Source organism: Pirellulales bacterium, from assembly GCA_035533075.1.
Lineage (GTDB): Bacteria > Planctomycetota > Planctomycetia > Pirellulales > JAICIG01 > DASSFG01.
The window spans coordinates 1-88,004 of record DATLUO010000088.1 but is presented as its reverse complement, the minus strand read 5'-3'; the positions used below and the strand labels follow the sequence as shown (position 1 = coordinate 88,004).

At 63.4% G+C, this 88,004-nt stretch carries 65 protein-coding genes and 1 tRNA gene; 40 read left to right on the top strand and 26 right to left on the bottom strand.

Annotated elements, in window-relative coordinates; translation table 11 throughout:
• Positions 1-172 precede the first annotated feature (172 nt).
• The 5 genes from VNH11_11995 (at position 173) to eda (ending at position 5,700) form a co-directional block, all read left to right on the top strand.
• Complete coding sequence (locus tag VNH11_11995) at positions 173-409, top strand: hypothetical protein (GenBank protein ID HVA47080.1); 237 nt, start codon at positions 173-175, stop codon at positions 407-409.
• On the top strand, positions 406-552 hold the full coding sequence (locus tag VNH11_11990) for a hypothetical protein (GenBank protein HVA47079.1): 147 nt from the start codon (positions 406-408) through the stop codon (positions 550-552). Before VNH11_11995 ends, VNH11_11990 begins: the two co-directional genes overlap by 4 nt.
• A 267-nt stretch (positions 553-819) precedes the next feature.
• Positions 820-1,947, top strand: coding sequence for an ABC transporter permease (locus tag VNH11_11985; GenBank protein HVA47078.1), 1,128 nt, complete (start codon positions 820-822; stop codon positions 1,945-1,947).
• A 114-nt stretch (positions 1,948-2,061) separates the two neighbouring features.
• Positions 2,062-5,013, top strand: coding sequence for a Tex-like N-terminal domain-containing protein (locus VNH11_11980; GenBank protein HVA47077.1), 2,952 nt, complete (start codon positions 2,062-2,064; stop codon positions 5,011-5,013).
• A 27-nt stretch (positions 5,014-5,040) separates the two neighbouring features.
• Positions 5,041-5,700 (top strand): bifunctional 4-hydroxy-2-oxoglutarate aldolase/2-dehydro-3-deoxy-phosphogluconate aldolase, encoded by a 660-nt coding sequence (gene eda, locus VNH11_11975; GenBank protein ID HVA47076.1) that lies wholly within the window; start codon positions 5,041-5,043, stop codon positions 5,698-5,700.
• Between the two features lie 10 nt (positions 5,701-5,710).
• On the opposite strand, the gene VNH11_11970 is transcribed toward eda, so the two are convergent.
• Positions 5,711-6,547 carry a hypothetical protein gene (locus VNH11_11970; GenBank protein HVA47075.1) on the bottom strand — a complete coding sequence of 279 codons (837 nt, stop codon included), beginning with the start codon at positions 6,545-6,547 and terminating at the stop codon, positions 5,711-5,713.
• A gap of 139 nt (positions 6,548-6,686) precedes the next feature.
• On the opposite strand from VNH11_11970, the gene VNH11_11965 reads away from it, so the two are divergent.
• Positions 6,687-7,046 (top strand): hypothetical protein, encoded by a 360-nt coding sequence (locus tag VNH11_11965; GenBank protein ID HVA47074.1) that lies wholly within the window; start codon positions 6,687-6,689, stop codon positions 7,044-7,046.
• Between the two features lie 20 nt (positions 7,047-7,066).
• Here VNH11_11965 and VNH11_11960 read toward each other — a convergent pair whose 3' ends face one another.
• Positions 7,067-7,204, bottom strand: coding sequence for a hypothetical protein (locus VNH11_11960; GenBank protein HVA47073.1), 138 nt, complete (start codon positions 7,202-7,204; stop codon positions 7,067-7,069).
• A 70-nt stretch (positions 7,205-7,274) separates the two neighbouring features.
• Between VNH11_11960 and VNH11_11955 the strand changes: the two genes are divergently transcribed.
• From VNH11_11955 to VNH11_11900, 12 genes are all read left to right on the top strand, one after another.
• On the top strand, positions 7,275-7,460 hold the full coding sequence (locus tag VNH11_11955) for a hypothetical protein (GenBank protein HVA47072.1): 186 nt from the start codon (positions 7,275-7,277) through the stop codon (positions 7,458-7,460).
• Positions 7,461-7,751: 291 nt separating this feature from the next.
• Positions 7,752-8,378: a sigma-70 family RNA polymerase sigma factor gene (locus VNH11_11950; GenBank protein HVA47071.1), complete on the top strand. Its 627-nt coding sequence runs from the start codon at positions 7,752-7,754 to the stop codon at positions 8,376-8,378.
• Positions 8,365-11,562 carry a protein kinase gene (locus tag VNH11_11945; protein ID HVA47070.1) on the top strand — a complete coding sequence of 1,066 codons (3,198 nt, stop codon included), beginning with the start codon at positions 8,365-8,367 and terminating at the stop codon, positions 11,560-11,562. The genes VNH11_11950 and VNH11_11945 overlap by 14 nt, the downstream gene beginning before the upstream one ends.
• A complete protein-coding gene (locus VNH11_11940) occupies positions 11,559-11,882 on the top strand; it encodes a hypothetical protein (protein ID HVA47069.1) in 324 nt (107 codons plus the stop codon). The genes VNH11_11945 and VNH11_11940 overlap by 4 nt, the downstream gene beginning before the upstream one ends.
• A gap of 491 nt (positions 11,883-12,373) precedes the next feature.
• Positions 12,374-12,643: a hypothetical protein gene (locus tag VNH11_11935; protein ID HVA47068.1), complete on the top strand. Its 270-nt coding sequence runs from the start codon at positions 12,374-12,376 to the stop codon at positions 12,641-12,643.
• A 203-nt stretch (positions 12,644-12,846) separates the two neighbouring features.
• The gene (locus VNH11_11930) at positions 12,847-26,274 is read left to right on the top strand and encodes a choice-of-anchor tandem repeat GloVer-containing protein (protein HVA47067.1); all 13,428 of its coding nucleotides are present in this window, start codon (positions 12,847-12,849) and stop codon (positions 26,272-26,274) included.
• Positions 26,275-26,429: 155 nt separating this feature from the next.
• Positions 26,430-27,056, top strand: coding sequence for a PEP-CTERM sorting domain-containing protein (locus tag VNH11_11925; protein ID HVA47066.1), 627 nt, complete (start codon positions 26,430-26,432; stop codon positions 27,054-27,056).
• 288 nt (positions 27,057-27,344) lie between these two features.
• A complete protein-coding gene (locus VNH11_11920) occupies positions 27,345-27,530 on the top strand; it encodes a hypothetical protein (protein HVA47065.1) in 186 nt (61 codons plus the stop codon).
• 69 nt (positions 27,531-27,599) lie between these two features.
• Entirely contained in the window at positions 27,600-28,100 is a 501-nt protein-coding gene (locus VNH11_11915; protein ID HVA47064.1) for a hypothetical protein, read from the top strand.
• Positions 28,058-28,747 carry a class I SAM-dependent methyltransferase gene (locus VNH11_11910; protein HVA47063.1) on the top strand — a complete coding sequence of 230 codons (690 nt, stop codon included), beginning with the start codon at positions 28,058-28,060 and terminating at the stop codon, positions 28,745-28,747. Before VNH11_11915 ends, VNH11_11910 begins: the two co-directional genes overlap by 43 nt.
• Before the next feature lie 150 nt (positions 28,748-28,897).
• Positions 28,898-31,984: a DUF1553 domain-containing protein gene (locus tag VNH11_11905; GenBank protein ID HVA47062.1), complete on the top strand. Its 3,087-nt coding sequence runs from the start codon at positions 28,898-28,900 to the stop codon at positions 31,982-31,984.
• Positions 31,985-31,992: 8 nt separating this feature from the next.
• The gene (locus VNH11_11900) at positions 31,993-33,456 is read left to right on the top strand and encodes a DUF1501 domain-containing protein (GenBank protein ID HVA47061.1); all 1,464 of its coding nucleotides are present in this window, start codon (positions 31,993-31,995) and stop codon (positions 33,454-33,456) included.
• A gap of 82 nt (positions 33,457-33,538) precedes the next feature.
• On the opposite strand, the gene VNH11_11895 is transcribed toward VNH11_11900, so the two are convergent.
• From VNH11_11895 to cobA, 3 genes are all read right to left on the bottom strand, one after another.
• The gene (locus VNH11_11895) at positions 33,539-34,624 is read right to left on the bottom strand and encodes a DUF1559 domain-containing protein (protein ID HVA47060.1); all 1,086 of its coding nucleotides are present in this window, start codon (positions 34,622-34,624) and stop codon (positions 33,539-33,541) included.
• A 37-nt stretch (positions 34,625-34,661) separates the two neighbouring features.
• Positions 34,662-35,405 (bottom strand): hypothetical protein, encoded by a 744-nt coding sequence (locus VNH11_11890; protein HVA47059.1) that lies wholly within the window; start codon positions 35,403-35,405, stop codon positions 34,662-34,664.
• A gap of 249 nt (positions 35,406-35,654) precedes the next feature.
• Positions 35,655-37,187, bottom strand: a complete 1,533-nt coding sequence (gene cobA, locus VNH11_11885) for a uroporphyrinogen-III C-methyltransferase (GenBank protein HVA47058.1) — start codon at positions 37,185-37,187, stop codon at positions 35,655-35,657.
• Between the two features lie 118 nt (positions 37,188-37,305).
• Between cobA and VNH11_11880 the strand changes: the two genes are divergently transcribed.
• The 8 genes from VNH11_11880 (at position 37,306) to cysK (ending at position 47,431) form a co-directional block, all read left to right on the top strand.
• Positions 37,306-38,718 carry a tetratricopeptide repeat protein gene (locus VNH11_11880; GenBank protein HVA47057.1) on the top strand — a complete coding sequence of 471 codons (1,413 nt, stop codon included), beginning with the start codon at positions 37,306-37,308 and terminating at the stop codon, positions 38,716-38,718.
• A gap of 114 nt (positions 38,719-38,832) precedes the next feature.
• Positions 38,833-39,117, top strand: a complete 285-nt coding sequence (gene rpsT, locus VNH11_11875) for a 30S ribosomal protein S20 (GenBank protein HVA47056.1) — start codon at positions 38,833-38,835, stop codon at positions 39,115-39,117.
• A 47-nt stretch (positions 39,118-39,164) separates the two neighbouring features.
• Complete coding sequence (locus VNH11_11870) at positions 39,165-41,444, top strand: dienelactone hydrolase family protein (GenBank protein HVA47055.1); 2,280 nt, start codon at positions 39,165-39,167, stop codon at positions 41,442-41,444.
• A 190-nt stretch (positions 41,445-41,634) separates the two neighbouring features.
• Positions 41,635-42,186, top strand: coding sequence for an HIT domain-containing protein (locus tag VNH11_11865; protein HVA47054.1), 552 nt, complete (start codon positions 41,635-41,637; stop codon positions 42,184-42,186).
• Positions 42,183-43,337: a deoxyguanosinetriphosphate triphosphohydrolase gene (locus tag VNH11_11860; GenBank protein ID HVA47053.1), complete on the top strand. Its 1,155-nt coding sequence runs from the start codon at positions 42,183-42,185 to the stop codon at positions 43,335-43,337. The genes VNH11_11865 and VNH11_11860 overlap by 4 nt, the downstream gene beginning before the upstream one ends.
• Positions 43,338-43,370: 33 nt before the next feature.
• Positions 43,371-44,441: a tRNA-dihydrouridine synthase gene (locus VNH11_11855; GenBank protein ID HVA47052.1), complete on the top strand. Its 1,071-nt coding sequence runs from the start codon at positions 43,371-43,373 to the stop codon at positions 44,439-44,441.
• A 90-nt stretch (positions 44,442-44,531) separates the two neighbouring features.
• The gene (locus VNH11_11850; GenBank protein ID HVA47051.1) at positions 44,532-46,214 is read left to right on the top strand and encodes an ABC transporter permease subunit; all 1,683 of its coding nucleotides are present in this window, start codon (positions 44,532-44,534) and stop codon (positions 46,212-46,214) included.
• Positions 46,215-46,471: 257 nt separating this feature from the next.
• Positions 46,472-47,431, top strand: a complete 960-nt coding sequence (gene cysK / locus VNH11_11845) for a cysteine synthase A (GenBank protein ID HVA47050.1) — start codon at positions 46,472-46,474, stop codon at positions 47,429-47,431.
• Here cysK and VNH11_11840 read toward each other — a convergent pair.
• A complete protein-coding gene (locus VNH11_11840) occupies positions 47,419-47,742 on the bottom strand; it encodes a type II toxin-antitoxin system RelE/ParE family toxin (GenBank protein HVA47049.1) in 324 nt (107 codons plus the stop codon). The two genes, cysK and VNH11_11840, sit on opposite strands and share 13 nt — an antisense overlap.
• Positions 47,739-48,011 (bottom strand): hypothetical protein, encoded by a 273-nt coding sequence (locus VNH11_11835; GenBank protein HVA47048.1) that lies wholly within the window; start codon positions 48,009-48,011, stop codon positions 47,739-47,741. The genes VNH11_11840 and VNH11_11835 overlap by 4 nt, the downstream gene beginning before the upstream one ends.
• 165 nt (positions 48,012-48,176) lie before the next feature.
• Here VNH11_11835 and VNH11_11830 point away from each other — a divergent pair, with 165 nt between their 5' ends.
• The gene (locus VNH11_11830) at positions 48,177-48,437 is read left to right on the top strand and encodes a hypothetical protein (protein ID HVA47047.1); all 261 of its coding nucleotides are present in this window, start codon (positions 48,177-48,179) and stop codon (positions 48,435-48,437) included.
• Positions 48,438-48,491: 54 nt separating this feature from the next.
• On the opposite strand, the gene VNH11_11825 is transcribed toward VNH11_11830, so the two are convergent.
• The 3 genes from VNH11_11825 to VNH11_11815 form a co-directional block, all read right to left on the bottom strand.
• Positions 48,492-51,584, bottom strand: coding sequence for a hypothetical protein (locus VNH11_11825; protein HVA47046.1), 3,093 nt, complete (start codon positions 51,582-51,584; stop codon positions 48,492-48,494).
• Between the two features lie 14 nt (positions 51,585-51,598).
• Complete coding sequence (locus VNH11_11820) at positions 51,599-54,094, bottom strand: DUF1549 domain-containing protein (GenBank protein ID HVA47045.1); 2,496 nt, start codon at positions 54,092-54,094, stop codon at positions 51,599-51,601.
• Positions 54,095-54,222: 128 nt separating this feature from the next.
• On the bottom strand, positions 54,223-55,209 hold the full coding sequence (locus tag VNH11_11815; protein HVA47044.1) for a polysaccharide biosynthesis/export family protein: 987 nt from the start codon (positions 55,207-55,209) through the stop codon (positions 54,223-54,225).
• A gap of 443 nt (positions 55,210-55,652) precedes the next feature.
• On the opposite strand from VNH11_11815, the gene VNH11_11810 reads away from it, so the two are divergent.
• Complete coding sequence (locus VNH11_11810) at positions 55,653-56,030, top strand: transposase (GenBank protein HVA47043.1); 378 nt, start codon at positions 55,653-55,655, stop codon at positions 56,028-56,030.
• 15 nt (positions 56,031-56,045) lie between these two features.
• Here the strand turns inward: VNH11_11810 and VNH11_11805 are convergent, their stop codons facing one another.
• Complete coding sequence (locus VNH11_11805) at positions 56,046-56,774, bottom strand: HAMP domain-containing sensor histidine kinase (protein HVA47042.1); 729 nt, start codon at positions 56,772-56,774, stop codon at positions 56,046-56,048.
• A gap of 29 nt (positions 56,775-56,803) precedes the next feature.
• Positions 56,804-57,388: a response regulator gene (locus tag VNH11_11800; GenBank protein HVA47041.1), complete on the bottom strand. Its 585-nt coding sequence runs from the start codon at positions 57,386-57,388 to the stop codon at positions 56,804-56,806.
• 809 nt (positions 57,389-58,197) lie between these two features.
• Between VNH11_11800 and VNH11_11795 the strand changes: the two genes are divergently transcribed.
• From VNH11_11795 to VNH11_11775, 5 genes are all read left to right on the top strand, one after another.
• A complete protein-coding gene (locus tag VNH11_11795) occupies positions 58,198-58,503 on the top strand; it encodes an antitoxin family protein (GenBank protein ID HVA47040.1) in 306 nt (101 codons plus the stop codon).
• 167 nt (positions 58,504-58,670) lie between these two features.
• Positions 58,671-59,531 (top strand): serine/threonine-protein kinase, encoded by an 861-nt coding sequence (locus tag VNH11_11790; protein ID HVA47039.1) that lies wholly within the window; start codon positions 58,671-58,673, stop codon positions 59,529-59,531.
• A gap of 96 nt (positions 59,532-59,627) precedes the next feature.
• Positions 59,628-60,836, top strand: a complete 1,209-nt coding sequence (locus VNH11_11785) for a DUF6361 family protein (GenBank protein HVA47038.1) — start codon at positions 59,628-59,630, stop codon at positions 60,834-60,836.
• Between the two features lie 3 nt (positions 60,837-60,839).
• The gene (locus tag VNH11_11780; protein ID HVA47037.1) at positions 60,840-62,756 is read left to right on the top strand and encodes a phospholipase D family protein; all 1,917 of its coding nucleotides are present in this window, start codon (positions 60,840-60,842) and stop codon (positions 62,754-62,756) included.
• Positions 62,757-62,772: 16 nt separating this feature from the next.
• Positions 62,773-66,018, top strand: coding sequence for a DEAD/DEAH box helicase (locus tag VNH11_11775; GenBank protein HVA47036.1), 3,246 nt, complete (start codon positions 62,773-62,775; stop codon positions 66,016-66,018).
• 46 nt (positions 66,019-66,064) lie between these two features.
• Here VNH11_11775 and VNH11_11770 read toward each other — a convergent pair whose 3' ends face one another.
• On the bottom strand, positions 66,065-66,235 hold the full coding sequence (locus tag VNH11_11770) for a hypothetical protein (protein HVA47035.1): 171 nt from the start codon (positions 66,233-66,235) through the stop codon (positions 66,065-66,067).
• A gap of 297 nt (positions 66,236-66,532) precedes the next feature.
• On the opposite strand from VNH11_11770, the gene VNH11_11765 reads away from it, so the two are divergent.
• Positions 66,533-67,021: an antitoxin family protein gene (locus VNH11_11765; protein ID HVA47034.1), complete on the top strand. Its 489-nt coding sequence runs from the start codon at positions 66,533-66,535 to the stop codon at positions 67,019-67,021.
• On the top strand, positions 67,014-67,397 hold the full coding sequence (locus tag VNH11_11760) for a hypothetical protein (GenBank protein HVA47033.1): 384 nt from the start codon (positions 67,014-67,016) through the stop codon (positions 67,395-67,397). Before VNH11_11765 ends, VNH11_11760 begins: the two co-directional genes overlap by 8 nt.
• A 41-nt stretch (positions 67,398-67,438) precedes the next feature.
• On the opposite strand, the gene VNH11_11755 is transcribed toward VNH11_11760, so the two are convergent.
• The 8 genes from VNH11_11755 to VNH11_11720 form a co-directional block, all read right to left on the bottom strand.
• The gene (locus tag VNH11_11755) at positions 67,439-67,693 is read right to left on the bottom strand and encodes a hypothetical protein (protein ID HVA47032.1); all 255 of its coding nucleotides are present in this window, start codon (positions 67,691-67,693) and stop codon (positions 67,439-67,441) included.
• Positions 67,694-67,829: 136 nt separating this feature from the next.
• Positions 67,830-68,015: a hypothetical protein gene (locus tag VNH11_11750; protein HVA47031.1), complete on the bottom strand. Its 186-nt coding sequence runs from the start codon at positions 68,013-68,015 to the stop codon at positions 67,830-67,832.
• A 251-nt stretch (positions 68,016-68,266) separates the two neighbouring features.
• Positions 68,267-68,743: a hypothetical protein gene (locus tag VNH11_11745; GenBank protein HVA47030.1), complete on the bottom strand. Its 477-nt coding sequence runs from the start codon at positions 68,741-68,743 to the stop codon at positions 68,267-68,269.
• The gene (locus VNH11_11740; protein HVA47029.1) at positions 68,679-69,401 is read right to left on the bottom strand and encodes a DUF433 domain-containing protein; all 723 of its coding nucleotides are present in this window, start codon (positions 69,399-69,401) and stop codon (positions 68,679-68,681) included. Before VNH11_11740 ends, VNH11_11745 begins: the two co-directional genes overlap by 65 nt.
• A 239-nt stretch (positions 69,402-69,640) precedes the next feature.
• Positions 69,641-69,811, bottom strand: coding sequence for a hypothetical protein (locus tag VNH11_11735; GenBank protein HVA47028.1), 171 nt, complete (start codon positions 69,809-69,811; stop codon positions 69,641-69,643).
• 71 nt (positions 69,812-69,882) lie between these two features.
• The gene (locus VNH11_11730) at positions 69,883-70,983 is read right to left on the bottom strand and encodes an aminotransferase class I/II-fold pyridoxal phosphate-dependent enzyme (GenBank protein HVA47027.1); all 1,101 of its coding nucleotides are present in this window, start codon (positions 70,981-70,983) and stop codon (positions 69,883-69,885) included.
• A gap of 17 nt (positions 70,984-71,000) precedes the next feature.
• Positions 71,001-73,460, bottom strand: coding sequence for a protein-disulfide reductase DsbD domain-containing protein (locus VNH11_11725; protein ID HVA47026.1), 2,460 nt, complete (start codon positions 73,458-73,460; stop codon positions 71,001-71,003).
• A gap of 318 nt (positions 73,461-73,778) precedes the next feature.
• On the bottom strand, positions 73,779-75,335 hold the full coding sequence (locus VNH11_11720; protein ID HVA47025.1) for a DUF6666 family protein: 1,557 nt from the start codon (positions 75,333-75,335) through the stop codon (positions 73,779-73,781).
• An 809-nt stretch (positions 75,336-76,144) separates the two neighbouring features.
• On the opposite strand from VNH11_11720, the gene VNH11_11715 reads away from it, so the two are divergent.
• From VNH11_11715 to VNH11_11700, 4 genes are all read left to right on the top strand, one after another.
• A complete protein-coding gene (locus VNH11_11715; protein HVA47024.1) occupies positions 76,145-76,972 on the top strand; it encodes a hypothetical protein in 828 nt (275 codons plus the stop codon).
• Between the two features lie 214 nt (positions 76,973-77,186).
• Positions 77,187-78,575, top strand: coding sequence for an ATP-binding protein (locus tag VNH11_11710; protein HVA47023.1), 1,389 nt, complete (start codon positions 77,187-77,189; stop codon positions 78,573-78,575).
• Positions 78,576-78,704: 129 nt separating this feature from the next.
• Entirely contained in the window at positions 78,705-80,087 is a 1,383-nt protein-coding gene (locus VNH11_11705; GenBank protein HVA47022.1) for a sigma-54 dependent transcriptional regulator, read from the top strand.
• A gap of 45 nt (positions 80,088-80,132) precedes the next feature.
• Positions 80,133-80,633: a hypothetical protein gene (locus tag VNH11_11700; GenBank protein ID HVA47021.1), complete on the top strand. Its 501-nt coding sequence runs from the start codon at positions 80,133-80,135 to the stop codon at positions 80,631-80,633.
• A gap of 1,400 nt (positions 80,634-82,033) precedes the next feature.
• Here VNH11_11700 and VNH11_11695 read toward each other — a convergent pair.
• A tRNA-Lys gene (locus tag VNH11_11695) sits at positions 82,034-82,106 on the bottom strand.
• Between the two features lie 154 nt (positions 82,107-82,260).
• Between VNH11_11695 and VNH11_11690 the strand changes: the two genes are divergently transcribed.
• On the top strand, positions 82,261-82,995 hold the full coding sequence (locus VNH11_11690) for an endonuclease/exonuclease/phosphatase family protein (protein ID HVA47020.1): 735 nt from the start codon (positions 82,261-82,263) through the stop codon (positions 82,993-82,995).
• Here the strand turns inward: VNH11_11690 and VNH11_11685 are convergent.
• From VNH11_11685 to VNH11_11670, 4 genes are all read right to left on the bottom strand, one after another.
• Entirely contained in the window at positions 82,992-83,645 is a 654-nt protein-coding gene (locus VNH11_11685; GenBank protein ID HVA47019.1) for an aminodeoxychorismate/anthranilate synthase component II, read from the bottom strand. The genes VNH11_11690 and VNH11_11685 overlap by 4 nt on opposite strands.
• Complete coding sequence (locus VNH11_11680) at positions 83,642-85,045, bottom strand: anthranilate synthase component I family protein (GenBank protein HVA47018.1); 1,404 nt, start codon at positions 85,043-85,045, stop codon at positions 83,642-83,644. The genes VNH11_11685 and VNH11_11680 overlap by 4 nt, the downstream gene beginning before the upstream one ends.
• 77 nt (positions 85,046-85,122) lie before the next feature.
• On the bottom strand, positions 85,123-86,517 hold the full coding sequence (locus VNH11_11675) for a DUF6513 domain-containing protein (GenBank protein HVA47017.1): 1,395 nt from the start codon (positions 86,515-86,517) through the stop codon (positions 85,123-85,125).
• Between the two features lie 481 nt (positions 86,518-86,998).
• Positions 86,999-87,661 (bottom strand): 3'-5' exonuclease, encoded by a 663-nt coding sequence (locus tag VNH11_11670; GenBank protein ID HVA47016.1) that lies wholly within the window; start codon positions 87,659-87,661, stop codon positions 86,999-87,001.
• Positions 87,662-88,004: the final 343 nt, after the last annotated feature.

The following is an 88,004-nucleotide window of genomic DNA, read 5'->3' as shown; positions in this document are numbered from 1 at the left end:
CCTGCCGGTTCGCCAATTTCGAGCTGGGGGAAAGGGGGCACTGTCGGCCCATCGCCACCCCGACGGCCACCGAGCCGCCTTCGCGCCGCAATCACGCCGTCGCCGCTACGCGGCGACCATCTCATGAATAATCCGGGCTAGGCGACTTGAGAAAACGCGTCGGAGATTGGCCATGACTAGAGTTGTCGTAGATGCCGCATTGCTTCATAAACTCGGCAACCTCTCACAACCGCTGGAATTGTGCGACGATAGCGGCCGCGTTTTGGCACAAGTCGTGCCGATGCCGAGCTTGCACGAATATGATTTGACCGAACCGCCGATCAGCGAAAATGAGATCGAACGGCGCGAGGCATCCGACAAGTGGTACACCACCGAGCAAGTGCTGGAACGCCTGCGCGGCCTCGAATGACCATCGTATGGGAAGAAACGGCGCTCGATGAGCTGACCGATGCTTGGCTCAGCGCTAATTCCGCCGAGCGGCAACAGATTACCGCCGCGACATTGCCCACCACACCAGCAAACACCACAACGCCGGCGACAATCGCGATCTGAAGAATGAAAACGACGAGGTCGAGCATGATTGTCGCGGCCCGAAAATGGACTGCCATGAATCGCCTGCCCGACATCATTGTTCCATAGGGAGTTGGCTAAGTCACTAGCCGACCGGCGGCATCGCGCCATTTCAGCGGGTCCGAGCTCCCCGCAGTGCTCAAAACCGCGATTGACTCCCTTGCGCGAGCGACGGAGAATCACGTCATGATTCGGCAAGCCCGCGAGGAATGAAGCTCATCCTGGATTCCCGACGCACTGGATGAGTCCATGCACTTTTTCAGCTTCATCTTGAAAAACATCCGTCGCCGGCCGGCCCGATCGGGACTGACGGCTTCGGGCATCGCCGTGGCCGTGGCCGCCGTGGTGACGCTGGTCGGCATCTCCAAAGGTTTTGAGACCGAGCTGTTGAAGGTCTACGAACAGCACGGCGCCGATCTGGTCGTGTTCCGCGCCGGCGTGGCGCAGCGGATCACCAGTTCGCTCGACATGCGCCTGGCCGGCCGCATCGCCCAACTGCCGAACGTGGAATCGGCGGTGCCGGGGCTAATGGACGTCGTCTCCTTCGAAGAGCACGACCTGTTCGGCGTGACCGTCAACGGCTGGCCCGCCGACAGTTCTTATTTCGATCAGATGCAAGTGGTCGCCGGCCGGCGGATCGAACCGGGCGATCGCCACGCGGTCATGCTCGGCAGCGTGCTGGCCAAAAGCCTGAACAAACAGGTGGGCGACGAGGTCGAAGTCATCTCCGGACAAAGCTTCACGGTCGTCGGCATCTATCAGAGCCATAATGTTTTTGAGAACGGCTCGCTGGTCATGGCGCTCGACGAAATGCAGAAGCTCCTGGGTCGCCAGGGCGACATCACCTTCTTCATGGTTACGGCCGTCGACAAAGACCGGGCCTCCGTTGAAGCCCTGCGCGAGCGAATCAAGAGCCTCGCGCCGGGCCTCGACGCCATGTCGGGACGCGATTACGCCGACACGGCCATCGAACTGCGGCTGGCCCGCTCAGCCGCGTGGCTGACCAGCGCCGTGGCGTTCGTCGTGGGCGCCATCGGTACGCTGAACACGATGGTCATGTCGGTATTCGAGCGCGTTCACGAGATCGGCGTCCTGCGGGCGGTGGGCTGGCGAAGATCGCGCGTGATGCGCATGATCCTGGGCGAATCGCTGTTGCTGTCGCTGGCCGGAGCGGTTGTCGGTACCGTTGTGGCTGTCGCCGCGACCGTCGCTTTGAGCAGAATGCCGCTTTATGCGCGGGTGGTCAGCGGCGAGGTGCATTTGGCGACCGTCGCGCAAGGCGTTTCCATCGCCGTGTTTGTCGGATTGTTCGGCGGGCTGTACCCCGCCTGGCGCGCGGCCGCGCTCATGCCCACGGAGGCCTTGCGGCACGAGTAGGCAGCTTGACAGCCGATGAGCGAGTTCCTAGATTGCCAAAACGACTTCATTCTTGATTCTCGGCGCCGCGGTTCCTCGAGACAGGAACTCCGCTCCCTTTTTCTGACAGCCTGTATGGCGACTACGACTGCGATCGACCTGGGGCAGGTCTCTCAAACACTGGGTCTGGCGGCCACGCGGGTCAACACGGTCGTCGAGTTGCTCGACGCCGGCAATACCGTGCCGTTCATCACCCGGTATCGCAAAGACCAGACCGGCGGGATGGATGAAGAGCAGATTCGCCAAGTGCAGTCGCGCGTGGTCAAGCTGCGCCTGTTGACCGAACGCAAGCAAACGATCCTGCGGTCGATCGACTCGCAAGGCAAACTCACGCCGGAACTGTCGGCCGCGGTCGCCGCCGCCGACACCGCCAAGCGTCTCGAAGACCTCTATCTTCCCTACAAGCCTAAAAAGCAGACGCTGGCCACCACCGCCCGCGAGCGCGGTCTGGAGCCGCTGGCCGACGAGATTCTGAACGCCAGTCCGGCCTGCGCCGATCTTGACGCACGGGCAAACGATTTCGTCAACACCGATCGCAAGGTGGCCACGGCGGCGGATGCCCTGCTGGGCGCCGGACATATCCTCGCCGAGTGGTTCAGCGAAAGGGCCGACTTCCGCGGCAAGCTGCGGGTCATTCTCGAACGCAGCGGCAAGCTGGTCTCGACGCGGTTGGAAAGCGAAACCAAGACCAAAGACAAGTCGTCGGAACGAGAGCCGGCGGGTAATGCGGCTGCGTCCCCGGAGCGATCGGCACCCGCCGCCGACGATCGGTCGCTCCCGGCTGAGGCCGTGCAAGCACCGGAGGTGTTGCCTCTTTTCCCCGACGAATCGCAGTTCATCGAGGTCAAACGGACGGCGGTTGCAGAACCGGCGACGAGCGGTTCGGCCGCCGCCGCAAGCGAACCAGCGTGCGTCGAGCCAACGAGGCCCTCCGAGCCCCGTGCGAGCGTCGAATCCACGTCAACCGTCGAAGCCAGCGAGACCGCCGGCCCCACAGCCACGGTTGAACCGGCCGCAAGCACCGCGCCATCCCCCGGCGATGGGCAGCCTGCCGGCAGCGGGACGACGGCGCCCAAGGCCAAGAAACCGAAGCGCCCCAGGCCGAAGCAGGTTGCCAAAACCAAAAAGGAGAAGGACTTCGACAAGGCGTTCCGCGACTATTTTCAGTACAGCGAATCAATCGGCAACGTGCCGCCCCACCGCGTGCTGGCCATCAATCGCGGCGAGCGAGCGCGGGTGCTGCGAGTGCGGATCGACGTCGATCTCGAAGCCATGGACCGCGTGATCGACGATTTGTTGGTCTCGCCGGAACATCCGCACGCCGATTTTCTCCGCGGTTGCGGCCGCGATGCGCTCACGCGGCTGGTGTTGCCCGGCCTGGAGCGAGACGTCCGCAGAGAGCTGACCGATCGTGCCGAGACGCACGCCGTCGAGGTCTTCGCCCGGAACCTGCGCAATCTGCTGTTGCAGCCGCCCGTGCGCGACCGCCGTGTGCTGGCCATCGATCCCGGCTTCAAGAGCGGTTGCAAGCTGGTGGCGCTCGACGAGTTCGGCAACCTGCTGGAACACTCGGTGGCGCACATGGTCGGTTCCGAAGAGCGGCGTGGCGAGGGCAAACGCAAGGCGGCAGAGATGGTGCGGCAGCATCAGCTCACGGTGGTGGCCGTCGGCAACGGAACGGGATGCCGCGCCGCCGAGCAATGGGTGAGCGATCTGCTGGCCACCGACCTGGTCGATCTCGGCGTCTCCTATGTGATCGTGAACGAGGCGGGGGCCAGCGTCTATTCGACCAGTCGCCTGGGACGCGAAGAGTTGCCTCAATACGACGCCACCGTGCGCGGCGGTGTTTCCATCGGCCGTCGCTTGCAGGATCCGTTGAGCGAGCTGGTCAAGATCGACCCGGCCAATATCGGCGTGGGCATGTATCAGCACGACATCAAGGCCAAGCACCTGCGCGACTCGCTGGATGCCGTCGTCTCTTCGTGCGTGAACTATGTCGGCGTCGACCTCAACTCGGCCAGCCCGGCCTTGCTGCGGTATGTGTCGGGGCTGAACCAACTCACGGCCCAGCGGGTGTACGACTATCGCATCGCCAACGGCCCCTTCAAGAGCCGCGAGGAGCTGAAGTCGGTGCAAGGCTTCGGCGAGGCCACCTTCGTGCAAGCGGCCGGCTTCTTGAAAATTGTCGGCGGACTGAACGCGCTGGACGCCACGTGGATCCACCCGGAAAGCTACCCGGTGGCCGAGCAGATTCTGCAAAGGCTCGAAGCGAGCGCCGACGACCTGAAAGATAAAGAGGGCGCCGCCCGATTGGCCGAGCGCCTGACGGCCGTTCCGCTGGAACAGCTTGCTTCGCAGCTCAACGTGGGCACGCTGACCTTGAGCGACATCGTTTCACAGCTCTCGCGGCCCGGTCGCGACCCGCGCGAGTCGCTGCCGCAGCCGATCTTCAAACGCGGCATCCTGAAGATCGACGACCTGACGCCGGGCATGGAATTGGCGGGCACGGTGCTCAACGTGGTCGATTTCGGCGCCTTTGTCGACATCGGCCTGAAAGACACGGGGCTGGTCCACATCAGCCAGCTTGCCAACCGCTACGTGCAAGATCCGCACGAGGTGGTGGCGGTGGGCGACATCGTACACGTCTGGGTGCTGGAGGTCGACAAGCAGCGGCGCCGCGTATCGCTGACGATGATCAAGCCGGGCACACGCCGGCAGCCCGAACAGCGCCGCACCGACGCCAGGCCCGCCGCCCGTTCTCAGGCGCCGGTGGGCAAACCCGCCGGCGAAGGCGGCCCGCGCACGCCGCCGGCACATCAGCGGCCGCACGGCCGTCCCTCGCGGCCGCCCGCGACGAAGCTGCCCGACAAGCCGCCTCCGAAGCCCAAGGGCAAGCCGCGGCCGCAGAAGCCGCTCAGTCAGGCGATGCTCGAGGGGAAGGCGCCGATGCGCACGTTTGGCGACCTGCAGCAATTCTGGGCGGCCAAGCAGCAAGACGTAGCGGAGCAGGAAAAGTCGACCGAGTAGCTGCGTCATCAGAATTCGTTGAGTCTTATGAAGCGACCAGGTTCTCTTGAGCGGATGTTGGAGGGCGGGGTGGTGGCGATCATTCGCTCGCCCGACGCCGGCCGGTTGGTGGAGGTTGCCGAGGCGCTGCTGGCCGGCGGCGTGACGGTGATGGAGATCACCTTCACGGTGCCGCGCGCCCACCAGGTATTGGAACAGGTCGCGGCCCGGCTGGGCGACCGCATTCTGCTGGGTGCCGGGACGGTGCTCGACGCGGAGACTGCCCGCATCGCCATTTTGTCCGGCGCGGAGTTCATCGTTTCGCCCGTCGTCAGCCGCGAAGTGATTGCCTGCTGCCGCCGGTACAGCAAGCTCGGCCTGCCCGGTGCGCTGACGCCGACGGAAATCCTGGCGGCCTGGGAGGCCGGCGCCGACATCGTCAAGGTGTTTCCTTCGGAGGTCACCGGACCCGCTTATTTGAAGGCGGTGCGGGCGCCGCTTCCGCACGTGCGGCTGATGCCCACCGGCGGCGTCACCCTGGAGACGGCGGCCGAGTATCTGCGGGCCGGCGCCTGCGCGTTGGGCGTGGGCAGCTCGCTGGTCGAAGCCAAGGCGATCGCGGCGGGCGACTTCCAGCGCATCGAGAGTCTGGCCGGCCAGTTCATCGGCATTCTTCGAGAGACGCGGGCCGGCCCCGCTCTTTCCTGACGACCTCTGGCTAACCCGATGCGGCGCAGACGTAACCCAGCTCGAAGCACGCCGGGCATCCCGCTCCGCCACACTGGCCGCAACGGGCACGGGGCTTGGCGTCGTCGAGCAGTCGCAGCGTCCGCTGCAAATAATCCTGATACAGCGCAAGCTGAAGGTCGAAATAGCCGCCGCCGGGGCCGCGGGCCAGCTTTTCACCGGCCCGCGACGCGTCGTTGAGACGCGCCCGACAGGCCTCGAAAGCCACGGCCGAGTGCAAAGCCGCCTCCACGCGATCCAGCGCGGTATCGGCGTCGTCCGCTTGCTGACGGTTGACGGCCCGTTGCGGATAAAACTTGCCGTCCTTGCCTTGCCGGACGGCCGATCGAGCGTCACCCCCCTTTTGAGACGTGGTAACGGTTACCACCTGACATCGAATTGACGACACAAACGGGTGGCTGACGCCGCACATTTCGGCAATCCAGCGGTCGCCCTTCTCGCACCACTCCGGGTCGCCGAGCAGGATTTCGACGGCCCGGCGTTTGTCGGCATTGGTGCGGCGCAGCCCGTGCGCGTGATTGGAACGCACCGCCGCCAGCAGGGCATCGCGGTGGGAACCGCGGTAGACGTGGCACAGCGCCTCGGTGCGGCGGTTCTTCTTCAGCGCGTGCCAGCGGTGGAAACCGTCGACCAACCAGTAGTTCTCGCCGTCGTGAAAGACCCACAGCGGCGGCAAGTGGACCTGATTGTCCATCAGCGCCGCGTATTCGCCGACGACATCGTCGTCGATCGCCTCGCGGACCTGCGTCCCGCCGTCGCGACGAATGTGATCCAACGCCAACACCACCAGATCGCATGTTTCGGACATGACTCGACTCCTTCTAACGTGAACATTGTAAACATAGTACAGTTATATTTGTATGTATACTGACATCTGGTTCATTTGTCAAGTGGCTGGATGAAGATTTTTTTGGCGGCGATCGCGATTCTACGTCGCGCGGCCGAAAGTGAGGCCCCACACCTGGCGCGAGGCGGCCCGTATCGCGGGGCCGACCCAAGGTCGCACGGAGTATTTTCGCTTCGACGAGCTTCCGCCGGCGACAACTCGGGCGCTCATGCGCTATGAGATGACCGGCAATAACACGGTGGGCGTGTTGAGCTTCCGCGTCGACGCCGATGATCGCGATCCGACGGCCGCCGGCTTTCGACCAGTCGAGGTCGTAGATCGCTGGCGCGAAGGCCGCGACGAGAAGGAGCGGCGCGAGGTCGTCGATCGACTGCCGCATGAATACCAAATCACGACCGCGGCCGAGCCGGAGATGCTGTCGGTAGAGTATCGCATGCCGACGAAGCCGGACGGCAAGTAGCGTTCAGGCGAACCAATGCCTCAGCCGTCACTCTTTCGGCTTCCGTTCCACCAGATCCAATTGACTTGCGGTGCGATTTGCAGATTGTTCAGCAGCCAGCCGCCACCGAGCACAATCAGCGAAATGGCCAACACCAGGGGTTGCCGAGAGGGCGTCATCTTTGCGTTGTACCAATCGGGCCAAGGCGATTATTGGTCGAGCGACAGCGTCGCGTGAGTTGTCAATATAGTGCGGCCCCAGGCCCAATGCCAGCCGGCACAGCCGGCGGCATTCGCTTCCCTGGGCATGCAAGACCTGGAGCAGCGGACCCGCGAGTTGTTCACGGAATGCCTGGTGAGCCTGGGCGCGGTGACGCTCGACATGGACGTGTTCACCGTCTCGCGCGAAGACATCGAGCGGCTGGTCGGGGAGTGACGCAGCCGCCGGAAAAATATCTTTGGAATTCTTCGCGGCGCTTTCCGGCGCCGACCGTGACCAGTTGCTTGGAGGGAGAAATGTTCGCCGGTGTCGCCTGCGTGCGAAACATCGTGCGTGCGGAGAGCGACTCCCAAGAGGTGCTCAAGATCGTGGAGGCGCTCTCCACGCCGTGACGCGCTCCCGCCGGACCCGGTTCCAGAGTTTCGCGATCTCGGTGCTATCGCTAAAATTTGCGTTTGCGGCGCTTTTCCTGTCTAATCGTTACCAGGACTAAAGAGGGAGATCGCCATGAGCAGCGCCACGGAAACCGACGTCGAGGAGCTTTTGAGGTTGTCGCGCGGCGGCGATAGCGCGGCCCTGGGCCAACTCTTGGAACTCTATCGCGGCTATCTCTCGCTGCTGGCCCGGCTGCAGATCGGCAGGCGGTTGCAAGGCAAGGTCGATGCGGCCGACCTGGTGCAAGACACTTTTCTCGAAGCGCACCGCCACTTCGGCCAGTTTCGGGGAAGCGTGGAGGCTGAATTGGTCTCGTGGTTGCGGCAAATCCTGGCGGGGCTGCTGGCGAATTTGGTGCGGCGCTACTGCGGCACGCAACGCCGCGATGTGAGGCTGGAACGCGAGCTGGCCGGCGAGCTCGATCGTTCGTCGCGAGCGCTCGATCAGGGCCTGGCCGCTCCGCACAGCACGCCCAGCCAGCGCGCCGCGCGGCGCGAGCAGGCGGTGCTGCTGGCCGATGCGTTGGAGCGGCTGCCTGACGATTATCGCGAAGTCATCATCCTGCGCCATTTAGAGGGCCTGACGTTCGCCGAAATTGCCGGCCGCATGGGGCGCAGCGTCGATAGTGTGAAAAACGTGTGGGCGCGTGCCTTGGCGCAATTGCGGCGGTCTATGGGAGAAAACGATGAACGCGACTGAGGATGTCCGACCCACTCTGCCCCGCCCGGCCGCCGGTTCGTCGTCGGACGACCCGCGCGTGGTGCGGGCGCTGGAAGAGTACGCCGCCGCGGTGGAGGCCGGCCGCCCGCCCGCCCGGCGGGAATTTCAGGCCCGTTATCCCGACATCGCCGCGGCGCTGGCCGAGTGTCTCGATGGGCTGGAGTTTGTGCAGGCCGCCGCCGTGCAGATGGCGCATCCGGCCGCCAAGGGGCCTGGCAATCCGGTCGGCGCGGCGGAGTTTTGGCCGGCCGACGCACTGGGCGATTACCGCATCGTGCGCGAAATCGGCCGTGGCGGCATGGGCGTGGTCTACGAGGCGGTGCAAATCTCGCTGGGACGCCGGGTGGCGCTCAAGGTGCTGCCCTTCGCGTCCGCACTCGACGCCAAGCAGTTGCAGCGGTTCAAAAATGAGGCCCAGTCCGCCGCCCAGCTTCATCATCAGAATATCGTGCCCGTCTACGGTGTCGGCAGCGAGCGCGGCGTGCATTATTACGCCATGCAGTTCATCGATGGCCAGACGCTGGCGGCCCTGATCGGCGAGCTGCGTATTCGGGCGGGACTGGGTTGTCGCCTGCCGCCGCTGGAAACGGTCGCACTGGCTTCGCTGGCCGACGAACTGGTTTCAGGAGGTTGGGCGCCGGCGGCAAAGGAACAACCCGTGGAGGATGGCCTTCCGAGGCCGTCCAGGTTGGAGGATGGCCTTCTTAGGCCGTCCAGCGAAGAATCGAGCCACGGGACGGCCTGGGAAGGCCATCCTCCAAGCCCCGCCACGGCCGAGATGCCCGTGTCGAACACGGTGATCTCCGCGACTGCCACCTACCCCTCGACGAAGGGCCGCGAGTTTTTCCGCACGGTGGCCAACTTGGGGGTGCAGGCCGCCGCGGCCCTGGAGCACGCCCATGCCTTGGGCGTGGCGCATCGCGACATCAAGCCGGCCAACCTGCTGCTCGATTCGCGCGGCAACTTGTGGGTCGCGGATTTCGGACTGGCGCATTGCCAGAGTCAGGCCGGCCTGACGATGACCGGCGACGTGCTGGGCACGTTGCGCTACATGAGCCCCGAACAGGCGCTCGCCAAGCGGGCGCTGCTCGACCACCGCACCGATATTTATTCGCTCGGCGCCACGCTCTACGAGCTGTTGACCTTGCAACCGGTGTTCGATGGCCAGGAGCGGCAAGAGCTGCTGCGGCAGATTGCCGGTGAGGAGCCGCGCCGGCCGCGTCGTTTGAATGCGGCCATCCCGGCCGAGCTCGAGACGATCGTGCTCAAGGCGTTGGAGAAGGATCCCAGCGAGCGCTATGCCACCGCGCAGGCCTTTGCCGACGACTTGCAAAGGTATTTGAGAGACGAACCGATCCGCGCCCGGCCGCCGACGCTGGCGCAGAAGGTCAAGAAATGGATGCGCCGGCACCGCGCGGTGGTGGGGACGGCGGCGGCGATGCTTTCCCTCCTGGTCGTGGCGGTGGCCGTCGTCGCCAGCGTGGCGGCCTGGCGGCTCGGTCGCGAGCAAAAGCGCACCGAGGAGGAGAAGGACCGCGTAAAAAGTGCGCAACAGCTCGCCGAACGTCGCGCCGAGCAAATCCGCGATGACTTAGACGGGCTCAAGACTGCCGATAGGTTGTTGGACCGGAGCCGGGCATACGTCCGCCTCTCGCGGTGGGACGACGCGCAGGCGGCCCTGGCGAAAGCCGTCCGCTTGCGCCCGGATCATGCGTCGGCGTGGCGCGAGCTCGGCGACCTACACACGCGGCTGGGCCTGTGGGACTTGGCCGCCGCCGATTTTAGCCACGAATTGGAGTTGCGGGAGCCGGATGTCACTTGGCCCTGGTATTTTAACGCGCTCTTGCGCCTGCACGTCGGCGACACGCAGGGCTACCGTCAGGTGAGCCATCGGATGTGCGAGCACTTTCGTGGAACGCACGACCCACATTATCTCTTCGATCTGGTTCGTACCACCGTCCTCAGCCCGGATGCCGACGCCGACCGCGAGCAATGTGTGGACTTGGCCCGGCAGGCGGTCGTTGGCAGGAGCCGCGGCGACTGGGCGGCGCTGTATGCCTTGGGGCTGGCGCATTACCGCGCCGGGCAGCATGAACAGGCGGTCGAGCGGCTCGAGGAATCGCTCGCGGCGGACCAGGCAGAGTGGAGCTTTCGTACCCTCGCCTATTCACCTCTGGCCATGGCCCATCACCGGCTGGGACAGGCCGCCGAGGCCCGCCTGTCGCTCGACGCGGCGGTCCGCGTGCTCGATCATTGGACGGAGCAAATATATCGTTCGCCGGGAGAAACGGAATGGGTGCATCATCTGGGGGCCACCGGCCACTGGGAGGTGCCCTGGTGGGACTGGTTGGAAGCCCACCTCTACTATCGCGAGGCCAAGTTGCTGATCGACGGCTCACCGCCGCCGGACGATCCGCGGCTCCACGTCTTGCGGGCCCGGGCCTTGGCCGGCATGCGCCGGCCTTCCCAAGCGGAGGTCGAATATGCCGAGGCTTTCAAGCGCCTGCCGGATGATCCGCAAATCGCTTTGGAAGTCCACCGCAATCGCGGCTACATCCACATTGGCCGCCGCCAGTGGGCGCAGGCCGCCTCCGAATTTGACCAGGCCAGTGAGCTCAAACCGAATGACTCGATGATGGGGCGTTTTGCGGCCGTCGCCCACCTCGCGTCGGGCGAAGGGGCGGCCTACCGGCAAAGTTGCGATTCCCTGTTTGCACGCTTCGAAAGAACGCATGAGCGGGACGTTGCCCGCGATGTTCTGGTGGCCTGTTCGCTGCGGCCGGACACGATTCCGGATGCGGCCCGGTTCTTGCCACTGGTCCAGGTCGCCGACGCACCCCGCGGCGCTTGCCCGGCGGAGACGGGCGCCGCGCTCTACCGCGCCGGCGATTACGCCGCGGCGGCCCGCTCACTCGAGGCGGCCGCGAAGGTTGGTCATCTTCGGCCCTTGGCGTTGTGTTTTTTGGCCATGGCCCGCCATCGCTTGGGGAATATCGACGGGGCGCGGCAGGCCCTGGACGAGGTAATCCGCTGGATCGACCAGGCCAACCGCGAAGAGTTCGACGATCTCACCGATAGCCGACCCGGCTGGCGGAATTGGCATGAGCCGCTCGAGTGCGAGCCGCTGCTCGATGAAGCAAAGAAGTTATTGGCTGGCAAGTGACAAGGACCAACCTGCTGGCGATGGATACCCGCTACGGGGCGATTCGATTGGTCGACCCGGCGACGGGCCGGGAATTCGCGCGCGTGGACCATCCCGAGCAGGATCCCGCGCGCTGGCTCTGCTTTAGCGGCGACGGGGTGCATTTGGCGAGTGTGATCTGGTCCCAGCAGTCGACTCACGTCTGGGACCTGCGCGCGATCCGCGCGGAATTGGCGCGACTGGGCCTGGACTGGGATCTGCCGGCTTATCCACCGGCGGCGGCCGGCGACGAGCGGCCTTTGCGAATCGAGCTCGATAAAGCGGCGCTAACGCCAAAGTGAACCACGCGGTGTTTTCATGCCCAGCTAAAGAGACTGTCCTGCTTTCTGGACAGAACTGTCCTGCTTTCTGGACAGATGGGTAAGGCCGAAGGCCGCCGTAGCCGCGAAGCGGCGTGACTCATCAGCCCAGGGCAACGCCCTGGGTCATCGGTCCGAGACAAACAAGGTAGCCCTGAAAGGGCGCGACGCGGTGGCCGATTTCTACCGGTCGCACCCCGTTGGGGTGCCAGAATGCAATGTGCCTGCAAACCCAGGGCGTTGCCCTGGGCTGATGAGTGTGACCCCTTCGGGGTCGGTATTCACGGCCAAAAACGCCGCGAAAAAAGCGGGACGATCTCTAAAGCTGCTGGCAGACCGAAGTCGACCGGAACGACCATCTCCCTTCTGGGCCGGCCATCCTCAAATAAATCGCAACCGCGCGGCGCTCTTGGGTCCCAACCGTGACCAGTTCGCTAGACGACCCGGCTACCGCCCCCAAAAGGATACCTTCCATGTTCACCCGCCAACTGGCCTCGATCGTGAATGAGATTCGCGGGCAAGGCGCATCTGAACCGATTTTCCGCCTTGTTCTGCGTTTCGCCGCGCTGCCCTGCTGGTCGTGGCTGGTTCTGCCCGCCGCCACCGCCCGGGCCGGATTGGTCGTGGCCAGCGAAGTTCGTCGAGCCGGTGTTCCCGGCCACGTAGGCCGCACCCGCCGCGTCGATTGCGATCGCGTTTACGCCGCAAACCGAAACGACGAGGTGTACGTCTTCGTTTTATAAAATCACGGATTTTAGCGCGGCGCTCTTGCCGGCGTTCCGTGACCAACTGCATAGAGCCTCCCGACTCAAGATGATGAGGATCCCACTCGATGTTTCTCGCCAAACGAAGACGAAATCGCAAAACCCGCCGGAACAAGCCACGAACGGGCGCGCGTCCGGCATCCAATCCCTCCGAGCTGAGCGTAAGATGGTTTCGCCCCGCTATGGAGCCGCTGGAGAACCGAAGGCTGCTCTCCACCACGCCGTTCAGCACGGTCGCCAGCAGCCTGAACACCGAGCTGGCCGGCCTGCAGACACAGTTGACGTCGTTGCTGGATGCGTATCAGACGGGCACGAATTCCAGCCTCCCTTTTCTGGGAAACACGCTGGGTGACGCGGCCCAGGTCGTCAGCCGGTTCGGCCCTCAGCTTCACGACGCGCTCAATGCTCTGGGCAACACCGACTACGCCACCCCGGCCGATCTCGACGCCGCCGTGCAAAACGCGCTCGGCCCGGCCCTGGGCTCCGCCGGTTTGAAGATTTTGGCCGACCAGACCGGCAACCTCTCCAGCAGTTCCTCCACCGATCTGACTGACGTGGTCATCGATCCAGGCACCTTCGGCAGCGGCGGGTTCGAGGTCACAATGTGGTTGCACGTCGCGCAAACGCTGGTGAACTCGAGCGGGAATTTCAACACGGGACTGCCGGGTTTGCCATTGCAGGTGAGCGCCAATGGCGGCATTCAGGTCACAGCCGGCTTCGATTTCGAGCTGGCCTTCGGCTACAACGCCACGACAAGTACTACGTTTCTGGATAGTGCGAGCCCTACAGGCACTTTGCCAGCCGGCCCCGGAAAGGGCCACGAAATGGCGGTGACCGTCGACGCCTCGTTGCCCGCTGGGTTCAACGCCACGGCCACGCTCGGGTTTGTGCAAGGCAGCTTGACGCCCATCGCGGCGATGCCTACGTCGCTTGTGGCGGGCATCGTGGCCGACCACCTCGACGCCACGCCGACGGTCGCCTTGACCCTTCAAGCCGACGCCAATTTGCAATTGACCGGTGGGTTCAGCGGCGTGAGCAGCACCGATTTTCCCTCGATCGGCGCCGAGTTTCACCTGCATTGGTCGTTTGATAGTTCCAACCCCGCCGCCGGCGAACCGCAGGTTTCGTTCGACAACGTCGGCCTGAACCTGGGTTCGTTCTTGCGCAACATGCTGGCCCCGGTACTGACCACGATCCAAGATGTAACCGGGCCGTTGCAGCCGGTCTTCGACGTGCTCAACGCGCCGTTGCCGGTGCTTTCCGACTTGAGCCACCTCGTCGGCGGCAACGACGTGACCCTGCTCGGCCTGGCCAAGTTGGTCGCCCCCTCTCTCGGCCCCGGTTTCGGCCCCTTGGCCGATTTGATCGGCGACCTCGACAAGTTCATTACGGACGTCAACGGCGTGACGGTGAGCTCGGGGAACATCGCCATCCCCTTGGGCGGATTCAACCTCGACAACTACGACCTGCGGACCGCGGTGTCGGCCGGCGACGTCAACAATGCCAGCCTGACAAACCTGACCAGCCTTGACCCAGGCAATATCCAACCCGGCCAAGCGTTCGCGGATTTCGTCTCGGGGCTGAACGTGCCGCAAAGCGTGAAGGACGGCCTCAACCAGCTCACGTCGGGACTGACCACGTCGGGACTGAACAACGGCATCGACCTGGAATTCCCCATCTTGAACAATCCCGGCCAGGCGGTGTTCAACATGCTCTTGGGCAAGGATTCCGATCTATTCTCCTTGACGGCCACCGAGCAGTTACACGCCCAGGAGAATGTCGCCGACTTCTCGGTGGCCGGAATGGGCGTCACTTTCGGCGGCGAGGTCAAGGTCGACGCGAAGTTCACGTTCGCCTACGACACCTACGGCCTGCGCGAAATGATCAACCAAGCCGCCGCCGGCACGCTCACCGGCAGCGACGTCGCCAGCGACATCACCGATGGCTTTTACGTCGCGGACGATTCGCATTTGGATATCAGCGGCAACATCGGCGCCAGCGCGGGCGTCTCCCTGGGGTTCTTCAGCGTCTCGGTGGGCGGGGGAGTCAGTACCGGCAACGGCGGCCAAGACCCGGTGAGCGTCACCATCAACGATCCCGACAATGACGGGAAACTGCGCTTCAGCGAAGTGCCCAGCAACCCGTTGGCGGCCTTCAAGACCAGCGGCGAACTGGATGCCGGCTTGGGGATCGACGTCAAGATCGGAGTTACGGTTTGGCCGGCAGGGTTCATCGGCTACGAGAAACACTTCGACATTGCACATACGGTTATCTTCTCATTCAATCCACAAACACCGCCGCCGATCATTTTGGCGGAGGCCGATTCAAACGGAAACGTGAACCTCGATATCGGCAGCCGCGCCGGTCGCCGTCAGGGCGTCGACCAAACGGATGGCAACGAGAACTACACCATTCGGCACCTGGGCGACGACAGCGACGGCATCGGCGGCGAGACGATCGAGATCGACGCCTTCAAAACGTCGCAGATCATTCACCACGTCAAGAACATCATCGGCGTCGGCGACGCGGGCGACCTGACCATCAACGTCATGCAGGGAGTCGAGTCGAGCGTCAGTCTCAACGGCGGCCAGGGACACGCCAATCTGACCTACTCGGGAACGGGACAGGCGAACTTGTCGGCCGGGCAGCTCGACAGCGTCCTCACCGGCGGCGCCGGGTACAACAATCTGGTCGGCGGGCCGGGCAACGACACCATCACCACCGGACCCGGAAGCAATCTGATCAGCGACGTGCAGGGCAACAACACCTTCATCATCGCGGGAGCGTTTGCGAGCATCACCCTTGACGACGGCACGCCCGGCAACAACACCCTCGAAATCGTCGCCCAAAAGACAACGACCTCGGTCAGCGTCACTCCCAGCAACGGCGCCTTGCACGTGCAAATCAACGATTCGTCGGCCCCCGACAGCAGCGCTCTGATCGCGGGCATTTCGCAGTTGATCGTCAACGGCCACGACCGGTCGGCGTCGATTACCGTCGGCGACCTGAGCGGCGCGGGAATCAGCCAAGAGACCATCGACGTGGCCGGCGGCGCCGGCAGTCGGGCCATCGACTTGGAGACGCGCGCCAGCGGCGACTTGGCGTCATTGGCGCTGAGCGCGCTGACGCAAACTTATCCCGACGCCAAAAATCCTTCGATCACCAATACCGAGCACGGCGTCGCCATCGCCAATAGCTCCACGGGTCTCACGGCGAGCGTCTTCGGCATGTCGGCCGACGACACATTGACGATCCGTGAGCACGGTGGCTCCGCGAGCATCGCCGATCTGGGGACCGCCGCCGGCACCATTATATTGGATACGACCGGTCGCCAGGATGGTTTCGGCGAAGTTGTCACGATGACCACGCCAGCGCAAGGGAACGGCTCCACGATCACGACTGATGGTTACGGTGCGTCCGGCTCGGCGGGCTTTCGCATCCGCGCGGCGGGCGACCCGGACGTGGTGATGGCAGACTTGCAAACCTCCGACAGCATCACGATCGACGTTTCGGCCCCACTGCCGGGCAACACCAACCAGGTCTCACTCGACGCGTCCGCGCTCGTCGGCGCGCTGCACGTCGCCGCCCTGGGACTCTCTTTCGACTTCAATCACATCCAACTATCGAAGGTCGGCGCGCAGGCCACCGTGAGCATCGATGGCGGAAGCACCACCTCGACCGTCACCGTCGGGACCGGTCAACTCGCCCCCATCGAAGGGAATGTGACCGTGGCAAACGCCATCCTCACGATCGATAACTCGGCCGCCGCGTCGCGCAGCAATCTGGTGATGACCGGCACGACGTTCAGCGGTTGGGGCTATCCGGCCAACATGTCCACTTTGACGTATTCCCGGCTTGAGCAGGGCCTCGTCGTGAACCTCGGGCCCGGCGATCAGTTGGGTCTGGAGCAGACGCCGCCGGGAATCAACGGCGCCACATTCAACGATCTTTCCAGCACGCTCGATTACGTGTACCTCGTGGGGGCGTCGGCGCCGCTGACGTTCAACGGCGACTTCGCATTGGATTTGGGCGAGCGGCTGTCGGCCGACGGAAGCGTTACCCAGGTCAACGACCTGCAAGGACTGGCCAACTTGCTGGTGACCCTCAATTTGAGCCACGCCGATAGCAATTCCTCGTCGGTCGCGTTTTGGGGCGCCGCGGGGCAAAGTTACACGATCGGCGGCAACGGCAACTTCGTCGTCAACGATACCACGGTCGGGCTCAGCGTGATGATCTACGGCTTCCGCATCCAGGACTGGCTGCTATTCAACCTGCCCGGCGGCTCGGTCAATGCCGACCTGACCCAAACGTCGCTGAGCCCCATCTACGTCGAGGGCTCGACGCGGGCCGCGGGCGCCACGGCGGCCAACAATATTACCGTGACCACCAACGCCGCCGGCGTGACGATGCAGCCCGATGCGACCGTGCCCTCGACCTTTCGCATCACGTCGTCGAACGAGCCGGTGTTCCTGGTGGCGGGCATGATGTCGTCCGACAGTCTCACGGTCGACCTGCTCGCTCCTAGCCCGAATCAGGTGTATATCGACGCTTCGTTGCTGGCAGGCGCGTTGAACGTCAACGCGCTGGGAGACAACTCGAACCAGAATAACATCACGCTGGCCAAGGCTGGCCCACAGGCCGCGGTAACAATCGACGGGGGAAACGCCAATACCAAAGTGACGTTCGCCACCGGCCAATTGGCTCTGATCGAGCACAACGCAACCGTCCGCAATGCAAAGCTCGTCATCGATAATTCGGCCGCTTCGATCGCCAGCATTCTCACGCTGACCGACAGTATGGTCTCGGGCTGGGAAATCCCCGGCACGAGCTTGGCCCCTGTACTGCAGGTCGACGCGTTGACTTCCCTGACCATTGACGCCGCCGCGGGAGATCGGTTCGATTTGGAAGAGGCTCTCCCGGTTACGATCAACAATGCCTCGACCACGCGGGACGCCGTTTACGACATGCGCACGGGGGGCGTGCTCAACGGCGACTTCGCGCTGTTCATGGGTTGGCGGCTGCTGCACGACGGCACGATCACCAAGCCCGAGACCCTGCAAGGCTTGCACGCGTCGATGCTCGTCAATTTCAGCAGCGCTTCGGATGCCGCGACGCAAGTCGTGCTCGACGGTAATCAGGATCCGGCCGGTGCGGCTTACACGATCGGCAACAATAAGATCGGCAATTTGCTGTTCGCCAACCAGACCGTGGGGCTATCGGTCGAAATCAACGGCTACCGAAGTCGGGACCAGGTGACGATTGACCTGCCGGGCGGGTCGGTTGCCGCTGACTTGCGGCACACCGGGCCGGCCACAATTTACCTTGATGGCACGGTGCGGCTATCGGGAATGAACCCCACGGCGGCCAATCAGTTTACCGTGCAGGCCCGCTCCGGCGCCGCGACGATGCAGCCCGATGGCCCCAACGAGAGCGTCTTCTCGATCTTCAACACGCTGTACCTGTTGGGCTCGATGCCGCAGGACAGTCTGAATCTTACTCAGCCGACCAATTTCAAAGTGGCGCCAACGGCTGCGAAGCCCGCCGCGGCATCGTATGGGTTCGAATTAGACGATGTTGCTTGGTTTGGCGCGTTTGTCGCTGGCTATGCGACAGCATACCTGCAGCAAGATCCGCCCTCCGGCTGGGTCTACAATCTGCACTCACCCGCCCCGGTCTTAATTCCCAATGCGCAGTTGCCGGATCAGGATCGCCTCAGTTACTTCTACAATATCGAAGATTCTCCGGCCACGATCCTGGATGCCCAACCGCTCGACTATCTCGGCGACAATGTGGACTACAACGACAGTTCCCTGACCTATGCGGGCGGAGGCTACGTCTTACGTCACGACGATAACGTGGCTCCCAACACCGGTTACTACACGGTTGGGCCGCTGCCCTACGGGCAGCTCACCGTGTACGAACGCATTTTCACGGTCACGTCGCATCCTGTGCCGATCGACAACACTGTGAACCTCGACGCCTCGCAGTTGCGAGGCGCCTTCCATTACACCGCCGCGGACCCTAATTACGCCTTGCTACAAGAGCTCTTGCTTTCGTTCGGCGGCTCGGTCGCTCCCGCGATCGCTTTCGGCAAGACGACCGTGAATCTCAGCGGCGTCAATCCACAGTCGGCTGTGACCGTTAGCGGGCAGCATGAACTGGGCTTTGATTACTACCAAGACGCTTTTTTACTTATTGGAGGACAGGAGTCTTTTCCTGGCGCGAGTTTTTCTAGCAGCGAGATTGCGGACAACCGCATTCCAACGACGAGCGTGAGCGTCGGAGCGGGACTTATGGCCAACATCCAAGGCAACGTCGCGGTCCAGCAAGTCCAGCTCACCGTTGATGATGGGCGGGGCACCTTGCCGGGCATCATGACTTTGACCGACACGAGCCTGACCGGCTGGACTACGGCGCTCGGCGCGACCCGGCCAACCTTGTCGTTCGACGCATCGTTGCACGACGACTTCGTGATCATCGGCAGCCCAGTCGATCAGTTCGACGTGGAGAACACTCCGGCCACCCTGGCCGCGGTGCAGCAGAGCGGCTTTTACGGGCTGCTGCCCACGCCGGTCGGTCTCAATCAAACGCTGATCCAGAATCTGGCCACCAGCGGCACGCCGGCCAGCGTGTACGTGATGGGCAAGGCGCTGCCGCGGCTGAACGTGACCGGCAATTTCGCTCTCACCATCGGTCGCCGGCTGAATCCCGACGGCACGGTCGACGACGTTGGCACGATCGGTCAGGTGTTTTATCAGGGCAACCATTACCAGCCTGATTATTCGCAGCCGATTACGTTCCAATATACGGGCATCGGGCTGGGCCCGCTTGTCGTCGACCGGTCGAGCGAGAGCGTCTACTCGGGACCGTCTGGCATCTATGCGAACACCGACGACGCCGGGCACTATTACCTTAAATCTGACTTGGCCGACCGCAGCGGGCTTCTCAACGGGGACATCGTTTTTGCCGGCCCCAATACGGAATTTTTCTACGACGCCGAGTACGATCCGCAACGGACCGAGGCGAGCTTCGAGATCGAAAACACGCTGAGCGGGGCCGTGCATTACATCGCTAATCCAAAGGCCAGTGCCGCGACGGTCAGCATCGGCGCCGCCTATGGCCCCATCGACGTGCAAGGCAGCGGCGCCAACACGCGGGTCACCTTGGACCCCACCCTCTATGTCAACAACGGCGTGGCCGGTTCGAGCCTGCGCGACACGGTGACCGCCGACGTCAGTGTGACGAACGCCACATTGCGCATCGTGGCCGACTCCGCGGCCGTGTCGACGCCGCAGAATCCGCCCGACGTCGTGCTCACCGACTCGCAATTGACGGGAGTCGCCGGGGGAACGGTCCACTTTCAGAATCTGGCCGATGGCGTGAAGGTCGATCCCAACTTCTCGGGCCTCATCAAGGATTACGGACTCAGCCTGCAACTGCCCCGCGACGACGCCATCTCGACTTTGATTCAGAACACACCGTCCAGTGCGACGACGGAGATTACCACGGCCGACGCGGCCGTCGCCTCGGGAGCGGTCGCCGTTACCGGCACGACCGGCACGCTATGGTTGGGACGTGATTATCCAGACAGCGGTTTCGCAAGGTCCGCGTTTTCGGTCGCGTCGGTAATGATTGGCGGCGGCAGCCTCGATGGCATTTCAGGGTCGATCGCGCTGGAATACACGTCCGCCGTGCCGACGACGATCGACGATCACGCTAATTCGATGCCCACTCAGGGCACCCTCTCACTCGGGCCGGCGAGCACCGACGCAAACAACAACTTCGTTGGATATTATCCGCTCGAATTCGATACGCCGCACCCGATTTACCTGGGCTACGCCTTCAACAACCGCACTCTGCCGCTCCCGCTCGACATACGGGGGGCCGCGCAGAGCCATTTCACGGTGACCTACAGCCCGGTGGGCACCCGACTCTTCGCCGGGGCGGGCGGCACGGTCGACGTCACGCAGGACGCGTTCAGTACGGCGCCATCGCTGGCGATCTTCGGCGCCGCCGCGGTTCATGTGCTCTTCAGCTATTACCCGGATGGCGCGCCGATCACGGTCGAAGCCGATCCGGCCCGACCGCTCGACTCCACCGATTTGACGGTCGCATACAACGACTCCAATCCACCAACCGCCATCAACCTGGCCGCCGCCGGCAATGGCTTCGAGGCGCTGACGGGCACTTATTCTCCTTATGACGCCCCCGGGCAGATCGACTATGAAGCCGCCACCACGCACCTCGCCGTTTCGGGTGGAATCAGTAGCTCCTTCACGGTGACCGACACGGGCGCGGGCGGCACCACAATTGGCCCCGGTTACACCCAGCTTTATGTGCAGGGCACCGATGGTCCGCTGACTCTCAGCGACGGCCCGGCGACGCACCTGGCGCTGGGCAACGCCGGCAGCGTGCAGGCGCTTCACGGCGAAATCGATATTCTGGCGAATAATTCCGCGCAGCCCCCATTGCCCGTCGTGGTGGACGACTCCGCCGACGGCACGGGACGAACCATCGGCGTGTCGCTTGACGAGAGCGGCAACACGCTGGTTTCCGGCCTAGCTCCGGCCCTAATCAAAGTTTTTGATACGCGGGCCACGATCGCCATCGCGGGCGGTTCCGGTGGCAACCTGCTCGTCGGGCCAGACATTGCCGACTCCTGGCAAATCACGGGCGCCGATAGCGGCACGGTCGATGGGAATGTTTCTTTCGCCGGCGTCGGCAGCCTGCAAGGCGGCATGGCCGCCGATACCTTCGCATTCCAACGTAGCGGGTCGCTCTCGGGCCATCTCGACGGCGGACCGGGCTTCGACACGCTCGATTACTCGGCCGCCGGCTTGACGGGCTCGGAACCATTCGACCTGGCACACGACGTGGCGCCCCGCGTCGCGGGCCCGGTGACCAACATCGAGTACGCAACGCTCATCCTCTTTCAGATCGACGATCAAACAAGCCTGGCCGGAACGACCATCGTGCCGCTCGCTATTCACACGCTGGGAGCGACAGTGGGCGAAAACCTGTTGACGTTCGCGGCCAGCGGCTTGCCCGATGGTCTGAACATTGACGCCCATTCCGGCTCGATTTCCGGAACCATCACTGATCGAGCGGTCGCCGACACGCCTTACCAGGTCACGATTACCGCCACGGACGGAACGAGCACCGCGCTGACCACCTTCCGGTGGACGGTCGCGCCTGACTTTAGCCTCGTCAATCCTGGCAATCAAACGAATAACAACGGCGACGCGGTCACGTTGCCGATTCAGAGCGCCAACGTCCACGACAAGCCGTTGCAATTCTCCGCCACCGGCCTGCCCACCGGTCTGACCATCGACAAGGTCACCGGCGTCATCAGCGGCACGATCGCGGTGTCGCAGAGCAGCGTCGACGCGGTAACCGTCGCGCTCACCAACGGCGTCACGACCCTGACTGCGCCATTCTCTTGGACCGTGAGCGCTCAGCGCGTCATCACCGTCGCCACCTTCGATCAGGCCGGCCACTCCATCAACCAGGTCCATGCCGGCCAGCCATTCAATCTGCAATTCGACGCGCGTTTCGGAAGTGCGCTGGATACCACCTACAACGGCTACCTTTACCTATATGGTTACGGCTATATCTACGTCTACGCAGGTGTGGGTCAGATCGATGGATACACCTTCAATTCGCCCGGCAGCCAGACGCAGACGTTCTACGATTTTCTCGACGCACAATATGGGAGCTTCACCATCAACGTCGGGCCTCCTTCGCCCCTGACAGGCATTGGCGTCGACATTCAGGCCACGACGAATATACCGTTCACGGGCATAGTCGCCTCGTTTACCGACACCAACCAGGCCGCCGCGGCCAGTGACTTCACGGCCAGCATCGATTGGGGCGACGGCGCAACGTCGGCCGGCACGGTCACTGCCAACAGCACGGGTGGTTTCGACGTGTCGGGCACGCAGACCTACGCCCTGGCGGGTTCCTATCCAATCGACGTGACGGTCAGCGACAGCCCCGGCGATGTCCTGGCCAGCACGGCGGGCAATGCCGCCGTCCTGTCGCCGGTGACCATGACGGCGCCGGCCGACGGCACTCTCACCAACAATAACGAGCCGACCCTGTCGGCGATCACGTCAGGCGGCGCCTACAGTGTGCAGTTCCAGTACACGAGTGACGGCGGCATCACCTGGAACGATGTCGGGGTTGCTGAAACGGCCGCTCCGTTCAGTTTTTCTTTCACCAGCCCTTTGCCCGACGGCGCTTACGAGGCGCAGGCGATCGCCACCGACGGCGCAGGCGACAGCTTCACCGCCGTACCTGTCTCATTCACCATCGACACGGTGGCCCCGATCGTCTCGATCACGTCCCCGGCGGCCGGCAGCGTCGGCAATAACGGCCAACCAACCATCAGCGGCGTGGCAGGCGCCGCCAGCGGCGACACCAACAGGATCAACGTCTACATCTACAGCGGCGCCGACACGACCGGTACGTTGGAAGAGACCTTGCCGACCAGGGCCAACGGCGGTTTTTATTCCGTGCAGGCAGGCGCGTCCGAGTCTGGCGCGCTGCCGGACGGCGTCTACACCGCGCAGGCCAGCCAAGCGGACGGCGCCGGCAATCTCGGGCAAAGCAATCTTGTCACCTTCCTGATCGACACCAAGGCCCCGACCGTCTCGATCACGGTCGCGGTCAATGGAAACCAACCGACGCTTTCGGCTATCGCCGCGGACAACTCCGGCGGCAGCGGTCTGGCGAGCGTTCAGTTCCAATACAGCGCCGATGGCGGTGTCTCGTGGGTTGACGCTGGACCCGCCGAAACCGCCGCACCGTTCAATTACACGTTTTCCACGGCGCTCTCCGTCGGCAGCTATCTGGCCCGTGCCACCGCCACCGACAACGCGGGGAACAGCGCCACGACAGCCGCTTCCTTCGCGAGCATCGTCTCCTTCAGCGGCGCGAATTCTTATGCCGGTCTCGTCACGGACGGCAAGGGCAACCTCTACGGCACGACGTACAACGGTGGCGCCAATGGCGAAGGCACGGTGTTCGAGCTGAATCCGAGCACGGGCGCGCTCACGACCCTCTACACATTTAGCGGCGCCGACGGCGCCTATCCTTACTCCGGTCTCATCATGGACGGCGGCGGCCATCTCTACGGCACCACGCTCGGCGACGGCACGCACAATCAAGGCACGGTTTTCAAGCTGGATCCCGGCACCGGCCTGCTCACGACCCTCGCCACCTTCAACGGCGCCAACGGGGCTACTCCTTACGCCAGTCTCATCATGGACGGCAGCGGGAATCTCTACGGCACCACGTACTATGGTGGTGGCGCCAATGGCGAAGGCACCGTGTTTGAATTGAATCCCAGCACGAGCGCGCTCACGACCCTCTACACTTTTGGCGGCGCCGACGGCGCCTATCCTTACGCCGGTCTCGTCATGGACGGCGGCGGCAATCTCTACGGCACCACCACGTCTGGTGGCGGCGACACCGATGGAACGGTTTTCAAGCTGAATCCTAGCAAGGGTCTGCTCACGACTCTCGCCACCTTCAACGGCGCCAACGGGGCTACTCCTTACGCCGGCCTCATCATGGACGGCAGTGGCAATCTTTATGGCGCCACCTACTATGGCGGAGACGCCAACTCTGAAGGTACGGTGTTTGAGCTGACCCAAACCAACGGCGCGACGGTCCTGACGACACTCGCCATGTTCAACGGCGCCAACGGCGCCTATCCATACGCCGGCCTCACCATGGACGGCAGCGGCAATCTTTACGGTACCGCCTCCCAAGGGGGCGACAATGGCCACGGCACGGTGTTCGAGTTGAATCCCACCGCCGGCGTGCTCAACACCCTCGTCGAATTCCACGGAGCCGACGGCGCCAGTCCCTACGCGCCTCTGACTTTCGATAGCCGTAGCGGCCTTTTCTACGGCACCACGTCGGGCAGCGACAATGGAAATGGCACGGTCTTTGAATTGACGCCGGCGACCTTCACGATCAAAGCCGCCGCCCCGACCGTGGTTTCGATTGGCCCGGTCAGTCCCTCGCCGCGCAACGTCGACTTGGCCGCAGACGATGTGACATTTTCGGAGCCGATCGACCTGACCAACTTTGACTTCAGCGCGGTGACTCTGTCGCTCAACGGCGGGACAAACCTGATCAACAGCGGCGCGACCATCTCGCTAGTGAGCGGCACGACAGCCACCTATCGCATCGCCGGCCTCGATACGCTCACGACCGCCGACGGAACATACATCCTCTCCGTCGACGCCAGCCACGTGCGAGACCTCGGCGGAAATCTTGGCATCGGCGGCGCCAGCGTAAGCTGGTTGATGGATGCCACCCCGCCCACCGGCAGTTCCGTGGCGCCGCTGCCGCAAAGGGCGTCGAGCCTGACGTTCAATGTTACGGTAAATCCAGGCGCCGACCCAGTGTCGGGCGGTGTGGCGTCGGGCATCGTCTCCTATGATATTTATGCCGCCTCGGCCCCAACGGGCTCGTCGTCGTTGGGCGCATTTAGTCTGTGGACGACTGTGCCGGCCGGCAAACTGACGGCCACCTTCACCGCCCAAAGCAATACCACCTATGCCTTCCACAGTGTGGCGCGCGATGCCGCCGGAAACATCGAGGCCAAGGGCACCAATGTGATCGAGGCCAGCACCTATGTGCCCGACCTCACGCCGCCGATCACGCAAATCAATGCCGACGCCGCCAACGCGGTCGGCACGTTCACGCTGGCCTATTCGGGAACCAGCCCCGGCGGCAGCGGCATCGAGACCTTTCTCCTGGCGGTGCAGGTCGACGGTGGCCCGATTCAACAAATCGCCACACTCCCAGGCGGCACACCGGTGGCGGGCGTCTACTCGGGTCAAACTGAATATCAGGGGCTGACGGACGGCCAGAAGCACACCTACACTTTCTCGATTCAGGGCATCAGCGGCAACGGCATCGCCGAGACGTCGCACTCCGCGCCGCCGGTAACGCAGACGTTCGCTGTGCCCGCCGCGCCCCAGGCCACCATCTTCGTGGTCGAGAAAGGATTGTCCGAACGGTCTTACATCCGTTATCTCGACGTGACGTTCAACGAGCCGGTCAGCTCGCTGACTCTCGACGCCGCGCACGTGCGGCTCGCGCACTACGGACTCGACGGGGCGACGTTGATCAACGACGTGGACCTCACGGACCGCATCGCGCTGATCGACCATGTGATGGAGATCGATTTCGGCGCGGGCGGGATCGGCGGCAACGAGAATCTGCCGGCCCTGTTGGCCGATTGGACGAAGCTGATTCTCGACGACGGCTATTACAAGCTGACCATCGACCCCGACGGCACGGGCAAACACGACATCGAAGAGGACTTTTATCGTCTCTTCGGCGACGTGACGGGCAACGCCACCGGCGGCGTCGCGACGACCGGCTCCTCCAGCGGCGGCGACCTGATCGGCCAGGTGAGTAAGGCCGACGTGGCGGCCGTCACCGCCGCGGTGGGCCAGGTGGCCACCGCCGCCAATCCATTGCTCAACGCCGACATCAACGGCGCCGGGGCCGTGACGCCCAACGATCGGCTGTTGGCGGCCAAATCGGTCGGCCGACACCTGGCCAGCGGTTTGCACCTGGACGACTAAGAGACGGTAGCACTTGAACGTTCGTGCTGAATTTCTTTGCTGAATTACTTGATTGACACTTGCAGAGGTATCCCATGTTTCGACTTCGATCGCTGATTGCCTGTTGGGCGCTTCTGCTGATTTCCGCCAATTCCGCCGCGCAGGCGGGAGTCATCGTGTCGGTGGGCGACCTGCTGTTGTCCGCCGGTTCATCGGGCTATGTGCCTGTCGAGATCACCGGCGACCTCACGGGCGCCAATATCGCGAGCACTAGTTTCGAGTTTCGCATTGCGACGACCGGACCGACCAGATTGGAATTCACGAACTCGCTCGATCCCGCAAGCGATCCGACGTTCACCGCCGCCAACTACGTATTTGCCGGCAACAGCTTTGATCAAACCTTCGACCTTAATAATCTGGGCAACGCGACGACCACGAATGTTCTCAACGACACGTTCATTGGTGGCGATGCGACGGCTGACGGAAGCAACGTTCTGTTGACGGCCATCAGCGACAAGCTCTTGGCGTTTCTGCCGGTGACCAGCGTGACCTCGTTGCCGCCGGTTGCCGGCGATATCTTCACTATCAGCCTGGTTCCTCTCGCGAATGCTAACCCAAGCGGACTGGATGGGAATACCGGGTTTGCGGACAACGGTGGCGTTAACGCAGTCTATGCACCGTTCACCAGTACGCCCGGCACGGTGACGATCGAGCAGCCGTCGCCGGTGCCCGAGCCGGGCACGTTCGGCCTGCTGCTCGTTGGCATGACGAGCCTACTCTGGATGAAGCGGAAGCAAGGCTGAAACCGCGATGAAACGGGCCGCGGATCATGAACCGCGGTGCGGGCCCGATGGCCCGATTCGCCGGCCCTTTTGCCCCCGCCGAACCGACGGAGCCACCGCATTTTTCTTGGCCAAACGCGTCGTTGGCAATCGCGCGCCGTAGGACCGTGCCCGCCGACGCGATTCCCCGAACCGACGGTCCTCATCCGTCGGATGAAGGAATTCTGCTTCAACCGGCGGCGCTCTTGGGGCGCAACCGTGACCAGTTCGCTAGACGACCCGGCTACCGCCCATAAAAGGTTGTCTCTCATGTTCACCCGCCAGCTCGCCTCGATGGTGAATGAGATTCGCGGGCAAGGCGCATTTGAACCGATTTTCCGCCTTGTTCTACGTTTCGCCGCACTGGCCTGCTGGTCGTGGCTGGTTCTGCCCGCCGCCACCGCCCGGGCCGGATTGGTCGTGGCCAGCGATTCGCCCGACAATATCTTCGCCTAGCACGCGAGCGGCGGCGCCAACGGCTCGTTTCTGAACGGCGCCAGCGGGCTGCTCAACGGGCCGATCGGCTTGGCCTTCGACTCGTCGGGCAATCTCGATATCGCCAATTTCGGCGGCAGCAACGTCCTGCAGTTCAATCCCACCACGAACGTGATGAGCGTGTTGGTGGTCGCGGGAAGCAACGGCCTGCCGGGCCCCACGGGCCTGGCCTTCGATAGTGCCGGCCACCTGTCCATCGCCGACCAGGCCGGAAATCAAGTGTCTGAGCTGGCCGGCGGCACAACCGCCGGAGCGCTCACGGTCGCCGCCAACGGTCTGTCTGCGCCGACCGGTCTGGCCATCGACGCGGCCGGCAATCTCTACATCGCCGACGCCGGGACTGGCCCCGGTTCGATCAGCGGGCAAGTGCCGGAAGCCGACAGCACGGGCGCCTTGGTGCAAACGATCATCATTTGCTTGGGGGCGCGGGCCGAGCGCTTCTGTTGTCGGCAACTTCGGAAGGGTTCCGGTCGAGAGGAGAATTTGCCGTGCCCGATCATGAACCGGCGCGCGGCGGCACGTCGCCCGTGATTGCCGGCGGCCGCCTGTATCTACGAAGCAACACGCGATTGCACTGCTATGACGTGCGTTTAGACCGTCCGCCCGACGTAGCGCCCGCTTACTCGGTTGAATTGCCGAAACTGCGGCACGACGCCGAGCGAGAGCCTGCCGCAGGCGCCGATCGGGAGCCTCGCGTGCCGAACGGCGTCTACCTGCCCACACCGCACGACGTCGTCAAGCGGATGCTCGAACTGGCCGAAGTGGCCAAAACGGACGTCGTCTACGACCTGGGCTGCGGCGACGGGCGGACCGTGATCGCCGCCGCCAAACAGTACGGCTGCCGCGCGCTGGGCTACGACATCGATGCCGAGCTGGTGGCCATCGCCCGCCAAGAGGCCAAAAAGCAAGGCGTCGAGAAGCTCGTGACGATCGAGCGAGGGGACTTGTTCGGCGTCGATCTGGCCAAGGCCGATGTGGTGACGCTCTACCTGTTGCCCGAGCAGAACGAGAAGCTTGTCGCCCAGTTGAAAAACATGCGGCCCGGCTCGCGCATCGTGGCGCATCAGTTCCCGGTTCACGGGCTTGTTCCGGCGAGCTCGGTGGAGGTGAAGTCGGAGGAAACCGGCGAGCAGCACACGCTCTATTTGTACCGCGGGAGAACCAAAAGCGGCCCGTGACCGAACGGAATTGGAATTTGTTCGACGCGACACAGGCGTATTGCTGTCCAAGGCCCTTTGCCCCGGAGGGCCGGTTCGGATAACCTGGAACATGACCAGTCGCAGGGAAAAACTCCAGAACCACCACGACCCGACCAACGAGACCGCACGATGGGCTTTTCAGGCGATCGTGTCCGGCACAGTTCTGCCCGGCCCCGGAGTGCGCCGCCGCTTGTATTGTACTTCGGCTTGGCGACGCTGCTGCTGGCGGGTGTTGCTGTGCCCGCGAGCGCCGATCAGCCTTCGCCTGGCAAGCCGTTCGACGAACACGTTGCCCCGCTCTTGGGCCGGCACTGCCTGGGCTGCCACAACCCTTCGGACAAAAAAGGCGGCCTCGATCTGACGCGGGCCGAGGGTTTGTCGGCGGGCGGCGATAGCGGCCCTGTGGTTGTGCCGGGCGACGCCGAAGCCAGCCTGCTTTGGCAGCGCGTGGCAAGCGATGAGATGCCGCCGCCACGGAAGCCGCCCGCAACCGGGCCGAAGCTCACCGCCGCGGAAAAGGAACGGTTGAAAGCTTGGATCAGTGGCGGCGCGAAGTGGGGCAGTGGGCCCATCGACTTGCTGAAGCTGACCACCGATCGCCGGGCAGGCATCGACTGGTGGTCGTTGCGACCGATCGTCGCGCCGCCGGTTCCCGATGTGCCCGGCCAAGAGGAAGTCGTTCAGCCGATCGACGCTTATATTCTGGCCAAGCTCGCATCGGCGGGCTTGCGGCCCTCGCCGCCGGCCGATCGACGCACGCTGATTCGCTGGCTTTCCTTCGATTTGATCGGTTTGCCGCCGGCGCCCGCCGAAGTCGAGGCGTTCGTCGCCGACGCCTCGCCGCGAGCTTATGAGGAGCTGGTCGATCGGCTGCTGGCCTCGCCGCACTATGGCGAGCGGTGGGCGCGGCACTGGCTCGACGTGGTGCGCTACGCCGAGAGCCAGGGCTTCGAGCGCGACCGCTTGCGGCCCACTTCTTGGCAATACCGCGATTGGGTCGTGAACGCCTTCAATGAGGATTTGCCGTACGATGAATTTGTGCGCTTGCAGCTCGCGGGCGATGTGTTGCGGCCCGACGACCCGCGGGCGATCATCGCCACCGGTTTCCTGGTAGCCGGACCCTGGGACGAAGTCGGGCAGACGCAACAGAGCGAGGCCATGAAAGCCGTCGTGCGGCAGGACGAATTGGAGGATCTGGTGGCCACCACTTGCCAGACCTTCCTGGGACTGACGGTCAATTGCGCCCGCTGCCACGACCATAAGTTCGATCCCGTTTCGCAGGCGGACTACTATCGCGTCGCGGCGGCGCTCAGCGGCGTGCGGCACGGCGAGCGTACGACGCGACTGCCCGGCAATCACCCCAGGGTCGACCAACTACGCGCCTCACTGGATGAAGAGGCGACCGCCCTGCGGGTCCGTTTGGAAGCGATCGACGCTCCGCTGCGCGAGCGATTGCTCGGCGATCGGCGGCCGGCGCCGATCGCCGTGCCGGCACCCGTGGCCCGCTGGGAATTCGACGAAGACGGACACGACGAGTTGGGCATGATGCACGCTCAGTTGCACGGCGCGGCGAGAATTGAAGGGGGACGGTTGGTGTTGCCGGGCGGCGATGCATTCGCGGCCACTCGGCCGATCGACCAAACGCTGGCGGCCAAGACGCTCGAAGCCTGGGTGCAACTTGCCGGCCTGGACCAGCGGGGCGGAGGCGTGATCGGCGTGCAGTCGCTCGATGGCGTGAAGTTCGATTCGATCGTGTATGGCGAGCGAGAGGCCCGCCGCTGGCTGGCCGGCAGCAATAATTTCGTCCGCACGCAGGATGTCGGTGGCGAGGCCGAGACGGAGGCATCCGAACGTCTCGTGCATGTCGCCGTGGTCTATGCCGCCGACAATACGATCACGGTCTATCGCAACGGTCGCGCCTACGGTCGGCCCTACCAGGCGACGACCCTGGAAAAGTTCAAACCGGGCGAGGCGCAGGTGGTCTTCGGCCTGCGGCATGGGCCATCGGGCGCGAACAAGATGCTCACCGGCACGATCGAGCGTGCGGCGCTCTACGATCGGGCATTGACGCCCGAAGAAGTCGCCGCCTCGGCTGGCGTACCGCTCGCCACGGTTTCTGACGACGAGATCGTGGCGGCCTTGACGCCCGCAGAGCGGTCCGACCGCAACCGATTGCTGTTCGCAATGTCGCTCGTCGAAATCCGCCGCCGCTTGCTCGCCGGAGGCCCGGCCTACGCGGTGGTTCCCTCCGAGCCGAAAGTCACCCACCTGTTGCGGCGCGGCGATACACGGCAACCCGCCGATGTCGTGGCGCCCGGCGGCGTGGCGGCCGTTTCCAGCAAAGCGGAGTTCGGGCTGCCGCCCGATGCCCCGGAGGACCAGCGCCGCGCAAAGCTGGCCGAGTGGATCGCGGCGCCAGAGAATCCGTTGACGGCGAGGGTCATCGTCAATCGGCTGTGGCAGTCTCACTTCGGCGTGGGGTTGGTCGAGACGCCTAACGACTTCGGTTTCAACGGCGGCCGGCCCTCGCACGCCGACTTGCTCGACTGGCTGGCGGCCGAACTCGTTGGGCAAAAATGGAGCCTGAAACAAATGCACCGCCAGATCGTACACTCGGCCGCTTATCGCCGGTCCGCGACGTATCAGCCCGAAGCGGCCGGCGTCGATGCGGGCAATCGCCTGCTGTGGCGAAAAAGTCCGTTGCGTCTGGAAGCCGAGATACTCCGCGACGCCATCTTGTCGGTTGCGGGCCAGCTCAATCCGGCGATGGGTGGTGCCGGTTACCGCGACTTCCGCACGTTTACCAACAACAGCCAGTTCTACGAAGTTTATGATGCCGAAGGCTTCGCCTATCAGCGGCGCAGCCTGTACCGCACCGTGATTCGTTCCGGCACGAGTCCGTTGCTCGACGTGTTCGACTGTCCCGATCCCTCGACGATCGCACCGTCGCGCGCGGTCACCACCACGCCGCTGCAAGCCTTGGCGCTGTTGAACGACTCGTTCGTGCTGCGAATGGCGGATCGTTTTGCCGAACGGCTGCGCGACGAGTCGGGGAGGGACGTCGCGGCACAAGTCGAACATGCCTATCGCCTGGCCCTGGCCCGCACGCCTCGGCCGGATGAAACGACCGCGGCGCGGGCGTTTGTCGCCGAGCACGGCCTGGCGGCCTTTTGCCGGGTGCTGTTCAATAGCAACGAGTTTTTATACATCGATTGAGCGGCCGCATGCAAACCCACCAACACGACGCACCTGCCGTCATTCCGCCCACACGCCGTGAGTTCTTTTCGTGGGTCGGCGCCGGTCTGGGAACCGCCGCACTGACGGAAGTGCTCGGCCGTGAGAATCCGGCCCAGGCCGCCGTGGTCGCCGGCGAAGCTGACGATCCGCCGCCGCACTTTCCGCCCAAGGCCAGCCGGGCCATCCACATTTTTCTCTGCGGCGGATTGAGTCATATCGACTCGTTCGATTTCCGTCCCGAACTGGCGCGTCTGCACGGACAACCGCTGCCCGGCGGCGAAAAGCCCGACGTGTTTTTCGGCCAGGTCGGACTATTGCGGAAGAATGATTGGGAGTTCCGCCAGCGCGGGCAGAGCGGGTTGTGGGTTTCGGAACTGTTTCCTAACCTGGCCCAAGTCGCCGACGAATTGACGGTCATCCGCTCGATGACGGCGGAAACTTCCAACCACACGCCGGCCACCTTTCAGGCCAACACGGGCTTTCGGCTGAATGGTTTTCCGGTGCTCGGGGCATGGTTGTCGTTCGGGCTGGGGAGCGAAACCGACGAGTTGCCGGCTTACGTGGTGATTCCCGACAACCGCGGCGTGCCGGCGGGCGGCTCGATCAATTGGTCGCAGGGCTTTCTGCCGGCCCGGCACCAGGGCGTGACGGTCCGCAGTCGCGGTCCGGCGATTCATGACCTGGCGCCGGCGCGGCCGATCGACGCCGCGACCGAAGCCGCCAGTCAGCGGCTGCTGGTCGCGATGAACGAGCGGCACCTGGCGGAGCACGGCGCGAGCGACGCGCTGCTTGCCCGCATCCGCAGCTACGACATGGCCGCCCGCATGCAGTTGGCCGTGCCCGAAGTGTCGGATCTCGACCGCGAGACCGCGGCCACACACGAGCTGTACGGTCTAGGCCGGCCGGAAACCACCGACGTGGGCCGCAGTTGCCTGTTGGCACGGCGGCTATTGGAGCGCGGGGTGCGGTTCGTGCAACTTTTTTCTGGCAGCGCCTTTGGATCTCCCCGCATCAATTGGGACGGCCACGAGGATATGGTGGCCAACCACAACCAGGAAGCCGCCCGCATCGATCGCCCGCTGGCCGGACTGTTGGCCGATCTCCGCCAGCGCGGCATGTTGGAAGACACGCTGGTGATCTTCAGCACCGAGTTCGGTCGCACGCCGTTCACGCAATCCGGCGGCGGCACTTTGGGCAAAGGCCGCGATCACAACCAGTACGGCTTTTCCACCTGGCTGGCCGGCGCCGGCCTGAAGCATGGCCTGGCCTACGGCTCGACCGACGACTTCGGCCTGCGGGCCGTCGAAAACCCGGTGACGTGGCACGACTTCCATGCCACCATCCTCCGTCTGCTGGGCATCGACCACGAGCGCCTGACGTTCTACCACAACGGCATTCGCCGCCGCCTGACCAACGTTCACGGAAAACCGATCGACGGCGTGCTCGCGTAAGCTGCTCCCCTGTCCGTTTTCAGGTGGAGATCGAGCCATTTCACTCGAAATAGAATCAAATCGGGCGGCAAACAGCCCAGGTCTACCGTCCCGGCAATTCCACGCGCGTGCCGTCGCGCCGGTTTCCCAGCCGGCGGTGGACCTCGCCGTCGATCGTGTATGCGATCGAGTGGACTGAGCCGTCGCAGAAAGCCATGTTGAACGTTACCGGATGGGCGCTGCCGAAGCGGAACGTGTCGGCGAAGCCCTTGGTGTCGAGCATGGGCGTTCGCCCCGCGACGGTCGTGCGGCAGATGTCGTTGTCGAAACCGACATAGGCGTCCTCGTTGTCGGCGGCGTCCGTGCCGGAATAGTACGCGTCGGGATTGAGGTACTTCTCGCCGATCAAATACGTGCAACTCGATCCGTCGCTCAGATCGGCCGGCCGGACGCGGCTGCGGCGAAAGCAGACGCCCGTCAATCCGCTGGTGTCGGGCCAGGGATAGGCCGGGTCGTCGCCCGTCGCCAGGCTGGCGGGGCCGCCGTCGTATTCGTCGAGAAGTTGATCGCCGACATTGACGGCATAGTCGAGCCGCGCCACCTCGTCGGAGGGGCCGGCGTTGTACGCCACGAATCCCCCGCCGAAGGCGTTCAGAAAAAGCTGTCCGCCGCGCCGGGTCGGACAGTTAAAGTAGCGTTCATAGGTGCGCACCATGCGCGTCAGCGCCGCCGCCTGCTGCGGTCCGTCGAGTCCGGCGCCCAGGCCATAGGTTTGAGTCTGCTCCATGTACGGCTGCAAGTTGAAATTCCAGCCGCCGGGCTGTCGCTCGTCGGTGCCGCGGTTCGGATCGCCCACCCAGTCCCATCCCCAGCCGCCCGTGGGATAATACCCGGTCACATCGACGTGCCCGTGCGTGGCGATGGCATATTGCTTGAGGTGGTTGACGCATTGCACCCGCCGCGCCGCCTCACGGGCGGCTTGAACCGCCGGCAACAGCAAGGCAACCAGAATACCGATGATGGCGATCACCACCAGCAACTCGATCAACGTGAGTGCTCGGCGCGGCCGTATCCGCTGCAGCTCATCGAATTGCTGCTTGGAAAGATGGTAAAAAACCTCGTTCCGATCGGTGATTTCGACAGGCTTGCCTTCGAGCGCAGACTGCCGTTGCTTATCGTCCAGCATCATGTTGCCATTCTACCACGAGTCGATCGCTCCGCAGGCCCTATGCCGCCGGGCGAAGGATCGAACGGGCGGCCGTGGCGGGACGTGCCGCCCGGAAATCGCCGGCAATCCCGGCCAGCGTCGTGACCCGCAGCGCCTGCTCCTCGCGCCGACGGGCAAGGTGGCCGATCAGCTTCGACGTGGCACGGGCGTCCGACGCCAAAACGTCGGAAGGGGCAACGACGATGGCCGAACCTCCGCGGCCGGTAAGTCGATCGACGGTCTTAGCGACGCCGCGCAGGCCGGCGTCGCGCAGGTCGACCGTCACCGCCGCTTCCCACAGGCCCCAGCGCAAGTTGGCAACGGCGGTTGACTCCGGCGTCGAACGGAGTCGCGGCCACCAACCGCGGGCCTTGGGCTGCTGGCGGCGCTGGCTTACCCGAGCGACGCAGATGTCGTGCTTGGCAAGCAGGTCGTCGTGGGTGGCCAGGCGACCTATGGGCAGTGCAATGGTCGTGGGGTAATAGCCGGCCGAGCGAAGGTCCGCCAGGCTGCTGGTCAGCGATCGGGAAAACGTCCTGCGGTCCGATGGTTCCGCCGCCCAGCCACCGGCCAGCAACGCGACTTCATTGCCGGGCTGTTGCCGCAGCGCCGCGCATAGCTCGTCGCACGGGGACGACGCGATGCTCCAAGTGGCCGGCACATCGGCCGCCGCCAATCGCAGGCATAGGTCGGCAGTGCCGGCATCGCCAGACACGACATCGATGGAAAGAACGCAGATACCCGTTGCTGACGGTCTCGACATGCCGTTGGCCTCCGTTAGAGCGGATCGTAGGGTGGGACCAGCGAGCTTGCGAGCGCCGGCCCACCATTGGCGACGTCGATTACGGTGGGCCGGCGCTCGCAAGCTCGCTGGTCCCACCCTACGCCTGGCGGCCAGAATTCTCACGAATTCTGCTACCAGTGCGTGTCCCTTCATCAGACGTCGGCAGGCGCCAACGGGCCGCTCGACCAAACCGGCGGCGCGCCTGCCGGGCAAAGTCTGCCGTTTGCGTCAAGCGTGCCGGTTGTCGCCGCGCAACAGCGCCTCAATGAGGCCGTCAACTATATAAACTTCGGCTTCCGCCGCGGGCTCAAAGCCCAGTTCCCGCAAAGTCGCCGACGTCACGGGGCTGATGCTGGCCAGTCGCGTGCGGCGCAGGTTGTCGCCAAACATCGCGGCCAACGAGCGGGCGATGGCCGAACTGGTCACCGTGATCCAGGCAATGCCGCCCTGACGCAGTAGCTCGGCGACCAGATCATCACTTTGCGTCACATCGCGGCTTTGATAGGCGACCACCTGTTCGACGACGGTGCCCGCCGCTTCCAGCCGCTCGGCCAGCACCTCTCGGCCGCGGCTGGCCCGCACCAACAACACGCGCCGGCCGGCCGTCTGGGCAGCCAGCGCGTCGGCCAGCGACTCCGCTCGATATTCGGGCGGAACCAAATCGGCCCGCAAGTGAAACGTTGCCAGCGCATCGGCCGTGCCGGGACCGATCGCCGCCAGGCGAACGCCGCCCAACTTTCGCAAGTCGCCATGGGCCGCCAGCAGCCGAGCGATCAGATGTTCGACACCATTGGCACTGGAAAAAACGAGCCAGTCGAAATCGGTCAGCCGGCTCAGCGCGGCATCGACCGCCTGCCAGTTTTCGGGCGGGACGATTTCAATGGCGGGTTGCAAGAGCACATCGGCGCCCAACTCGGCCAGCCGGCTGCGCAGCGGGTCGCACTGGCCACGGGGCCGTGTCACCACGATTTTGGCGCCGAACAACGGCCGGCGCGTGAACCACTCGCCGGCATGCTCCAGCCCGGCGGCTTCGCCGACAATCACCATCGCCGGCGGCCGCAGTGTTTCGGCCGCCACGCGCTCGGCCACCGTGCCCAGCGTGCAGCGAATCGTCCGTTGATCGGGCCACGAGCAACGGCGAATGATCGCGGCCGGCGTCGAAGGGGCCTTGCCCGCCTCGATCAAAGCGCCGGTCCAATGCTTGGCCGTGGTCACGCCCATGTAAAACACCAGCGTGCCGGGGAACGCCGCCAGCGCGGCATAATCGAGTGCCGGCGCGTCCTTGTCGGCCTCGTGGCCCGTGACCAACGCCACCGCCGAGGCGCCGTCGCGGTGCGTGAGCGGGATGCCGGCGTAACTGGCGGCGGCCAAGGCGGCCGTCACGCCGGGCACAACCGCGAACGCGATACCCGCTTCCGTCAGCGCCGCGAGCTCCTCGGCCGCCCGTGCAAACACGGCCGGGTCGCCCCCTTTCAGGCGGACGACGGTTTTGCCGGCGCGTGCTTCGGCCACAAGCCGTCGATTGACTTCCGACTGCGGCCAGATGCGCCCCTGGGCGTGGCAGCCCAGGCAAGCTAGCTCGGCCTGGGGCGCGGCGTGTTCGAGGATTTGCGGGTTGACCAGGTAATCGTAGAGCACCACGTCGGCCCGGCGCAGGCACTCGACGCCGCGCAGGGTGATGAGTCCCGGATCGCCCGGCCCGGCGCCTACCAGGTAAACGCGGCCGGCGGCGGGTTGTTCGGCACGAGTCAAAGCGGTCACGCGTGGGGGGTTTGTTGTTTTCGACTGGGCGGGTGATAGAATAACGATCGTTAGTGTGCCCTGATTCCGCGATTGCGTCCGTCACGGCGGCGGGCAACCTTTTTCCTTCCATTCGAGCATGGCTGAAGACACCAAAGGCAGGCAACCCATTCCGCCGGGCAAGCGGAAGATGCTGCAACAATGCTTTGAGGCGGGCAGCAGCAAATCGGCGAGCGGCAATTTCGATTACGCCGCCCAGATGTTTACGCAGTGCGTGGTCGGCGACCCGGCCAACCTGCTCTACGCGCAAAACTTCCTGGCCAACCTCCAAAAAAAGTATAACAACAACAAGAGCGGCGCGGCACTGGCCGCGATGCGCTCGGCAAAATCCAAGGGCGGCGTGACCTACGCCTCCAAGCGCAAAGACTGGCTGGGCGTGATCGCCAGCGGTCTGGAAGTGCTCAAGCTGAATCCTTGGGACACGGGCACGCTCGCGGAAATGGCCAACGCTTGCGATCACCTCCAATTCGAAGAGTGCCAGATCGTCTGGCTCAAAGGCGCGCTCGAAGCCGACATCAAAGACCCCGAAGTCAACCGGCTGCTGGGCCGCGCGCTGGCCAAGCAGGGACAGTTCGACCAGGCGATCGCCTGTTGGATGCGCGTGCAGCAAGCCAAACCGAACGACGAAGAGGCCCATCGCGCCATCGCCAATCTGCAGGTCGAAAAGACGATCCACAAGGGCGGTTACGAAGACGCCGAAAGCAGTACGGAGGTGATGGCCGACAAGCAGGCCATGGCCGACCGGCAAGGGACGGGCGGCCAGCGCCTTTCGCCCGAACAGCAGCTTGAAAAGCGGATCGCCAAAGACCCGGCGAATATCTCGCTGTACCTCGAGCTGGCCGATCTGCACGTGAAGCAAGAGCAGTTCACCCAGGCCGAGGCGGTGCTGAAGCGCGGCCTGGAGGCGTCGGGCGGCAGCCTTGAAGTGCGGGAATATCTGGAAGACGTCGAGCTGCGGCATGCCCGGCACCAGGTGCTGATCGCCGAAAAGCGGGCCAAAGCCGAGAACAGCGACGAGGCCGTCGAGCTTTACAACCGGATGAAAAACGAGCTGAACAACAAGGAGCTCGAAACCTATCGCAACCGTTGCGAGCGGTATCCGACAAACCTGGGCTACAAGTATGAGCTGGGGGTGCGCCTGTTTCACGCCAAGAACTTTCAGGAAGGCATTCGTATTTTGCAAGAAGCCCGCACCGATCCCAAACGCAAAGGGATGGTGCTCTTTTGGCTGGGCGCCTGCTTCGAGGCCATCAAGCAATACAAGCTGGCTTTGACGCACTATGAGGAAGCGATCGAGCACATCAGCGACCGCTCGATGGACGACCGCAAGCGGGCCATGTATCGCGCCGGCTGCGTGGGCATGGACCGCGTCAAGGACTACGAGAAAGCCGAGAAGCACCTGAATGCCCTGGCGGGGCTCGACTTTGCCTACAAGGACGTGGGCGAACGTCTGGACAAACTCCAAAAATTACGCGAAGATAGCGAGACTTGACCTGCTTCCGCGGCTGGAGACCATCGTAAGGTGGGGCAAGCGAGCTTGCGAGCGCCGGCCCACCGTAAACAGCGCCAGACCACGACGAACATTGTTTTCCTGCTTGTTCCAATTATGCCCAATACCAAAAGCGCCAAGAAACGTCTCCGCCAGAACCTCGGCCGCCGGACCCGCAATCGCGCGGCCAAGGCCACATTAAGAACGCTCGTGAAGAAGGTCCGCTCGGCGCTGGCGGACGGCAACGCGATGCAAGCCCAAGAGCAGTACCGCGTGGCCGCGAAGAAGCTCGACCAGGCGGCATCGCGGCGGATTATTCATCGCAACGCGGCCGCACGGCTCAAATCGCGCCTTTCGGCGGCGATCAAGGCGGCCAAACAAACACAGCCCGCTCAGGCATAGTGAAGCCGTTTCTATCGAGATCGCTCGCGGCACGAAACTTGGGGTTCGTGCTTGCTCTCTCGCTCGCTTCCGCGGCAACGGCCGATGAAAACGACCGCTTGCCGGGCACGCAGCCGCTGACTTGGCAAGGCGACCTGTCGGCCCGCATGCTGGACGGCGCTCATCGGCTTATCGACCGCAAGATCGAGGAGTCGATCGCGCTGCGGTCCCAGTACTGGCAGCGCGATACATCGTCGGCCGAGGCGTATGCAAAATCGGTCGGGCCGAACCGCCAACGCTTCGCGCGGCAAATCGGCGTCGTTGATTCTCGGCTGCCAGCTTCGATGGAACGCTTCGGCAACGACGATTGTCCGGCGCTGGTCGCCGAAACGGCCGGCTATCGCATTTTCCAGGTCCGCTGGCCCGTGTTGGAGGGCGTGTGGGGCGAAGGACTGCTTTTGGAACCCGAGAAGCCGCCCGCGGCCTGCGTCGTCGTGCTCGGCGATGCCGATCAAACGCCCGAACAATTGACGGGACTGCAGAGCGGGGTCGAGCCCAAGCTGCAAACGGCCCGTATCTTGGCGGAATCGGGCTGTCTGGTCGTGGTGCCGACGCTCGTCAATCGCGACGATCGCTTCACGGGCAACCCGATCAGCGGCCGGCCCAATCCCGGCTATTCGCACCGCGAGTGGATTTATCGGCAGGCGTATCATCTCGGGCGGCACATCATCGGCTACGAAGTGCAAAAGGTGCTCGCGGCCATCGACTGGTTCGAAAAGCGCCTCGCCCAGCAATTGCCCCGTCCGCCGATCGCCGTCACCGGTTACGGTGAGGGCGGACTGGTCGCCTTTTATGCGGCGGCCATCGAGCAGCGAATCGAGTCGACATTGGTGAGCGGCTATTTCCGAAGCCGGCAGCGCGTGGCCGAAGAGCCGCTCTATCGAAATGTCTGGGCGTTGTTGCACGAGTTTGGCGACGCCGAGATCGCCAGCCTCATCGCGCCCCGCAAGTTGACCATCGAACACCGCCGTGGACCGGATCTCGTCGATCGGCAAACCACGACGCCCGCTCAGGCCAACGGCATTCCGCTGGACGGCATCCACGGTCGCCTGGATACACCCAAATGGCAGGAAGTTGCCGCGGAGTTCAAGCGGCTCGAAGAGTTGGTGCCCGACAGCTTGCAGAAGCGGCGGTTGGTGAATGGCACCAACGCCGGACCGACGGCGCTCGATGGCTTTTGCGACGACCTGGGCATTCCATTGCGCGTGCCCGATCGGTCGAAGCCGCTGGCCGACGCCCGCCACTCCTTTGATCCACACGAGCGGCAGCGGCGGCAGGTGAAGGACCTGGAACAGCACATCCAATCGCTGGTCAACGACTCGCACCTCGCCCGCGAACGCTTTTCGAAGCTCGATGCCACTTCGGTCGACACGTTCGTGGCCGGCACGCGGCCACTTCGCGATTACGCCTGGCGGGAGCTGTTCGGCAAATTCGACGGGCCGCTGCTGCCGGCGAACCCGCGGTCGCGCAAAACCTACGAGCGTCCGAAATGGACCGGCCACGAAGTGGTGCTCGACGTCTTGCCCGACCTTTTCGCCTGGGGCGTGCTGCTGGTGCCCAACGACTTGAAGCCGGGCGAGAAGCGGGCGGTGGTGGTCTGTCAACATGGGCGGAACGGTTTGCCCAAGGACGTGATCGAGGGCGACCAGCGCGGGTATCACGACTTCGCGGCGCGGCTGGCTGACGAGGGCTTCATCGTCTTCGCGCCGCACAATCCCTATCGGGGCGAAGACCGCTATCGCCGGCTGAGCCGCAAGGCCAACGGCGTGAAGGCGTCGCTCTTCTCGTTCATTCTCGCCCAGCACGAGCAGATTCTGAACTGGCTGGAGACGTGGCCGTATGTCGATGCCAAGCGGATCGCCTTTTACGGCCTGAGCTACGGCGGCGAGACCGCCGTGCGGGTGCCACCGCTGTTGGAGCGGTATTGCCTCTCGATCTGCTCCGCCGATTTCAACGACTGGACGCGCAAGGTGGCATCGACGCACAGTCCGTATAGCTTCATGTTCACGATCGAGTGGGAGATGCCCTACTTCGACATGGGCAACACCTTCAGCTACGCCGAGTTGGTGAACCTGATGGTGCCTCGGCCCTTCATGGTGGAGCGCGGCCATGCCGACGGCGTGGCGCCCGACGAATGGGTGGCGCACGAATACGCCAAGGTCCGCCGGACCTACGATCGGCTTGGCCTGGGCGATCGCACGGAGATGGAGGTCTTCAACGGCGGGCATACGATCAATGGCAAGAGGACGTTTGAGTTTTTGCGCAAACATCTGAGAGATGAGAGATGAGAGATTGTTTCGAAGGTTTTGCTCCTGAGCTTGGCAACGAACGTAGGGTGGGACCAGCGAGCTTGCGAGCGCCGGCCCACCATCGGCGCGACGTCGATTACGGTGGGCCGGCGCTCGCAAGCTCGCTGGTCCCACCCTACGACTCATCCCTCATCCCTCATCACGACACAATGACCACACGGAGACCCTTGTGACCCGTGACCAGCTTTGGGCGCCCTGGCGACTGGGCTACGTCAAAGGCGAGCGCACGCCCCCGCGGCCGGCGCAGACGCTCGACCTGTTGCCGGGCGCCGATCCCAATTGCTTCATCTGCCGGGCGGCGGCCGACACGCACGATCGCGAAAACCTGGTCGTCTCGCGCGGCCGCGAGACGGTCGTCATCCTTAACCGCTATCCTTATAACAACGGCCACCTGCTGGTGGCCTGCCAGCGGCATCTCGGCCGGCTCGACGAGTTGCCCACGCAGACCAACCTGGAAGCGATCGAGACCATCAGCAACATGGTCACGCTCGTCACGCGCTTGATGAACCCCGATGGCTTCAACATCGGCTTGAACCTGGGCAAAGTGGCCGGTGCGGGCGTGCCGGGGCACCTGCACTGGCACATCGTGCCGCGCTGGCTGGGCGACACGAACTTCATGCCCGTGCTGGCCGGCGTCGACGTCATCCCGCAATCCCTCGACGAGCTTTGGTCGCTGCTGACCGAGGCGTTGTCGGCAACTGGCAAGGAAAATGGTCCATGACGGCTTTTGCCTCCGCCGCAGGCGGCGCATTGGAGCCGGCGATCGTCGAGCGCGAACGACTTCTCTTGGCGCCTTACGCCATGCACAGCGTCGCGTCGGCCGGCCGAAAATACGCGGAGCCGCCGCACCCCTATCGCGGTCCCTTCCAGCGCGATCGCGACCGCATCGTTCACAGTTCGGCGTATCGCCGGCTGAGCGCCAAGATGCAGGTCTTCACGGGCGAGATGGGCGACTACCATCGCACGCGGCTGACGCACACGCTGGAAGTGGCCTCGGTCGCCCGGACCGTGGGCCGCGCGCTGCGGCTGAACGAAGACCTGGTCGAGGCGCTGGCCTTGGCCCACGACTTGGGCCACCCGCCCTTTGGCCATGCCGGCGAACACACGCTCGACGCGCTGCTGGCCGACGAGGGCGGCTTTTCGCACAACCGCCAGGGGCTGGTGATCGTCGAGGAGTTGGAGCAGCGCTACCCCGACTTTACGGGCCTGAATCTTTCGCGCGAGGTGCTGGAAGGCCAGGCCACGCGGATCGACAAACGGCGGCCGGCGGCCGAGCGTCCTTTGCTGGAGGTGCAGGTGGTGGAGGCGGCCGACAGCGTGGCCTACGACACGCACGACGCCGACGACGCGATGCACCTGGGGCTGTTGGAGCCGGGCGAGTTGTTGCGGCTGCCGCTGTGGGCCGAGGCCGAGCGCCGGGTCCGCCCTCGCTACGGCCCGCTCGACGGCGAGCGGCTGACGCGGGCCGTGTTGCACGAGCTGATCGACTGGCAGGTGAGCGAGCTGATCGCCCGCACCAACGAGCGGCTGCGCGCCGCGTCGATCGGCTCGGTCGACGACGTGCGCGGTTTTACCGAAACGCTCGTCGAAGTCGGCCCCGAGCTGGCCGCCTTGAAGCGGGAGGTCGAGGCGTTCTTATTTCAGCGAGTCTACTGTCATCCGCAGGTGCTGCGGTTTCGCGACCAGGCGCAGTCGATGCTGCGGGAGATGTTCGCCGGCTACATCAGCCGACCCGACCTGCTGCCGCCGCGCTTCCATTCCCGCATCGAGCGGGTTGGCCTGCGCCGTAGCGTGGCCGACTATCTTGCCGGAATGACCGACCGCTACGCCCAGCAAGAGTATCAGCGGTTGTTCGACTTGAACAGCGGTTGACCCGCAGCCCATGCGCCGTGCAGAATCGAACGGATGAGCGAACTTCGCCCGCTTTCGATTGGTGACGTGAACGTCGGCTTTCCCGTGGTTCAGGCCGCTCTTTCCGGCTACAGCGACTTGGCCATGCGCGTCATCGCGCGGCGGCTGGGCGCCAGTTACGCGCTGTGCGAGGTGGTGCTCGACCGGCTGGTGCTCGAAGGCGGCAAGAAAGCACGCCGCAAATGGGCCAGCCTGGCCGACGAAGAGCATCCCGTCGGCGGGCAACTGATGGGCAGCGACCCCCGCCAATTCGGCCCGGCGGCAGCAGAACTGGCCGCCGCCGGCTTCGACGCGATCGACATCAATTTCGGCTGCCCGGTAAAAAAGGTGCTGGGCCGCTGCCGGGGCGGATTTCTGCTCAGCCAACCGGCGACGGCGCTGGAGATTGTTTCCCGCGTGCGCGACGCCGTGCCGCCCGCAAAGCCCGTGACCGTCAAGATGCGCCGCGGCCTCGACGACAGTCCGCGGAGCCGCGACAACTTTTTCGCGATTTTCGACGGCGCCTTCAAGCGGGGCGTGGCCGCGATCACCGTTCACGGCCGCACGGTCGAGCAACGCTACGTCGGACCCAGCCGCTGGGAGTTTCTGGCCGAAGTCAAACGCCACGCCGGCGCGCGGACCGTGCTCGGCAGCGGCGACCTGTTCACGCCGCACGACTGCCTGCGGATGATCGCCGAAACCGGAGTCGACGGCGTGACCGTGGCGCGCGGCGCCATCGGCAATCCGTGGATTTTCAGCCAGATCCGGGCGCTGGCGGCCGGAATGCCGCTGCCCGATCCGCCGCGCTTGCACCAGCAGCGTGAAGTCATCCGTGAGCATTATCGGCTGGCGACGGAGGTTTACGGCCCGCAGGTGGCCGGGCGGCAGATGCGGAAGTTCGGCATTAAATACTCGCGGCTCCATCCACAACCGGACGAGGTGCGCGGCGCTTTCGTGTCGGTGAGCGAACCGGCCGATTGGCACTCGGTTCTGGATCGCTGGTACGCGGACGACCTGCCGGGGCGATATCCGACGCCGGAACAACTCCGGGAGGAAAGCGAATGCACCGTGAAAGTCGTCAAGTGAACAACGAGTCCCGCCACGAACCCACCCTCTCTGCTCCCACGCCTGCGGCCGACGGTTGGTTCCTGACCGGCCCACCAGTCGCTACATTAGATGGGTCGGATCCCCGTCCGCAGTCTCTTCCTGGGCCTTTTCAGCCAAAGTTCGGGCATGTACTTCATCGAGAATCCGGTCCTGCAGCGAGAGCTTCTGGTCAACCTGCGGATGCGGCGGGCGTTCGTCCTGCTGTTCTTTTACGTCACGCTGCTCAGCGGCGTCGTCTACCTGGCATGGCCCCAGGAAAAGAAGATCGACATGACCAACCCCGAAGCCGCCAAGCGGCTGGTCAACCTGTTCTTCCTCGGCCAATACCTGATCGCCTCGCTCATGGCGCCGAGCTTCGCGGCGGGAGCCATCACGGGTGAAAAAGAGCGCAAGAGCTATGAGATGCTCTTGGCCAGCCCCTTGAAGCCCGGCGCGATCGTGCTGGGCAAGCTGCTGGCCTCGCTTTCGCACGTGGCCATTTTGATCTTTTCATCGCTGCCGATCGTCATGCTCTGCCTGCCGTTGGGCGGCGTCTCGCTGTATGAAGTGCTGGCCATTTACATGGCGCTGATCATTTCGGTCGCCACCTTCGGCATGATCAGCCTGGCGTGCAGCAGCTATTTTCGCCGCACGTCGGCCTCGTTGGTGGTTTCGTATCTGGCCATCCTGCCGTTGGCGCTGTTCGCGCTGATGTTCTGGCGGATGTTCGAGGGGGCGGGCGCGGCGTTTCGCCTGTTCGTGGCCGTCACGGTCTTTCCGGCGGCCTGCGCGGCGCTGTGCGGGGTGTTGTTCGTGGCCACTAGCCGCCGGCTGCTGCACCCGCCCGACGTGGGCAGCGAAGGCAAGGAAGTCGTCGACGAAGTGCAAGAGCTGCGGCAAGCGGTGGGACTGGTAATCCATCGCGATCAGTTCCCCGACCGCCTGTTTGCACCGGCCAAACGAACCACGCTGCTGGAAGACGGCGTCAATCCGATCTACGACAAAGAGATGCGCAGCGAGCTGTTCAGCCAGGGCACGCTGATGCTGCGGGTGGTCATCCAGGTGAGCATGTTTCTGGCCATTCCGCTGATGGCCGCCTGCCTGTATATCAAGCCGGAGCTGGCTCCTTGGTATATCAGCTACGTGGTGCTGTTCAACATGCTCGTCGGCCCGGTGTTTTCGGCCGGCAGCGTGACCAGCGAGCGCGAACGCGAGACGCTCGACCTGCTGCTGGTGACGATCATCTCGCCCTGGCAGATCATGTGGGGCAAGCTCGTCTCCGGGCTGCGCGTGTCGAGCGTGCTCACCTCGTTCTTGCTCTGGCCGCTGTTGTTGGCCTGCGTCATGGTCACCTATTATTGGAGCAACCTGCTGACCATCGTCGGCTATCTGCTGATCGTGGTGCTGGTCTGCTTCACCACGGCCGAGCTGGCCCTGTTCTGCTCGGTGATTTTTCGCAAGACGTCGGTCAGCATGATGACCGCCTACCTGCTCGTGATTGTGATGTTCACGGTGCCCGTGGCGGCGTCGCAGTTCGCGGAGCTGTTCTACGGCACGCACTGGGTGACGCAGCTCGTGAGGCAGCTTTCGTTCACGAGCCCGTTTTCCGCGGCGTTCAGCTTGCCGCTCGACTTGCAGATGCAAGACTCGACGCCGATTCGGGCGAATTGGCCGCTGTGGTTTTGCTTCGTCGGATTCTATCTGGCGCTCGACATCGGCCTGGTGGGCGCGATGATCTGGCTGTTCCGAGTGCGTTGGCGGGTTTCGCACTAGCTCGCCCGCGCAGCCGAATCGTAACGTGGGGCCAGCGGGCTTGCGAGCGCCGGCCCCCCCTACGCTCGATGCATTGCCGGTTCTGTTTGTCAAAGCCGATCAGAGTCTCGCCGGTGTGGGGCGCAAACGAATTCCCGCGCCCGCGGGCCTGTTCCAGGCAAGGCTCGCTTGTCGCGCCCTGCCGCTGGTTACTATAATCGCCCGCGGGGCCGCACTCCCGCCCGCGTTGTTTCTCCCCGTAAATAGAAAGGACCGTCATGGCCACCGCACCGACGACTGGAATCCACGAAGACATCACGCGTTGCATCGGCAACACTCCGCTGGTGCGGCTGGGAAAGATCGCCGAGGGATGCGGGGCCACCGTGGCCGCCAAAGTCGAGAACATGAACCCGCTGTGGAGCGTCAAAGATCGCATCGCGGTCTCCATGATCGAGGCCGCCGAACGCGACGGCAAGCTCTGCGGCGACACCGTGGTCATCGAGCCGACCAGCGGCAATACCGGCATCGGGCTGGCTTACGTCTGCGCCGCCCGCGGCTACAAGATCAAGGTCACCATGCCCGAAAGCATGAGCCTCGAGCGGCGGCGGATGCTCAAGGCCCTGGGCGCGGAGGTGATCCTCACGCCGGCGGCCGACGGCATGCCCGGCGCCGTTCGCAAGGCCGAAGAGATTCTGGCCGAGAACAAGAACCACTTCATGCCGCAGCAGTTCAACAACCCGGCCAACCCGGAGGTCCATCGCCGCACCACGGCCGAAGAGTTGTGGCGCGACACGAACGGCGAGATCGACCTTTTCGTTTCCGGCGTCGGCACGGGCGGCACGATCACCGGCGTGGGCGAAGCGATCAAGAAGCGCAAGCCCTCGCTGCACGTGGTGGCGGTCGAGCCGGTCAATAGTCCGGTCATCACGCAGAAGCGTGCCGGCCAGCCGCTGAAGCCGGGCAGGCACACCATTCAGGGAATTGGGGCCGGCTTCATTCCCAACGTGCTCAACGTCGACGTCATCGACGAGGTGGTGCAAGTGGCCGACGACGACGCGGCCGAGACCGCCCGCAGCCTGGCCCGGCTGGAGGGCCTGATGTGCGGCATCAGCTCCGGCGCCGCCGCCTGGGCCGCGCTGAAGCTGGCCCGACAGCCGGAGCACAAGGGCAAGTTGATCGTGGTCGTGCTGCCCGATATCGGCGAGCGGTATCTCTCGACGAAGCTCTACCCGGAGTAATTGCTCTCAGCCACGTCGTCCGAGCCAGTAGTTCGGCTCACGGCTCGTATGAGCGACGGCCACCACCAGAATTTCATCATCAAAACCTCGAACACGACGGCGTACCGAAAATGCTTCAATAATGCGCGACGGTACGGTGAGTCGGGCAGGGTTTCCAGCTTGCCAAACCGAAGCGGCTGATCAAGTACCTTTTCCAGCGTGCTTTCGAGATCGTTTAGAAAGCGACCGCCACGCCCGGCGGACTGCTCGTTGAGATAACGGCGCGCCGACTCGATTTCTTGCTCGGCTTCCGCCAGAATATTCAGTTTCACGCCGAACTCTCGCTCGCTTGTCGAGCTTTGAGCTCAGCCAGCAACTCAGCCACCGGCCGAGCGGTCGTCGTGCCGGAATGGTAAGCCGCCGAGCGGCGCTCGAGTTCCGACAATAACGCGTCGCCTGATATTCCGTCGCCGGGCACTTCCGCCCCGCTCGTCAATGCGTCGCCGCCGCTCAAGCTGCGCTCGAGGACCGTTACAACATAGGCTCGATCTTCGGCCGGCAACGCCATTGCCTGCGCCAAAACCTCTTCGCGATGAGACATGCACGTTTTCCCTACGGAATGAACCTGTGACAACCTCATTTTCGCACGTTCGCAAGCTGGAGTCGAGGGGACGAGTCGCCGGGTAGCGGGTCAGTTTGCTTGGGCGGGTAGGCATGGTCTAATTATGCCTGAGACCCGATAGCAGGTCAAAGGAGGATTTCAGGCATGGCCGACGAGAAACAACCCCAGCCGCCACTGACCCTAAAGGTTCTGTTCTGGATTTTCTTGCTCACCTTCTTCGGGGGCGGCGTGATCCTATTCGCCAACCCCTTCGGTCACTTTCTGCCGGAAGCTGCCTTTGCAATCATCGCCTTGGCCATCATGGCCGAATTCGCGTTGCTATTTGTAGTCGGGGCTTTCGTCCGTGTGATCGGCTGGCATCGAGCCATCCGCGCAGCGGCAGAAAAATCTAGGAATTCAAAATGACCCACCACGCGTCGCCGGATCCACCGACCGGGTCAACCGCCTACCCCGAACAAGTTATTTCTTTGCGACCTCAACCGCCTCGATCGTCAGCGGCAGCGTCTCGATCCATTGCAGACCCTGATTGTTGAACTGCAGGTTCGCTTGCAGTCGCAGCTCATGCCGGCCGGGCGTGGCGTTGGGGGCAGCCGCGATGACAAGTTGGCCGGCGTTCTGGTTGGCGGCAAGCGTCAACTGCGGGATGTTCAGGCCGCCCACGCCGCCGGGCAACTGCACGTTGAACTGCACCTGGTTGGTAAAACCGTAAAGCCGGTTGATCGTGATCGGCAACTCCAGCTTCGCGCCTTGCTTCAACGTCGCGTTCGGCGGCAACGTGATCGTGACCGGCGACGGAGTGATCTTGATCGTGACGGGCGTCGAGGGATAGCCGACGTTGATGTTGCGCGGGTTCGCCAGATTGCGGGCGTTATTGGCGGCCTGCACCGCGACCTGCCGCGCCTGCTCGGCTGACTTCACCTTGGCGTCGGCTTCCACGGCCGCCTTGTCGGCCGCGACTTTCGCATCGGCGGCGTCTTTGGCTTTGGCCGCCGCGTCGGTGGCCGTTTTCTCCGCCGAAGCTTGGGCCTCGGCCGCTTTTTTCGCCATTTCGTCAGCGGCCTTCACATTCTTCTCGGCCGCATCGAGCGCGCCTGCCCGCGATTTACTTTCCTTGTCTTTGTCGAGTGCCGCTTGGGCCTGTGCCAGCGCCTGTTGCGCGGTCTTCAGCTTGGCCTCGGCGGCCGCGGCGTTGCTCTTGGCCGTTTGCAGCGCCTGCTGCATCCGCTTCATCTCGGCGTCGGCCTGCTGAGCGGATTGCGTGGCGGAGTTCTTGTTGTTGTTGGCCGCTTTCAAGGCGGCTTGCCGCTCGGCCAGAATCTTTTCGACGTCGGCCTGACGCTTGGCGGCGGCTTCGGCCGCTTCGGGATTGTGCCGGTAGCTGTATTGCGTCGTGCCCAGGAGATGGAAACTGAACGTTCCCGGCGGCGCGTTGGTTTGCAGGTTGAGCGTAAACTTCGTTTCGCCTTGCCCGGCGTTCATTTGTTGATTGGCCGGCTGGATGTTCGGCGGCAAGCCCACCGCCGAGAGCGTCACGTTGCCCTTGAAGTCGCCGTGCTGAGTCATGCTGACGGGGATTTCGATCTTGCCGGCGCGGCTCATCTCCAGCACGCTGCCGGCGGCTTGCAATGTAACGGGCGCCGGTTCGCTCTCGCTGACCGCCAACACGAGCTCGCCCGACAGACGCGAGCGGGCATTGAACTGGCCCGGCTGCCCCGCCCAGACGATCGACGCGGCACGGGCGGCGTGCGTCACGTCGCTCGTGCCGATCTTAGCCTTGCCCACGACGCGAAACGGCGCCACGGTCGCGGCCGCATTGTCGGCCGCCATGAGGATCAGCGCGGCCGCGCTGCGGCCGGGACCAATCGTGACCGGCGCCGCGGTTACGCCCGGCGGCAAACCTTCGGCCGTGACGACGATCTCGCCGTCGAACCCGTCGCGGCGGAAGGCCACGATCTCGATTGCATCGCTGCCGCCTTTGCGAAGGTAAGGCGACCAGACAAGCGACTGCTGCTGGTTGGGCTGCGAGCCGGGAAACTTGGCCAGCGCCGCCAGGCGGAAGTCGGGCCGCTCGAGCCGCACCGCCAAGCGATAGACGAACCGCGGATCGCCGCGCGAGCTGGAGTAAAGGTCGCGCAGCAAAATGCGATAGCTACCGTCGTCGGGCGCCGTGAAGCGAAAACTGGGATCGTCGTGCGTGGTGGCGAAGTCGAACCCGCCGGAGTTGAGCATGTTGTCGTCGGCCTGTTGCAGCTCCTTGACCTGCGGTTTGCCATCTTTATCGACGGTCACTTGCTCGACCATCAGATACGGGTCGGTCGATTCGCCCAGCCGTTGCGACACCACCTCGATCACGTAAGCATCGCTCTTCTTGGCGTCGAATGTGAACCAGTCGTGATCGCCCACAGGGTAAAACTGGCCGACCACCTCGCACGGCGGCGCTATTATCTGGGCCTTGGCCGCACTATTGTTCGGTTCCTTCTCCGGAACGACCGGTGCCGTAGCCAGGCTGACCAGCACGGGATTCGAGAGACCTTGCGGAGAGGGAAGGCGGTACAAAATGGCATCGATGCCCGAAGCGGCCGGCTCAATCAGCGTGCCGGCCGGCAAGCGGTCGGCTTCCGCCGCCTTCGGCAGCGCGATGGAGGCATTGACGACGTCCAGCGGCTGCCCGTCGATCATCATCCCCGGCACCGCCTGGCCGCCGGGCAGGTTGCGGCCATAAATCTGATATGCCTGGTTTGTGCCCGGCAGGCCGGCGGGCGGAAACACGAAATCGACGTGCGGCCCGGTGTTGAGGGCCAGGCGGTAGAAGTAGTCCGGTCCGCCTCCGTAGATGAAGTCGTGGACTTCAACGACATACAGGCCGTCGGCGGGCACAGTGAAGTCGAGGAGCGTGTCGCGGTGGCTGCCGTCGTGGGCGCTGGCCAGCTCGTTGCCGCGAGCGTCGTAAAGCACCAGCATCGGGTCGAGCCGCGAGTCGATGCGGCGGGCCTGGCAATCAATCAACAATCGCTGGCCTTTCTTGGCGGGGAACTGAAAGAAGTCCTGATCGGCCCCGCCCGACACGCCGTTGACCACGCCGCCCAGCGGCACCTCGTTGGCCTGATCGACGCGCGAGTTCGGCTCGGTTTCATTCACTTCGGTCTGCGTATCGACGACGAAGTAGCGCGGGTTCGAGACGCCGTATTTGCCCGCCGCGCGAACTTCGTACATGCCCGGCGGCACGTCGGCGGCGATCGACACGGTGAACTTGCCGTCGGCCGGCCGCGGCTGTGGATCGAACTCGGTCGGCTCCAGGATGACCTGCTTGGCCGTGATGCCGGAATGCGTGAAGACAAGCCGGTCCGCGCCGTCGAGATCGGTGCCGGTGAGCGTGACCTCGATCGTCGAGCCTTGCTTGCCGCCGGGCGGAAAGGCGGAGTTCAGCCGGGCCACCGGCAGTTGTGCCGAGGCCGCGTGAGTCCAAAACGCCGCTGCGACCGTGCAAACCCGTAGGGTGCGACCAGCGAGCTTGCGAGCGCCGGCCCACCCTACATTTTGCTTCTCCATCATCTTGCCCCCCGCATCTAATGATTGAACAAAAACTCTTTGGTATTGATCAACGCCCAAAGAATGTCCTCGTAAGCCTGTTGCTTGTTCTCGTGCCGGGCCAAATAGTCGATCGTCAACGAAAGCTCGCCCTTGTCGGGCTGGCGGGCGTAGGCCCAGGCATACAACTCGCGAATCTTGTCGGCGTCGCTACGGTCTTTGTCGCGGGCCAGCTTGGCCGCCCGGCCGTCGCCGGCTTGCAGCTTGCCTTGCACCTCGTTGGAGTTCAACAAGTGCAGGCTCTGAGCCAGGTTCGCTTCTTGCGACCGCTCGCACTCGCAGGGGCTGGTGGCCTGCGGCCGGCCGAACACCGTCAGAAAATAATTCTGCACGCCGCTGTCGGGCAACTGCACCGCCCGCGTGCCCGACGGCAGGCCGCTAAAATTCGTCGCCGTCGCCGTCACCTGATTCAAAGCGTCGTACAGCACTTCGGCGTTGAGTCGCTTCGGATGGTAATACGAAAAGTTCTGTTTGTCGGCGGCGTTGAACTCGTTCGGCTCCGAGCTGAGTTGATAGCTGCTCGATCGGCAGATCGTGCGGATCAGCTCCTTCATGTCGAAGCGGCTGTCGATGAAATGCCGGGCCAATGCCTGCAACAATTCGGGATTCGACGCAGGATTGGTCACGCGCATGTCGTCTTCCGGCTCGACGATGCCGCGGCCCATGAAGTGTTTCCAGTAACGGTTCACCAAGGCCGGCGCGAAGAAGGGGTTGTCGGCGGAGGCCATCCAATCCACCAATGCCTGCCGCGGATCGTGCTCGGGCTCGATCTCCACCGGCCCGCTTCCCAGGCCGGCGGGCTTGAGGTTTTCGCCCGTGCGAGGGTTGCGGGCAACGGCTTCCCCGCGGTTGTGAAAGATCCGCTGCTCGTCGCGGGGCTGCAGGCCGTTGATGCCGTTCTTGCGGCCCACGCGCGAGAAGAACGCCGAGAACGAGTAATAATCGTGCTGGCTCCAACGCTCGAAGGGATGATGATGGCAACGGGCACACTGAATCCGCAGGCCGAGGAAAAGCTGGGCCGTGTCTTCAAGCTGCTGCTCGGAGGTCTGCACGGCCCGGTACCAGGCGACCGGCGGGTTCTGCCCCATCTCGCCCGACGCTCCAACAATGTCGCGGACGAACTGGTCGTAGGGCTTGTTGGTCAGAATGCCGCGGCGAATCCAATCGTGGAAGGCGTAGGTGCCGCGGGTGTAGTTCTGGTTCACCCGCTGGTTTCGCAGGATGACGCTCCACTTGTTGGCGAAGTAATCGGCGTAACCGGCGCTATCAAGCAGGAGGTCGATCAGCTTGTCCCGCTTTTGCGAATCGGTGTCGGCCGTGAACGCCAGGGCTTCATCGGCCGCGGGGATCCGCCCGGCGATGTCGAGCGTGGCACGCCGCACGAAGGTGGCGTCGTCGCAAACGGGCGACGGCGGAATGCCGAGTGCCTTGAGCTTCGCGAAGACCAGCTCGTCGATAAAGTTGCGGCGCGGCGGCAGGCTGCCGTCGGCCACCTCGATGCCCAGCGGCAGCGTGGCGCGAAACACGCTCACCTGCCCCTGAAAGCGGGCCATCACGGCCACGTCGCCGGTCAGGTCGAACGTGTGAACCAGCCCGGCCGGCGACACTTCGGCCATCTCGCCGTCGTTCGATTCATACTGAGCGATGTGCGTCACGTCTTCGGTCGAGCCGTCGCTGTAATAAGCCAACACGGCCAGTTGCCGCCGGCTGTCGCGGTCCATCGCCCGCGTGTCGGGGAAGACTTCGATGCGCTCGACCACGGGATCGTCGGGCTTGCCATAGGGCATCCCTTGCTCGAGCCAGCGGACGATTTGCCCGTATTCATAGCTCTCTTTTTCCAGGCGATGCCCGCCGCCGTGCGCGACGGTGTTGGTGGCTTTCAACAGCAACAGGCTTTGGTCGGGCGCGCTGGGGAACAGCCGTCGGCCGCGGGCCTCTTTGACGAGAAACTCGTAGTCGTCGCTGGGATAGAAACCGAGCAGCGAAAGACGAAAGCCGTTCTGGCCAGTGGACTTGCCGTGACAGCCGCCCGCATTGCAACCGTTCTTGGTGAAGATCGGTACGATCTGGTTGGGAAAGTTGATTGGGCGGGGCGTATTGAAGTTCTTGACGGTCAGTTCGGTTACCGCCTGCATGCCACCTTCCGACTTGGCCGTGATCTTGACGACACCGTCGGCCAGCGGCGTCACCAGGCCGGTCGGGCTGATGGCCACAATGCCCCCGGGCGAGGCCTGCCAGGTGATCGTGGGCGTCAGATCGCGCACCTGGCCGCTGGAATACATGCCGTCGACGAGCAGTTGCTTGCGTGCGTCCGGCCCATCGAGCGGCGGCTGGCCGATCTTGGCGAACTCGGCGCTGGCAAGGCGACCGGGATCGCCGAGGCCCGGCGTTTTCGCCGCCCTGGCCGGGGCCGAACTATACCCGAATGCGACCAGAAGAACGACCGCCGTCACCGCCATTGGCCTGCGTTGCATTCTCGCCACTCCCTCGCGATTTACCATGAAAAGAATCTCGCCGTACGGCTCGATGACCGCCGTTGCGGCGACGTTTCATGATTTTCTCACGATGGACAGATAAGTGCAAGTTGATCGGTGGCCCCGCCCTACGGACGGACCACCGCCGATGTTCGCGACAAGACGGGCGGTGCGTCCTCGTCCATGCCCGTTGCGTCGTCGATCGGCGGGGCCTTCGGCATCTCGTTGGGAACATACGGCGATTCGGGCAGCGATTCGTCGGTCGCTGGCAGGGGGATCGCGCCGCCAATGACGCGCGGCGGCGTGATGGTGGGTAGAGCGGGCAGCAAGGCCGAACTGCTCGGGCAGGGGCATTGCACGCCCTGGCAGATCGGGCAGGACCGCTTGTTGAATAGCGCTTCACCAAAGGTCCGCGTGGCCACATACACACGGTCGCCCGGCATGATTTGATAGTTGGTGGTGGTGTCGCCCAATTGCACGATGTGGCGGTAGCAAACCGGCAGCACCGTGCGGCAGCCACTGGGCTCGGTGGGCCGGCTCAGAATGATGTTGCACGGCGAGGCCTTGTCGCTCAAACCGCCGGCCGCCAGAAGCGCGTCGAGCACCGTCTCGCGACCGATCAACGGGAACGAGCCGGGCGAGTTCACCTCGCCCAGCACGTAGTAGACCGCGCTCTGGGGATTCACCAGTCGCACGTTGACGCCTGGGGCGGCGCCTGGCTCCACGCCCCGCACCGCGGCGGCGACGTCGGCTTCGACTTGCTCGATGGTTTTGCCGGCCACAATGATGCGGCCGAAACGACCCAGGTCGATGGTGCCGTCGGCCAGAATCGTCTGGTCGGCCGGAAAGCGGACCGGTGAGTCGAGCGCCGTCGGGTCAACGACGAGCACATCACCGGGCTGGAGGACGTAGTCCGGCAGAAGGGTCTTTTCCAGTTCGCGCGGCACCGGCAGTTGGCGGGGTACGCTTCGCCGCACGAGTTTCGTCGACTTCAGCAGGTAGTCGCCGGTGGGAAATAGGGTGAAGGTGCCGCCGGACGACGAGCAGCCGGCCAGCAGCGAGACGGCCAAGACCAGGGCACTTGTTGGGGCAACTTGGTGACGCGCCGTATTCATGGCCGGGCCTCCCTAGCAAGGAATCTAGTATTTTCCGAATAAAACGCGGTTTCAATGCCACCGTCCTACGCCGTACCTTGCGCACTATCGGCAGAATCGCTACCACCCACAAATCAGAACCGGCCGAATGCGGCCGCGAAGCGAAATTCGGGTTCCGGAGGTAACGGTTGCGCCGACTTTGCGGGCAGGAACGACTTTGGCCGTACAGCGAGCGGAATGACGGCTGAACTACCAGCGAGTGTTGCCGGGACAAAAAGAGGCTATCTCAAAACTCCCGCGGTGGGGCGGCCTTTCCAGGCGGTCTTGAACAAACGGCAGCCCAATGGGGGATAGCTGTGTGCGGCAAACGGCAGTCAGATTGCCTATCGGAACACGAATGACCTTCAGAGGTCCGCTTGGTATGCCAGTTGCTTGCCAGAGAAAGAGGGCGTATGGAGGGAAAAATGATTACCGAGCGGAGATTCGATAGTAATCACGAGTCCGAGTGGCGGGTTTCCGACGAGGCATGGCAGCGGGTCTACCCGATTCTGTTGGAGGACAGCCCGTTGCGAAAAGGTCCGGGCCGCAAGCCGGCCGATTGGCGACAAGTGCTCAACGGCATCGTTTACCGCCTGCGGACCGGCTGCCACTGGAACAAACTGCCCAAAGAGTTCGGCGACGACAGCACTATCCACCGCTGGTATCAGCGATGGAGCAAGAACGGCGTGTTGTCGCGGGTGCTGTCGGAATTGCGGGGCGAATGGCAAGATGCCCCTGAGCTTGAGCCACGCATGACGGCCGCGCCGGAGCTTGACACAGAAGCGCACGTTGGCAGTCGCTGACGTGCCTGTAATGCTCTAATGCTCTGAAGCAGTGACGGTGGCTGGGAGTACCATCATAAACATCGCACCTCCCGTCGGCCGATTCTCAGCGGAGATCCAGCCCCGGTGATTGCGGACGATGCGCCATGCTTTGGCCAGCCCCATGCCCAAGCGTCGCCCGGCCGGGCGTCCGCAATAGAAGGGATCGAAAAGATGTTCCTGGGCATCGGCCGCGATGCCGCCCCCGTCGTCGGCGACCGTGATGGCGATGCGATCTTCACCTGGAATGTTGGCAGCAGGCAGACGCTCGACGCTCACACTCACGCATCCGCCGCGATCGACGGCATCCAACGCGTTCTGGCAAAGCGCTTGCACGGCCACGGCCAACTGGTTCGCGTCGGCCGATAGGGTGAACGGTTGCGAGCACGTCTGCAGCTCTAGGCGGACCTGCTTTTCACGGGCCTTGCCGGCAAGTTCCGCCACAACGTTCTCCGCGACCGTCGCCATGTCGCAATCAGCAAGCCGCGGGGCAGGCGGCCGGGCAAAAAGCATCATGTCGGCGATCATCTCATACACGCGCATGGCCTGCGCTTGGATGACCGCCAGTTCGCGTCGCCGCTGCGGATCCGTCTCGCCGTCGAGCAGCAATTGTGCCCGGCCGGCGATGACGGCGATCGGGTTGTTGATCTCGTGGCCCGCCCCGGCCGCAAATTCAGCCATCGCTTCCAGCTTGGCAGCCGTCAGGCGCTCGTCGAATTCGCTCATGGCGATTACGGGCCGATGAAGCCATCCGCCTAGCGGACCGTCGTGGCGGTTTCCATTTCCAGCAGCATGCACATGCGGTCGATCAGGGCTTCCACCTCGAACGGCTTGTGCAAGAAGTCGTTGGCGCCCGAAGCCCGCAGGTCGTCGATCTTGTCTTCCTCGACCATGCCCGAAATGCAGATGATCCGCACCTCGTCCATGGTGCTGTCGCTGCGGACCCGCTGGCAAACCTCTTTGCCGTTGATGTCGGGCAGCATGACGTCGAGCACGATCAGGTCGGGGCGATATTCCTTGACCATCATGCCGGCGTCGAAGCCGTTGTTGGCCGTGCGGACCTCGAAGCGGCCGTCGCGTTCCAGTACGTCGGTGATCAGCTCGACCAGTTCCTGGTCGTCATCGACGAGCAGCACCTTGCGTTTGCCGCTTTCCAGCGCGTCGGTGGGAATGCCGTTGTCGCGCATGAAGTGAAAGAGCTGTTCCCGCGGAATTCGCCGAAAACGGCTGCCCGGCACGCGGAAACCCTTGAGTTGTCCCGAATCAAAACACCGAATAATCGTTTGCTGGCTGACCTTGCAAATCTTGGCCGCCTCGCCCGTAGTGAACACAGTTTTCATAATTCGCTAAACCACCCTTCTCCTAGCCGATGGTGAGGCTAGTCTCAGCGGGACCTCCGGCCGGCCTGCCAACGCGACAGACAGCGGGAAGTTCCTATCCTCCGTGTGACGCCAAAACGCAACTTAGCCCTTAGCTCGCTGTGTCCGTAAACCGTTTACAACCCAGCGCTTCCGCATTCGGCAGTTTCCGCGATTCTTTCCAGGCTTACCGAACTTGCCCACCGCGCGGGAATTATAGCTAGCTTGGGCAACGAGTCAATACTGATATTATTCGCGCAAACCACGAAACCGTAAGGACTTGCGGGATTATCTCTCAAACCAGCCAATAAAAAGGGCTTGGGCGTGAACTGCCTGGGCCGACGTTGCGGCTTGGCGGGGCGGCACTTCGCCCGACTTTGCCCGCCAAAATCTTCGTCCAGCGCGACACAGGCGGGTCGGAGGGACAATCCATTGAATTGCCGCTCGCCTCTGGCGACGCCATGTTCGCAGACGGGGGATGGTTTACTCGGGCCGTTTTGCCCGTCATCATAGTTAGCGGTAGCCGGCGGCCGACCGAACGCGCCGCCCCCGGATTTTTTTTCGCCCGACCCCATCCGCCTTGCGCGGATTGGTGAAGGAGATGGTGAGCTAACATGGGGCCGCGGAAGCATCCCAAGGCCCCATCCAGCTCGCCTGAATCGTGAATTCCGCACCGTAGCCCCGAAGGGGCGCGATTCGATAGCCCAGGGCGCAGCGCAGCGGGACCCTGGGTGAATAGATAGGATGAACCAAAGTGGCCCCGATGGGGCGTGACTCCGAGAGGATTCGCTATGAGCAACGTCATTCACGCCATTTATGAACAAGGCGTATTTCGCCCAGTCGGTCCGGTTGACCTGCCCGAACGCACCCGCGTTGAATTCGAGCCGCGCGTCGTGCCCGATGAATCTGCCGCTCCGTCCTTCTGGAAATCGCCATCGCTTGACGAGCTGGCGGCCCAGCAGGGAGTTTCGCCGGTCTCGGAACTCGATGAGTTGAGCGACCTGTGGCCGGCCGACGATGATCCCGACGAACTGTTGGAGCACATTCAACGCGAACGCGCGGCGCGGCGCAGTCTCGTGCCGGAGAAGCCCGAGTGATGAGCGTCGTGCTGCTCGATACGAATGTCGCCAGCAAAAACCAGCCACGGATTAAACACCGATGAAACACGGATTTGTGTTCTATCCGTGTTTCATCCGTGTTCCATCCGTGGCCCCATTTTCTGTTCTTCGTGCTCTTTGTGTTCTTTGTGGTAGTGGTTGCCTGAATGAACCAGCCGCTTGCTGACTCGCCGCTTGCTTTGCCCGACGCGGACACGCCGCGCGACGACTTCGACGAAACGCTCGGCCACGCCATCGACGCCGGCCGGCTCGACGCTTCTCTGGCCGCCGATCCAAAACTCGCCGGCGCCTTCGCGGCCGATCAGAGGCTCGAATCGCTGTTCGCCCTGATGCGCGGCGAACTCCCTCTCCCGCCGGGAGAGGGTTGGGGTGAGGGCCGCGAAGACGAACCCGCCCCCACGCAACTCGGCCGCTACCAGAAACAGTCCACCCTCGGCGCCGGCGCCTTCGGCAATGTCTACCTGGCCCGCTACCCCGATCTGAACCGCGACGTAGCGATCAAAGTCTCGCGCGTCGGCACCTTCACCACGGCCGGCGCGCTCGACAAGTTCCGCACCGAGGCCCGCCACGCCGCCAGTCTTAATCATCCGCAGATCGTCACCATCCATGACGTCGGTCGCGAAAACAATCGGCTTTACATCGTCATGGAGTACGTGCCCGGCCAAACGCTGGCGGAACTTATCGACGGCGGCCCCGTCGCGCCCGGCCGCGCCGCGGAGCTACTGGAAATGGTGGCCGACGCCTTGCGCCACGCCCACAAGCTCGGCTTCGTTCATCGCGACCTGAAGCCGGCCAACATCCTGCTCGACGAACAGGGCCGGCCGCACGTGGCCGACTTCGGCCTGTTGGTGAGCGAGGAAACGCAGCGCGCTGGCGGGGCACGTCGCCGGCACGCCCGCCTTCATGAGCGCCAATCACGGGTCATGCCATGCGGCCGCGTGATCAAGGCTTCCTACGGATCCCGAGAGTGTGACAGGGGCTATACCACCGATGGACTACGGCCGTGATCTGGTATATTCTCGGTCAGTCATTCTCCGTCACCGTCGGATGGGATCGCAACCAGGGCGGACGCCGAAGCGCCATGCACAGTGAGAATAATCCAAATGCCATCTACTTTCACTTGGCTTGACTATTCGGAATCTGAGCGTCGCAAAATGCTCGACGTCATCGAGCTTTTCGGCGAACGCGCGACGAGGGACGAGCTTGGTTTGGGCGGGGTCCGTGACGCATTCGCGGATTTACTGTTTCCGGGCACCAGCACGATCCAGACGCGCGCGAAATACTTCCTGTTCGTGCCCTGGATCTACCTGACACTCGAAGAAAAGCAGGTCGCACCCGACCGCGTCGAGCATCGTGCCCGAAAGCTTGAAGTGGAGTTGATGAACGTCATCGCCTCGTCGGGTGATTCAAGCGGCTTGATTGGCAAGCGGGCCAGGGAAAACGTGCGGCGACTCGCAAGCAGCGTCTATTGGCTTGGGCTCGAAACATGGGGAATTCGCCTTTTCCCTGGCTCAGAAGACCAATACCACCGTTCGCTCAAGCTGTTCTATGCGCGCCGACAGGGCCGACCATCGCGGCAGGACTTTGGCGGAGAAACTCCACCCGATCCCGACATTTGCAACTGGCACGGCGGCATCCCCGCGGCGCCCCCAAGTTTTCCGCAAGGCATTACCTTTGACCTCTCGCAGCCCGAGGCCGAGTATCTTCGTGAACGGGTCCTGGCGAATTGCCCGCGATCCTTCCTGGCACACATCCTTCGCACGCGGATTTCGGTAGGCGAAGTCGATGCCTGCTGGGACCTTGCGCACGACGTGCCGGACGTGTTCACTGAACAGTTGACGCATGGGCGAAATTTTTCAGAGATCATGTGGGGCGCCCAACTGCTTTACAACCTGATGCTGGCCGAACTTCGACCGTGGCCGGAGCAAATCGATGAATACCGCGAGGCTCTCACCGAGTGGTGGGAACTCCTGACTCGGCGCCGTGATGACCTAAGAAACTGGGATCGCCGGCGGTTTTGGCAAATTGTTCGCGGCGCGAATCCACAAGTGAGCTTCCCTGCGCAGGCGTTCGTCAATCAGTGGATCAATGCCGTTTTGGTGACGGCCAACGTCGCAGGAATTGTCGACGGCCAGGCGACCCGCGCTCTTATCGACCGCCGTGAGTATGCGCTCAAACGCGGACAATCGCGCCTGAAAAACAGGAGAGCGCTGGAGCTGTGGAACGGCGCCGCGGGAGCCGGGCAAATGGATCTTCGCTGGAACGCCGCCAAGTCGATCGTGTCGGATATACTGCCGAGTTTGGGAAACTAGGCAATGCTTGAGCCTCATAGCCGGAAGCTACTGCTGGAAACCCTCGCTCCTCCGCCCGAGCACAGGCTCGATTGGGCAGTCGGAACGACGTATTCGCTGGACTTGATCGCTCTTTTGGCCGCTCCTGTGGCGTTCGCCTTTTCCGACTGGCAGGACCGACAGGGGAACCCAGTCCTGGAACCGCTCTCGCTCTTGAAGGCAACTCGCCAATATGCGCACCGCATTCTGCTGTTCTGCCAAGCGGGACGCATTCATGTGCCGCGCAGCTACCAGCCGCTGCTGGTGAACCTCGAGGGCTCGATCGCGGAGGCGCTTGCGCCTCGCGGCGGAAGCTTCCATCCAAAGATTTGGTTTCTGCGGTACTTGGGCCCGGATGCGACCGTGACGTACCGAATGCTTTGTTTAAGCCGCAACATGACCTTCGATCGCTCGTGGGACACGATGCTATGCATGGAAGGCCCGCTTTGCGACCGATCCAACGCATTCGCGCGCAATCATCCGCTGGGCCAGTTCGTCGAAAGCCTACCCAAAATGTCGCGGCGCAGCCTGGCCTCCGAATGGCGAAAGCGGATCGAACAACTTGCCCACGAGCTGCGGCGCGTCGATTTTAGCCTGCCAGAGCAATTCGAGGACGTTCGTTATTGGCCGATCGGTCTGGGCGAAACCGATGACTGGCCGTTCGACGACCGGATCGACAGGATGCTCGTGATCTCACCGTTCGTCGATGCCGGATTCGTCAACAGGATCGCGCCGTATTCGGCGCCGCTTGAATTAGTGTCCAGGGCCGAAACCCTCGATTGCTTGCCGTCGGCGGAGCTTGCTCGATTTGAGCGGGTTTGGGTCCTCGACGAGACCGCCCAGCCGGAGCAGGAAGACGCCGCCACCGCTCTCAATTTCCAAGGCTCCGAATCGAAAAATGCCTCCGACTCTCGGCACGGCGATGAAATGGCCGGTCCGGCGTTGCTCGGTCTGCACGCCAAGTGCTACATAGCCGACGCCGGCTGGAACAGCCGCATCTGGACCGGTTCGGCGAACGCCACGGGCGTGGCGTTCGCGAGCAATGTCGAGTTTCTGGTCGAGTTGCGCGGCAAAAAGAGCCGCTATGGCATCGCGACGATCATGGGCCGGTCCGGTGATGACGAAGACAAACACATTGCCTGCTTGCGTGACTTGCTAAGGCCGTTCGTCGAACACCCGGAAACAACAGTGCTTCCGTCCGATCAGTTGCTATTCGACCGGCAAGCGGACGAATTGGCGAAGCAGATCGCGATGCGCGCCGCCGTGGCGGATTGTGAAAAATGTGATGAGAACCATTATGCGTTGGTTGTGCGTCCCACAAAGTCGGGCCGCGTATCACCACCGACCGGCTCGACGTTGCGAGTTTGGCCGATCAGTCTCGGACCAAGCCAGAGCACGGCAATCTCCTTTGATCACGACGTATGGTGCCGCTTTGTGCCCGTTTCGTTAATCGGCCTAACTTCATTCTTCGCCTGGGAGCTTGTCTCCGCGGACGGCCAATTCTCCCACCAGTTTGTACTTTACCTTCCACTGGTGAACGCGCCTGCTGACCGTTCCGAGTGCGTCCTGCGGCATCTCTTGGTCGATCGCCAAAGCGTGCTGCGTTTTCTCCTCCTGCTTCTGATTGATCCGGATGAGGCCAACTTTGCCAGCCTGTTCGCGGCAGCCTCGGAGAACGCCGCCAACGGTGTCTTCGGCGATTCACTCGTCGCCTCGCTGCTGGAATCGCTGCTGCAAGCGCTCGACCGTCGTCCAGACCAGATCGACGAGGTGGAGCATCTCGTTCTGGATTTGGAAAAATCCCCGGAGGGGCGACGACTTTTGCCGGAAGGCTTCCATGAAGTCTGGAGGCCGATTATCGACGCGCGCCGCAAGCACCGCTCGAAAGCCTCGAAAAAGTGACCGAGGAACAACTACCATGCCGAGCAAACCAAGCGCCTCTCGCCCGACGACCGCTGCCATTCTTGCGCAGTTGAAGGACTTTCAACGCGAAACCGTCGAGCACGTATTTCGGCGACTCTATACTGACGCCGACCACGCGCGTCGTTTCCTTGTCGCTGACGAGGTTGGATTGGGGAAAACGCTCGTGGCGCGGGGCGTCATCGCCAAGGCCATCGACCACCTTTGGGACCGCACGCAGCGGATCGACGTGGTTTACGTCTGCTCGAACACAGACATTGCACGGCAAAACATCAATCGATTGAACGTCACGGGCCAGAAAGACTTCTGCCTGGCCTCGCGCATCACCCTTCTTCCGTTGACTTTGGCAAACATGCGGCTGCGTCGGCTGAATTTCGTCTCCTTCACGCCCGGCACGTCGTTTGAGTTGAGCCACGGGGCCGGTCAATCGCTGGAACGGGTCCTGATCTATTGGCTGATCGCCAACGAACATGATGTCTCACGGACCAGGGCGACCCGTTTGTTCGAGGCGAATGCCGGCACGGATTCCTTTCGCAACCAAGTGGACTGCTTTCCCACAGCACATCCGTCGCCTCACCCAAAAATTGCGAAGATGTTTTGGGAGCGATTGAGCAATACGGATTTGTTGCGCAAGTTCGACGAACTCTGCGGCGCAATGCCCCGGGCCGGAATGACCGTGCCGCCTGAGCTGCACCGTGACCGCAACCGGCTCATTGGCGAGCTACGCAGGCTTCTGGCCGAATCGTGCCTGAATTGGCTCGAGCCGGACCTGATTATTCTCGACGAGTTTCAGCGATTCAAGCATTTGCTCGAGTCCGACGTGGAAGAGCCGACCGAGGCGGCGCAGCTTGCGCACCACCTGTTCAATTATCAGCAGTCGCAAACCGATTCTTCGCTGGCCGCGCGCGTGCTACTCCTGTCGGCAACGCCGTACAAAATGTATACGCTCGCGCGGGAAAAAGACCAGGACGACCATTACGCCGATTTTGAACGCACGCTTCACTTTTTGATGCCGTCGCCATCCTCCAGGGACCACGTCGCCGGATTGATTCGGCGATATCGCGAGCATCTTTTCGACGTCGCGGTAGGCGGAAATGAGCAACTGCTCGGCGTAAAGCGCGAGCTCGAGGTGGCGTTGCGACAAGTGATGGTCCGCACGGAACGGCTGGCACTGACGCCCGACCGCAACGGCATGCTGGCCGACGTGAAGCAGATGCGGCCACAACTGATGGAAAGCGACGTCGAACAGTACCTGGTTTTGCAACGCGTGGCCCGCAGTCTCGAAAGTGATGACGTGCTCGAATACTGGAAGTCCGCGCCGTACCTACTGAACTTCATGGATGAGTACCAACTTAAGCGAACGCTGCGCGACGAATTGGCGTCGGAGCGGCAAGCATCCAAATTCGTCGACGCCATGCGCGGAGCCAAGGCCGGACTCCTTCGTCCGGAAGTCATTGAGGCGTATGGCAAACTCGATCCAGGTAACGCTCGATTGCGCGCACTGCACGACGACGTGATCGAGCGCGGCGCGTGGCGCCTGCTATGGATTCCACCGTCGCTGCCGTATTCTGAACCGAGGGGCGCTTTCGCGACGCCGACGCTACAATGCTTCACCAAGCGCCTCGTGTTTTCTTGTTGGCGGGTCGTGCCCAAGGCCATTTCGGCGATCTTGAGCTACGAGGCGGAACGCCGAATGATGCGGACGTTCTCCAAAAAGGCGAGAAACACCGCTGAGGCGCGTAAGAAGCGGCGCGCGTTGTTGAGGTTTACATTCGCCAAGGGCAGGCCGACCGGCATGCCGGTGTTGGGCCTTATTTATCCCTGCCGCTGGTTGGTTGAGCAACTCGACCCGCTGTTGCTCGCGCGGCGTTTGCGCGGGGAGCAGCTTCCCGTGCCCGTCGCCGAGTTGGTGCAAGCCGGGGCCGACAGCATTGAATCAGCGTTGCAAGAGGAATTGACGGCGGCTCGCCAGCGTCCGGGCCCCGCGGACGAATCGTGGTATTGGGCGGCTCCTTTGCTGCTGGATCTCAGGCACCACCCCGGTGAAGTGCAGCGCTGGTTTGCGCAGCCGAGATTGAGTCAATCATGGTCCGGCGAACCAACGCAGACCACTGATGACGATTCGGCCCTTGGATGGGAAACGCACGTGAAGAAGGCCCAAGAGTTTCTCGATGGTCGGTTGGAACTTGGACCGCCCCCCAGCGATCTTTGTGAGGTGACGGCGAAGAGTGGCTTTGCCGGCCTGGGCGTCGTATGTCTCCGCGCTCTGAAACGTCATATCGTTGCCGAAGAAGAGGTGGCTAGCGATGCCGTGAAGACGGCTGCCGCGGCGCTGGCCCATTCGTTCTTGCGCCTTTTCAATCTCCCGGAAGCGATGGCTGTGCTTCGCGATCGAAAGCGCGAGACGCCCTACTGGCAGTCAGTCCTGTCGTATTGCCTGGACGGCAATCTGCAGGCGGTGCTCGACGAATATGCTCACATGTTGATTGAGTCGCTGGGCCTCACCGATAAGCCGACGACGATGATCGCTGACGAGCTTTCGAAGGAGATGCAACGCTGCTTGACGCTTCGCACGGCCACCACGCAGGTAGACATACTAACGGTCAGCTCGCGGAGTGTCCGAAGCGAGCCAATCCGCTTGAGAACGCGATTCGCCATGCGGTTTGGCGACCAGGACGCCGACGACGGCAGCGAACCGACGCGCGCCGACCAGGTCCGATCGGCGTTCAACTCGCCGTTTTGGCCGTTCGTGCTGGCGACAACATCCGTTGGTCAAGAGGGCCTCGACTTTCATCCCTATTGCCACGCGGTGGTGCATTGGAACCTGCCCTCGAATCCGGTCGACCTTGAGCAAAGAGAAGGGCGCGTCCACCGTTACAAGGGCCACGCGCTGCGTAAGAACATCGCCGCCGCTCACGGGCCCGTATCGCTCAACGGATCGAAAGACATTTGGGCCGCGATGTTTGAGGCCGCGAGAATCGCGAGATCCGCTGATTTCAACGATTTGTTTCCGTTCTGGGTTACGCTCGACGGTCCCGCCAAGATCGAGAGGCACATACCGGCATTGCCTCTCAGTCGTGATATTCCCAAAGAGGATCAACTGCGCCGCTCGCTTGTCATCTATCGCATGGCCTTCGGGCAAAACCGACAGGAGGATCTCGTCCGTTTTTTGCTGGAGAAGGTAGGTGAAGAGCGTGTCCGTCAGCTTATTGAAGCATGCCGATTGTCGCTTGCGCCCACGTGAGGCCAGCGCCAAATCAGCGTGCCAATAATGCCTGTCGCGCTGGCTATCATGGCGGACGTTCACGGCTGAGTTCGATCGTGTGCGCCAGGCTCATCTTCGCTCCCGACAGTTCAGAACCGATGAGGCAATGTCCCCCAACTGCACCGGCCTCCTCGTTGATCCAAGCAAGAAAGACCGAGGCGTCCCAGCAGTAGATCGGCTTGCCATCGTTAGTCATGGCGCAACGACCTGACAAAATCGACGGCCGAGAGCTCGCCCGACGAACCGGGTGCCAGTCCGCGCAGGCTGCCAAGCAAGGGCAGCTTGTCGTCGCGGGGATGGATTTCCAACTCCCTTACATGCACGAGCTTGGGAAAGGGCTGGTCGGCGTAGTAGTAAACGGGCCGCGTCGCGGCAGTGCATAGCCCGGAACGCGCGTCATGCGAAAGCCGCGGGGCGAAGCGCTGGGGTTGTTTCCAGTTCGGCTCCTCGAATCGATGACCCCGGCATGGTAGAATCGAGGTGAGCGCGAACCATGAGCATCACCATCGCAGCCATCTACGAGAACGGCGTCCTCAGGCCGCGGCAGCCACTGGAGCTGGCGGAAGGCACGGAAGTGCGCCTGACAATCAGCGCGCCGGTCGGTCGTCGGCAGCCCGAGGTGGAACGCTCGCTCGATGCCGAAATCGAGCGGCTGGCCGCCTTAAAACCGAATTGGGACGGCTATGGCGGGCCGGCAATCAACGACGATATCCTGGATGCCGCCCGGCGATTTGCCGCCCGGCTCGCCGCCCATATCGTCGAACCGCCGTTGGTCGTGCCGATGTCGAGCGGCGCGTTGCAGTTCGAATGGCACAAGGGCCGAAGAATCCTGGAACTCGAAGTCGAAGATCCGGTCACGATTCATTATCTGAAATGGGATCCGACCGAAGGAGTGCAGGAGGAGGACGTGTTTGGGATCGACGACACCGAGAAAGCGGTAGCCCTGATCGGCTGGTTCACGGGGGCGGGGGCGAATGTCTGACGCCGCGCGCGGACCGGAGGTGCCGGCGAATGAAACTCTAAGCCGCGCGATCACGTCGCGCGACTGGTGGGTCGCGGCGGAGAACCGCGTGTCTTCGGCGGCGTTCGCGTTTCCCGTGTTCTCGGTCGACGTGGCCTCGCTGGCAACGTCGGAGCAGACGCTCACGCGGTTTCGATCCGGGAGCGGGATGGTGCAATTCGAGTCGGGGCCCGCGCGCCAGCTTGGCTTTGATGCAAGGATCGAGAGGGACGAAAACTTCCCTGCGAATCTCGCGCATGCCAACGTCTATTGCGACCTGCCGAAAGGCGAACGGAAGCGACGGGCCCAGCAACTTCTCTCCCTGACATCGGTCGTCCGCGCACCAGCGCTTGGCTAGTGCCAGAAGTCGGACCGTTATCCCGTAGCGGCTTGCCATCGTTAGTCATGGCGCAGCGACCTGACAAAATCGACGGCCGACAGATCGCCCGTCGAGCCGGGGGCCAGCCCGCGCAGGCCGCCGAGAGAAGGCAGCTCGTCGTCGCAGGGATGGATTTCCAGCTCCCTTACATACACGAGCTTGGGAAAGGGCTGGTCGGCGAAGTAGTACACGGGCCCGCGGACCGTGACGTTCCGCTTGATCGCCCCAGCGAACCTGCGGCAGCATGCTCTCGGGAAAAACACACGTGACGGCATGGCCTGGGGATCGGCGGGTAAAGAACGAACTCGCAACGCTCGTGAACGTTCACCTTTTCGAGCACGCCAGCCACCGAGCCGTCTTGCACCATTGCCCCGCGGAGAATCTTATCGGCATTGGTCGTGTATTGCGGCGTTATCTCTGCCATATTTTCCGCAGCCGGTCGGCGCGCTCGTCAAAGGCCGCCTTGCCAACTTCCTTCTGACGTTGGCGGAAAGCTTCAATTGCCTGCTCTTCGTCCGCCGACAGCTCCAGCGGCTCCAGCGAGTCGTACCAGGTAATCCAGTCGGCGATTGCTTCCGTCCCAGTAATTGCGATCATATCACGCTCCAACGCTTGCTTCGCGGCAATGGCAACCGATTCGGCACATTGGGCCGCACGACGCCGTGCCTCAAGCGAATTCTATCATGCCATGCAGTGGGCCAGACGAGAATCACGCCCCGTTGGGGCTTTGTCGTCATTTGTGGCCGATAACCCAGGGTTCCACTGCGCTGCACCCTGGGCTATCGAGTCACGCCCGTTCCGGGCTACAAAGGAGCCAATGCACCGCGTTAAACGGGCCCGCTGTGGCACTATTTCACACGCTTGATGAGCGCGGCATGCGTGTAGAGCATCGACACGGCCCCTGACAGGCTGATGGTGGCGATGAAGGGCGGCGCGAATTTGCCCATGAAGCGCTTCATGACAGGCAAAGCCGCAACGAACGCTCGGGCCATATCTTCGCCCGTCGCATTTGCCGACGTGAGCGTAAAACATGGCGCGCCGGACGCCATCAACTCGACGATTTCGATCTGGTTGCTGCGAATATGCCGGTCTTTCGTGAGAATAACCCAGCCGCGTTGCCCGACCGCCCGCAGCCATTCAGCATCCGGCGCGTCAGGGTCGAAGTGATCGGTGAGCACCTCGACATTTTCGCCCGCGGAGCGAAGCGCGCCGGCCACGACCTTTCGCCCGAGACACTTATCGAGGAAGAACGTGGGGGCTTCAGGCGGCTTCGAGTGAGAGCTCGCAACGGAGCGCTTCCTCGACTTCGAGCCTTTCGCAGGCATAGTCGTCGGCCAGATCGTCGATGGATTCGCCCGCCTTGTACCGCTCGGCAATGACGGCCGTGGCAATTCGCGCACGCGCCAGCACCGGTCGCCCGAAGGAGTGCCTCGGGTCGATCAACACGAGTTTCGGGCCGTCGGTCTCTCGGGCCCGAGTGAAAGGATACAGCCTGGCCACCACGAGATCCTCGCGCTCGAGACGCTTCAGATAAGCGTCCAACACCTCTCGCATGACGAGTTGGCCGGCCGCCGACGCCTCGACCAGTTTGCCGAGCTTGGTCACGAACAACGCGACGCCGTTCGTTTCGAATCGGTAGTCGAGAAGCGGATGCGCCGCTCCCAACTCGTTTTGGATGTAATTGAGCGCCGATCGGACGTCTTGCAGGCGGATGCTGTGATCGCGCCGCAGGGCATTGAGCACGTGGGCCTCCGCGAGGTTAAAGAACGAGAGCAGCGGCCTTTCTTCGTCTGGCAGGCGGATGACCGGCCTAAATCGCTTCGTTCCGCGTCCGGTCGGATAATCGCGGCCAAGAACCCACGAACGCAACGTCGCCACCGGCATCTGCAGGTAGTGCGCGGCTTGGGGAATGCTGTACGCCGGCATTTCGCGCGAGTCGCTAAACTCAGCGATCTTCTCCGCCTTGAACTGCAGCTTAGCCACGGCGACCTCCGGCGACTGGCGTTTGCGGCCCCCAACATGAAACAATGTTCATAGCAGAGCTATGTCTTGAACGCAAGGCACTGGCAACTGATTTGGCACATTGGGCCGCGTCGGGGTCGGCAGTGCGGACCTATCCGGTTCCTGGTAAAATTGGTTATCCTTCGCTCCCGCCGGTGGCGATGACACACCGACGACTGGAATTGCCGTGTTGAAGCCCAAGGGCCATTGAACTCGGGCCATCAGCGGAGTATGCAGATTTCTTCCACGGCATCGTAGTCGCGGCCGACTTCAAGGCGATACGAACGAAAGCCGACAAGCTGCTCGACAGCCTCCACGAGCACGCGACGGCTGCTTTGAAGTCGGGCGACTGCCGGACCGCCATCGCGGAATTCGGCGAGGTCGTGCGGCATCAACCGGACTTCTCGTCCCAAGCGGAACGTCAATACCTATGCTTGGTTTTGTGGCCGTAAGATTTGGCTTTTTAGGCACGGCACAACGCTCGCAACACGTCCACTCCCCGGTCGATCGTCGCGTCGCTGGCCGCGTACGAAATGCGAAAGTGGGTGTCGCGAGCGCTGAAAATGTCGCCCGGAATGATCAGCAGCTCTCGGCGGACCGCCTCGGCCACGAACTCGCCGGCCGTTCCCCAGGGAACTTTGGGAAAGGCATAGAACGCTCCGCCGGGCGTCACCACCTCGTACAGGTCGCCGATGCCCGCCAGCAGTCGATCGCGCTTACGGCGGTAGTCGGCGATGTACGCCGACATGTCGACGTCCATCGCCGCCGCGCAGGCCCACTGGGCCGGCTGCGGCGCGCAGACAAACGTGTATTGCTGCATCTTCTGCATGGCGTCGATCACCGCTTGCGTACCGTGGGCAAATCCCACGCGCCAGCCCGTGACGCCATACGTCTTGCTGAAGCCGTCGATCACCAGCGTTTCCGCGTTGAAGGTCGCCGGCGAAACAAACGGAACGTCGTAGCAAAAGGCGCGGTAAATCTCGTCGCTCACCAGCGCGATGCCTCGCTCGGCGGCCAACCGCGCGACCTCGCGGATCTCCGTGTCCGTGGCCACCACGCCCGTCGGGTTGCCGGGGCTGTTGAACAGGATCACCTTTGTGCGCGGCGTGATCGCGGCGCGAAGGCGGTCGAGATCGACGTGAAAATCGGGATAGGTGTCGACCCACACGCAGACCCCGCCGGCCAGCTTGACCAGTGAGGGATACATCACGAAGCACGGATCGAACACGATCACTTCGTCGCCGGGGTCGACCAGTGCCAGCAGGGCCAGCACCAGGCCGCCGCTGGTGCCGCTGGTGACAAACACGCGGCGATCGCCATGGCCATATTCGGCATCGACGGCGGCTTGCAGCTTCTCGCGCAGCACGGGCATGCCTTGCGTGAGGGCATAGCCGTTCTTGTTCGACTCGATCGCCTCGACGGCGGCCCGCTTGACCGCTTCGGGCACCTCGAAATCGGGCTGGCCGATGGAGAGATTGATCGGGTTGCGCATCTTGCTCGCCAGATCGAACACCTTGCGGATGCCCGAACTGTCGAAATACGCCATGCGTTCAGCCAGCTTCATATTGCGGACGCTCGGCTTCACGGCCTGCCCGCGGCCGTCAGATCGGCAAGCTGCGAGGGGCCTTTCGATGGTCCGGCTTCTTTCAGCTTCTCGAACAGCATTCCCTTGGTGTAAGCGTCTTTCAACACGATCGGCTCGTTCGGCCGCCCGGCGGGGAAAATGGCAAGCAGGGGGATGGACTTGGAGCCGAGTTTGTCGCGAAAGGCCGCTTCCTCTTCGGGATTGGAAGTCATATCGGCGACCATCGGCACAATCCCGTGGCGCTCGACGAACGCCTTCGTCTCCGAGGTGTTCAGCACCGTGTGCTCCAATACTTTGCACGTGGGGCACCAGTCCGCCGTGAAATCGAGCATGACCGTTTTGCCCTCCGCCGTAAGCTTCGCTAGCGCGCCAATCGAGAAGGGCCGCCAGGGAAGAACTGCGTCCGGTTGCGGGCCGAGCCATTGAAAGGCGAAAACCCCGATGCATGCTGAGACAGCCGATCCCCACGCCCAGGCACGCAGCTTCGCCGGAAGCTCGGCATAAAGCGGTGTCCGGCCGATCCACCAGCAGCCGGCCCAAAGGCCGAACAGCAACGCCAGGGTGGGAATGAAATACTCCACATTGATCAAAGTCATCAAGTAGACTACGGTGCCGAGCAAAACGAAGCCCATGATCTGCTTGAACGTGTCCATCCAGGCGCCGGGCTTGGGCAGAAACCGCATGAGCTGCGGAAAGGCCCCGATCAGCAGATAGGGGCTTGCCATCCCCAGGCCGATGCTGGCGAACATCAAGTAAATCACGAGCGGCGGTTGCACCAGGGCGAAGCCGAGCGCGGTGCCCAGGAAAGGTCCGCTGCACGGGGTCGCCAAGACCGTGGTGATGGCGCCCTTGGCGAAGGCGCCCGAAAAACCTTCTTGGGCCACGAGTTGGTTGGCCTTTCCGCCGCCGACGAAGCCCGGAATGGGGATTTCCCAAACTCCCAGAAAGCTCAAGGCCATCACGAACACGATGGCGGCCAGCGTGACGTTGAAGCCGACATAGGAGAACTGTTGCCCCCAACCGAAGCTTTGGTTGAACCAAAGCCGAAACACGACCGGCAGCGTGGCCAACGCCATGAACACCGCCAACATCCCCAGCGAATACCAAAGGTTAAGCAAGAACGCCTGCCGGTGACTATGCCCGCTTTGTTCCAGAAACGAGAGAATCTTCAGGCCGATCACCGGCAGCACGCAGGGCATCAGGTTCAAGATCAGGCCGCCGAGGAAGCCAACCCCCAACATATAGGCCAGCGAGCTCGGCTGGCCGCCGCTGCCGGCCGGCTTGATCTGGTCGAGATTGAGGCCCGTCGACTTGCCTCCGCCCTGGCTCGCACCGGTGCCGCCGCCGTTGGCAGCCGAATCTTTGGCCAGCTTCTCCACTTCGTGATAGCGGTGATCGGAAGTGAACTTGAGCGGAATCTTGCCGTCGACGGCCGCGCCGCCAATCGCCATGTTGGCCTCGAAACCGACGGCCGAGGGATTCTTGCAACTCTTGGTGGTGCAGATTTGATAGCCGAGCAAGCCGGCAATCTTGATCGCCCCCGGCTTCGCTCCTTTCGGCACGGTCATCTCGACGGTCCACGTCACGGCGTCGTCGTAAAACGGCCGCGTGTTCTGCGGATCGCGCAGCGGCTCTTGGCTGGCGACGGCCGGGCCGTTTTTCAGCCCCGACGTTTCCGTGAGCACAAGCAAGGTCGGCTTCGCGCCGATTGCGGCCGACGTTTTGCCGCTCAACTCATAGATGTGCCAGCCGCTGGCGGGCTCGGCCGTGATGACCAGCGACACTTTTCCGCCTGGAACCGCCGCCTTAGGCGAGAGATGGCCACGGAAGGTAATCGCGTCCAGTTCGAACTTGCCGGCTTGGCCGGGACTGCGCTCTGCGTCCGCAGGTGCCGCCGCCGACCGCCCCTTTTCGGCGATTGACGGACGACCGAATTTCGCGGCAAACGGAAAGTCCTGTGGAAAGAGGCATTGGCCGGCCCGGCAGGTCTGAGCAAACAGCTTTCCGGTGATCTTCAGCTTGGCGGGATCCAGGTCTGCGGCCAGTTCGATGGGCGCGGTCCACGTCACCGACCCGGCATGCTCTTCGAGAGTCAGTCCGTTGAATGCCAGATCGTCGACATGCGCCTTCGGCGGCGAGGAGGGCGTGAAATCGCCGGCAAGCTTGAAGCCGGGGTTGGGGTCGAGCTTGATCTTGGTGCGGACCGGCCCGCCCGCGGGCTGAGTGATGGAATAGATGTGCCATTCGTCGGCGATGCTGGCCGTGACCGACAACTGGCCCTTCCGCCCGCCCTTCTCGACCGCGAAGGCGGCGGAGACCGTCACCAACGGGCCGTTCTCAGCACCCGCGCTCCCGCCGAGATCGAGTTGACCGACCTGGGCCAAGGCCGCCGTTTGGCAGGCGAGCAAGAAGCCGAGCATCGCCGGCCGCAAAATAATTCGACAAAGCTGCCGCATTCGGTGGTCCTCTGTCGTTAGGTGATTGCTAGAACCAATTGGTGCCGTGATTTTACGAGACCGCTCGCCAGCCGGTCAATGGTGGGTGGCGAACCGCGGCCAACACCATTATATCGCGGATGGCACCGGGAGGGAGCGAGCGACCGACGGAGAGACGGAGAGACGGAGAGACGGAGGGATGATGGAGGGACGGAGAGACGTGGCAAGAGAGCGAAAGAGGAAGGAAGACCCGGCAGGGCGAGCCAGGCGGGATTGATGGCACCCGCTGTGCTTCGCCTCTCTCTCCGTCCCTCCGTCTCTCCCTCCCTCGCTTCCTCGCTACATCGCCGAGGGGCGCGTGATCAGCCAGTTGTTGTCGGCGGGCGCGAAGAGTGCCCGGAAGGGCGTGTTGTGAATGCCGCAAGCGCGTCGGCCGGGATACCAGACGAGGTTCAGCGTCAGGTTCCAGCCCTGCTGCGTCGCGCCGACAAAGCCCTGACTGTTGGGGATCAGATAGTTGTACCAGCCCCACAGGTCCCAACGGTTCGAGAGCGGCAACCGGAAATCGGCGCCCAGGATTCCTTGCTTGCTGTCGGTGCCGCCGCCCCACATCCGGCCTTGGGCGCCGTTGCGAAAGGTGTAGCGATAGAAGCCGTTGTACATGTTGATGGTCTGGTAGCCGATGGTCGCGCCGTTGAGTTGAGCGTGCCCGTCGTGAATGCTGTAGGCCCCCCAGAAGCCAAACTCGTGGCCCGGCAGCGTCAGGTAGCTGAGCTCCGCGCGGATTTGGCCGACGCTGTATTTGACGTAGTAGTTGTCGTGCATGTAGTCGTAGACGGCGCCGCCCTGCAATCCATAACCGTCGTGGGCGCGGCGGAAGAGTCCCGCGGTCAAGAACTGCTGGTCGCGCTCCTTCGTCTGCACCCCATTCACCATGTTGCCGTTCAGGTCGCTCTGCAAGAAGGTGGCGCCGACCTGGTAGCCGAGACCAAGCGATCCCAGGCCGAGCAGCCTGCCGAAATGCCCGGCGAAGTTGACGCCCTCGTGATAGCCGAAGTTGCCGTTGGTTCCCAAATCGAGCGGGCCGGTAAAGCCCTGCGTTCCAATGAAGATCGCCGTCTCGTCGACGAAACGCCGGGGAATGCAGATTCCGTCGCAGGGAACGGCATGATGCGGCCCGCCGTCGTCGGGATAGTAAGGGCCCCACTGGCGATAGTTGCAGTCCCCACAATCGCCGCAGCCGCATTCATCCGGCGCGAAACCATCGCCGTCATAAATGATCTCGCCGTCGTCGTCGATAACGGTGCCGTCTTCAATGATTTCGCCGTCGGCAACGGGCGCCTCGCTGCCCTCGGGACTGACGAGTGTCCGCGAGCCGGGCGCGAGGGTGGGCTCTCCAGGGCCGATCGCTTCGACGTCGACGCGGCGTCCGCCCTGCTTAAGCAGCGACGACCTGACCTTGGTGGCCGTAAACTGCGGGCCGAACGTCGGCTCTTCGTAGATAATGTCGCCTTCCTGCGGGTCGATCGGCTCGCCCGGCCGGTGGCGGATCACTCGCCCGCGGGCACCTGGGCTGCGGCCGTGTACCGTTTGCCAGCCCGGCGCCACCGGCCGCGATGCCGACCGTGCCGGAAACGCCCGCGGCGCATAGCCATAGGAGAATCCCGTCGTCGGTCGGGGCGAGGCATTCGTCCGCGGGCCAGCCGCTCGCGACTTGATGCTGGACTGCGGTGCGACGCGCTCCGGAACCTGCATTCCCGCATCGGTGTCGTCCGCGACGACCGCCCGAGCACGGGCAAACTTTTGTCCGAACGCGGGCCCGGCCGTTCCCAGGACCAAAAAAGCCAGCGCACCGCTGATTGCCCAGATTGTCTGGATTCGCGAAGTGGCGTTCATCAGCAACTCCTCAGGTGGACCGTCAAACGCCGCGGCTGGAAGCGCCGGCGTTTCATAGACAGCCAACCTATCGGAATCGCTAGACACGAAACTTTCGTCAAACTCTGCGAAATCGGAAAATGGGATGCAATCCTCCCCATCGCTGCAAACGGCGCGGAACGCATTCATAACCAAGTTGCCAAAGACCCGGCGCGACGCTTGAGCGTCGTGCTGCCCCGACTCGTCACGAAGTGCCGCTCTCGTGCTCATCTTGGCCGCACGATCTGTTTTCAGCAGCCGAACGGCCGGCGATCTGGCCGCCTTACCGACGGCGATTTAGCCTTGCGGAAAAACAATTACCGGATTGTTGGCAAGCACGCAGCGCAAGACGGCGTAGCCGGCGTTGTTTCCGTAGCCTAGCGGGGAATGCAGTCTGTCAAGCGTCCATCGAACGCTTCGGACGGTTGCCGAATACCGCACGAGGTGAGGCTTGGGCAAAAGTTCCCCGCCGGACCGGGAGCTTCTTGCCCGTTGCCGTGAGCGACGCATGCTTGGCCATGCTTGCCTACGACGGAAACCGATGGGCACCGGCACGCCGGGTTTTGCCACCCATCCCGCATCGCAGTCCGGGTTTAGTGACACGGCGGTTGCTCGGCCACGATCGTTCTTTGCTCTTCTCCGCGGCTGGCCGATGACACGGCACGCGGTTAGCCTAAGCAGAGGCCGAAGTTCGTCGGGAATGTGATCCTGACGAGAAAACCGTTTCTCGAACTTGCCTGTCGCCGGCCGCGAAAGATACCTGCCGGCGAAGGGCCTTTTAGGAGGATGACATGCAACGCTCGAAGTGGCAATTTGTTCCCAAGAGTTCCATCGCCGCGGCATTGGCGACCGCGGCCGCGACACTGGCGGTTGTTTGTGGTGAAGCGACTGCCAAGCCGCGGCCGGAACGATCGGAAACGACGACGGTCGAGGGAACGGTGAAATCGATGACCACCGCCCCGCGCGGCGAGACCGACGGGGCGGTGCTGGACGATGGAACGGTGCTCCACTGGCCGCCGCACCTGGAGAACCGCTTCACCGATGTGGTGCGGAAGGGGAGCCGAGTGAGGGTCGTGGGGTGGAACGAGATCAATCGCGAAGGCGAACGCCGCCTGGAAGTGAATACGCTCACGAATACGGACACCAGGGCCACTGCCGAGAATGATGGCCGCGGACCTCGTGGAAAAAAGGGCAAAGGGCCTCCGCCGCCGCCGCGACATCGCGGCCCGGCGAGAACGGTCGAGGCCACCGTCGAACGGATGACCACGGCGCCCAGGGGCGAGACTGACGGCGCGGTGCTCGACAGCGGAACGGTGCTGCATTGGCCGCCTCACCTGGAAGGCCGCTTCGCCAACCTCATCGCCGAGGGCGACCGGGTCAAGGCAGTCGGCTTCGAAGAGACGGGCAAGCGGGGGGAGGAGCGTTTCGAGGTGCAGTCGCTCACCAACTTGCGGACCAACAGGTCGGCCGAAAACGATGACCGCGCTCCGCCGCCACCGCGGGAAGCCCGGCGTGGCGGTCAAGGCGAGGCTGCCAGCCGCTCCGAGCGCATCCGTCAGCTCAAGGAAGAAGCCGAACGTTTGCAGCGCGAGATTGAACGTCTGGAGCAGGAAAGATAGGATGAGCTGGCGCAAGGCCCAGGCGTAGGGTGGGAGCGAGCGAGCTTGCGAGCGCCGGCCCGCGGTCAACGAAGGAGAGACGGAGAGAAAGAGAGAGGGAGAGAACTCCGAGTGCGAGCCGACGTCTCTCGCTGCATCGCTCCCTCTCTCCGTCCCTCTCTCCAACGCGGTGGACCGGCGCTCGCAAGCTCGCTGGTCCCACCCTACAACTGTCATGGTTCCAAAGCTCGCCAACTTGCGTCTCCCGGTGTGGTTGCACGCGGCCTTGGTTGGCTTGCTCTTTCTTGCCTCGGTCTTCACGTTGGCCTACGGCGCTTGGACGGTCCGGCCGACGCGCGAAATCGAACGTTCGACGCAAGAGCGTCTGCGACAGGCGAGCTCGCGCATGGCGGCAGCCGCTACGACGCTCGTCGACCGTTCCAAACCCAAAAAGACCAAGGATCTGGAGTTGCAGGGGCGAACGTTAAGCGAGATCGCCGAACGCGTCTTGAGAGATTTCGATGGAGTGGAAGGAGGCTTTTATCTGAATGGCAAGGGCGATCGCTTCAGCGGTTATGCCTTTCCCACCGGTCGTCCGCGACCGCCGCGGCGGCAGAAGCGAGATGAACCGCCGCCGCTGGAAGAGCCGTATATACGCATTCAGGCCCGCCAAAGCCTGTCGTTGCCTGCGGGAGAAGAATCGATCTCGATCCACGACATCGGTCCCAGCCGCGTGATGATTCTGACGGAGCCGATCGGCGGCCGGCGGCCGGCGCCGGCAGCCACCTGGCTCATGTACCGCCTGGTCGATCCCCGATCGCTCGATCGCCAGGTGCAACGGTATCGCGCATCGAGCGGCCTGGCACTTGGCGGACTTTTTCTCGCCATGCTGCTGATGGCGGGGCTGGCCAGAAACCTGAAACGGCAGCAGCGGGAGCAGGCCCGGCTGCGTGACGAATTGCGGCGCTCGGAACGGCTGGCGTCGCTGGGCACGCTGTTGGCCGGCGTGGCCCACGAAGTTCGCAACCCGTTGGCGGCCATTCGTTCGACGGTGCAACTTTGGCAGCGGTTGCCCGACCGGTCGCGCACGCCGGAATCGCTGGAAGCGGTGATTGGCGCCGTCGATCGCTTAAACGACACCGTGAGCCAGCTCCTTTATTTTTCGCGGGCCGATGGCACGCAACGGGAGCCGGTGGATGTAAACCTCTTGCTGCGCGAAACTTTGGAGTTGTTCGCGGCCCAAGCCAACTCGCAGCAGGTGGCGTTGAAGGCCGACCTGAGCGACGACGTTGGAACAATTCCGGCCTCGCCTGCGGCACTGCGGCAGGTGTTCGCAAACCTTACGAGGAACGCCTTGCAAGCGATGCCCGACGGCGGACAATTGCAAGTTTCTGCCCGGCGAGGTGAGACGGGAGCGTGCGTGGCGATCGACTTTGCCGATAATGGGCCGGGGATTCCGCCAGAAGTGCGGTCTCACTTGTTTGAGCCGTTTTTCACCACGAGACCCGACGGCACGGGGCTGGGCTTGGCTCTGTGCCGAGAGATTATTGTACAGCACGAGGGTACGATAGAGTACATCGACTCCCAAGCCGGCGCACGGTTTCGCATTGAGTTGCCACGTTGAGGGTTCAGGGTTCAGGAAATTGCAAATTGCAAATTGCGAATTGCGAATTGCCCAACGCCTGAACCGTAATCCCCAATCCGCTCTGAACCCTGAACCCTGAACCCTGAACCCTGAACCCTGAACCCTCCCTTGACTAAACCCATCATCCTAGTCGCCGACGACGACGCCACGATCCGGGGCAACCTCGCGCTGCTGTTGTCGACGGAAGGCTTTCAGGTCCGTGAAGCGGAGAACGGGCGGCAAGTCGCAGAGATGCTTTCGCACTCCGGCATCAACCTGGTGCTTCTCGACCTCAAAATGCCGGAACTCGACGGGCTGGGCGTGTTGCGCGAGTGCCAGGACGATCTGGAAGAAACGCCGGTGATTGTCATCACGGCCTTCGGCGGAAGCCGCGAGGCGATCGAGGCGATGAAATTGGGCGCCTTCGATTACATCACCAAGCCGTTCGATCTCGACGAGGTGCTGTTCACGGTGCGCCGGGCACTGACGCAACAGGCCCTCGTGGCCCAGGTCCGCAGCCTGGAGATCGAACGCGGCGAGAGCGACGTCGAGATCGCCGAGGAAGAGCTGGTCGGCCGCACGCCCGCCATGCTGGAGGTGTTCAAAACGATTGGCCGCGTGACCGCGACGCACGAGGCGGTGCTGATCGTCGGCGAAAGCGGCACGGGCAAAGAGCTGGTGGCCAACGCCATTCACGCCAACTCCGATCGTGCCGCCAACCGCTTCCTCAAGGTGAATTGCGCGGCGATCAGTCCGACGTTGCTGGAAAGCGAGTTGTTTGGCCATGAGCGAGGCGCGTTCACCGGGGCGGTGGTCCAGCGCATCGGGCGGTTCGAGCAGGCGCACGGCGGCACGCTGTTCTTGGACGAAATCGGCGACATGGACGTCGACCTGCAGGCCAAGCTGCTGCGGGTGGTGCAGACGGGGCGCTTCGAGCGTGTGGGTGGCAATGAAACGGTCGCCACGGACGTGCGGATCATCTCGGCCACGAACCGCGATCTGCCGGCGATGATCGCCGAGGGTAAGTTCCGCGAGGATCTGTGGTATCGGTTGAACGTGGTCACGATCCAACTGCCGCCGTTGCGCGAGCGGCGGCCAGACATTCCGCTGATCGCGCAGCGGGTCGTGGCGCGTTTGGCCGAGAAGTATCACTGGCCTCATTTGGCGCTGTCAGCGGAAGCGATGGAGTTTCTCAGGCAGCAGCCTTGGCAGGGCAACGTGCGCGAGTTGCAAAACGTGTTGGCCCGCGCCGCCGCACTGAGCCGCGGCCGGCTGATTTTGCCCGACCAGTTGGCACCCACCGCCCGGCAGCCGGTTGCGTCGAGTGGGCCTCCCACGGAGCGCGTGCGTGGCTTGCAGTTAAAAGAGATACTGGCCGACACCGAGCGGCGCGTCATCGCTCAGGCTCTGGAACAAACGAACTGGAATCGCACCAAGGCCGCCAGTCAACTCGGCATTAGCCGGCGGCAGCTCTTCGACAAAATCCGGCAGTATGATTTGCACGCACCGTAAACTCGGGAACGGGCTCGCGTATAATTCAACTGGAGGATGAAAGCCATGAGACGCAGTTTTCTTCAGAGACGAATGCTGGCGGTCCTTTTCGCGACTTCGGCGGCGTTGTGCCCGGCGGGCCTCGCTCTGGCACAAGTTGAATCGCTCGACCCCAATCCCACAATGCCTTACGACATGTCGAGGGAAAACGGAACTTACAGGTCGTCGCGCGGCGGCATCGGTTTGGGCCGCGGCCCGAGCGTACCGGGGCAGGCGCGCGAGGAAAACCCCGCCGAGACATTGCTGCGGGACATCGAAGGCACCAATTACGGCCGCTACACCGGTCGCGCGATCTTTCCGCAAGGCGTTGAGGGGCGGAAGCAGCCGGCGGCGCGTCGCGAGGCTCCTGCGGGCGGCGTGAGTCGCGCCGCGGCTGCGCCCAGCGGCGGACGGCCCGAAAACCGCTGGCGATATCGCTTCTTCCAGGGTCGCTGGTGGTATTGGACCAGCGACCATCAATGGTCGTATTTCAACGGCGTCCGGTGGACGCCATACCGTCCGGGCTGAGCATCCGCGGTCCCGCGCGACCTCGCGCCGTCATTTCCCCGGCTCGCCCGATTCCAGTTCGCTCGCCCAGGACGTTGCGATCGATTCTCGGCGGCTGAATCTTAGTCGTGTGCGCCGGGGCCGGCCGGCCTTGGGAATCGCGGCCCTGGAAGTAATCCTTTTGCCAAGCGTCAGGCGCAAGTTGATGGGGGTCTTTGCCGACCGTGGCCCTTTCGCTCCGCGAGAGGAAAGCCGTTCACCTCGCGACCATGCGACACGCGTGTCGCTTTGGCAAGTGCCGCCGGAGACGAACGGGCCGCAGGCAGTTTGGCTGCGCGCAGCCAAACTGCGGACCGTAGCCCTTTCGCTCCGCGAGAGGAAGCCGTTTACTCCGCGCCCGTGCGACGCGCGTGTCGCCTCGGCACGTGCCGCCGGAGACGAACGGATCGCAGGCACTTTGGCAGCGCGCAGCCAAAACTGCCGACCGTGGCCCTTTCGCTCCGCGAGAGGAAAGCCGTTCACCTCGCGACCATGCGACACGCGTGTCGCCTCGGCACGTGCCGCCGGAGACGAACGGGCCGCCCTGAGTTGCGCCGCGCGCGGCCCATTTGCCGACCGTAGCCCTTTCGCTCCGCGAGGGGAAAACCGTTTACTCCGCGCCCATGGCCCATGCGACACGCGTGTCGCTTTGGCACGTGTCGCCGGAGACGAACGGGCCGCAGGCAGTTTGGCTGCGCGCAGCCAAAGTGAGCAGGATCACGGATGACACCCCTCCAACGGATAAGTCGCAAACCCTTGTCGCCAAAGCTTTTGCGATTCCACGACGGAATGCGGCGACATCCGTTTCTACAACCGCGCCTTCAGGGCATTGCGAAGATGGCCAATTCGTGCCAAACGAAGCAGAGCGGTGAACACCGACTTTTGCAAAGGTTGGCAGCCTTCGAACTCACTTGGCAGCCTTCGAAAAATGCCGGGAGAAAGACGTAGCAGCCGTGCAAGGGACGTTGGCTATGCTCGAAAACGCCAGCCGACGAAATCGACCTCCGATTCGAAGGTGGCCAACTCGCCACGGACCACGGACCACAACCAACTTTTCAAAGAGCCTGGGCGGCGCGCTCGGCGCTGCCCGCCCCGTCAGCCGTCGGGCTGCCTAATTGGCCGATACGACAGCCAGCCGGTTATTGCAGCCATTTTCATGCCGAAATGAACAGCTTAACACGCCTGCGCCGTTCGGCCTTCGTCCTGCCGCGTTTAATCTCCCCGCGAGTCGCTTTGCGACAAGTGTGGGTGTCTTGCTCCGGGCCCTTGGCGTTTTGGGTGAAAAACTGGCAGCGAACCCCACCAACGCGATCGCACTCCGGCGATGCCAGAAACCCAAGAAGACACGGCGTTTTTCAGGGGTTCTTGAGGCAAAAACGAAGTGAGGCTGTCGGGGCTCGAACCCGAGACCTACGGATTAAAAGTCCGTTGCTCTACCGACTGAGCTACAGCCTCTTGTGCCTTGCCAAACCCAAACTAACCGACAAGAAACGCGCCAGCAAGGGCAAGGCCCTTGCAGTGGACCGGAACCTCTCTTTCAATTGATGCCAGCCAACACGATATTCGAATCGCCCATGACTGTCACGCACATTTCCGATGTTCCTGATCGATGCGTTTGCTGAGCTACAACATCCACAAGGGCATCGGCGGCCGTGACCGGCGATACCGACTTGACCGGGTGATCGAGGTGATCGAACTGGAAAACCCCGACCTCATGTGCCTGCAGGAGGTGGGCCAGCACGCGCGCCGCTCGCGGTCCGACGATCAAGCCAAGCTGCTGATCGAATACTTTCACGCCGTCGGTTTTCTCTATCAGCGCAATTTTCGCCGCGGGTTCGGAGGTTACGGCAATCTCGTTCTCTCCCGCTGGCCACTCGCCGGGCACCATCAAATCTCGCTGCGCTGGGGAGAACGCAAGCCGCGCGGCGCGCAACTGGTGGTCATCGAGTCGCCCGAAGGTCCGCTGCACGTCGTCAATTGCCACTTGGGGCTGGCCGAAGCCGAACGCCATTGGCAAGTCGGCCACCTGCTCGCGCACCCGTTGTTTGCCGCATCAGCCCATCTGCCGACGCTGATCGCCGGCGACACCAACGACTGGCGCAACACCCTGGCGCACGGCCCTTTTGCCGAACACGGCTTTCAAACCAGCACGGCGCCGCCTTCGCGGTTCCGCACCTTTCCAGCCTGGCTGGCGCTGGGTGCGCTCGATAAGGCGTTCCACCGCGGCGGCATCACCGTGCTTCACGCCCGCGTCGTATCGAATTCGCTGGCTCGCAGGGCCAGCGATCATTTGCCGGTGGTTGTGGATTTTCATCTGAGGGATGCATCCCCAGCGGCTTTCTAAAACGTCACGGGCATGCTGGGCATCGTGCGCTGTGCCATCGGCGGACGTTCGTCGGCCATCGTGGGAGTGAGGGCGACATTCAGCCCCGCGGTACGCAAAAAGCCGGCCAACAGCTCATAGCCGTGCTCGGTCAAAATCGACTCCGGGTGGAACTGCACTCCCACCAGCGGCAACTCGCGATGTGCCAGCGCCATCACCACGCCATCGCGCGTGCGGGCAGTGACTTCCAACTCGCCAGGCAAACTGGCTTCTTCGACGACCAGCGAATGATAGCGGCAGGCCCACATCGGATTGGGCAAGCCCGCGAAAACGCCCCGCCCAGCATGGAACACTTGCGAGGCGCGGCCGTGGACCGGTTGGCTTGCCCGCACCACGCGTCCGCCCAGGGCGGCGGCGATCGTTTGATGCCCCAGGCAGACGCCGAGCACCGGCAAGTCCGCGTGCAGCGAACGGACCAGGTCGAGCGAGGCGCCGGCGTGTTCCGGCGCGCACGGCCCGGGCGAAAGGACCAGTGCATCGGGCCGCAGGGCGCGCACGCCCGTCACGTCGATGGCATCGTTGCGCACGACCAGCGTGGCCTGACCGAGACGTTCGAAGTAGCGCGCCAGGTTGTAGACGAAGCTGTCGTAGTTGTCGATCAGCAAAATCATTCGAGCGAGCGAAGGAGTCCTTCCGCCTTGTGCCACGTTTCATCATACTCCGCCGCCGGCAGCGACTGGGCCACGATGCCGCCGCCGACGGGGAATTGCCACCAGCCGCGGCCGGCGGTGATGGTGCGAATCAGAATGCTGGCGTCCAGCGAGCCGTCGAAACCGAGATACGCCAGCGACCCGCAATAGGCGCCGCGGGCGGTCGGCTCCAGCTCGGCGATGATCTGCATGGCCCGGACTTTGGGCGCACCGGTGATCGAGCCGCCGGGAAACGCCGCCCGCAACACGTCGAGCGGCCGGCAGCCTTCGCTGAGCGTGCCTCGCACGGCCGACACCAGGTGTTGCACAAACTCATAACTTTCCAACTCGCAAAGCTGGCTCACCTGCACGCTTTCCGGCCGGCAGACGCGCGACAAGTCGTTGCGCAGCAAATCGACGATCATCACGTTCTCGGCCCGGTCTTTTTCGCTGGCCCGCAACTCGTCGCCCGCGAACAGGTCGGCTTCGGGCCAGCTCGTCCGCTGACGCGTTCCCTTGATGGGCCGCGCCTCCGCCTGCCCGTCGGCGACGCACAGAAAACGCTCCGGCGAGGCGCTGGCGATCTGAAATTCGCCCAGGTCGAAATAGCCTGCGAAGGTGGCCGGATTCCGTTCTCGCAACCTCAGGTAGAGATCGCCGGCGTCGTCGTGGGCCGGAAACAGCAGCCGCTGCGAAAGGTTCACCTGAAAAATGTCGCCCGCGACGATGTAGTCGATTGCCCGGCGAATGGCTTGCAAGTAGGCGTCGCGCGAAAACGTGCTGGTCAAACCAGGAATGGCGCCGACCGCGTACTGCGGGACGAGCGACTCGGATCGAACCGCGCGATCGCCGGCCCGAGGCCCGACCGGCTGCGGTTCCGCGGTCAGCCAAGTACGGAACTGGTCGAGCCGCTGCTGCGCCCGGTGGCGTCGGGCGTCGCCCTGGCGCTCAGGCCAGCCGTGCGAAACGATCCACGCGCGGCTTTCGAGATGGTCCCAGGCCAATACGACGTCGTACAGCCCCACGGCGAGAGCCGGAAGCTGGAATTCGTCGGTCCGCGGCCGCGGCAGCCGTTCTAATTGGCGTCCCAGGTCGTAACTGATCATCCCCGCCGCGCCTCCTTGAAAGGGCGGCAGCCCGGCAAGTTTGGGCGACGAATACGGCGATAACCGCTCACCGAGCACAGCGAGTGCGTCGTGGCCCTCGACCGGCAGCTCGAAATAATCGAAGGGGTCGGCGGAGAGGAAGGAATAGCGTCCCAAAGTCGGATGCTGCCTCGCACTATCGAGCCAAACACAGTGCGGCATGCCGCGCAGGCGATGAAAGACCTCGCGCGCGTCGGGCACCGGGTGGAGCTCTTCGATCAGTGGCAGAGGGGACATCGGTGTTTTGGTCTCCAACAAGGCAGACGGCAGAAGTCGTAGGGTGGGACCAGCGAGCTTGCGAGCGCCGGTCCACCCTACGGGTTTCTCTTTCTCCCACGGTGGCTCTGTTCGGGCTGGGTCAAAAAGCCCCACGCCAAGGCCTCGTCCTGGCGATACTGCTTGCCGAGCGTGCGTGCGGTGACCGCTTTGGCCATCTCATAGCCGAGATAAAAGGCGTGGCCCAGGTCGAGATGGCCGCGTCCGCTGGCTCGCAGCTCGTCGAACAGCACGAACGGGTCGTCGCCTGCCAGGTGCAATCCGGCGGCCAAAACGTGCAACGCGCCGGCTTCGGCGAAAATCCGAACGTTCTGGTCCTTGATCCGCTCGCCGAGCCGCTCCAATTCGCCATCGCCATACGGGAGCAACTGGGGGTCGCGAAGCATCACCAACCGTGGCTCGACATGTTTCGGCAGCGAGCGGTGCGTCACCGCATAATGCGCCAGCCGCCGGGCCAGGTCGCACTCCCGCACGGAGGTGCGCGCCCAGTTGATCACCTGCGTGGTGAGCACGCTGCGGATCCCGACCTCTTGGCAGAAGCCCAGCAGCACCACGTTGACGGCGGCCGAATCGGCGTCGGTCAGCTCCGTCAGGTTGCCGACGCCCATCATCATCTCGGCGTCCGGGTAGCGGTCTCGCACCGCCAAATACCGGCCCAGGCTGCGGGCAAATCCAAAGCCGATCGGCTCGATCACCGGGTCGATCCGCAACGGCACACCGGAAGCCGCCAGCAGTTCGACCGTCTCGTCCAGCCCGGCCAGCGTCTGCGGTACGTCGGGCACCACCACCACTTCGCAAGCCCAATCGCGTGCAAACTCGCGGTTGGTGCCATTCACCGACAACACCAACTCGGCACCCGCTTTGACGGCCGCCGCGATCTCGTCGGGATTCATGCTATCGATGCTCACGCGATGCCCCGCGTCGCGCAGGGCTTTCACGGCCTCGCCGACGCCGCTCCAGGTTGTGCCCGGATTGCAGCCGACATCGATCATGTCGGCGCCCGCGGCGGCCAGCTCGGCGGCCTGCTGCAATAGTTCTTCTCGCCTGAGTTGCGGGGCGTGATTGATCTCGGCCAAAATCTCGATACTGTACTCGCCGTAGTCGGCGACCGGCTGCCGGCCGAACCATTGCGGCAGTTCGCGGAGGTCTTTCGGCCCACGCTCGACGGGCACGCCGGCGGCTTGGGCGACGACCGCCAGATCGCCGGAACAGTAACCGGGCAAGACGACCCGCGACGCGCCTGCCGGCACATGCAGCCGTCGGGCGACCCACGGGCAGGTCAGCAGGGCGGCGACGGTAATGCCCAGAACCTCGATGGTGTAATCAAAGCCCGCCCTGGGCGCCAGCTCGGCCAGCACGTTGCGCAGCGAGTGCTCGGCCAACCGGCCGGTGACAAAATGAATTTTTTCGGCAGTTACGTCATCGCGGGGCATTCACCTCATCGTACACCGAATCCGGCTGGCTGGGCATCGCCGCGAACGTGGCCTGCTTGCTTCGCAAGCAGAATGACAACGTGGCCTGCTTGCTCCGCAAGCAGAATGGCTCTCCAGGCCGATCGTTCCTCCCCCACGGACTGCCCGATGGCGGGCCGCGTCCGTCCGCGTGGGGAACAAGCGGGCTACCAATCCTCCGGACTGTCGAAGAAGCCGAGTGCGGTCCGATAGCGCGCCGCGCCGGCGTCGCGGCGGGCGGGGGGTGGGCGCCGCGCCCACCCGCCCACACGTAGGGATCCCTCTCTTTCAACTTTTCAAAGATCAATCAGCGACGCTTTCGCGTCGTCTGCCACCGTCAATCTGACGACGGATCACCGACAGAATCGGTTCGTTATGCGCGCGGAGCCGATACCTCAGCGAGACGAGCCAAACACGGTCCTGAATGTAACGCACGACGACATCCCGTTCTGAAGCGGAGGTCTCAAAAGTCGTCGAGGAACTCGGAGGACGGATCGACGCTGGTGATGAGGAGATGGTCGCGGGCGCGGGTGCAGCCGACGTAGAGCAGGTGCCGCTCGGTGTCGAAAACGTCTTCCAGGTCGGCCTCGTCGCCGACGGCGTCGATACGCGCCTGAAGCGGGATTACTTCGTCGTCGCAGGCCATGATCGCCACCGCCTTGAACTCCAGACCCAACCATTCGGCTGGCACGCCGAAGCCGAGTAATTCGTCGTCGGAAGCATTGACGAACAGCGCCCGCTTCGGGACGGCCGGGCCCTCGGCTTCGACGTATTTTTCGACGGCGATCTTGCGGACCGTTTCGCGCAGCTCGACGAGTTGCGCCGCGCCGGTCTTGGGATGCGTTTCGAGCTTGCGGCGCTCGGCCCAGCGATAGGCGGAGTCGTGATGATCGACGTAGCACAAAAGCAGGCTCGTTGTGCTGCGATGGACGATCAAGCGAAGATCGCCGCTCACGCGTACCGACCAGAAGTTGCGGTCATTGGCCTTGTCGAGCTTATGGAACTGCATTCCCGGGTTGGCCGGGTCGATCTGCAGATCGAAGGCGGTCGTTTTGCCGGCTTTTTGCTCGTCGCCGGTCAGGCGGGCGAGGCTATCGGTGAAGGTGTCGGCGATGCGGAAGTCCATAGTTATTTCTCGACCCCGAAGGGGTCACACTCATCAGCCCAGGGCAACGCCCTGGGTAACGGTCGTCCCCGCATCCGGCAACCCAACGGGGTGCGACCGGTCGGGGTGCCGACGGGCGATGCCGTTACCTCATCGGTCAACGCTACGGGACGGCAAACCGCGCGAGGCATGTTGGATGTCGTCGAGTCATTCACGTTACGCCCTTTCAGGGCTACGAACCATTTCATTCGCCTTTCACCCAGGGCGTTGCCCTGGGCTGATGAGTTTCGCCCCTTCGGGGCGGTTGCCGTGCAATCGACCCCGCAGGGGGCAGACTCACCAGCCCAGGGCAACGCCCTGGGGA

Bases quoted from the DNA above. Each gene is read 5' to 3' on its own strand.
- VNH11_11995 (HVA47080.1), top strand. From the start codon at position 173: ATGACTAGAGTTGTCGTAGATGCCGCATTGCTTCATAAACTCGGCAAC.
- VNH11_11990 (HVA47079.1), top strand. From the start codon at position 406: ATGACCATCGTATGGGAAGAAACGGCGCTCGATGAGCTGACCGATGCT.
- VNH11_11985 (HVA47078.1), top strand. From the start codon at position 820: ATGCACTTTTTCAGCTTCATCTTGAAAAACATCCGTCGCCGGCCGGCC.
- VNH11_11980 (HVA47077.1), top strand. From the start codon at position 2,062: ATGGCGACTACGACTGCGATCGACCTGGGGCAGGTCTCTCAAACACTG.
- eda (HVA47076.1), top strand. From the start codon at position 5,041: ATGAAGCGACCAGGTTCTCTTGAGCGGATGTTGGAGGGCGGGGTGGTG.
- VNH11_11970 (HVA47075.1), bottom strand. From the start codon at position 6,547: ATGTCCGAAACATGCGATCTGGTGGTGTTGGCGTTGGATCACATTCGT.
- VNH11_11960 (HVA47073.1), bottom strand. From the start codon at position 7,204: ATGACGCCCTCTCGGCAACCCCTGGTGTTGGCCATTTCGCTGATTGTG.
- VNH11_11950 (HVA47071.1), top strand. From the start codon at position 7,752: ATGAGCAGCGCCACGGAAACCGACGTCGAGGAGCTTTTGAGGTTGTCG.
- VNH11_11945 (HVA47070.1), top strand. From the start codon at position 8,365: ATGAACGCGACTGAGGATGTCCGACCCACTCTGCCCCGCCCGGCCGCC.
- VNH11_11935 (HVA47068.1), top strand. From the start codon at position 12,374: ATGTTCACCCGCCAACTGGCCTCGATCGTGAATGAGATTCGCGGGCAA.
- VNH11_11930 (HVA47067.1), top strand. From the start codon at position 12,847: ATGGAGCCGCTGGAGAACCGAAGGCTGCTCTCCACCACGCCGTTCAGC.
- VNH11_11920 (HVA47065.1), top strand. From the start codon at position 27,345: ATGTTCACCCGCCAGCTCGCCTCGATGGTGAATGAGATTCGCGGGCAA.
- VNH11_11905 (HVA47062.1), top strand. From the start codon at position 28,898: ATGGGCTTTTCAGGCGATCGTGTCCGGCACAGTTCTGCCCGGCCCCGG.
- VNH11_11900 (HVA47061.1), top strand. From the start codon at position 31,993: ATGCAAACCCACCAACACGACGCACCTGCCGTCATTCCGCCCACACGC.
- VNH11_11895 (HVA47060.1), bottom strand. From the start codon at position 34,624: ATGATGCTGGACGATAAGCAACGGCAGTCTGCGCTCGAAGGCAAGCCT.
- VNH11_11890 (HVA47059.1), bottom strand. From the start codon at position 35,405: ATGTCGAGACCGTCAGCAACGGGTATCTGCGTTCTTTCCATCGATGTC.
- VNH11_11880 (HVA47057.1), top strand. From the start codon at position 37,306: ATGGCTGAAGACACCAAAGGCAGGCAACCCATTCCGCCGGGCAAGCGG.
- rpsT (HVA47056.1), top strand. From the start codon at position 38,833: ATGCCCAATACCAAAAGCGCCAAGAAACGTCTCCGCCAGAACCTCGGC.
- VNH11_11860 (HVA47053.1), top strand. From the start codon at position 42,183: ATGACGGCTTTTGCCTCCGCCGCAGGCGGCGCATTGGAGCCGGCGATC.
- VNH11_11855 (HVA47052.1), top strand. From the start codon at position 43,371: ATGAGCGAACTTCGCCCGCTTTCGATTGGTGACGTGAACGTCGGCTTT.
- VNH11_11850 (HVA47051.1), top strand. From the start codon at position 44,532: ATGGGTCGGATCCCCGTCCGCAGTCTCTTCCTGGGCCTTTTCAGCCAA.
- cysK (HVA47050.1), top strand. From the start codon at position 46,472: ATGGCCACCGCACCGACGACTGGAATCCACGAAGACATCACGCGTTGC.
- VNH11_11835 (HVA47048.1), bottom strand. From the start codon at position 48,011: ATGTCTCATCGCGAAGAGGTTTTGGCGCAGGCAATGGCGTTGCCGGCC.
- VNH11_11830 (HVA47047.1), top strand. From the start codon at position 48,177: ATGGCCGACGAGAAACAACCCCAGCCGCCACTGACCCTAAAGGTTCTG.
- VNH11_11825 (HVA47046.1), bottom strand. From the start codon at position 51,584: ATGATGGAGAAGCAAAATGTAGGGTGGGCCGGCGCTCGCAAGCTCGCT.
- VNH11_11820 (HVA47045.1), bottom strand. From the start codon at position 54,094: ATGCAACGCAGGCCAATGGCGGTGACGGCGGTCGTTCTTCTGGTCGCA.
- VNH11_11815 (HVA47044.1), bottom strand. From the start codon at position 55,209: ATGAATACGGCGCGTCACCAAGTTGCCCCAACAAGTGCCCTGGTCTTG.
- VNH11_11810 (HVA47043.1), top strand. From the start codon at position 55,653: ATGATTACCGAGCGGAGATTCGATAGTAATCACGAGTCCGAGTGGCGG.
- VNH11_11805 (HVA47042.1), bottom strand. From the start codon at position 56,774: ATGAGCGAATTCGACGAGCGCCTGACGGCTGCCAAGCTGGAAGCGATG.
- VNH11_11800 (HVA47041.1), bottom strand. From the start codon at position 57,388: ATGAAAACTGTGTTCACTACGGGCGAGGCGGCCAAGATTTGCAAGGTC.
- VNH11_11795 (HVA47040.1), top strand. From the start codon at position 58,198: ATGAGCAACGTCATTCACGCCATTTATGAACAAGGCGTATTTCGCCCA.
- VNH11_11790 (HVA47039.1), top strand. From the start codon at position 58,671: ATGAACCAGCCGCTTGCTGACTCGCCGCTTGCTTTGCCCGACGCGGAC.
- VNH11_11785 (HVA47038.1), top strand. From the start codon at position 59,628: ATGCCATCTACTTTCACTTGGCTTGACTATTCGGAATCTGAGCGTCGC.
- VNH11_11780 (HVA47037.1), top strand. From the start codon at position 60,840: ATGCTTGAGCCTCATAGCCGGAAGCTACTGCTGGAAACCCTCGCTCCT.
- VNH11_11775 (HVA47036.1), top strand. From the start codon at position 62,773: ATGCCGAGCAAACCAAGCGCCTCTCGCCCGACGACCGCTGCCATTCTT.
- VNH11_11770 (HVA47035.1), bottom strand. From the start codon at position 66,235: ATGACTAACGATGGCAAGCCGATCTACTGCTGGGACGCCTCGGTCTTT.
- VNH11_11765 (HVA47034.1), top strand. From the start codon at position 66,533: ATGAGCATCACCATCGCAGCCATCTACGAGAACGGCGTCCTCAGGCCG.
- VNH11_11760 (HVA47033.1), top strand. From the start codon at position 67,014: ATGTCTGACGCCGCGCGCGGACCGGAGGTGCCGGCGAATGAAACTCTA.
- VNH11_11755 (HVA47032.1), bottom strand. From the start codon at position 67,693: ATGCCGTCACGTGTGTTTTTCCCGAGAGCATGCTGCCGCAGGTTCGCT.
- VNH11_11750 (HVA47031.1), bottom strand. From the start codon at position 68,015: ATGATCGCAATTACTGGGACGGAAGCAATCGCCGACTGGATTACCTGG.
- VNH11_11745 (HVA47030.1), bottom strand. From the start codon at position 68,743: ATGCCTGCGAAAGGCTCGAAGTCGAGGAAGCGCTCCGTTGCGAGCTCT.
- VNH11_11735 (HVA47028.1), bottom strand. From the start codon at position 69,811: ATGCCGCACGACCTCGCCGAATTCCGCGATGGCGGTCCGGCAGTCGCC.
- VNH11_11730 (HVA47027.1), bottom strand. From the start codon at position 70,983: ATGAAGCTGGCTGAACGCATGGCGTATTTCGACAGTTCGGGCATCCGC.
- VNH11_11725 (HVA47026.1), bottom strand. From the start codon at position 73,460: ATGCGGCAGCTTTGTCGAATTATTTTGCGGCCGGCGATGCTCGGCTTC.
- VNH11_11720 (HVA47025.1), bottom strand. From the start codon at position 75,335: ATGAACGCCACTTCGCGAATCCAGACAATCTGGGCAATCAGCGGTGCG.
- VNH11_11715 (HVA47024.1), top strand. From the start codon at position 76,145: ATGCAACGCTCGAAGTGGCAATTTGTTCCCAAGAGTTCCATCGCCGCG.
- VNH11_11710 (HVA47023.1), top strand. From the start codon at position 77,187: ATGGTTCCAAAGCTCGCCAACTTGCGTCTCCCGGTGTGGTTGCACGCG.
- VNH11_11700 (HVA47021.1), top strand. From the start codon at position 80,133: ATGAGACGCAGTTTTCTTCAGAGACGAATGCTGGCGGTCCTTTTCGCG.
- VNH11_11690 (HVA47020.1), top strand. From the start codon at position 82,261: ATGCGTTTGCTGAGCTACAACATCCACAAGGGCATCGGCGGCCGTGAC.
- VNH11_11685 (HVA47019.1), bottom strand. From the start codon at position 83,645: ATGATTTTGCTGATCGACAACTACGACAGCTTCGTCTACAACCTGGCG.
- VNH11_11680 (HVA47018.1), bottom strand. From the start codon at position 85,045: ATGTCCCCTCTGCCACTGATCGAAGAGCTCCACCCGGTGCCCGACGCG.
- VNH11_11675 (HVA47017.1), bottom strand. From the start codon at position 86,517: ATGCCCCGCGATGACGTAACTGCCGAAAAAATTCATTTTGTCACCGGC.
- VNH11_11670 (HVA47016.1), bottom strand. From the start codon at position 87,661: ATGGACTTCCGCATCGCCGACACCTTCACCGATAGCCTCGCCCGCCTG.